The following is a 115343-nucleotide window of genomic DNA, read 5'->3' on the forward strand; positions in this document are numbered from 1 at the left end:
CTGCGATCCTTTTCATGAAAACGAAAAATTTCATGGAGTGATTGCTGCATCACTTGTTCCTGCTTCATCCCTTCTATTTCGGACATTTTTTTATTATATAAGATAGTTCTCCCTTGTTCATCAATAATATGAACCCCGGTATCGAGCTTCTCAGCAAGCTGATTTAATAACGAAGCTGCATCTTTCTTCTCAAATTTTCTAGATTCCAAGCAACTCACCACCTGACATTATTTTATATAGTATTCAGTTTTAGTGCAAATTTTTTTTGCTCCTGCCACTTCTTTCAGTATTTTTGTGCAAATTTATTTTTCATTTCATTCTGACTAAAGCATTTTTGTCCTGATGGCATGAATTTTGCATATTATGAATATCATATTAGAGCAAAGGAGTAGATGCTATGAATGCTGCATCAAATTTAATAGACCTTCATAATAAATATGGAGCCAACAATTATAATCCATTACCGGTCGTGCTTGAAGAAGGAGAAGGGGTCTGGGTGAAGGATGTGGAAGGAAACCGTTATCTTGATATGCTTAGTGCGTACTCTGCTTTAAACCAGGGACACCGCCACCCTAGAATAATAGAGGCATTAAAAAATCAAGCAGATAAAATTACCCTTACCTCAAGAGCATTTCATAACGATCAGCTCGCGCCTTTTTATGAAATGCTTGCAAACCTTACAGGCATGTCAAAAATTCTTCCAATGAATACGGGTGCAGAAGCTGTAGAAACAGCGGTAAAGGCAGCAAGACGCTGGGCTTACCGATACAAAGGAGTTAAAGAAAATCAAGCTGAAATTATCGTATGTACTGATAATTTTCACGGCAGAACGATGACAGCAGTCTCGCTGTCTTCAAATGAAGAATATAAAAAGGATTTTGGACCGATGCTTCCAGGAATCAAAGTCATAACATACGGAGACTCAGAAGCACTGAGAAAAGCAGTGACCCCGGAAACTGCTGCTTTTATTGTCGAACCAATTCAAGGCGAAGCAGGAATCATCATTCCACCGGAGGGGTATTTGCAGGAGGTGCGCAATATTTGCAGTGAGAACAATGTTTTGTTTATTGCTGATGAAATACAATCCGGCCTGGGCCGCAGCGGAAGACCATTTGCCTGCGACTGGGAAGATGTAACACCAGATATGTATATTCTAGGCAAAGCATTAGGAGGAGGAGTATTTCCTATTTCCGCAGTATGTTCAAGCGATGAAATATTAAGTGTATTTGAACCAGGCTCGCACGGTTCTACTTTCGGTGGAAATCCGCTCGCTGCTGCAGTAGGCAGTGCATCGCTTGAAGTTCTTGAACGTGAGAAGTTATGGGACCGCTCAAATGAGCTTGGCAGCTGGTTTAAGGAAAAACTCGCTTCTATTGATCACAAAACAATAAAAGAAGTCCGAGGAAGAGGTCTCTTTATCGGCATAGAATTAACGGTCCCTGCCCGTCCTTTCTGCGAGGCTTTGAAAAATCACGGACTCCTCTGCAAAGAAACACATGAACATGTTATTCGTCTTGCTCCTCCGCTCGTAATTGAAAAGCGAGAACTTGAATGGGCTTTTGCGCAAATAGAAAAAGTTTTCAACCTTGAGTTAAATTAATTTCTTAAGTGATAAGTAAAACAGCGGTTCTGTCCTGAAACAGGCCGCTGTTTATTGTTTAATCGTTGTGCATAAATTTAGACCCGGCAATTCCTGGGTTTGTCATTTCCTTCACATCAAGAATTTCGTCTAATTCTTCTTTAGATAATATACCTCTCTCGAGACATATTTCTCTTACACTTCGGTTTGTTTCAATTGCTTCTTTAGCAATACGGGAAGCCGTTTCATAGCCAACATGCGGATTAATTGCCGTTATCACCCCGACGCTCTGTTCGACCATCTCTCTGCAGCGCTCCACGTTTGCAGTCAAACCATCCACCGCATAATCCCGAAATACATTCAATCCATTTTGAAGAATAGATAATGATTGAAGCAGATTAAAAACCAGTACAGGCTCCATCACGTTCAATTCGAGCTGGCCCGCTTCAGAAGCAAGGCTGATTGTATGATCATTGCCGATCACCTGAAATGAAATCTGATTCACGACCTCACACATTACCGGATTTACTTTTCCCGGCATAATAGAAGAGCCTGGCTGCCTGGACGGCAGGTTTATTTCATTTAATCCGGTACGGGGGCCAGAACTCATCAGGCGGAGGTCATTTGCCATTTTCGATAAGTTAATTGCATGCACCTTAAGTGCCCCTGAAAGCTCTGTATACGCATCTGTATTTTGGGTAGCATCGACCAGATCCTCCGCACTGAAAAACGGCATATTTGTCAATTCCGCAAGATACACTGATACTTTTTGAATATATGCAGGCTTTGCGTTTAAGCCGGTCCCTACCGCAGTGGCTCCCATATTTATAGCGTACAGATGTTCAACAGAGCGTTTAATGCGGGCAAGATCTCTTCCGAGCACTCGTTTGTACGCCCCAAACTCCTGGCCCAGTCGGATTGGCACTGCATCCTGAAGGTGTGTCCTGCCCATTTTGATAACAGTGTCAAATTCATTTTCTTTGGTTTCTATGACTTTTATCAGTTCATCGATCGAGTGGGTCAGTCCTTTTGCCAGATTTAACGAGGCTATGTGAATGGCAGTTGGAAAAGAATCATTCGTAGATTGTGCCATATTCACATGAGTATTTGGGCTGACCATCAAATAATGGCCTTTTTGACCTCCAAGAAGTTCAATCGCTCTGTTTGCAATAACTTCATTGGCATTCATATTAAAAGAGGTGCCGGCCCCGCCTTGAATAGCATCCACAATAAACTGATCGTTAAACCTTCCCTCTATCACTTCTTCTGCTGCCTGAATAATAGCGCCGGCTATATTTTTTGTCAGCCCTCCAACATCTCTGTTGGCTAATGCCGCAGCTTTCTTAACATACCCAAACGCTTTGATTAATTCAGGATGAGGGTGGTAGCCCGTAATAGGGAAATTTTCTTTGGCACGAATCGTCTGAATTCCGTAGTAAGCATCTACAGGAACGTTCTTTTCTCCAAGAAAATCTCTTTCCGTCCGAAACTCACTCATTCCCAATAAACTCCTTTATTATTTCTACTTTAATTTTTCCCCAAACAATGAACCCATTAATGCGACTGCTACTTCAGCAGTTTTATTCTTCTCATCGAGGATCGGATTCACCTCTACAAATTCAGCCGAGGTTATCTTGTCTGATTCAGCAAGCATCTCCATCGCCAAATGACTTTCCCTGTAATTCAGTCCTCCAAGCACAGGTGTTCCAACGCCTGGGGCGTCGTGCGGATCCAGTCCGTCCAGATCAAGACTTAGATGAATTCCATCGCATTCTTCTAAATATGTAACCGCTTGTCTCATTACCTCCGGCATGCCTAAACGGTCTATTTCATGCATCGTGTAGACCTGCATATTAGTTCGGCGGATGTACGCTTTTTCACCGTCATCGAGCTCGCGGGCGCCAATAATAACAACATTTTCAGGTTTTATTTTTGGAGAAAAACCACCAATATTTGTCAGTGAATCATGTCCATCACCCAAAGATACAGCTAAAGGCATGCCGTGAATATTTCCGGATGGAGAGGTATCCGCAGTATTCAGGTCTCCGTGAGCATCATACCAGATCACTCCTAATTTATTAAAGCTGGCAGAAATGCCGGCAATAGTGCCGATTGCAATACTGTGATCGCCGCCTAGAATAAGAGGGAACCGTTGTTCCTCCAATATAGCAGACACCTTGGAAGCAAGTCGCTTATTAGTTTCTGCAACCTCCCAAAGATTACTCAGCTTATGGTGGATATTACTTTCACTGCTTCTTTTCTCAACTTCAATATCTCCGGCATCCTTAATTTCATAACCCAGTGCTTCTAGTCTTGTCGTCAAATCTGCATACCTCATTGCACTTGGCCCCATATCAACGCCTCGTCTATTTTGACCATGATCCATAGGCACCCCGAGCACCGTCATTTTTTTATTCATCTGTACTAGCTCCTTTCTTTTATATTATGTATGCAAGAAAAGTGCCATTTCAGTATGAAAAGCTGTCGAAGTCTGCGACAGCTTTTTTCATTATTTCGTTACATATTGCTTTGCCAGCCATGCAGCCCCAGCCACTCCAGCATCATTACCAAGCTCTGCGAGAACAAACGTAGAATCAGATTTAACTTTCTCGAGGGCATATTTATTATAATAATGTGTTAACGGCTTCAGCAGATCGTCACCAGCAGCTGAGACTCCTCCTCCTATAACTATTTTCGCCGGATTGAGGACATTGGCTATATTGGCTGCCGAAAGCCCCAGGTAGTACATAGATATGTCTACAACTTTTCGGGCCGCTTCATCCCCGTCTGCCGAAAAAGCAAAAATTTCTTTTGTAGTCATCTCCCCTGTATCCTGGTAATGCTTAGTGAGTTTGGAAGTGGGGAATTCTTTTGCAGCTTCATGTGCGAGTCTTACCATCCCAGTGGCAGAGGATACGGTTTCCAGGCAGCCGGTTTTTCCGCAATTACAAGGCGCGCCGCCTTCAGGAATAACCGTAACATGCCCGATTTCACCACCCATTCCCCCTACACCATGAATGATATCACCTTTTACGATGAGACCCCCTCCGACACCAGTTCCGAGCGTAAATAATATCAAATCCTCAACGTCGGAACCCGCACCTTTCCAAAACTCACCAGCAGCTGCTAAGTTTGCATCGTTATCGACTCTTACCGGCACACCTAATTTCTCTGAAAGGAGAGCTGTGATTGGATAATTTCTCCATCCTATATTAACCGCGAATTCAATAACGCCCTCTTCCATATCGATAAACCCCGGCACTCCGACACCTGCTCCGATAAATTGATCCTTTGTGTAACCTTCTCTTTCAACCATTTCATGAAAGGAAGCTGAAATGTCATCTAAAATAGATTCGCCATTATTCGTTTTATTTGTGGGAATTGACCACTTCTGTTTCATTTCAGCATCCTCTGTAAAGACAGCCATTTTAACAGCTGTTCCTCCTACATCAATTCCTAATACATAAGCTGCCTGCATTCTGTTTTCTTCCTTTCCTTACCTGCCCGCTTTCATTTCTTTTCTGATAATGAGTGTGGCTTTTCTGAATGTGTCACTGTCCATGATTCCAAGCTTATAGGCTTCCTTTAATTCTTCTTCCATTAATTCAAGATCTGTCTGCCTGTTTTTCGTATAAATAAAGGTACCCATCTGCTTCAGCCAGAGACGAACATCTGTCATCGTTTCCATTTAATCACCACGTCTATTATATCAGCAGTATGCAGGCAAAGAAAAGCAGCATTCCAAAGGGAACGAAAACTACAGCCGCAGACCTCCTCCATTTTTGCTGTAAGAAGGACTGCAGGATGCTCCCTCCAAAGAAAAAGACCACAAGACACACATAGTAAAAAATAAGCATATAAAAAGAAGAAAACCAGATACCTGCTTCCCAACCGATAAAAAGGCTGAAGATGGCTACTGCTATCCAAAGTGGAGAACTTTCTGAATGATAAAAACCGTGAACAGGTGAAAAACAGAATAAGGCTGCAGCTGTGATACTCAGAGCTGCTAAAGTCCGGAGTAAAGTGACAATCCAAAAACTCTCCTCGATCCTGAAAATAGCAAAAGAAGATAAAAAGAACCCCGCATAGCAAAGGCATGCACACAGTAAAAGCAGACCGAGCGATATTCTCATCTGCTTCCGCTTCGTATACATAACAGACGCCCCGATGCTCATAGAAAATAACACTATTCCCGAAATAGATGCAAAAATTTTTTGCACCTCCCCACTTGAACAGTTTTCTTCTACTATATGAGACGTAATGATTCCCATTCTTGTCCCCGGCCAAAAATGTAATTATTTTTTTTCATTTACTCTAGTCGTAATTTGCGGCCGTCTACTTTTTAGAGGGATAGGTTTTCTTTTAAATATATCTCCAAGCGAATGAAAGGAAAAAGGAATTAGCGGCCAAAAATAAGGAATGTGTACAGGCTTTAAACGAATAAGTAAAATACACCAGAAAGTAACAGCTGCTATAAACCCGGAAAGACCTGCGGCGGCGGCACAAAGTAAAAATATAATCCTCCATAATCGATTCGCAAGACTTAATTCATAGCTTGGAGTGGCAAAACTACCTATGGCAGCAACAGCGAGATACAGAACTACTTCAGGCGAAAACAGTCCAACATCAATTGCAATTTGACCGATTAATATGGCTGCAACTAATCCTAAAGCAGTAGCAAGTGCAGTTGGTGTGTGGATCGCTGCCATACGAAGCATTTCAATGCCGGTTTCAGCCACTAAGAACTGAATAAGCAATGGAACAGAGCCTTCTTTTTCTTCCCCGATGTAATGAATTACATCAGGAGTATCAATCAGGCCTTCTGCATATAAAAACCAGAGAGGAAGCAGGAACAACGATGCCCATACTGCGGTAAACCGGACAAATCTGTGCATTGTACCAATAATTGGCTTTTGCCGATATTCTTCTGCATGCTGTAGATGATGCCAAAACGTGACAGGGGTAATCATAACAGTCGGGGAGCCATCTACGAAAAGAAGAATATGACCTTCTAGAAGGTGAGCTGCAGCGACATCCGGCCTTTCTGTATAGCGGACAAGTGGATAGGGGTTCATGTAGTGGCCGAAAATATATTCTTCCAACGTTTTGTCAGCCATTGGAAGACCATCTATGTTTATATTTTCAATTGCCTTTTTCATTTCCTGGACAAGATGTGGATTTGCAATATCCTTCATATAACTAATACAAATGTCTGTTTTGGAACGCTGACCGACTGTAAGATGCTCCATCCGAAGCCTGCGATCCCGTATTCTTCGCCGTGTCAAAGCTGTATTAAAAACAATTGTCTCGACAAACCCATCTTTTGCTCCCCTGACAATCTGCTCTGTTTCTGGTTCAGCTATACTTCGAACTGGATATTCTCGTGTATCGATAAGTATAACTTTTTCTGCGCCATCTATTAGCAAGGCTGCAGGCCCGGCAAGCACCTGGTCAATTGTCTCATCGAGATCATTTGTAGTTGAAAGCTCAAGATAAGGTAAAACAGATTGAAGCAGCTTGTCTACTCTGCTGCCATTTTTAATTTTATCGGCATGATCTGCAAGCTCCTTTTGTATGTGAATAATGGCTGTATCTTTGGAAAGCCCGTCTACCGTAAATAAAATCATATTTATATCCCCGTGGGTAAGCGGTAATTCTATAACATCGAAATTTTCTTCTGCAGCTAACTCATCTGATATATATTTACGATTTTTAAACAGATTGGACGAAACCTTGTTCATACATTTCACCTCACTTGCTGCTTAGGATTCCATTCTTATATCATTCTCATGCAATTGAACGTCATGTTATTCAAGCCGGCTCATACATATGGTAAGGAAGAACAGGGACAGGGGTTATGTTAATGAAATGGATTTGCACATTTACTTTCTTTTTTATGTTTCTGGTGTTCCCAGAAACATTACACGCCAATGTCATCAGTACCCTTGATATTTTGCACATTGAAGACGATGATGAATACATTCTTGAATGGGGCGCTCAATCTTCAGGACAAGAGATAAATGCCTCGGAACGGATGGTTTCCATCCTTTTTGAAGATGGTTATATGAAAGAGGTTTTCTCTAAAGATCAAAGAAAAAGTGAAAAGTTGGTTTTGCAGAAGCAGACGAAAGCACAGGAAAGTAGTAAATACGAAGTAGTGACCCTAAATTTTTCCCGTGAGAAAGATAAATTCACGGTTGGAGCTGATGCAGTTTCTTTATATGTGCTGGATACTCCCCGTTCAGATATGGTTTCCTTTAAGAATCCTAAAAACGATGTAGAAAAAAAAGCAAAGAAAATACTCGACGCAGTTACTTTTCAACAACAGTCTCATATTTACAGAATTATTAATGAAAAACGACCTGATTCTCCGTATTTATTTGCTTTAAATGATATCAGTGAGTGGCACCAATTTCTTCAGAATTCGCAGAATGACTACAGTGCTGAAGAATGGAACAGCATTACCATTAATTTATATCACCGACTTCTTGATGCTCAACAGCACGACCATAAGCTCGGCATGCCTTTTCTTTCCTGGGACCCTTCCACTCGCTCTATACTCTGTTATGTACATTACAGCAGGTATAAATAAAGAGGCTGTCGCAAAACCAGCAAAGAAAAACTAGACTTCTCGCCAGGTGAAATGGCGAAAAGCCTAGTTTTTTAATGCTTGAGGTTTGTTATTCTTCAAAGACACTTATGTCCCTGCATCTTCTAATAACTCTTCAATGTGGTTAAAATCAAGCTCCTCGTTTTCCTTTCCGGTTTCTTTTGACTGTTCAAGAGAGGCCTCAGCCTCTTCAATTTTTCCAAGTTCTATATATACCAGTGCCAGATTATAATGAGCTTCGGCAAAATCCTCATTTAGTTCGACGGCCCGTTCAAAGGAAACAGCAGCAGCTTCGTAATCATTTTCATTTGTACTAATGTATCCTTTGAGAAAATGAAGCTGCGGCTGATCAGGATTGTCCTCCAGAGCCGCTGTAATTAATTCATCAGCACGTTCATCTTCTCCTCTTTCAAGCCATTCCTGTGCTATCTGAGCATCCATTAATGGAGAAGAAGCTTTATTTTCATTTTCAAATCCAAACCAGGTAAGTCCCCCAGCACAGCCGATAAGCACCAGCAGTGTCGGGATTTGAAGCTTTGAAAAGCCATGCTTCGGGAGGTGGACAAAGCTTGAAGCAAGAAATCCTCCTGCCAGCCCTCCAATATGGGCACCATTATCTATTGCAGGTATCGTAAATCCAAAGGCTAAGTTTAAACCTAATATAAAGAGTACATTCATTCCCATAGTACGGAAAAATAAATCTTTATGAATGACTCCGAAATACAGAAGAGCTCCAAAACAACCGAAAATGGCCCCAGAGGCGCCTGCGGAAACTTGATCATTGAAAGCAAAGCTGGCAAGCGAGCCAAATAATCCGGCAGCGGCATATATAAATAAAAACCTTGCTGTTCCATACATTCTTTCTACGGCACCGCCTAGATAGAACAAAGCAAGTGAGTTCATGACTAAATGAAGCATACCAATGTGTAAAAACATCGCTGAAAAGAGGCGCCACCATTCCCCTTCTAAGATGGCAGGGTTATATTTGGCACCAAATTCAATTAGTGTAATTATATTAGTGCTTGAACCTGACTGTTCGACCAGTAAAAACACAAACAATATGGAAGCAAGTAATATAGTAGTGAGAATTGGCTTCCCATTCATAAAATGGGAACGATCCTGCTGCTCAGAAGCTTCTTGACGCCTTTTTACAGCTGTTCTATATTCATTAATTTTTTCTTGATGCTGCTCTTCCTCCATTTCTGCAATTGGAAACCAATTAATTCTAATACCTAAAGCTTGAAAAATTTCCTGAGGGGTGTTTACTGCCTCTGTAGCACCTTTTATGGAAGTAAGAAACGTATACACAATATTTTTATTTTTTTTGTCAGATGTTTGTTTAAATGTTTCATCCATATTAACAGGCGGATATGATGTAACATATATATTGTAAAAGGGCGCTTTTCTGAGAGCAAGCCGCTGCTTTAATGACCGAAATGACAATTCTGCCTGCTCTTTATCCTTCAATGCATCCCTCAGCCAGATATGTTCCATCCGGGCAACACGAACAACAGAACGCTGCCCTCCGTTATCTTTTAACAGCCATATTTGTTTTTTATCTGTACTTCTCTCAAGTATACGAAAATCTTCATTTATTACGAGGTGGAATACTATTTTCCAGTAAAGATGATTGGCCATCATCATTCCCTAATCCTCATCCTTCCCTAAAGCAGCCTTAAAAAAGGTACAGACCTCCTCAAGCGAATGACAGCTCAAGATTGGTTCTCTCACCGGGGTTTCAAGTATTTTTTCTCCTCTTGTGTTTACATAAATAGCCCCCCAGCCTGCTTTATGCGCCCCTTCAATATCGAGATCCCAAGCGTCTCCAATATAAAGAGCACGCTTGCTTTTGGTGTGCATCTTCTTAATTGCATACTCAAACATTTCTTTCTCTGGTTTTTTAGCGGAGCATTCCTCGGAGATAAATATATGCTCTGAAGGTATATATTCATACAGCTGCAGCCGCTTTATTTTTTCATACTGTGTGCTGGTGTTTCCATTTGTAATAATTCCTAGATTCACCTGATTACTATACAATAGGTCCAATAAATCATATAACCCTTCAAATGGTTCTATATATGCTGGAACTATGCTTTCATAATGTTGATGAAAACGATCAGCATCCTCATCACTATATGGGAGTTCCATATCTTCCATTGATTTTTCAAATCTTTTTCTTCTATATTCACGATGAGTCAGCTGGTCATTTTCAAATTCTTTCCAAAGAGAATCACAATAATGTTTAAAGGAGGAGAACCATGTGGAGATATCTACGTTATCGCTGCTGCATTTTTCCCTGTATATCGAGTAGAACGTTTGTTTCACTGCTTTTTCAAAAGCTTTTTCATGACTGTAAAGTGTGTTATCAAGGTCGAAACAGATGGTTGACCACTTCATAGAAACCCTCCAGTTTCCCAATTATAACAAGGCTTCAGGCTCATTACGACTATTTACCATTGCAATTATATAAAGAAAAACCTGGCTTGTTGCCAATTTAAAAACGCGGTAGCCTTGACTGTTCAGATACCATAATTCTTTACTATGATTAAATTTCTTTAAAGTTCCATTGAAAAAAGTACCGCAGTTACACGGTACTTTTTCCAGTCCCTGTTAAAGGAGCAAGTAATTGATTTCTTACCAACGGTATTCTTAATCCTATCATAACAAGCGTTCTCCTCAGTGGCCGATTGTTCATGATAACTGAAAAAAGTGAACCTTTAACGAGCCAAATGATGAAAAGAAAAATGAGGATAACTATAAACGATCTCCACCGCATCAATGCCTTCACCCTTTTTACGTTATAGTCTGCAAAGTCAGCAAAATCATACGCGGCAGATTATAGTAATTCCTATATAATTCCAGACTCCGTAATAATCGCATTTAGTGGAACATCGTGCGCTTCCAGCGGAAGTCGGCATATTTGAAAGTGTAATGCAAGTCCGCAGGTGACAGCGTTTGTTTCTGGGAGAAACCGATCATAGTAGCCTCCTCCAAACCCCAGCCTGTATTTTTCTTGATTAAAAGCCAGACCGGGCACAATAATTAAGTCTGCTTCAGTTCCTTGCCGGAATATTGTTTTATCAGGATCCGGTTCGAAAATACCAGCAAATTCTTCCTGTGTTTGGTCAAAACTCGTAATTTCATAAAAGTGGAGCTGCCGATTTGGCAGATCCGCGCGTGGAATAAGCATCTTTTTGTTAAGCAGCCAGCCCTTTTCAATTATTGGCTTTGTGTTTACTTCATTTTGTGTTGACATTGTAACAGCTACGGTTTCAGCGTCCTTCCAGCATGGCCATTCAAATAGATAATCATAAAGGCGGGCACTTTTATTTGTAATTTCTGCAGCGCTGTGTGCAGCAAATGACCTTTTTATTTGTTCTCGTAATTTCTTCTTTTCGTTGTTCATCATTATTGACTCCCAATACAAACTAAAATTAATTAATAAACTCCTGCTGCATTCAGGGTATGGACTTCGAAGAAAAGCTCAGGATCTGTAATTAGATTTTAAGGTGAAAAAAATAAGCAGAGGAGATACTCTCCAACTGCTTATTTAGTCTCACGATGCAATGTGTGTTTTTTCAAACGCGGGCTGTATTTTTTTAATTCGATACGTTCCGGATTTGTGCGTTTATTTTTAGACGTAATATAGTTACGGTCGCCTGTTTCCGTGCAGGCCATAGTTACTTGTACACGCATGCTGTATTCCCTCCAGTCATTCAACTTCTTTCATACTTTTCAATAATAGCAAATTCATCCCCTCGTATCAAGTGCAAAATCTGTCTAAACATTTTCTTATACAATCATGGAAATGCCCCCTTTTTTCTTCTGTTTAACTCAATGTATAATGAATGGAGCGATTGAAATTGTTTGGGGGGTGAAAAGATGGGATGGTTTATTGGATTGATGTTTGCAGGTAGTGCTTTGTTGTTTCTTCTTTCCTTTCTCGGCAGAGAAGATGATAACAAACAAACGAAAGATGAAATAGAACAGGTGTCGCTCTCATTTATGGGCGAAACATATCATATTAAACAGAGGCTCAGCCGGCTTGAAGAGGAGCTGCTCTCTGCTTCCCCCACCAGCGTAAATAACGGCCCCTCCGAATCAAGGCAGGACTTAATGAAGGAAGCTTATATTTTATTCGAGCAGGGACACGACGTGAAAAGCATTTCCCAAAAAATGAATATGAAAGAAGACGAAATTAAATATCTGCTGACGAAGCTGCAATGATTGAGGTGCTGAAATGAAGAAAAAAACGATACGAAAGCTCGCAGCCGGGTGGTTCTCTGCCACCTGCTGTATGGCACTGTTTTATTTTGCCTCCGGTCCAACCGGAGCTACTGAGAGCACACAGACTTCATCTGTCCCGGAAAGCAGGCTGCAGTCACAGGAAACAGCTATTACCGAAGAAGAAATGATCAACGAACTTGAAAAAATGAATTATACTGTCACTTCGAATGAGAATGGAGAGGATGAAGAAAGTCAATCATCGGAAAACGGAAAAACGATTCATTCCATCCTACATGTGGAAGAGGGAATGACCAGCAGTGAAGTTGCCGATTCACTCCAGCGTCTCCAAATTATTAACGACAAAGACCATTTCTCTGAGGTGCTTGCCGGGCAGAAAGCAGAAACAGGAATACAGGCAGGCTACTATGAATTATCCAGTGAAATGTCAGGTGAGGAGATAGTCGATACCATTACATCTCAATAATAAAACAGGCCCTCCCCCTGGAAAGGCCTGTTTTTTTCATTCAATTTACATTCTCGCCAACATCTGTGTCGGTCTCCGGTTCCATTTCCGGCCTGCCTTCCCGGAGATCAAAATAAGCATCCAGTGAGCGGCGTGCAATTGTGTTGGCAATTCCCTGTCTTCCACCATCCGAATCCTTATATACTCCAGGCACAATTACTGAAATCGCTACTTCAGGATCGTCATAAGGGGCGAACCCAACAAACGCCTGGTTATTACCCTCTACTCCATTTCTAGTAATTTCTGCTGTTCCGGTTTTTCCGGAAGCTGTGTAATCAGTATTTTGAAAATAGGACCTCGCTGTCCCCCTGCTTCCATTGACCACTTGATAAAATCCATCCTTGACCAATTGAATGTAGTTATCATCAATATCTATTTTGTTTAATATATCTGACTCAAATTGATGACGGACTGGTCCAAGAGAATTTTTATCCTTGTTAGCTTCATGAATCGATTTAACAAAATTCGGTTCGACCCGGTACCCGTTATTAGCAATAGTTGACACGTACTGTGCCAGCTGCATTGGAGTGTAGGTATCAAATTGTCCGAAGCTTAAGTACAATAAGTTCCCTGGGTTTCCGTAGCCTCCGTTAAGACCGGTGGCTTCGGACGGAAGGTCGACTCCTGTTGGTGAGCCGAGTCCGAATTGCTCGAAATAATATCTCAATTTGTCATAAGCTCCACGCCAGTCCCCCCAGGATCTGTTCGACTCGTCATATCCTGCCATTCTCATGGCAATTCTGGCCATATAGATGTTCGAAGAACGTTCCAACGCGGTTAAATAATTTACACTGCCCAGATTTGACACAGAACTGATAGTAGGTGTTTGAGACCCAAGATCAAGCGGCGAGTCATATATAAATGTCTCAGGGGTCACAACACCTGTCTGCATACCAACCATAACCGTTGCCCCTTTAACGGTAGAGCCCATTTCAAATGAACTTGAAACAGTCCCCAGGTGGTCATCGTACCCGGAAACAGTCAGTACTTCTCCTGTATGAGGCTCCATCATTACAACATACGCCTCCTCTTCTTCAATGAATGAACCAGAGGAAGCTCCTATCTCTTCATCAATAATCGCTTCTATATCCTGCTGCAGAGCCATGTCTATGGAGAGTACAATGTCATTGCCTCTGCTTCCGTTAGTTTCGTTTCCAGAGCTGTCTGAGGTCACTTCACCTTTTTGACCACGCAGTGCGGATTCGTATTGTTCCTCTAAGAAGCTGGTGCCTACTTCATCTGAACGATCATAGCCTTCCGCCAGATATTCATCCAGATTTTCTCTTGGAATGGAGTTTGTCCGGCCAAAAAAGCTTGGAAAAGCGTCCTCGTATAAGTATTGGCGCTGAGCATCCCGCAAGATGTCCACCCCGGGCAGGTTATCGAGACGTTCACTGATACGATGAGCTTCTTCACGCGTAATTCCTTTTTTTATTCTCTGGGGAGAGTGGTTATATCCGCTTATCATCTCTCGCCAGATGGCTACCGTCGTAAGCTCCTCATCTGAGATATCCTCAAGCATTTCTTCTGTAATACGTTCTAATTGAATATCGTATAGTTCAATTTCATGTTCCTCAGCACGCTCAAGATCCTCTTGATCAGTAAGTTCTTCTGCCTGCTCTTCTCTGGTTGTAAGCCAGTAATCCTGAAGATCTCTTTCTGTAATATCTTCAATTTCATCTTCCCCTATTTCAACATAATTGCTCAGCTCCTGAGCAATTTCAATCCGTTCCTCTTCGGAAACACCAGGTTCATTTGTATATGTAAGGGATAATACGAGAGCGTTGTCTACTACTAATTCTCCATTTCGGTCATACATTAAGCCACGTGGGGCATCAATACGCGGAGCTTCCGTACTGCTCTCTTCCAAATCCCTTTCAAAATCATCTCCCTGGACAATTTGTATAAATCCAAGCCTTAAGATTAAAGCAGAAAATAAAATAAATACAGCAAAAAACAAAAGGTTCAAGCGAATAGGAAGATAATTTTTCCCCTGCTTCATTTTACTCAATAAGTTCCTCTCCCTGCTCTTTATGTAAACACTTCAGCTTCTTTATTTTAGCATACCTGACTGTTCACATAAATCATAAAAGAGAGCATCATCTCACTTATCACTCTTTTTCAAAGCTGATGCGCCGGATAAAAAAACTAATAAATAAATGTCCTGCCCCACAGACGCTCATCATTACAGGAATTATTATTTTTTCTTCAAATATGCTCAGAGATAGTAAAAGAAGCACTATCGAAGTAATTCTACCGGCATTCAAAAACCATTCTCTGATAATAAGATACTCGATCCTCCGGGAAGCAGCTCTTCTCGCTTTTCCTAAAACATCAAAAGTCATGGAAATATACGGAACGAGCAAAAGTGGATAAGCGATAGAGATAATTACTCCATAAAGCATGAGCCATTTAAACTTTAATTCAAATACAATTAAAAATACTGCCAGGGTAAGAGCCACTCCTCCATATAAAATAGCTTTCTTACGATACGTTATTTTTAAAAATCGGCTTACTACATAATAACCAGCAAAGGAAACTGCTGAAGTGATAAAACCGTAAGTGCCGAGTGCAAGTTCGCTGTTTGTCGATAAATAAACCCACAGCACAATAATAAATACAAAGATACCCTCTCTTATTCCTTGAGAAAAATGAGCAAATAATATATTTCTCCAGTTTACGTTAAATTTTATTTCTGATAGAGAATAGGCCATATTTAATGGACCTCTGGCTGGTCGATGTTTCATTTTGAAGGTTAAAAATACAGCCAGCATAAATAAAGCAAATGAAACAAAAAAAATAAACTGATATCCAGTCGTTTCAGGAAACCATGTAATAAAAAGTCCGGCACTTAAAGGTCCAATCATCCCTGCAAAAGATGTGAGAAGGCCTGAAAATCCATTAAAAAAATCTCGAGTTTCCGGTTCAGTTATTTCAAAAGTTAACACATTATAACCTAGCCAGTAGAAGCCAAATCCAAGTCCAAGCAGTATTCCGAGTATAATGATATATGAATGGGCTGCACTTCCGAAGAGTAATACTGCAATATAAAAAAACGTAAGAACAAATACCCCAATGCGCAGCGCCACAATTCGATCTGCTTTCTTGGCAATATATCCCCCTGCTAAAAAGGCCAGCGGCTGGGAAATAACGGAAGCAAGCTGATAATAAGCGATAGTAGTAATCTCGCCAGATTGTTTCCAAAAATAAATGTTTACAAAAGTATTGGAGAGAGCCACTGCTATAGCGTATAAACCACCAATAACAAGCAGCAGGTTTAAATCCTTTGTAACCTCGACATCCCCTAACACCATTTTAAGTAGTTTTTCTGCCATTCGAATTCCACCGCCTTGTCTGTATTGTGCCGCAGACAAGGCAGTCTATTCATCTGAAAAATTCTTCTGAACATAAAAAAACCGCCGCAATATAAGCGGCAGTTTTTAAATTATTTATTTAGCTGCATCGTAGCGTTTTTCAACTTCATTCCAGTTAACAACATTCCAAAATGCATCAACATAATCTGGACGGCGGTTTTGGTATTTGAGATAATAAGCATGCTCCCAAACATCAAGACCAAGCAGAGGGGTCTTGCCTTCCATAATTGGAGAATCTTGATTCAGCGTATCTTGAATCTCGAGTTCGCCATTATTCAGAACCAGCCAGGACCAGCCGGAACCAAAACGACCCAATGCTGTATTTTTAAATTCATCTTTGAAGCTGTCGAAGCTTCCCCACTTGCTTGTAATCGCATCTCCAAGTGCTCCTCCAGGCTCTCCGCCGCCTTCAGGGCTGAGGAGCTTCCAGAACAAGGTATGGTTCGCATGTCCGCCGCCATTGTTTCGAACGGCTGTACGAATTTTATCAGGAATTGCGTTCAGGTCACTGATTAGTTCCTCTACATCTTTTCCTGCGAGGTCGTCATGACCTTCCAGGGCACCATTCAATTTCGTCACATAAGTGTTGTGGTGTTTTCCGTGATGAATTTTCATTGTTTCTTCGTCAATGTGTGGTTCAAGTGCATTTGGTGCGTAAGGGAGTTCAGGTAGTTGATGATTTGCCATAATAAATCTCCTCCTTAAAAGGTTAGGTATTGTTCTACTGTCTTGATGCATCCCTAAATGATAACGCAGCATTATTGTGATTTGTTTTCACAAGTCTGCCAATTTTTACGTTACCAAATTATTTAAATGTTTTCAATACATACGAAAACCGTTCCATAATGGAACGACATTAGTATATCTTCCCTAATTAAAATTTATAAAACATGAGATTTACAACTAAGTGAAAAAAAATGAAAGGAATTATATGAATGGCGGAGGAAGAGGGATTCGAACCCTCGCGAGCCGTAAAGCTCCTAACGGTTTTCGAGACCGTCCCCTTCAGCCGGGCTTGGGTATTCCTCCGTGAAAAAATGAAACAAAAAAAGAGTACAGAATGCACTCCTGGTGGAATTAAAATGGTGGACCCTGTAGGACTCGAACCTACGACCGAACGGTTATGAGCCGTTTGCTCTAACCAACTGAGCTAAGGGTCCATTTTATAATTAGTGCGCTTTGTCTCCATGGTTAAATATTATATTTAGGAATGGGGCGGCTGATGAGAATCGAACCCACGAATGCCGGAACCACAATCCGGTGCGTTAACCACTTCGCCACAACCGCCACATAAAGTAAATGGTAGCGGCGGAGGGAATCGAACCCCCGACCTCACGGGTATGAACCGTACGCTCTAGCCAGCTGAGCTACACCGCCATGGCTCCACAGGCAGGATTCGAACCTGCGACCGATCGGTTAACAGCCGATAGCTCTACCACTGAGCTACTGTGGAATATATGAATTCGTTAAATAATTTCGCAACGACATAAATGATATTATCACGTTATGTTAAGGCAGTCAATGAATGAAATTATTTTTCCTTAAAAATAATTTACAGGAGGATAAAAATGATATAAATTGCGTTGCCGATCATAATTCCACCTTTTAATATTACACTTACAACAAAGCCGGCAGCAGAACCGAACCCGACTTTCCCAAGTGTCTTCCAATCTGATTTTCCAGACAATAGCTGCCCTGCCACGGCTCCTATAACTGCTCCTGCGAGAATACCAACGACGGGAATAATAAAGGGGCCGATAATAATACCGATCAGACTACCCCAGATGGCACCTTTAGAGCCACCACTTTTTTGTATTCCGAAATAATTTGCGGCATAATCTATCACAAAAAGGAGGAGAGCAAGTACTGCCTGAAAAAACCAGAACCAGAAACTAAATGTGGAAAAGCCAACAGCAAAGCCGACAAGAAGAATAGCTGCTCCATAAAAAATCCCACCAGGAATAACTGGATAAACAACTCCGATAAGTGCAGCAGCGTAACTAATTACAGCTATAATTAATAATATCGTATCAAGCATAATATCTTCCCCCGGTTACTTGCAGCTTGACGCTATTATATATCTTACGTGAACATTTTTATAATTTCCATATCGTTTGAGAAATAAAAACTCTCTTCCCTTTATCCTAGTAAAGGAAAGAGAGGACATTTTTATTCTTCCTCGAGGACAGCTTCAGCAATATTCACTGAATGGTCACCGATTCTTTCAAGGTTGCTGATAATATCCACAAATACAATTCCGGCTGAACCTGAGCACTTTCCTTCATTTAATCTCAGAATGTGTTTCTTACGGAGCTTTCTTTCCATCTTGTCGATTTCCTCTTCCTGCTTTACAACTCCGCGTGCTTCTTCAAAGCTGTCGTTCTCAAGTGCTTTTATCGCATTATGAAGAGTGTTTACGGTTAAAGAAAACATTTCATCAAGATCATTATAAGCATCCTTCGAAAGCTTAACCTTATTGGTCAGCTGATAGTCTACAAGCTCCATCACATTTTCCATATGATCACCGACTCGTTCTATATCTCGAACCGTATCCATCAGCATCGAGTGCATTCTTGAATTTTCATCTGACAATGATCTTTCAGATATGAGAATTAAATAATCGGTAATTTTTCTATCAAGGTTGTTAATTGCTTCTTCGAATTGAACCGTTAATTCTGCATGACGTTTATGATTTGTTTTCAAGTACTGCTGAGATTCTATCAAACCTTTCTCTGCAAAATCAGCCATACGCAATGTTTCTTCCTTAGCCTGACCAAGTGCAATAGAAGGTGATCGCTGAACGAATGCAGGATCTAAATGTTTTGCTTTGTATTCTATCTCAGTATCCTGACCGGGAATTAATTTAGTTACGATTACAGCCAACAGTCCTACAAATGGCAGTTGAATAATCGTATTTGACACATTAAAAATACCATGAGCAAAGGCAATTGTCATAGGCCGGTTTAAGTTTAAAATGCCCTGCAGATTCTCAATTAAATGTGTATAAGGAATGAGTAAAAGCAATACAATGGTTGTACCAACTAAGTTGAAAATAACATGTGTCAGCGCTGCTCTTTTGGCAGCAATTGATGCGCCGAGGGCAGCAAGTACAGCTGTAATGGTGGTACCAATATTATCTCCAAATAAAACCGGAAGAGCTGCATCAAGTGTCAACGTGCCCTGGAAATACAATTCCTGCAGCAGCCCTATAGAAGCTGACGAGCTTTGTACCGCAAACGTGAATATCATACCGATAACAACCCCGAGTATTGGATTGTCACTCATGCTAATTGTCAAATCCTCAAAAGCCTGAAGTCCTTCAAGCGGTTCTACTCCATCACCCATTAAAGTAAGCCCAAAAAATAATGCCCCAAATCCAAAAACAGACTGGCCGACATTATTAATTTTTTTATTTTTAAAGAAGAATATGAGAACAGTTCCTATGAAAATAATCGGCAGTGCATACTCTTCAATCTTAATACCGATGATAAATGCCGTTACAGTTGTTCCAATGTTTGCCCCCATGATGACACCTATTGCCTGGTGAAGTGTCATAAATCCAGCATTTACGAGACCGACAGTCAATACAGTAGTTCCAGTGCTCGTTTGAAGGAGTACTGTAACTATAATACCGGCTACTACACCCATGAGCGGATTACTTGTAAATTTATCTAAAATTTCTCTAAGACGATCACCGGCGATTTTTTGAAGTCCATCCCCCATAAATTTAATGCCGAATAAAAACACACCTAGACCGCCAAAGAACGTAAATAATATCGTTTGAACATCCACAACTCTCATCCCTTCGTTAAGTTTTTCCCTTTATCGACAAACCTCTTACAGCATACTTGTCTATTATTGAGGAATTATTTATGTTTTGTAAAGATTTTATTAAGATTTATAATAATCATCACATCTATCTAATAAGATTCATACCTCTTTCCAATAGAAAATAAAATCTTTTTTGAAGAGTTTGTAAATTCAATAGAATAAAAAAATCTTGTTGAACTTCTTGTTTTTCGTTAGAATTGTCTCGACAGCTTATCCCGAAAGGAGCAGCAGACTTGAATATTTTTAAAAAGTTCTTTAAAAGCTTATATTCCTTCCGCACTATTGGTTCCTTTCGCTTTCAAGGGATCGGCAAAACAATTCTTTATGTATTTTTTCTTATGTTTATTGCAAGCATACCCTCCAGTATTATTTTCACCTCAACGTTTTTAGATCCTGATTCACGCCAGCAGTTTATTAATATGCAGTTGGAAAATGTAAACCTGCCGGAGTCAGACGCTTCCTCGATAATGGAAACGATTGAAGGAATGCTTCCTATTTTAATACCTGTAGGCGTTATCGGATTATACTTAATATCAGTGGCGTTAAAGTTTATCGGTATTTTCTTTTTATCTTTATTTGGGCTGATGATTCGAAAAACGGCACCCCAACTTTTGTCTTACCGGCAGATCTGGATGATTTCTGCATATACCGTTACACTTCCTACAATAATTATTGCCTTAATTGACTTGCTTCCTTTCGTTATACCATTGAGCTTTACCATTTATTGGATTATTGCTTTTTTTATGCTGTATCAGGTTTTCAAACACCTGCCGAAACCAAAAGAGCGCATCACATAAAAAAAGGGACTGTATCAAAAGGTTATAAGTGGGCAGCGCTTCAGCTAACCGGGCGAAACCCGCGCCCGGCGGATCTTCAGCCGCTGCTCTTCCCACTGGAGTCTTCGGACATGTCCCCTGCTATCTTCTATTTAGGATACTACTTTTTCTATAAAAAGGGGCTTTTGCTACAGCCTCTTGGGGGCTGTAGCAAAAAACTTTTTAAAAAATTTTAGTCCCCACTTTGGTGGTTAAAATTACACAAAAACAAGTTATCCCTTACCACACTTAAAGTGATACGGGATTATTTTTTTGGGATGACGTCAAAATTGCTTTTTTTACCATGCAAAAAGGGGCGAGTATCATTTATGATACAGCCCCCTTTTTTTGATTAATAATCCGATTATTCAGATATTTATAGTATTATATTAAATATGAATCCGCTACAGACCGACTCTTTCCGCGGGAAAAGCCTCAGCCTCCTCGGAATCAGCTGGTACCTGATGATCACTTACTCCGGTAAATTGATGCCTCAATTGACTTTTCCTTTTCAGAGCTAAGAAAATGGCTGGAAAGCCGCCAATCTCCAAAACATACAGGAACCCACGCTTCAGTAAAGCATGGGTTCCTCAACAGCCTGGACGCAGTCATTTGTCTGCGCTTTTTTATGCATTATTTTGCTGGTTCTCGCTTTTGCGGATTAAAATTCTCGTACCATCTACAGATACCACCTCGACATCTGAATCTGCATCAATCCATTGGTCTCCACTGGTGGCACTGTAATGCTCCCCCTCAATTTCAACTGTTCCGGTAGGACGAAAAGCAGTCAATGCTCTCCCATTCTTTCCTTGCAGTGCTTTGTAGCCTTCATTCATCGAATTATAGCCACGATCTGTGCTTAACCGTTCACGGAGCGTAATTTTGTTCCATAAATCTCTTCTTGGAAAGACTTTCATAAATAGCGGTGCGCAGCAAAGACCTGCGAGAAAACCAAACACAACGAGCGTGCCGTATAAAATGCTCGGAGTTGGTACTGCAAGCCCAAAGCTCATTAATAGAATCCCAATTAGTGCAAAGGTTCCGTCACTAAGTAGTTTCCCATCAATGATAATAAGAGCCAGACCCGCTACAAAAAGCAGTACGATCCAGACAGAGCCGGCATCAGGGATATGATAAGAAAAAAACAATCCAAAGAAAGCGACTCCAAGAACGGCAAACAATGCTTTTGATTTAACCAGCAGTTCCCCGATTAAAAACAAAGACCCAAAAAATACGACTAAGAATCCAATACTGGCAGCTTCCAGCCATTCCATATTTACCAGCTCCTTTGAGCAAGTGTAAGTTTTATATTTTATCTATTTACGTTCATTCATTAATATATGTTTCACTTTTATTTTATCTTTTTTTCAGAGGGATTTCATTAAAAAAGAAAAAACTTCTTTATTGCTTTTATTCCCATTTTTTTGTATAGATAAATGCTTAGCTAGAAATAATTATCCTGATAAGAAAAAACGGTTAAAATCAGCCAGGTCTTTTTTTGCTAGAGCATATCCTCTATGCGATATTCAATATATGGTGATTTTACGTAGATGGAAGAACGCAGGGCGGCGACTCCGTCGGGACCAGCGCCGTCTGAAAATCCATTCTCGCGAAGCTTCGCTGAGGCAGAATTAGTTGAAGACAAGCCACGCGGAAAACGTCCTCCTGCAGGGATGAACTCAACAAAATCTCTTATATTTCAAAAAACAGCTGCCGAGACATTCTCGACAGCCTGAAGCTTCCGTATGGACGGTCTAATTATCTTTTTTATTTTATGCTGATTCCTCTTCATTTCCAAACCAGCCACTCAGTGAATCAATTAATTCGTTAATAAAATCAAGAAAGCTTGCAATGAAGGACTGAGTATCTTCTCTATTCAAAAATTCATCCAGGTTATCTCTGACGTGAGATATTTGATCCTGTACTTGGTTCCAATCAATATCTAAATTCTGCATTCTCTCAAACAGTGATACAAGCCCATTGAGTTCCTCTTCTGTGAGTTCAACTCCCAGCTCATCTGCCACCCGCTGGATTAAATCCCGTAAATCCTCTTCTGATTCTACAGGATTTTCAGCAATTTCTTCTTTTACACGGGTAACCAGTTCAGTAGCTTCTTCCATGCCGATGCTTTCTCCAAGTTCAGAGGTTTTTACCATCTCTTCATTCGCTACCTGCTTTTGTTCTTCAGAAATATTTACATCATTTTGAATTTCGTACGCTTTAATCAATCCAGTGAGAGCACCTGTTCCAGAAACCTCTGAAGGAGCTGTAACATATACGTCCGCATCCTCCACTCCAGCTGTAACAAGTGCATTAGCGTACATACCTTCAGTTATTACACTGATATTGTTTGTCTCGACATTGATTCCATCCCCACTGGAGGCTGTCGTGATTTTTGCTGAAGATAATGCTCTGGAGCCGATAGTGCCGGCATCAATATAGTTACCTAAATACTCATGTTCTTCTTCATTTGTTACTGTGACTTCTTCTACGTCCTCAGGAACATCCATTTCTGAGAGCAGATTAGAGCGTTCCTCCTCGCTGAGATCTTCCCCGAGTGTCACTATGATATCTCCTTCTGCAGAATCGGCAAGCGCACTGACAGGAACTGCCAATAATACTGCTGTTCCTGAAATAGCAGTAATCAGTTTTTTCCATTTATTCATTTTGATGATCTCTCCTTTTATTATGAAAACGTTCTAATATTTATATCGATGCGTACAAGTAATTATATACTTATTTGTGTTGGAGGTAAAAAATGAAAAAATTAGGTATACTTATTATCGTGTTAGCTGTAGGATTTTCAATTTACTATGATTTCAACACAGGCACGCTGCCTGCTGAATCAAATTCGGCACCTCCCCCTCCTGCTGAACCGGCTGAATTATTAGACGACACGGACACAGCTGAGGTTACAATTGAACATGGACAAACTGTGCTAACCATTGTAGAAAGGCTGCATGACGGTCCCGTACCTGTTCCGATTGAACAAGTAAGTGAAGATTTTAAAACTTTAAATGGCGGCACTGCACCTGAAAAAATTAAAGTAGATGAAAGTTATCTGTTTCCTTTATATAATTAATTTATAACTGCCCTGAATGCTTGCCAAAACGTTCAGTACGCTGATACAATGACTTCGTACCACTTTCTGTTTAAGGATTTTCTAATTTGAAAAGGGGCGAATGGATTCATGAGCCAAATCACCCACCGAAAAGACACTAGACCAGTAAAAGTCGGAAATCTTACCATCGGAGGCAATGAAGAAGTTGTTGTTCAAAGTATGACGACAACTAAAACATATGACGTTAAAGCAACAGTAGCAGAGATTTTGAGGCTTGAAGAATCCGGCTGTCAGATAGTCCGGGTGGCCTGCCCAGAAATGAGGGACGCGGAAGCTATTCCTGAAATAAAAAAAAGTATAAATATTCCTCTTGTGGTTGACATTCATTTTGATTATCGTCTCGCACTGAAAGCTATCGAGGGAGGAGCAGATAAAATCCGGATAAATCCCGGCAATATCGGCTCCCGTGAGAAAGTTGAAGCTGTCGTAAATGCTGCTAAGGAAAAGAATATACCGATACGAATCGGTGTAAATGCTGGTTCATTAGAGAGGAAAATTCTCGAGAAATATGGATACCCTACAGCAGACGGCATGGTCGAAAGTGCTCTTCACCACATTAAAATATTAGAGGAATTAGACTTCCATGATATTATCGTGTCCATGAAGGCATCAGATGTACATCTTGCAATTGAGGCGTATGAAAAAGCTGCAAAAGCATTTTCTTATCCGCTGCACCTCGGAATTACAGAATCAGGTACACTCTTTGCCGGTACAGTTAAGAGCGCCGCCGGTCTTGGGGCAATTCTAAACAAAGGCATAGGAAATACATTGAGAATTTCTCTAAGCGCAGATCCTGTGGAAGAAATAAAAGTTGGACGGGAGCTTCTAAAAACTTTCGGCCTGGCATCAAATGCAGCAACGTTAATTTCCTGCCCTACCTGTGGGAGAATTGAAATTGATTTAATCAGCATTGCCAATGAAGTGGAAGAATATATTTCCACCATTAAGGCCCCAATTAAAGTAGCAGTGCTCGGTTGCGCCGTAAATGGTCCTGGTGAAGCGCGCGAGGCTGATATCGGTATTGCTGGTGCACGTGGTGAAGGTCTTTTGTTCCGGCATGGAGAAATTATTCGGAAAGTTCCTGAAGAGATAATGGTCGAGGAACTCAAAAAAGAAGTAGATAAGATCGCAGAAGAGCATTATAGAGCTGAAGCAGAAAAAGCTGCCTCAGCTACGTAACGCCAAAAAAACGTGACTTTCCCCCGTGTCAATCAGGCGAAAGCCTTTGCTTTTTTTAAAAATTTCCACGCTCTGTATAAATGTATAAAAAGCAAGCTGTGCCGGCACATCGCCGGCACAGCTTTTGTGTTGATGCTAGAAAAACGGTCCAAACAGAACGATCATAATGATGGAGAACGCTCCGAGTCCAGCTGCAGAATAGCCGAGTGTTTTTGCACCTTTTCTTGCAGCAAAAATTCCTAGCACAATTCCAGCTCCACCCATAATGACTGGAAGAAAAAACAAAGAGCAGATACTTAAGATAAGTGCAGTTACACCAATCCCTGTACCTAGGGATTCATCATTAATATCCGCATCCATTGTTGCGCGTTGCTCTTCTTCCTCACGTTCGGGATTATCCGCGTCTGAGTTTCTATTTAATCCTGGAGCAGCAACTTCTGCCGCTGTTTCAAGATTATAATCTTCCTCTTCACGGTCATATCCATCCCGAGTAATTACTTCTTCTTCACCGTCATCAGGGTGATTTTCTTTTTCAAAATCTTTTTCATCCATTGTTACGGTCCTCCCTGCTCTCTCCATCTAGTAAAAGAAAAGAGCTTTTTATAGTATGGACAGAGAGAGGAAGGATCAATCTGACAGATTAAACCTTTGATTTTAAGAAATGGAATTTTAACTAATTTTTAGCAGGAACAGCCTGACACAACTCACATACTCCATAAATTTCAAACTTATGGCCAGTGACCTCAAAGCTTCCTTTCACATTATCCTCCAGCATATCCATAGGGCAAGAAGGAATGTGTTTTGTTTTTCCACATTCAAGGCATATTAAATGATGATGGTGCTGTGAAGTAGAGCAGCTAAAACGGAATCGCTTCTCTCCATCAAGTTCAGTGGTCTCAAGAATTTCCAAGTCGGCAAACAAAGATAAGTTACGGTAGACAGTATCAAAACTCAATCCAGGATATTCTTTTTGAAGTTCATTTAACACTTCTTTTGCAGGCAGGTAGCGTTTTTGCTCTGCAAATATCTGCAGCATATGCTCTCGTTTACCAGTGTACTTATAGCCCTCCTGCTTTAATATATCCAGCGCTTTCTCGACATTCATGTTAAACCCTCCTTATTGTGAACGGAACGTAAGCCTCTTAAAGCCAATTACTGCCAATAGTATTGACATTGCCGCTACTACGATCATTCCTCCGGTCGCAATATCGTATTGATAAGAAAAATAAACCCCGGCAAGCACTGCCATTTCCCCAGCTATAACACTGAATAAGAGCACCTGTTTAAAACTTTTAGCAGCTTTTAAGGACGCTGCGGCCGGAAGAGAGATCAACGCCCCTGCCAATAAAATTCCGACAACCTTCATCGACATGGAAATGATAAGCGCCACTAATAAACTGAATAAAAAATTTGTTTTCTTTATGGATACACCGGTTACTTTTGCAAATTCCTGATCAAAGGAAACTGAAATAAATTCCTTAAAAAAGAGAATATATAAAAGAAGAACAAATCCACCTGTTACAATAATAAATGTTAAATCACTGTTAGAAACAGATACGATGCTTCCGAATAAATAATCGTACCATTCCCCATATCCTGATGGAGAAGCGCTCATAATTACCGCGCTTAATCCGACACCGGCAGATAGTATAATGGGAGCTGCCAATTCTTGAAAGGAAAAAAAGACCTGTCTAAGCTTTTCTATAATTAATGAACCAGCTAATGCAAAAACAAACCCCATATAGAGTGGATTCACAGAAATAAATTCAATTGCCTGAGCAAGAAGTACTCCAGCAGAGATTCCTGTTAAAGTAACATGTGATAACGATTCTGAAATAACTGTTGACCTTCTTACAGTGAGTAGGACCCCGACAAGCGGAGCCATCCAGCCGACAATAATGGCAGCAATAATACCTCGTTCTATAAAAGTTAAATCAAACAAAACAGCATCAGCTCATTTTCTAATCTCTAAAAATATATTTTACACGAATCCTTTACAGTAAGACAATAAATTGCACTAAGCCGAATGTTCCAGATTACGTCTATATATACGTAAAGGTCTCCCCGCTGCTTTACGGACGGCTATCGTGAGAAGTAAAATCAGCAATGATGTCATGACAATCATTCCCCCGGGAGCAAGGTTAAGATGATATGCGGAAACCAGTCCTACTAATATCGATATTTCTCCAAACAGAACGGAATATATAAACATCTGCCGAAAGCTTTTAGCCAGCTGAACCGCCGCCGCTGAAGGCAGGGTCATTAATGAGGAAACAAGGAGTATTCCGACAATTCTCATGGATGCAGCAATTACGAGTGCTGTCATGATGATAAATACAAAATTTATCCATCTTGCGGATAGACCGCTTACCTTAGCCTGCTCCTCATCAAAAGAGAGGAAAAGCAGTTCTTTATATAATAAAATCAAAACGAATACAACAATAACCGTAACGGCTGCAATTGTGATTAAATCATTTTCCGTTACAGCAATGACACTTCCAAACAGGTAATTAAACAAATCGTTATTAAAACCGTCTGCAAGCGAAATAAATACAACTCCAAGCCCAATGCCTCCAGACATTGCAATCGGTATTGCAAGTTCCTTATAGGAGGAATATACATTGCGGAGACGTTCCATAAATACTGCTCCCCCTGCAGAAAAAACCATTCCCATATAAAGGGGATTCATCGTTTGAAGCAATCCTGCACTTTGAGATAAATATAAATGAAATGCAATTCCTGTAAGAGTAATATGGGATAGTGCATCAGTGATTAAGGCAAGTCTGCGGACTAAAATAAATACTCCAAGAACAGGGCCAAGAAAACCGACCATTAACCCGACCAAAAGTGCGTTTTGTAAAAAGTCATATTGTAAAAAAACATCTATCATTAAATGTCTCCTCCATGTTCACTGCCGTGATCATGTGAAATCACTTGTACTTCATGACCGTACAGAGCTGATAAATCACTATCATTAAATGCATCCGGCGTTCCATGAAAGTGCAGAGATTTATTAAGGCATGCAACATCTGTAACGTAACTAGTCATTACCCCTACGTCATGGGTGACCATTATCAGCGTTATGTTCCTTTCCATATTGAGCCTGCTTAGAAGTTGATAAAACTGTTGTACAGATGAAGTATCTATACCTACTGTGGGCTCATCAAGAATTAACAATTCAGGTTCGCTTACAAGAGCTCTAGAAATAAATACACGCTGCTGCTGTCCTCCGGAAAGCTCCCCAATATTTCTATTTTTATAATCCAGCATTCCTGTTAATTCAAGTGCTTCTAATACTTTCTGTTTATCTTTTCTTTTTAAAAAGCGAAACATCCCAATTTTTCCGAACAAGCCCATGGAGACTACTTCGTAAACGGTAACCGGAAAACCGGTATTAAAACTATTTGCTTTTTGTGACACGTAACCAATTTTGTCCCATTGATTAAAATGGGCAATCTTTTCGTCAAAGAGCATCACTTTTCCATCAGCAGGTTTCAGCAGGTTCAAGATTATTTTTACAAGTGTAGATTTACCTGATCCATTCGGGCCGACCAGACCTAAAAATGTACCTTTTTTTATAGTCAAATTTATGTTCTCCAGTACCAGTCTAGAGCCAAAGTAAAAGGAGACATTGTCTAGTTTGACGGCTTCAGCTGCTGTTTTATTATTTTCAGTCATCTTGATCCCCCTTTCCCCAACTATTATCAGAATCATTACGTTTTATACCTTCTAAAGTATACCGCCCTCTTTTAAGCTTGTAAATATATGCAACTTGTCCTTTTGCGACGAAGCATATACGATAAAAGAGGATAAAGTCATACCCAGGAGGCTTATCGATGAAGGATATAAAAGAAAAAGTCGGAGTCATTGATATCGGCTCAAACTCTATTCGACTTGTAATTCATGAAGTAGATGAAAAACGAGGGTTTCGTGAAATTCATAACTTAAAAAAAGTCGCCCGTTTAAGTGATCATATTAATGAAGAGCAAAAATTAACAATAAAAGGATTTGAGGTGCTGAAAAACGCGCTCATTCAGTTCGAAGAAGTAATGTCCTTCCACCGGGTAGCAAGTGTCCAGGCAGTAGCTACTGCTGCTATTCGAAACGCTGCTAACCAACAGCGCATTATTGATTATATCCAAACGGAAACCTCATTGCCTGTGAGAGTATTGTCTGGTGAAGAAGAAGCATATTACGGGTATCTTGCGGTAGTTAATTCCACATCCGTTAAAGAAGGAATCACCATTGATATTGGCGGCGGCAGTACAGAAATAACAATGTTTAAAGATAAAAAACTAATTCATTCCCACAGCTTTCCATTTGGTGCTCTTACATTAAAGAAAAAATATCTTCAAGACACAAACGGAAATAAGGCAGAATTAAAAAAGCTTGCCTCCTTCGTGAAAGATGAATTCTCCAAGCTTGAATGGCTCCATCGATCAAAGCTCCCGGTGATTGGAATCGGGGGAAGTGCACGAAATATGGCTCTTGTGCATCAGGCTGAGACAAAGTATCCACTTTCAGGTTTACATCAATATATCATTTCTACAAAAGGTGTGATGTCGACCCTTGATCTGTTTGAGAGCAATTCGTTGTCAGAAAGGGAAAATATTGAAGGTTTATCAAAAGATCGTGCTGATGTTATTATCCCTGCTGTACGTGTCATACATTTATTAATTGAACATGTCAGCGCTCCTTATTTTATGATGAGCAATAAAGGGCTGCGTGATGGACTTTTGTACGAAGAACTCCTGAAGGATTATCAGGCAGAATTTTTTCCTGAGGCTGCTGAAGAAAGTTTTTTTCAGCTCATGAGGGAATTCGAAATGCACGAGGACTACGTGCAGGAGGTTGGAAGAATAGCCCGCCAGCTTTATGAACAGTTTGAACCCCATTTACCAGAAAAACTGCTTCATGAGGAAAATGAACGCTTGCTCCGGATGAGTGCAAGAGTATTGTACATTGGAGAATTTATAAGCGGGGAAGCGAGCAGCCAGCACACGTTTTATTTATTAACCAACCGTTCCATTGATGGTATATCCCATAGAGAACGACTCGCGATGGCGTTTATAGCTTCCTTTAAATCTAAATCCTGGCTTAAGCAATTTGCACAGCCATTTGATAATTATTTAACAAAAGATAAATTAAAACGGCTGGAGCTGCTCGGCTCTCTGTTAAAGCTTGCTTACTCATTGAATAGAACACACCGAAAAATTGTGCAGCACATTGAAGTGGCAGATCATTCAAAAGCATTAAATGTCCATATATTTTGCAGAGATAATACTGCAAGCTACTTTGAAGAAGTGAAGAGCGATAAATATAAAAAGCACATTGAAAAAGTCCTTAACAAAGATATTGAGCTGCATTTTCACGAATGAAGCACATACTAATTAATATTCCCTTTACATTTGGGTGCTACAATTAAACAGAAAATGCATTCTGACACTAAAGGCTGAAAGAGGTGTAGTGGGAGTGACTGACATTGAACTTTCTGCTTCTGATTTGAACAACCCATCTTATTATAATAACCGCGAACTCAGCTGGCTCGCCTTTAATGAACGAGTACTCGAAGAAGCACTGGATGAAAGAAATCCATTATTAGAACGACTAAAATTCCTTGCAATTTTTAGTTCTAACCTTGATGAATTTTTCATGGTTCGTGTTGCAGGGCTAAAAGATCAAGTAAAAGCAGGGTTTAATAAGCCGGAAAATAAAGCAGGACTGACTCCGAAGCAGCAGCTGAAGGTGATTACGAACAAAAACAAAGTTCTTGTGAGGCTGCAGGATAATTTTTATTCGGAAACACTGCTTCCTCTTCTTCATCAGGAAGGAATAGAATTCTTAACCCCTGACGAATTAAACAAAACTCAGCAGGAATACGCGAAGAAATATTTTGAGGATTACATTTTTCCAGTGCTTACCCCTATGGCCGTAGATGCGTACCGGCCTTTTCCTATGCTTCTGAACAAATCCATCAATCTCGCAGTAAGGCTTACTGATGAAAGCGACCCATATTATGAGAGCAACGCAATAGTACAGGTTCCCTCTGTTATCAATCGGTTTGTCGAGCTCCCTTCAAATGATCAAAAAAAACAATTTATTATGCTTGAGCATGTAATAAGTGAATTTATCGAGGAATTATTTGAAGGCTATAGTGTCTCCTCTGTCTCTCCTTTCCGGCTGACTCGAAATGCTGATTTAACTATTCATGAAGAGGGGGCAAGAGATCTTCTAAGGGAAATTGAAAAAGAATTAAAAAAACGAAAATGGGGAGCAGCAGTACGTCTTGAATACCAAAAAGGAATGATGGATGAAAAGATCTTAACATATCTTCAAACCTCTTTAGAAATTCACGAAAATGATGTGTATTGCCTGAGCGGTCCGCTTGACCTTACTTTTTTATTTAAATTATACTCACTTCTATCTTCAGAGTGGGAACATCTCGTTCACGAAACTTTTATACCGCAGCCGCCTGAAGATTTAATAAATGAATCTGATATTTTCCAAGCAATATTAAAAAAAGATATTCTCCTTCATCATCCGTATGAATCTTTTCAGCCAGTTATTGACTTTATGAGCGCTGCCGCAGTAGACCCAGATGTACTTGCTATTAAGCAGACTTTGTATAGAGTCAGCGGAGACTCGCCGATCATAAATGCCTTGGCAACAGCAGCAGAGAACGGAAAGCAGGTGACCGTTTTAGTTGAGCTGAAAGCAAGATTTGATGAAGAAAATAATATACAATGGGCAAAAAAGCTGGAAAAAGCAGGCGTGCACGTCATTTATGGAATAACCGGTTTAAAAACCCACAGTAAAATTACGCTTGTAGTTAGACAATCTGCCGGTAAGATAGAACGATTTGTACATTTAGGGACCGGCAATTATAATGATTCCACTGCCAAGCTGTATACAGATATGGGGTTATTTACCTCAAAGCCAGAATTCGGAGAAGACGCCACCAACTTTTTTAACCATTTAAGTGGCTACAGTAAAAAACCAGTATGGCATCTCCTTTCCACTTCCCCAATAGAAATAAGAGATGACCTTCTTCGATATATTGAAGAGGAGATGGAATATCACAAAAAATTTGGCTGGGGCAGAATTATCGCGAAAATGAACTCTTTAACAGACAAACCTCTAATCTTAAAGCTCTATGAAGCTTCACGCAGTGGTGTGAAAATTGACCTGATCGTAAGAGGCATCTGCTGCTTACGGCCGGGAGTGCCTGGAGTTAGTGATAATATCCGCGTGCAAAGCATCGTCGGCCGTTTTCTTGAACATACAAGAATGTTTTATTTTCATCTGAATGGAAATAAAAAAATGTTTCTTTCATCTGCTGACTGGATGACTCGCAATATGGAAAAAAGAATTGAGATTATGTTTCCGATATTAGAGGAGAAGTTAAAAAAGCGATTCTTAATGATTCTTGAAGTAACATTACGTGATAATGTAAAATCGCGTGAACAATTAGTCGACGGCTCATACCGATACAAAAAGCGGGCAGAGGAAGAACAGTCTCTCGAAAGTCAATTAGTATTTTTTGAATGGGCTTCGAGATTTATTGAAGAGCAGGATGATTAAGAAGAAAAATGGCAGTATATATTTGTAATACATAAATGGGAGGGATTCGATGGTAGAGCGTCCATTATCCATGAATGTAAGCCAGTACGGAGGACTATACGATATGGTGAGAGAAACCCACTATTTTGATGTCGAAAAGTGTAAACGCTGCCCTCTTCAGGAAGGATGTTATAAACCTAGGGACAAAACCAAAAGTTATTCAGTCAGCCTAAAATCAGACAAACTGATTATACTTTGAAGTCTGAAAATCCATTCTTGCGAAGCTTCGCTGAGACAGAATTAGTTGAAGACAAGCCCCGCGGAAAGCGGCCGCCTGCAGGGATGAAATCAACAAAACCATACTTTCTTATTTTTTCGAAAAATCTTAATCGCATAGAAAAATAGTATCCTAAATAGAAGAGAGCAGGGACAAGTCCGAAGACTCCCTCCGGAAAGGTTGATATACCAGTAGGTTAGAAGGTGATAATATCTCTAAAAAAATATTTTGTTGTCAAAGAACAACAGAAAGCTTTGTAAGAGTAAAAAATGGTAAATGCAGTGACACGTTGCGGTCGCTAACTTTTCATTGTTAACGGAGAAGAGTATTCCGATGCCCTTTTGGATCTCCGCGTGTCTTAGAAGGACGTACCCTCCCACGTCTCTTGGCGTCGAGCGCATGCTTTCCTTCGTTGGGTCTCATCCTAAGGCGGAGGCCGCATGATGCTCCAGCTTGGACTCGAGGTCGTATGTCTCCGTTTGGCGGCTTCTCCGGATCCTCTTTGTTGTCATGATTCAAGAGAGATGAGTGCCTGGTCGGTATGCATTATGCCGCTTGTCTCACCGACAGATGACTCGGGAGGTCCCGTCTCATCCGGTCGGGATCAAAGGCTCTCTGGTATTTACTCATGCCGTGAACGACTTGAAGAAGCTTCCGACACAGCGCCACTTTCGCTTCTTTTTTCTTGAGTGGATTGGCGGGCCGGTCTGTATAATACTGGTACATGTCTTTGAAGGTCTCGTTATTTGGCAGAATCGTCGTCATCATTTGAAACAACAGTGCTCGCAGGGCTTTCCGTCCCCGTTTGGACAATCGTTTTTCGCCTTCATGGTTCCCGGAAGAGTTGTCCCGCAACGTTAATCCCGCTAATTTGATAAGTTGGCGTGGATGATCATACTGCGAGAGTGGTCCGGTTTCGGCAAGAAGCTCGGCTGCCTGTGTTTTACTCACGCCGCGGATGGACGTGATCCATTCGACATCAGAAAGCTGACGGGCATAGAAGAAGAGCTTTTCTTCGATCTCCTGGATCTGCTTGTCTACCAGGTCGTATTGATCTAAGAGAGTGACCAGTTTGAAATAGGCCATGTCCCTCCCTTGGGTGCGGGCAATGGATAATGGAGCCCTTTCTTTCAGCTTGGCGATTTTGTTTCGGGATAAGAATCGGGAGCCTTCGTCTTCTTGATATAAGGCCACGCATTCCTCGAGTGAACGTGTCTGGACGTCTGGTGGAAAGGGCGTATATCGGAGGACCGTGCGCGCCTGAATACCCCAGTCTTTAAAAACTTCCAGGAATTCCGGAAAGTATTGATCGGCCCAGTTGATCAGCTTGTTTTTTAAGCGGGCCCGTTCATTGATCAGGTCCCTTTTCCAAGTGGCACACTCGCGGAGTTCTGCCTCGATGCTTTCCGGAAAGCGATGAAAGGTGTAGTAGCCGTTTTCGAACAGACGAGCGATTAACCGAGCGTCTTTTTTATCGTTTTTGGACTGGTTGTTATCCTCGAGCTCTTTGGAACGCTTGACGTGCATCGGGTTTACCATGACGTACATCAGATCTTCATTTCGTAAGTGTTCCGCGAGGTTTTTCCAGTAGTGGCCGGTGGCTTCAAAGCCAATGATTACTTTCGTTTTCTGATGCCTGGCCTGCACCTTCCGAATGGCCTGAACGAAGCCAGTGAAGCCCTGGAGCGACTGCTTGAAGGAAAAGGCGCGCTCAAGCTCCTTCCCGCGATCATCAATCGCACAGGCGTAATGCGCGCGCTTGGCGATGTCTACTCCGATGATCACCGTGTTTTCTGTCACTTGATTAATTTTGTGATTCACTTTATCATGCATGTGTAAGGTCCTCCTTCGATGTGTGGTTTTGTCTATATCCGCATCTTAACGGAGGACCTTTTTTCGTTCAAGAGGAGGATATCTCCCCCAACAGGAATGCTCCAGTGGGAAGAGCAGCGGCTGAAGATCCGCCGGGCGCGGGTTTCGCCCGGTTAGCTGAAGCGCTGCCCACGGAAAGCGTAGGACTTGTCCCCTGCTTTTTTTACCATGCAAAAGGGGCGAGTATCATTTATGATACAGCCCCATGACGTCTTATATTTGATACTTTTGAGGAAGTTTTTTCTTCTTATTGTGCAGCAAGCAGTTGTTTCTGTTCTTCTGCGTTATCCTGAATTTCAACAGCATACCAGCTTTTTGCATCGCCATTTTTATCTTTGTACGATTCAAGACCGCCGACTCCTCGATGATAAGCGGTTAATGCTTCATCCCAATTCTCATATTTATCATGCAGATAATCAAGATATTCGATCGATAATTGAATCGCATAGTACGGATTAAATAAATCAGAATCCTTATACGGCATGTCTGCTTTTTTCGCAATCCACGGTCCAGTGTTTTTCATGAACTGGGCCATGCCGTATGCCTTTCCATATTTAGTTTCGGGTCCTGTCAGCTCCGGATCAAATGTATCTCCTGTCTCCACTCTTAATAATTCATAAACCAGTTCTGGATCAATATCTTTCTTTTCGGCTTGATGAGTCAGAAAAATGCCCCATTCGAGTTTAAAACGGTCTTCACTTTCCTCTTTCATTGTCTCAGCTTTAGCTTTCGCATACTTCCAGTCGCGATAGTCCATATCAAGAGAAGCATCCTCTGATTTCTCCAGAAATTCGGAGCCTTCTTCAATGTCCTTTATCTCTTCTAATTCTTTGCTGTCTGATTCAAGTTTTTTTATATGTTCATCCATATGTTCGCGATCAAATCCACTGATGAAAAAAACCGCAGGAAGAATTAATCCCGCCAATTTAATTTGCCATAATGACAACATTCACACCTCCAAATATTTCGTGTTATGTTTTTTTCCGTGGAAGAATAAATGAAAAAGATAATAAGCCTACGAATTTCTTCCTACGATTATCCTTTTTAACAAAAAATAATCACCCCGTCAAGAAATAAGGGGGTGATTATTTATAATTACATAAAATTGGCATGTGAAAATCTGTCAGTCGATTCCTTTGACTGACAGGCACAAACAGCATGGAAATTTAATTGAGTATAGGAAATTGCAGAGTAATTGTCGTTCCTTCGTCCTCTAAACTGTGTATCGAGAATAAACCTCCATGATCCTCCATAATTTTTCTGCAGAGGGGTATCCCCACTCCGGTTCCTTTCTCTTTCGTTGTAAAAAATGGTTTACCCAGATTGCTTAACACGTCCTCAGGAATTCCCAGTCCATTGTCTTTAAGAGTAATAACGAGATGATTATCTTGTATCTCACTGATTAAAGAAAATGTATTTTTTTGTGCATCTTTCGGAAAGGCTTCTATTGAATTTCGAAGAGCATTGAGAATAATCTGCTTAAATGAAGATTCATTTACTTTAATTTTTTCATAACCGCATTGAACATTATAATCAAAATGAATGCCCTGCATTAGACATTCGGATTTTACGATATCAATAACACTTTCCATTAAGCGCTTTGGGGTAGTAATTTCTTTTTTAATTTTCTTTCGAGCGACAGACAAGAAGTTATCGATAATTTCGTTCATTCTATCTGTCTCCGACAGAATAGTATCAGAGTACTTTTCGAAGCTGTCGGTTAAAGAAGAAAGCTGCAAAAACCCTTTTATAACGGAAAGCGGATTACGAAGCTCATGAGCAACCCCAGCGGCTAAATAAGATACAGATTCCATTTGATCTTGAAAGGTTAGAAGGTGATTATATTTTTTTTCGTAAGAATAATCATACAGCATAATTAACACTCGGTCATGAGGTTTCAAATACACACTTTTATATACCATATATTCCTTGGAATGATCATTCTTCATTTCAAGCTGTAGAGATCGCTTCTTGAAAAAAGTATCTTTGATTAACCGCGGGAGTACAGAGAGACATACCGTTTTTTCAGCAGCATGTTCAATATTAATGCTTCCCTCGGCATCCTTGACGGCATTATCGCAGTAATTTCTAAAGGGCTTGTTGCATTCAGTTACTTCCATCCTATGATTAATTACAGCATATGGCTGTTCAAACTGCGTTAATATATCATTTAGAACTGTAGTATTGGACTCAAGTTCATACTGATACGTTCCCGACAGTAAAAACACTCCGTCACTCCAAATCCCACTGTATCGGACGGCAATAAACTTATCATTGTGAGGGTGATAAAGGACTGCATTCTGTTTGATCCGCTGCTTTTCCAATCCATTAAGATAAAAAAGGCATTTTGTCTTATCCTGTCCATCAAAACAGTCAACAAAAAAAACGTGATCCTCCATAAGCGTTTTGGCAATACTGTTGGATGCCAATATTCTGCCATCCCGGCTTATTACCCATTTTATGTCCTCGTTTAAAGCATCAAATTCTGATTCAAAATCAGATATTTTTAATGTACGCAGAGATTCGTACATATAACCCCTCCTCGTATAGCCGGCCCCCGTAAACAATACAATTTTATTTTTATTAATTAAGTGTATATATTAGTCGATGTCAAATCTTACTACTTATCGATTATACTAAAATTTTCTAAAATTGCCTACTTTTTTTCTAATAATTTCTTCTTCTATTTTTCTTTTTCACTCCTTTTTGTCTATTTCATAAGATATATCAGCGACAGCGGAAAAGGGAGTGACATGATTGTTTCTAAATCACATGATTAAAGCCAAAATAATGGAAATGAAAGCCGAAGATGTAATGATGTATGCTGAACAATACGGGGCATCCTTATCAATAAAGGAAGCAAATGATCTGCTTATGCTTGTAAAAAATGAACTCTGGAGCATAGATGATAAAGCATCAATTGAACAATTGTTAACGAAAGCCAGGAGGATTGTTTCAACAGATGCATATGTCGTTCTTCAGCAGCTCTTTCATCATTATTTTTAAAAAATAACTTGCCATATCGGCATTTGTCTCAGCTTTTCTTACATTTTCATTCTCTCTTAAGATTACATTTCTCGAAATAACGCCTTTTAATGATCAGACGAAATTTATTTTAAAAAGAGAGCTGCCCATTCGGGAGAAGCTCTCTCTTTGTTAGTGCGCCGGCATGCCGAGCTCTTCTTTTAATTTCTCATGGAAGGCCTGCTCATGCAGCATTTTAATTTCTTTTTTGTATGGAGGAAGTTTACTTTTTTTATCAGTCCCAACGTAAGGAGTTTCTAAAATTTTCGGTATCGCAGCAAGCGAAGGATGATGAACAATGTAATTCAGTGCATCAAAACCGATATATCCAAATCCGATATTCTCGTGACGGTCCTTCGCAGCTCCCCTTTCATTCTTGCTGTCATTTATGTGCAGTACCTTTAGCCGATCAGTTCCGATAATACGGTCAAATTGATCAAGAACACTGTCAAAGTCCTCTACTATGTTGTATCCTGCATCATGCGTATGACATGTATCGAAACATACAGAAAGAAGCTCGTTATGCGTTACTCCATTGATAATTTCTGCTAATTCTTCAAATGTTTTTCCGCACTCAGAACCTTTTCCCGCCATTGTTTCCAGTGCAATTTGAACATTTTGACCTGGCTCAAGCACCTCATTTAATCCTTCAATAATTTTTTTAATTCCAGCTTCCGCACCCTCACCGACATGGGCACCAGGATGAAGTACTATCTGCTTTGCACCAAGAGCCTCTGTCCTAATAATTTCTGAGCGCAGAAATTCAACACCCAGTTCAAATGTTGCAGGTTTTGTCGTATTTCCTATGTTAATAATATACGGTGCATGAACAATCAGTTCTTCAATCCCATGCTCACGCATATGTTTTGTTCCTTCCTCAACATTTAATTCCTCAATAGGTTTTCGGCGGGTGTTCTGGGGGGCACCAGTATAAATCATCATTGCCGTTGCGTCGTATGAGGCTGCTTCTTCGCTCGAAGCAAGCAGCATTTTCTTTCCGCTCATAGAAACATGAGAACCTAGCAGCATTATCTATCTCTCCTCTTATTTACTTTTATTTATTCTGCTTGCACGTTTTTGTCTATTCATTGCTTCAGCCTGTGCTTTTTTCTTATACCCTGGTTTAACTTTTTTGGGTTTTGGTTTTCGGATCGTGCGGTCAGCTGAACTAGATGATTTTCTATTACTTTTTAATGACGGTCCTTCTGCAGGAATAAGCGCACCCTTTTTCCAATCTGCAAATATTGGTACTACTCCTTGCTTTTGCAGCTTTATCAGAGCCTCTGTATCTTCATTTTCGTAGAGTGTATAGGCTTCACCACTTTCTCCGGCACGAGCTGTTCTACCGGTTCTATGAATGTAATACTCGAGTTCCCGCGGAACAGCATGATTTATTACATGAGATATTCCTTTAATATCCATACCGCGTGCAGCAAGATCAGTTGCGACAATATATTGCACATTGAGCTGCATGATTTTTTTCATTACTTGTTTACGCTGCCTCGGAGTAAGACCTCCATGTAATGCATCAGCATTTAACCCTTCCTTAAGAAGAGCGTCAAGCACTTCATCTGCTTCTTCTTTCGTATTTGTAAAAATCAGTGCCAGATAGGGCTGAATGCTTTTAGCAAACTCGACTGTTACTTCGGTACGATCCCGGTGCTTTAATGATATAAATACATGTTTTATCCTCGCAGGATTTTCTTCAGAAGCCTTAACTTCTACATGCCGCGGGTTTCGTAGATATTTTTTAAGAAAAGGTTGAAGTTTTGCCGGAATGGTTGCTGAGAATACCATCATTTGTAGGTTGTCTGGCATGAGTGCAGCTACTGGATCTAAGTCTTCGAGAAATCCCATATCAAGCATTTGATCTGCCTCATCTATTACCATCATGCCGCACTGGTGCACATCAAGCGCCTGTGCAGATGTCATGTCCTTTAACCGGCCAGGTGTTGCTACCACAATATGAGGCTGCTGTTGCAGCTTTTCAATCGTTCGGGTGCGATCTGTTCCGCCTGTGATCTTTTTAGCAGTAATCCCTGACGACGGATCAGCTGTGATCAGTTGTTTTAAAACATCATATAATTGGCCTGCCAGCTCTCTTGTTGGCGCTGTTATTACCGCTTGAACACGGGGAATCTCTGGATTAATTTTTTGGAGAACCGGGAGCAGAAACGCCAGCGTCTTTCCTGACCCTGTCCTCGACTGGCCAATCACATCTTTTCCATTTATTATTGCCGGAATCAGGCGTTCTTGAATATCTGTTGGTTTGTGTATATCTTGCTGCTGCAGTGCGTTTAATAAAAAGTCATGCAGTTCAAATCGTTTAAATCCATTCATTTCCATTATACTTCCTTCCTTTTTCCGTGGTGCCATCTGCACACCAGCAGGGACATTAACATATTTTATCATAAACAAAGCCATCCAGCGATGGAAAGGATGATACGTGTGTTTCCGATACACCCTAACTACATGAATGCTCCTCCCCAGCCCCCGTCCCCTATGTCAATGAGCCGATTTGGTCCATTCCCGCCTTCCATGCCTGGAGCATTTCCGGGAGCCGGCTTTTCCGGCGGCGGTGGGATTGCAGGACTTATGCCTCAAATACAGAAGATGGTAGGCGTGGCGCAGACTGTCACACCAATGATTCGGCAGTATTACCCGATCGTTCGGCAGCTTCCTGCTATATGGAAATTGCTTTCTGCCAGCAGTGCCCTTCCCGCCCTGCCTAAGGTACCAGCTGTCAAAGAAAGCAGCTGGACGGAGGAATCCATCAAAGAATTCGATGCTGAAGAGAGCTTCCATGAATTTTCACCAGGCAAATTACCTCCTCCTAAGCTTTACGTTTAACAGTAAGAGATTCTCGTATCCCTCCTCCTTTTACAATTATCCTTACTGCTTGTATAATGATGATAGATTTCTTCATCTTAAGATGGTGAAAGAATGAAGTTACAGCATGATGCAAGAGAATGATTACCCGTTTTACGAGGAGGCTGTTATGGAAGTAATAAAAATATCCCCACGCGGTTACTGCTATGGGGTCGTTGATGCAATGGTACTGGCCAGGCAGGCAGCAAGTAATCTTGACCTGCCAAGGCCGATATATATTTTAGGAATGATTGTTCATAACAAGCACGTAACAGATGCTTTCGAAGAGGAAGGCATCATTTCATTGGACGGGCCGAACCGTCTTGAGATTCTTAGAGAAGTAGAAAAAGGAACTGTTATTTTTACAGCACACGGTGTTTCTCCGGAAGTGCGTAAACTTGCCAAGGAAAAAGGGCTGACTACTGTAGATGCAACGTGCCCGGATGTTACAAGAACCCATGATCTGATTCGTGATAAAAAAGAAGAAGGCTATCACGTCATCTATGTAGGAAAAAAAGGGCACCCAGAGCCAGAAGGAGCAATCGGTGTTGCCCCGGATATTGTTCATTTAGTTGAGAACACCGGGGACGTAGATGCGCTTAATATCAATTCTGAGAAAATTATTATTACAAATCAAACTACTATGAGCCAGTGGGATGTTTCAGAAATTATGAACCGTGCGATGGAAAAATATCCACACGCAGAGATTCATAACGAGATCTGCATGGCTACTCAGGTCCGCCAGGAAGCTGTAGCTGAGCAAGCAAAAGAAGCAGATTTAATGCTTGTTGTTGGGGACCCAAAAAGCAATAATTCTAACAGGCTCGCCCAGGTTTCCAAACAAATTGCAGGCACTCCTGCCCATCGTATTGCAGACATTTCCGAATTAAAGCTCGAATGGCTCCATGGTATTGAAACGATTGCTGTTACAGCTGGAGCATCCACTCCAACTCCAATTACAAGAGAAGTTATAACCTTCTTAAAACAATATGACGAAAATGATATGGAAACATGGAAAACCGAGAAGAAAGTGGAAGGATCTAAAATCCTGCCGAAAGTAAAAGTAAAAAAATAAGAAAAACGAGACCGGAACGGGACGGTGGGGAGAAAAAACCTGCCAATATGAACTGAACTGCACCTCAATTATTGGACATTATCTAATAATTGAAGTGCAGTTTTATTTATTAATGTGGAAAATAAGACTGTTTATTTATAAGGGATGTTGTATAAAGAGGTGGATCAACTCTGCGCAACCTCGCTTGCTCCGATCTAATCAACCATTTATTTCTTCATGTAATGGAATTATAATTGTGCATATCAGACGGCAGTTGAACTTAAAAATTTGGTTTGCGTTGCGTCGCCCGGGACATCGCGATCCAAGCTTTTTGCTCATCGTCTACATATCTTTGGAGAAGTATTTTTAGCATCCTTATGGTGATTATTCTTAGATTGAAGAACGGAAGGCGGCGACTCCGACGGGATTCAGTAAAGTCTGAAAATCCATTCTGCCGAAGCTTCGCTGAGGCTGAATTAGTTGAAGACAAGCCCCGCGGAAAGCGTCCGCCAGCAGAGATGAAATCAACACCATCCATACTTTCTCTTCTATCAAAGAAAAAACTTGACTGGTCCCATCCTTTGTTTCTTTTACATAAAACGAAACGGCTCTGTCGACACAGAAGAGGCTGTAATTACTGTAGAGTACTTGCTTTTACCGAGCATTTCATCCAGCTTAGATTTTACTCCGTTTTTCATAATCTGTTCTACGTGATGGCCTGGATCAAGCATGGTCAAACCATCCATTGCAGCATCATGAGCGGTATGAAAATATACATCTCCGGTAATATATACATCGGCACCGAGCCTTTTCGCTGCCTGCCAATATTTATTGCCGTCTCCGCCAAGCACAGCGATTTTTTTTACTTCTTTGTTTACATTTCCGCTTACTCTGACATTTCGCAGGCCAAAGGCTTGTTTTACTTTTGTGATGAACGATTCAAAACTCATAGAACTGTCAAGTTCACCTATTCTGCCGAGACCAAGCATTTTCCCCTCAAGTTCCAGCGGATAAATATCATAAGCAGGTTCTTCATATGGATGGGAGTCAATTAATGCTTTTGTAACTTTATTCAATATATTTTCCGGCACTACTGTTTCTATTCTCTGCTCCGAAGCAAACTCCATTTTGCCCGGATCTCCAAGATACGGATTCGTACCTTCTCCAGGAATAAACGTTCCGGTCCCAGGTGTCGAAAAAGTACAATGACTGTAATCTCCGATAAACCCTGCTCCACTGCCTCCGAGTGCCTTTCTTACTTCACTCACATGATCTTCGGGCACAAAAGCCACTAACTTTTTCAAGGGAACAGTAAACAGCGGCACAAGCACTTCTGTATTATGCAAATTAAGTGCGTCAGCAAGCATATCGTTCACACCGCCTTCTGCAATGTCAAGATTAGTGTGAGCAGCGTACACCGCTATGTCATGCTTTATGCATTTTTCGATTATAGGTCCTTGTCCAGAAGCAGTGTCAATACTTTTTAATGGGCGGAATAAAAGGGGATGATGAGCAATAATCAGGTCAACTTTTTTTTCGATTGCTTCATCAACGACTTCTTCAACTACATCCAGCGCAACCATTACGTTATTAACAGGTTTATTTAATGTGCCTATCATTAAACCAACTTTGTCTCCCTCCACTGCATACGCCTTAGGACACCACTCTTCAAAAAGTTGAATAATATAATTTCCGTTAGCTGGTTTCATATTTATAAACCTCCTCTAACCATTTACAGCGTTTTGCCCACTTTTTTGATTCAATCTCCGCTGAATTTTTGTCATTTGCCTGCTTCATCTGCTGTAGAACATGCTCCCATTTTTTCTTTTCCCGTTCCCATTTTAATTTAAAGGCCGAATTTTGTTTTTGAATTAAGATTGGCCCAAATAATATACTGGCTTCTCTTTCGATAGAAATATCATCATATGGCGCCTCCCCATCCCCAGGGACAGCTGTCAGAATTTCGTAGAAATGTCCATCTTCTTCAAGAAGCTCTTCGTTTATCAACTGCCAGTTATTTTTTATCATCCAGCGGCGCACATTATCTGCCGCTACATTCGGCTGTAAAATAAGACGGCTTACTCTTTCTAGTTTCTGCTTCCCTTCTTCAAGGATGGAAGTGATCAAAGTGCCTCCCATCCCGGCTATTACAATCGTGTCTATTTGATCTTGATCTTTCAATGGGGCCAGGCCGCTGCCCGTTCGAGTTTGTATGACCTCATTTAGATGATGTTCTTTTATTTTTCTTTCAGCAGAACGGAGGGGTCCTGAATTTATGTCAGTCGCCAATGCACTTTTAATTTTCTTATTTCGAATCAGAAATATAGGAAGATAACCATGATCAGTACCGACATCTGCAAGTATTGTATCTCTCGGCACTTCCTCTGCGATTGCAGTAAGCCTGTCCGATAATTGATCCACGTTCATAAAGAAGCTGCTCCTTAGTTTTTTTAAATTCTTAGCATTGTTGCTCGTAATTAAATATAAAAAGGAGGGGGCTCCCCTCCTTTTACGATGGTCTATTATTCCTCAGCAAGAGACTGCAGATAGGCAGCTATAGCCTCTGCTTCCTCAGCGTTTGCAATGCCGCCGGGCATTTCTCCAACCCCATTTTGGGCAATATCAACTATTTCCTCCGCGGAGTGATCTTCCGCAGCAGTATCAATGGCAGGATACTCTCCCTGACCTTCAAGGTTTTCCCCATGGCAGGAAATACAGTTCTCTGTGACAACTTCTTCTCCATACGCTACTGGATCATCCGTCTCCCCTCCGCCTTCTTCGTCATTTGCCTGCTGATTTATACCGACTAATGATAAACCAAGCATTAGCAAAAGACCTGCGACGGCAATTAAAAAAAACGGAATCAGCGGTTTAGCTTTCACACGCGCTCCCCCTTCATAATGATTGCTTATGTATTGCTTTATAACGGTTAATAAATCCGCATTCCTATTTTATTTTACTTTATTATGTGCCATTAGAAAAGTGATAATACTGAGTTTTGTTTATTTTGTCACGATCTGTTCAAATCTATGTTAAATTATTCATCTGTAAAAAAGAAAATAAATGGCAACAGCTGCAATTACACAAACAATGCCAGTGCGGCTTAAATAGTTCATGTGCAGCTTCCGGCCAATTCCTGTCCACAGCATGCAATTGAAAGTAACCGTCAACCAGAGGGCGAAATTATTATTAAATAGTTGAACGGCTGCATATGTGGATATCAAAAGTAGAATGACTAAGGCAGCCGCTAAAAATAGCTGCATTAATATACGATCTTCCTTTTTCAAGAACCGGGCCATCATACATAAGGAAAGTGCAAAAATTATACTGGTAATAATTTGCACAGAAATCGAAAATGGCGTAAAATAAATGACAATAAATGTTAACAAACATGTGATAATCAAAAACAGTACTGCGGCGAGCTTCTTTACTGGAAAGGGGAGACTTTTGTTCCTCTTTTTATTACTGGCACTTTCATCGTTACCTTCTTCGCCTTCTGTATAAAGCACCAGCAGAAAATCACAATATTCAGACGGCAGCAATTGATTATCCTTCCAATACTTAATTTCTTTAACGATCAGTTCTTTACGCGATTTGTCCATATCGAAACTGCTCCTCTGTTTCAATTGAAAAAGCTGCCCCCTTACATCGAAGAAAGGGACAGCTTCACTATTCCAGCAGGTCTAATCAAGAAAATCCTTCAATCGCTTGCTTCGGCTCGGATGACGAAGCTTGCGGAGGGCTTTTGCTTCAATCTGACGGATACGTTCTCTAGTAACTCCGAACACTTTTCCTACTTCCTCAAGGGTGCGCGTCCTTCCATCATCAAGACCAAAACGTAACCGCAGAACATTTTCTTCTCTGTCAGTCAGCGTATCCAGAACATCTTCCAGCTGTTCCTTCAACAACTCATACGCGGCCGCGTCAGATGGAGCAAGAGCTTCCTGGTCTTCGATGAAATCACCTAAATGAGAATCATCCTCTTCCCCAATCGGTGTTTCAAGCGAGACTGGTTCCTGGGCAATCTTTAGTATCTCTCTTACTTTATCTGGTGTGAGGTCCATTTCCTTTGATACTTCTTCAGGTGTAGGCTCACGCCCAAGATCCTGCAAAAGCTGGCGCTGAACGCGAATAAGTTTGTTGATCGTTTCAACCATATGCACTGGAATACGAATTGTCCGTGCTTGATCGGCAATTGCTCTTGTAATGGCCTGTCTAATCCACCACGTTGCATACGTACTGAACTTAAAACCTTTATCATAATCAAACTTTTCCACTGCTTTAATAAGACCCATATTGCCTTCCTGAATTAAATCAAGAAATAACATACCTCGTCCTACATATCTTTTCGCAATAGAAACAACCAGACGGAGGTTTGCTTCTGCGAGCCGGCGTTTAGCCTCCTCATCGCCTTCTTCTATTTGTTTAGCAAGCGAAATTTCTTCAGCTGCCGACAACAGCGGTACCCTGCCAATTTCTTTTAAATACATCCGGACTGGATCATTTATTTTAATTCCGGGAGGTACACTGAGGTCATTCAAGTCAAGCTGTTCTTCTTCTTTTTGTACCTGATCCATGCTCGGGACTTCTTCACCTTCATTTTGTATATCAATACCCTGTTCTCCAACAAATTCAAAAAACTCATCCATTTGTTCAGAGTCTTGATCGTAGGGAGCTAGTTTCTCAGTTATTTCTGCGTAGGATAATACCCCACGCTTTTTACCTAATTCCAGTAATTGTTCTTTTACCTGATCGATCGACATTTCACCTTCCGCCAATGGGCGAATTGGTTTTTCCGCCATTCGATCCCCTCCTTCCATTCTTCACACCAATACGTACAACATTTATCTACAAATTATCCAGGCTCCCACCAAAACAAAAAGGCACGTTCTGTTAAATTTCGTACCCGGTATCTTAACAGCCTGAAAGAAGTAAAATCAACAATTATGCACGCTGGCCATTTTTTAGTTCTTTTTTCATTAAGATTAGTTCATTTGCCAGCTGCAAAGCTTGTTCAATGTCCTGATTTCTTTCTGCTTCTTTCATTTTTTGTTCTTTTTGTTCTATTTCTTCCCATTTTGGATAGTTCTTAACCAGTTTTATATAATCAGACAGTTCATTTTCCGTTAATTGATTGTCTGTGTCAAGCATTGCGATCTCTGAAGCAGTCTTTATAAGCTCTGGTTCTTGAAGATAATTAATAAAAGTGCCGGGGTCGCTGCTATTCCCGTTTGCATAATAACTATAGAGATGAGCAGCAATCGCGATGTGTTGATCAATATTAAAATCTCCGCCGAGTCTTTCCTCGATTTCTTCCGCCGCTTCCTTATCATTCATCATGTGCAGCAGAAGCATTCTCTCAGCATTTTGAAATGCAGGAAGCAGTTTGTTTCTTTTTATAAGGACCTGCTGTCCGCCTCTTCCGGAAATCTCAGCAGAACGACTATTATTTTTTGTGAAGGATTTTTTTGTTTTTCTGTATATTCTGTATTGCTCTTGTTTCAATGCATCGAGCGATAGTGAGAATTCTTCTGCTATTTGCCGTAGATAAAAGTCTCTTTCTGTCGCTTTTGAAACTTTGGATATTTCGCCAAGTACTTCTTCTATATATTGAAGCCGTTCTCCTTCATCCTGAAGATTTTTATTTTTCTTCAAAGTATTTATTTTAAAGGAAAGAACAGGGAGTGATTTGTCGAGAATGCTTTGTTTAAATCGCTCTCCCCCGTATTCTCTTATATAATCATCCGGGTCAGTCTGGTCCGGTACCATTGCCACCAGCACATGAAGTCCTTCTTCTTCCAATAGAACTGCTGTCTTCCATGCTGCTTCCCTGCCTGCATTATCCCCGTCGTAACAGACGATGACCCGCTCACAGTTTCTGCGTATGATCTGGGCCTGACGCTCAGTTAATGAAGTGCCCATGTTGGCAATACTATTGGAGACTCCTGCCCCGGCTGCTGAAATTACATCAGCATACCCTTCAAATAGAACGGCTTCGTTATTTTTCCGGATTGCTGGGCGGGCCAGGCTCATTCCGTATAATATTTCGTTCTTTTTAAAAATAGATGATTCGGGGCTGTTCAAATATTTTGGCTCAGCTTCGCCCAGAGATCTGCCACCAAAACCTATGACTTTTCCCTGTAAATCATGAATCGGAAACATCACCCTGCTTCGAAATCTGTCCCGAAGCTCCCAATCAGAATCGACTCTGTATAACAGACCGGCCTCTTCCATTTCATGGAGGTTAAAATCTCTTTTTTCTAATAATCCTTTTAAAAGACCGGCCTGTTCAGGTGAATAACCGATGCGGAAAGTTTCCATCATTTCTGGTGTGACACCACGTTCAAGCAGGTAATGATAAGCTGCTCTCCCCTGCTCCGTATTCATTAATAGATGATGATAAAAACGTGCAGCCAGCTCAAGCCCCTCCAGCTTTGCTTTATGAATGGTGCCGGTGGAGACAGAACCAGAGGGTCCTGTTTTGACCTCTTCCGGAAGCTGAATTTTCGCTTTTTCAGCCAATTTATTAACAGCTTCGACGAATGGAATGCCTTCCATTTCCATTATAAACGTTATCGAATTGCCGCCGGCTCCACAGCCAAAGCAGTGATAAAGCTGGCGTTCAGGAGAAACCGAGAAGGAGGGAGTTTTCTCTCCATGAAAAGGACAGAGCCCCATATAATGCTTGCCTTTTTTCTTTAATTGGACATGTTCCCCGATAACATCCGTTATATCCAGTGAGTGACGAATTTCAGCTATTATCTCATCCGGAATACGTTTTGCCACTGCTTTATCACCCTCACTCTCTTAGTAATTATTGCTCGTGGGGTTTGTTTAAAAGTTTTAAAAATGCAATTTTGAATGCTTCCTGATCTGATTTTTTGAACTTCGACGGCCCCCGTCCCCTTATTTTACGGCGTTTCATCTGAATTCCTTCAAATCTTCCATTCAAAAGCGCCTGACTGTCACTTTCAGAAAAGATGCTGCCTCGTGGTGACATTGCACTTACTCCCTTTTGAAGGACGAGCACGGCCAGTCCATTATCCTGTGTAATAACTACGTCTCCGGGTTTTACCTGATTTGTAATATAAAGATCTACAGCTTCGGGATCTGCATCTACCATGACCACCTTCGAATAATAATTCTGCGCGGAAAAGTGTGCATACGAACTCACAAAAACCGACGGAATTTCATACTGTTCAGCTACACCGTCAATGATTGATTTTACCGGACAGGCGTCGGCATCTGTGTAGATTGTAATATCCATTCGTCCCTTTCTATTCGACAGTTGTAGACAAATTCCTCCTTCATTTGAAAAGAAATATGCCGGACTGCAGATCATGAAGTAAGTATTAATTCACACAACATTTCATTATATACTAATTAATTTATTTTATCCATTATTTTATTTCATTTTTGAATAAATTTCATAAGTCAATTTCACAATGAAAAATGCGAATATTAAAATCTACTTTCTCTTTATCATTCGACTTTCGCTTCAGGCGAACGCTTTCCGCATGCTTTGCCTCAGCCTATTACAAAAGGAATCAGCCAGGTGATTAAACCCGGCTGATGTTATCTTTTTTGAAACATATTTGAAATTAGATTTGCCGTTTCTTCAACTGCTTTATTGGAAACATCAATAACTGTACATCCTATTTTTTCCATGATTTTTTCTGAATAAGACAGCTCTTCTTTTATTCGGTTGAGATTGGCATAATTTGCTTCTGCTTTCAGACCCAATGCTTTCAAACGTTCAGTCCTTATATCATTAAGCTTTTCGGGACTGATGCGGAGCCCGATACATTTTCTGGGGGTTATCTTAAAGAGCTCTTCCGGAGGTTCCACTTCCGGTACAAGAGGAACGTTTGCTACTTTTAATCGTTTATGAGCTAAATATTGAGAAAGAGGCGTTTTCGAAGTCCTTGAAACTCCGATCAATACTATATCTGCTCTGATGATGCCGCGGGGATCCCGGCCGTCATCATATTTGACTGCGAATTCAATGGCTTCTACTTTTCGGAAATAGTCCTCGTCAAGCCGATAAACCAGACCAGGTTCATATTTAGGCTGCTTTCCGGTTACTGAAATCATTTTTTCGAGCATAGGACCGATAATATCAACCGTCTCCACACCGGCAGCTTTTGCCTGACGGAGCAGAAAGTCTTTTTTCTCTGGTATCACTAGTGTAAATGCGATTAGCGCATGAACTTCCTTTGCTAAATCTATTACTTCAGAAATAGTCGCTTCATCTTCCACGTACGGAATTCTTCTGATTTCCATTCCTTTTTCGCCAAATTGACTAGCAGCCGCTTTAACGACTAGTTCTGCTGTTTCTCCTACTGAGTCAGATACCACATAAACAATTGGGCGCTGGTTACTGATTGTCATTCCCATCCTCCTCTTAGTCTGGCAGGATTGCCTGCTAGATAAGCTGGTCGTGCGATAAATCCACAAGAACCTTTGTCATGTTGGTCTTTGTTACTCTCCCGATCACTTCCCATTTGTTATCTGGGAGCTCTTTAACGACCGGAATGGCGTCTATTTGTTTCTCAATAAGTTTGTTTGCTATCTCAATGATTAAATCATCTTTATAGCACACTGTTATATTCGGCATCCTTGTCATAATAATATTGACTGGCATTGCTTCAAGGTCCTGCTTACCTATACTTGCACGCAGCAGGTCTTTTCGGGAAAGCACACCAATAAGAGCAGAATTTTTATCGGTGACGAAAAGTGTACCGACATCCTCCAGGAACATTGTACAAATTGCATCATATACAGAATTCGACTCATGCACGACAACAGGAATAGACTGATATTCTTTTACGGTAAGCTTTTTTACTTTTTCTGTTAAAAGCTGAGAGCCTGTTTTGCCAGTGTAAAAATATCCTACCCTCGGCCGCGCATCAAGAAATCCAGCCATCGTTAATATGGCAAGATCAGGCCGCAGAGTCGCTCTTGTCAAAGAGAGGTGGTCTGCAATCTGCTCGCCAGTAATTGGACCACTGTCCTTGACTATTGTCAATATTTGCTCTTGCCTTCCTGTGAGTTCTATTGTCATCACCGCCTTCATAACAACGAATGTGTTATGCTTTTCTTCATTTATTATATCTCAATGACCGGTGGTTGACTAATTTTTAGTCACATCTTTAATTATGAAGAGAAAACTATTTCTGAAAAACGCGCATACTTATGAATAACCAAAGATAAATTGTGCATCTGAGCAAGCCTGTTTTCTCTTAACCTGCGGTCATCAGTCATCACCATTGTATGATCAAAATACGCATCGATAAGAGAACCAAGCCGCGCGAGATGATCATACGCTTCTTCAGCATTCCCGGCCTGGAGTGCTTTCTCCACGTGTTCACTAGTTTCTATATAAGCTTCATACAGCTCTTTTTCCTGTGCTGCTTGAAACAAGTTTTGATCGACATGGTTTCCCGCAGCCAGGTTTTCAGCTTTTTTGGCGATATTGGTTACTCTGCTGAGTGATTCAACTGTCTCTTTAAAAGCCGGATCAGTAGTTTTCCGCTGCAAAAATTCAGCTTTCTTCAGCATGACATGCAAAGTCTGCGACGTATTTTCAAGAACAGCATCGGCGATGTCATAACGTATATGACGGTCAAGCATGACATTTTTTAGACGGAGACGGAAAAAGGCCAGTATTTCTTCTTTTAGTTCCTGGTGGCTCCGCTGAAGTACCGCTGCTTTTTCTAATACATTTATTGTCTCCTCAAGAAGGACTTCCAACGATACAGTAACTTTATGATCTAATAATATTTTAACCGCTCCTGCTGCCTGCCTGCGCAGTGCATAAGGATCCTGTGAACCAGTAGGAATCAATCCAATTCCAAAACATGCGGTGATTGTATCAAGTTTATCTGCCAGTCCCACTACAGCTCCCGTCGGTGAAACAGGGGAATCATCTCCAGAAAACCTGGGCATATAATGCTCCTTTACAGCAATCGCGACTTCTTCTGATTCTCCTGCCAGTCGAGCATATTTTTCCCCCATTAATCCCTGCAGTTCCGTAAATTCATCCACCATTAATGTGACAAGATCAAATTTGGATAATGCTGCTGCTCTCTCGGCCTTATTAATAGTATTAGGATCAAGCTCGAACATCGTTCCATATTTTCCGGCGAGGGCCTGCAGCCTTCTAACTTTATCACCGATACTCCCCAGCTCTTCTTGAAAAACTATTTGATCAAGTTTAGCTGCAGCTTCATCCGGATGCAGCTTTTGATCTTCTTTGTAAAAAAAACGAGCATCGGAAAGTCTTGCCCGCAATACTTTTTCATTTCCTTTTTGAACATTCTCTAAATATTCATGATTACCATTGCGAACCGTGATAAAATAAGGCAGCAATTCCCCATTTTGCCCTTCCACCGGAAAATAACGCTGGTGCTCTTTCATAGAAGTGATGAGGACTTCATCAGGAATGGTAAGAAATTCTTCTTCGAAAGACCCAAACAGTGCTGTTGGATATTCAAGCAGATTATTTACTTCTTCAAGAAGCTCAGAATTTACAGGAACAATCCAGTTCTGTTCCTCTGCAATATTTTCGAGCTGCCTGCTAATAGCAGATTTTCTTTTTTCAGGGTCAGCAATTACGTATTGTTCTAGTAACATTTTTTCATATTCAGCAGGGTTTTCCAGCTGAATTCGATTTCCTAAAAACCGGTGTCCTTCAGATACGTTTCCTGCACGTACATCAGTAATTTGAAAAGGTATTATTTCATTTCCAAAGATAGAAACAATCCAGTGAATCGGCCGGACATATCGGAGGCTGTAAGAACCCCATCTCATATTTTTAGGAAACGATAGTCCCTCTGCAAGAGCAGCAATGCCTGGAAGTATTTCTACAGTCCGTTTTCCTTTGACTTCTTTAACTCCAAAGAGATATTCCGTTCCTTTTACTTTTTTAAACGATAAATCCTTCGTAGAAATTCCCTGTCCTTTCGCAAAGCCAAGTGCAGCTTTTGTCCAGGCTCCATCTGAATCCAGCGCAATTTTTTTCGCCGGTCCGCGGGCTTCCTCTATCTTATCTGCTTGTTTCTCCGCCAATTCATTCACCCGCACTGCAAGTCTTCTCGGTGTAGAGAAAGCCTCTACCGATGAAAAGTCGAGCCGGTTCTCATGCAGCCAAGTTTCTGTTTTTTCCTTAAGCTGGTTCATTGCTTCCGATACAAAACGAGCCGGCATTTCCTCAAGCCCGATCTCTAATAGGTAATCCTTATTACGCATGGTGATCCCCCTCTCTGTCCTTAAGCATTGGAAATGAAAGCTTTTCTCTTTTGTCATAGTAGACCGAGGCACATTTTCTAGCGAGTCTTCTGACCCGTCCAATATAACCTGTTCGTTCAGTGACAGAAATCGCTCCGCCGGCATCTAATAGGTTAAATACATGAGAACATTTCAGCACGTAATCATAGGCTGGAAATACCAGCTCTTCAGCGAGAGCATGCTCTGCTTCTTTTTCATATGTTGTAAATTCCTGAAATAGCATGGCATGATCGGCTACTTCAAATGCATATTTTGAATGTTCGTATTCTGGCTGTAAAAACACGTCTCCGTACGTAAAATCATTTACCCAAATGAGATCAAATACATTTTCTTTTTCTTGAATATAGGAAGCAAGCCTTTCAATTCCATACGTAATTTCCACCGCTACAGGGTTTGCATCAATGCCGCCTACCTGCTGAAAGTATGTAAATTGAGTTATCTCCATCCCATCCAGCCATACTTCCCATCCGAGTCCCCAGGCACTTAGTGTAGGAGCTTCCCAGTTGTCTTCCACAAAGCGGATATCATGCTCTTCCGGTTTGATACCAAGTGCTTTTAGACTCTCTAAATAAAGCTCTTGAATGTTGTCCGGTGACGGCTTCATAATGACTTGAAACTGATGGTGCTGATAAAGACGATTAGGGTTCTCTCCATAACGCCCATCTGCCGGACGGCGTGACGGCTCTACGTAAGCTACATTCCAGGGTTCTGGTCCAATGCTTCTTAGAAACGTCATTGGATTCATCGTTCCTGCTCCTTTTTCGACATCGTATGCCTGCATAATCAGGCACCCTTGTTTTGACCAAAAGTTCTGCAAGGTGAGGATCATATCTTGAACGTTCATTTGCTTCCTCCTTTATATTTCCATTAAAAAGCCCCGTCCCTATACTGAATAACCAGTATAGGGACGGGGCTCTATCCCGCGGTTCCACCCTATTTGCCCGTGATTCATACGGACCACTTTATAAGGTATGCTCAGGAATGCCTTCATTGTCATTAATAACACAGCTTCCACTATCCTGTGCTCGCTACATATTAAGAGAACAACTACTACTTTCCTTCTTCGCACTATCTAGAATGTAATAGCATCATACTTAATCTAACCTATACTGTCAAGCCTGTTAATAAATTTTGCGAAATTAAGATAAGTCCCATTTTTCCATTTGTTCAATAAACCTTTTTGATTTTAAATGAAGGCCGGAATATTCATCATAGTAAGAGTCAAGAATTTGTTTTAATTGTAATTTAATCGATTGTGACAGTTTAATCTTACCAAGCCTCATAATATCCATATAAAAAAAGGTTCGGAGCAGTTGAATTGTTTTTTGATCCGCCTCAAACCGGTATGGATCTATTTCTGAACAGAGGTGGCAGAGAAACCCTGCTTCTTTCACAGAAAATGAGAACGTTCCTTTCAGATTACGGCAATTAGTGCAGCGGTCAAGCTCAGGCTTAATACCAGCGACTTTCGTCATTTTTGTTTCGAAAATACGGGTTAATACCTCTGGGTCGGCGTCTTCATTCATACGCTTGAACAGCTGCAATAATAATTCAAATAAAAAAGGGTTTCTCTCTCTGTCATTCGTTAATTTGTCCAACAGCTCAGTCATATAAGAAGCGTAGGCGGTTTTAGTTAAATCAGTACGCAGTACCCGAAAGGCATCGATCGGATCCCCCTGATTCAAGGTTGCCATCCCTGTGCCTTTAAAATAAAGAAACATACCATAGACAAAGGGCTGAGCAGACGAAGAGAGCCTGTTTTTCGGCTTTTTCGCACCGCGTGCCATCACGGCAATTTTCCCAGCTTCACGGGTAAACAGCGTCACGATCACATTTGATTCACCGTACGCAATAGTGCGGAGAACAATTCCTTCTGCTTTTTCCAGCATTTCTTATTCATCCCCGTCAGAGGACCTGCTTTCACTTCCGCTCTCCTTAATAATTGTTAATGAATCATTTTTCTGAAAATAACCGCTTTCCTCTAACTCCCTCACTAACAAATAAGCATCAACGTTGCCGGTAAGTTCAAAAAGCGACCATGAAAAATCAGAATTCATAGAAAAGCCCCCTTGTTTAATCCTTACCTATAGGGTGGCTAAAGAGCGTCAAAGCATGACCTGTAATATTTGCCTATAAAGTTTACGTGCAGTTAATACTCATCCTGCTTGTAACCGTGTTCACTAAGCTGGTATGCACTATTACGCCAATCCTTTTGAACTTTTACATATAAATCGAGAAATACTTTTGAAGCAAGCAGTGTCTCGATATCTTCACGGGCACGCTTGCCTATTTCTTTCAACATGGAACCCTGTTTGCCGATAACAATACCCTTCTGAGAAGATCGTTCTACTGTAATGATGGCAGAGATATAAACGGCGCCGCCTTCACGTTCTTTCATTTCTTCAATAGAAACCGCTATAGAATGCGGGATCTCGTCTCTGGTCAAATGGAGTACCTTTTCTCTGATCAATTCACTGACTACAAACCGTTCCGGATGATCAGTAATTTGATCAGCAGGGTAATATTGCGGTCCTTCTTCCAAATACTCTTTCACCTGCGTCATCAGTGTCGAAACGTTACTGCCGTGTAAGGCAGATACAGGCACGACTTCGGCAAAGTTAAACCTGTCTTTATAGACTGCAATTTTCTCAAGAAGATGATCCGGATGAATCTTATCAATTTTATTAATTATGAGAAAGACCGGAGTTTCTGTATTTTTAAGTGTATTTAAAATAAATTCTTCTCCTGCCCCATATTCTTCAGAAGCATCGATTAGAAACAATATTAAATCCACTTCATGGAGTGACTGCACGGCGGTGCGTACCATAAAATCCCCGAGTTTATGCTTTGGTTTGTGGATTCCAGGAGTATCAATAAAAACAATTTGACTGTTCTCATCTGTATATACACCTTGTATTTTATTTCTTGTTGTCTGCGGTTTGTCGCTCATAATGGCAATCTTCTGCCCGATAACATGATTTAATAATGTTGACTTCCCCGCATTCGGCCGACCTATCAATGCGGCGAATCCTGATTTGAAATTTAGTTCACTCATGAAAATCCTCCGCCTGAAAAGCACCTGGAAGCAGTTCTGCCATTGTCATAATTTTTATTTCCCCCTGCAAATTTCCGAGAATTATTTTCCCATCTGCCGCCATAAACTCTGATAATACTTGACGACATGCCCCGCAGGGCGAAACCGGGCCTGCAGTATCTGCTGTGACAGCCGCTGTATGTATCGATTTATGACCTTCGCTGACTGCCTTAAATACTGCTGTACGTTCAGCACAATTCGTCAAGCCGTAGGAAGCATTCTCAATATTGCTTCCCGTGTAAATTTCACCCTGCTCAGTCAGAACCGCTGCCCCCACCTGAAAATTTGAATAGGGAACATACGCTTTTAGTCTCGCTTCAGCTGCTTTATTCAATAAATCTTTGTCCTGCATGACAACTTTCTCCCTTCGGGTCTTTCACTCATAATAATTTAAGAATCGGCGGCAAGAAAATAATCAAGCCGATAATGACAGAAATAATCGTAAAAACAAATACAGCGGCGGCTGCCAAATCTTTCGCCGCTTTGGCCAAAGGATGATATTGATCTGTCACTAAATCTACCGTCCGTTCAATGGCTGTGTTCATGATTTCAAGAGCAAGTACGGCTCCGACGGTTAATAGAAGAATTAACCAATGATATTTTGGGATATTCAAAAAAAAGCCGGTGCACATAACAAGAAACGCTGCACACAGATGAAGCCTCACATTTTGTTCTTCAGCAGCAGCATGAACCAATCCCCGAAAAGCATAAACAAATGAACTTCCAAGCCGCCTTAAACCTCGTTTATCTTTGAATTCCATAGCTTTTCAATATAGTTTCCTGCCGTTCAAACATGGTTTTTTCTTCTTTTTCCGTATCGTGAGTATACCCCAGAAGATGTAAAAAACCATGAACAGCTAAAAAACTAAGCTCTCTTTCTAAACTATGGTTATATTCCAGCGCCTGTTCTTCAGCGACCGGATAGCTGATAATAATGTCTCCAAGAAGATTAGGCATTCCATCAATGAAATGTTGATCCTCGCCATCATTTAAAGCAAATGAAACAACGTCTGTGATGCTGTCTTTGCCCCTGTAATCCTTATTAATTAACCGGATGGACTCTTTACTGACGATAGTAATGGAAAGTTCTGCCTTCCCCTTCACATTTTCCATATCTGCCGCTTTGCGGATTACATTTTCAATTAGTTCGTACTGCTGTGTTGTCAGCTTTTCTGTTTCATCCTGGATATCTATTATCATAGCCATTGCCCCCTTTTCACCGTCTGTAATTACTCTGCTTTTACTCTTTTGCCTGAATGGACCCCTCTTTACTGTCCGGGTTTCGGTCAGGCTCGGCATGTCCATAGGCATCAAGTATCTGCTGAACGAGTGTATGCCGGACAACATCAGATGATTGCAGATATATAAATCCAATGGATTGGACATGTTTTAGAATATTGATTGCCACCCGTAAACCGGACTGCTGACCTTTCGGGAGGTCCACCTGAGTCAAATCTCCATTGACAACCATCTTAGAACCAAAACCCAGCCGGGTCAAAAACATTTTTATCTGCTCTTTCGTAGTGTTTTGAGCTTCGTCTAATATAACAAAGGCATCATCCAGCGTCCTGCCTCTCATATAAGCGAGCGGCGCAACTTCAATCGTTCCTCTCTCCATAAGCCTGGCTGTGTGTTCCACTCCAAATATATCATGCAGGGCATCGTATAAAGGACGCAGGTAAGGGTCCACTTTTTCCTTTAAATCTCCAGGAAGAAATCCCAGACTTTCACCAGCTTCTACAGCCGGCCTGGTCAGTACGATTCGTTTAACACTCCCATCCTTTAAAGCATTCACTGCCATTACGACTGCGAGGTAAGTTTTTCCCGTTCCTGCCGGGCCAATGCCAAAAATCAGATCTTTTTTTCGTATCGCATCTATATATTCCTTTTGGCCTAATGTCTTAACTAGAACTGGTTTCCCTTTTACATTGACGGCAATTTGTTCTTGATACAGCTCTTCAAGCTGGTCCAGTTTATCTTCTTTTGCAAGCTGGATCGCGTAAATAATATCTCTTTCGGAAATTTTCGTACCTTTTCGCAGCAGCTTTGTCAGTGTATCGAGCACAGCATTAATAATATTTGCCTGTTCTTTTGTTCCATCAATGACCAGAGATTCTCCTCTTGTCACAATGGAAACATCTAATTTTTCTTCGATTCTTTTTAAATGTATATCATTGGGACCGAACAATCGCTGAATTTCATCTGTGTCCCTCACATGTAAGGCAAGTACATTTTTTTCTGTCAATCTTCTCATTCTCCTTGGATGATCGGTGATTCCGATATAATATCTTCCGTTACCAGGTAGTGTACAGTCATTTTAACTTTACCATCCTGATTCTGTTCGTGCAAAATTTTCTCAGCAGTGATTGAAGCTTCTGCTGATAAATGCTGCTTCATTTTCAAATCAGCTGCTTTTTTAGCTTTTTTGAGTACGGATTTTTCATTTTCTTGTAAGGCCAAAAGTGAGGTTTCCATGAATCTTGTCTTCTCTAATTGGAAGGGGAGTAAATAACTCAGCACATACCATTCTTTTCTGTCTGTCTCTTCTTGAAAAGTAGAATATGATTCACCTGCTTGAAAACCCCATATAGGTATTGAATACCCAAACACCTCTAATTCGTAACGCGTCTCACTATTCCCGGTTGCCGTAACTAATTCTTGTGTAAGCGGAAGGTCAGCTTCCACCGTATACCACGTCTCTCCTAATACGCTTCCGGTGGCCGGAACTACTTCTACAAATTTACCTTTTCCAATGAAGCCGGAAATAAGGACATCACCTTTATGAACTAATTCATTTTCTTTGACAAGTACTTTTCCTTTTTCAGCAAAAATTTTATCAATAACGGCCGTTTTTCTCGCAACTAAATGCCTTGCTGCTGGAACGTTTTGTTCCTCTGGCAATGTTTGTTCTACCACTTCAATTTGGTAAGTAGTTCCGATTTTTTCAACTCCGATCCAGGTTACTCCTTCTGATTTTTTCAGCAGCAAACGCTGCAGCTCTTCAGGAGGGGGAAGCAGAAATTGTGCCTGTCCCGTTTTCAGTCCATGTTCTTCCATATATTCTCTCAAATTATATTCAAGCTCTGGTGCTGCCCCCTTTATTTCAATATTCCACACCATTTGTGAGAGAGCAGTTAAAAACAAAAAGAATAACAGTATCCCTGTAAAAAAGCCTGTCCTGGTTTTTATCAGCGTTTTCCACATCTGAAGTGGAGAAGCATGTGAATTAATCACTTCACAGGAACATTCTTCTGCCAGCAGATGCAATTTATCCTCCTGCCTCGAATCTATAGTTAAATGAACTTCAGTCTCTTTTTTTCGAATTACCTGCTTTAATATAATATGTTCCTTCATACATTCATTTATCAAACGTTCAAGCTGTTCACCACAGACGATAATTTTCTTATCCCGAAGAAATTGAGCGGCCATAGTTACCCTCCTTTACTGGTTCTGCCGAGATATTCAATCTTTTCGATATTTCCTTCCAGCAATAGTTCATTAGGCAGAATCGTTTTAATAATAAACCCGCTCCCCTCAATGCCAAGCTCTCCGGTTGATATTTTAAGGCGGACATGAGCGTTGGAAAAATGGATCAGGCCACGGTGGTTTTCAATATGCAGATGAAGCTGGCCGACCATCGTTATTCTTGGAACATCCAATAATACGTCTGCGGGTAGATCCATGCTGCCGGTTATCCATTTTTTTGCGGATTGTCTCCAGCGTTTTAACATGACATCACCCCTTTTCTATCTATATAAATATGAGAAAAAAATAATGAGTAGCACCAATAATAAAAACTTAGCTTGTCGCCAGGTACAAATAGCAGAAGTCCTATTATGAATTTTTCAAGGTGTGGATCTTTTGACGCTTACGCCTTTCCTATCTTTTTAAACATAAAAAAAAAGCTGAGCAAATAAATGCTCAGCTTTTCCTCCGGTAAACTGGGAGATTTCGAGATGCTGCAAGTGATTTTCTTGATCTGGGTGCTCCTAGAATTTCAGACCAGATAATCCCATTTACGGCTTCATTACGGGAAACATTATGGTACCTGCTCTCTTGTAAATAACTGGATGGCGCTCCCGTACCAGCAGTTCCAATTTCATCCTTATCAAGGGAGTAGCCTTTTACGTTATCGATTTTCTTCTTCGCTTTTTCCTTTTTACGCTTCAGCTCATCAGATTTTTTCTTATATTGATCGTGAGCCTCACTGTATTTTGTCTGCTCTGGTTCATTGCGGTATAATTCTGATTCTGCTTCTGGAACAGGCCGGGTCGGCCTCTGCTGATCCCTGCGCCGATCTTGAGGATAAGTATTGTCTCCCGGATTTTTATTCTCCCGAAAAATACTTTTCCAGTCCAGCTCCTGCTCCTGCTCCTGCTGATTTTCCGGAGCATTTGTTGTATTTCGTCCGGTTTCTTTTTGTTTGTTTTTATTTATGGCAGAAATAATTCCACCGATAATCAATGCTATGATGAAAGCTTCCAACGTTCATCGCCACCACCTTTTCTAAAAATTTCCATGAACAACCAGGGGCGTGTGACGAGCTTTAGTTGGTTCCTTTATTTTGATTGGTGTCTGTGCTCTTTCCGATAGACTCTCTCATATCAGTATCCGCCTCTACGTTTTGCAGATTCATGTAATCCATTACTCCAAGATTACCGCTGCGCAATGCTTCAGCCATTGCCATCGGAACCTCTGCTTCTGCTTCTACAACCTTCGCCCGCATTTCTTCGACTTTTGCTTTCATTTCCTGTTCATGGGCAACAGCCATGGCACGTCGTTCTTCCGCTTTTGCCTGAGCGATATTTTTATCTGCCTCAGCCTGATCAGTTTGAAGACCAGCTCCGATATTCTTGCCGATATCAATATCAGCGATATCGATTGACAGGATCTCAAAGGCTGTACCAGAATCCAACCCTTTTTTCAGGACAGTCTGGGAAATCATATCTGGATTTTCCAGAACAGCTTTATGGTCCTTGGAAGACCCGATTGTCGATACAATTCCTTCCCCGACACGTGCGATTACGGTGTCTTCACCAGCACCACCGACAAGTCTGTCAATATTGGCACGTACTGTAATCCGTGCCTTTGCTTTCACTTCAATCCCATCCATCGCCACACCTGCAATAAAAGGTGTTTCGATCACCTTCGGATTAACGCTCATTTGAACAGCTTCTAATACGTCTCGACCTGCAAGATCAATAGCGGCACAACGTTCAAATGTCAATTCAATATTGGCACGCTGCGCCGCGATTAAAGCATTAACAACCCGGTCCACATTACCTCCAGCAAGGTAGTGTCCTTCTAAATTATTCAATTGAATATCAAGCCCAGCTTTCTCCGCTTTAATCATCGGATTTACAACACGTGCAGGAATTACTCTTCTTAAACGCATTCCTACCAGCTGAAATATTCCAACTTTAACTCCGGCCGCTAACGCCGAGATCCAAAGCATTACTGGCACAAAAGTAAAGAGAATGGATAGCGCGATAATGGCCAGTGCTAATACAATAATTAGTGTTATGTCTACATTCATTCCTATTCCTCCTAAAATATAATTCCATTTTTCTAAGTGTTTTCCTGCCGTACTACCACTCTCGAACCGTTTACACTTATTACTTTAATTGTCATTCCCTGTTCAATATATCCTCCTTCCGTCACAACGTCAAGACGCTCTTCTTGAATTACAGCTGTTCCTGCTGGTCTCAAGGGCGTGACTGAAATGCCGGTTTTCCCGACAAGCTCGCTTCTGTTAGTACTTGACACGTAGCCATCTCTTGATTTTAACGATTCTTCCAGCACAAACTTCTTCATCGGCCCTCTTTTACCGAATACTGTGAAAAGCAGTACAGCTGCCATTACTGCCAGAGCAAGCGCTATCAGAATCGATATCACAATATTCGTTGTAGAAAAGGAAGCCATTACCAGACTGCCTACTACAGCTGAAATTCCAAGCAGTCCAAAAATGCCGAAGCCAGGGAGAAGTAATTCGATGAAGAGTAGAAGCAGCCCTCCTCCAAATAGAATCATCGTTTCCATTCCTGCAAACCCGGCAAGCATATGTCCGAAGAAAAACAACGTCAGCGAGCTTAATCCAAGGATCCCAGGAATGCCAAAGCCAGGAGAATACAATTCAAATATAATGCCCAGGCTCCCTACACTTAAAAGAATTGGAATGATCACAGGATTTGTCACAAATCTGGCAATATGCTCTGCAATGCTTACGTCCTGTTCCATCACCACGGCATTTTCAAGATCCAATTCTTTAAGAAGATCTTGTCTGTCCTCCGCTATATAATCAGCATATCCTGTTTCAAATGCTTCCGATGCTGTAAATGAAAGCAGCTCCCCTTCTCCTGCACGGTAATCCGGAAGGTCAACTGATGGGTCAGCCATCGCTTGAGCGTAAATCGGGTCTCTTCCATTGCTTTCTGCTGCATTCACCATATTTGCAGTCCAATGGGATTGGGCTTTTGTACCTGCTGCATTTCCTGATCCGTCAATTACCTGTGCAGCTCCCATCTCAGTGCCTGGTTTCATTGCTATTGAATCTGCACTTAAGGCAATAAAGGCACCTGCAGACATTGCTTCTTCAGTCACATAGGCAGTGGTCGGTACAGACGCTCCTTCGATGATCGACGAAATGTTCCCAGCCGCATCAACTGCTCCTCCAGGGGTATCAATCTCAAATATTAAGTGATCAGCACCTGCCTCTTCTGCTTCTGCTACCGATCTCTCTAGAAAAGCTTCAAGACCACGTTCTACTGTCTGCTCCACCGGAACTACATAAACCAACTGATCCGACGATGAAAACGCAGACAGCTGAAACAGACTAAGAATGACGAGAATTAGAACAAGCCCCGGAACAGCTCGAATCCTTTTCATTCTGGTCCCCCTTTCCGGAATACTCTATATTCTGTTATTAGTATGTACGAAAAAGCAAAATAATCGTTTCACAGATTCTCTAAAAAGTTTATTAAATGCGCATGAGGTGCTTCAAACGTTAAAAAGGGCGGCTCTGAGTCATTACTTCTTCAGAGACACCCTTTTGTTTTACACTTAAACGCTTTCGTCAGCAGAGATATCTTTCTGATTAGAATTTGCGTTTTCTAGCAGCTTCAGATTTCTTCTTGCGCTTGATGCTTGGCTTTTCGTAATGTTTACGTTTACGAACTTCCGCCATTGTACCGTCTTTAGAAAGCGAACGCTTGAAACGGCGAAGAGCGGCATCAATGGACTCGTTCTTGCGAACACGGGTCTCAGCCATATGATTCCCTCCCTCCGAACAACCAATACGGCTAATATAAATGCTATGCTAATAGCAACAGCAGAGCATTTACAATGCATGCTGAAATAATTAGCCATTTTATAAAATTATAAAACATAGCTCGAAAAAAAGCAATATATGTTTATACTTCTTTAATGGCTGAATTATGCTAAATATTAATAAGCATCTGATCCTATTTCATTAGAAATGATAGCAATTCCTGAGCTTGTTCCTATTCTCTCAGCACCCGCTTCCACCATTGCAAGAGCTGTTTGTTTATCACGGACTCCACCGCTTGCTTTTACTTTTGCATTATTACCCGCTATTGATTTCATTAACTTCACATCTTCAATTGTTGCACCGCCTCCAGCAAAGCCTGTCGAGGTTTTAATGAAGTCTGCTCCTGCTTCCACGGCAATCCTGCTGGCTGTTTTCTTTTCATTGTCATTTAATAACACTGTTTCTAAAATTACTTTCACTAGTACATCCTCTGCTTTAGCTGCTGCTATAACTGCTTCAATGTCAGCCTTCACTGCTGCTTCATTTCCACTCTTTAAAGCCCCAATATTAATAACCATATCTACTTCTTTTGCACCGTTCGCAATCGTTGACTTGGTTTCAAAAGCCTTTACTTCAGGCATGGAAGCTCCAAGCGGAAATCCAATTACAGTACAGACCTTAACATTAGAATCCCTTAAAACACTGTAAGCAGAAGCAACCATAGAAGGATTTACGCAGACAGAAGCAAAGTTATTATTTTTCGCTTCTTCAGCAAGCTTTTTCACTTGCGTTTCCGTTGCATCCGGCTTTAATAAAGTGTGGTCGATCATCCGCGCTAATTTCATATTATTTCCTCCTAAATTGCATTAAACCTTCATCATTTTTTCGTGGGCATCGGCCACCCGCACAAAATCCCCTTCATTGTAAGGGTAGCCTGATTTTGTGATTTTTACTTTTACAATTTTCCCAATTAAATTGTCTGAAGCTGGGAAACGAACTTTCATATAATTGGATGAATACCCGATGTAGCACCCGCTCCCCGGATTTTCTTTATCCTTTTCTTCTGGAATAACATCAAGTACCTCTCCTTCATAGGTTGAAGCATATTCTTTTGCAAGCTGAGTTGAAAGCTCAATCAAACGGTGGACTCTTTTGTTTTTCACTTCATCATCGACCTGATTCTGCATTCTTGCGGCAGGAGTGCCTGTCCTTTTTGAATAAGGAAACACATGCAGCTCAGAAAATTTATGCTCTGCAATAAATGAAAAAGTTTCCTCGAATTCCTCTTCTGTTTCTCCAGGAAATCCTACAATTACATCGGAAGTTACAGCAAGACCCGGCAGTGCTTTTTTTAATTTCTCGAGTCTTTCCGCGAAAAACTCCATTGTATATTTTCTCCGCATTCTTTTTAAAACGGTATTTGACCCAGCCTGAAGTGGTATGTGCAGATGGTTGACTATCTTTTCAGACTGGTGAATGACATTAATTACTTCATCTGTGATTTGACTTGCTTCAATAGAGGAGATTCGAATTCTTTTTAAACCTTCTATTGTTTCAAGATCAACTAATAGCTTCGCCAGTGAATAATCTTTCATATCCTCACCATATCCGCCTGTATGGATCCCAGTCAGAACAATTTCTTTATAGCCCGCTTCCACGAGCTGTGCGGCCTGTGCAAGTACAGCATCAGGCTCCCTGGAGCGCAGCAGTCCACGTGCCCAGGGAATAATACAGAAGGTGCAGAAATTGTTACAGCCTTCCTGAATTTTCAGGGAAGCTCTCGTCCGATCCGTGAAAGAAGGGACATCAAGCTCTTCATATACCCTGGTCTTCATAATGTTGCCGACTCCATTAATAGGCTGACGTTCTTTTTTAAATTGTTCGATATAGGACAACATTTTTTCGCGATCCTGGGTTCCTACGACAATGTCGACTCCTGGAATATTCATAATCTCTGCAGGAGATGTCTGGGCATAGCATCCGGTTACGCAGACGATTGCTTCCGGATTTTTTCGTACTGCTCTTCTGATAACCTGCCGGCTTTTTTTATCACCAGTATTTGTTACTGTACATGTATTAATCACATACACATCGGAGTTTTTATCAAAATCTGTTTTTTCATAGCCTTTTTCTTTAAACAGCTGCCAGATGGCTTCTGTTTCGTAATGATTTACTTTACAGCCTAATGTATGAAATGCAACAGAAGACATGTTAATTCACCTCAATAATTCATATTGATAGGACAGGACTGATAACAAATAAAGTGGAGCTGTTTCCGTCCTTAGAATCCGGGGGCCAAGACTGACGGATAAAATTGCTTCCTGATTGCATAAATCGGCTTCGAGGGGGCTTATGCCTCCCTCCGGCCCAATAATCGCAAATATGGATGCCTGGGGCTGTTTGAGTATCTCTTTTAATCCCAAGTGTTGATTACGTTTAGCTTCCTCTTCAAAAACAAGAATTTTAGCTTCATATTGTTTTGACTCCTGTAGAATGTCTTTAAAATGGAAAAAGTAAGTAATCTCGGGTATAAAAATCCTGCCGGCCTGTTCTGCTGCTTCTTTAGCAATTTTTCGGAGACGCTCCATTTTTTTCTCTGCTTTTTTCGGTTCCCATTTTACCACAGATCGTTCTGCCGCAAAAAAACAGAATCGGGAAACACCGAGTTCTGTTCCTTTCTGAACGACTAAATCGAGTTTATCTCCTTTAGCCAGTCCCTGCGCGATAACCGTCGTTATTGGAAGTTCCGGGTTATCATTTATGTTTTTGATTATGTGAACTTCTACAGAATTTTCCTGAATCGCCTCAATCCTGCAAAGAGCAGAAGTTCCTTTATTATCGAGGCAGATAATGTTGTCTCCCTCCTGCATCCTCATCACCTTTAGGATATGCTTCGCATCATCGTCTTTCAGACGGATGGCAGGGGGATTCCAATATTCAGGCTCTACAAAATAACGCTGCATATTCTTCTCCGTCCTTCATGCACAGCTGAATTATTTCTTTATTGCAATAAATGCTGCCCAGTCCTCCATTTCCAAGGTTTCCTCAATAATAAATCCTTTAGAAAGAAGCGCTTCTTTTACATCCTCTTTTTTTCTGGAAATTATCCCAGAGGTTATAAATTTTCCGCCGGTTTTTAATAATCGTCCAGCGTCATCAATCATTCTTAGAATAATTTCAGCCAGGATATTAGCTACAATAATATCGGCTTTGTTATCTATTTTTAATAATAAATCATTTTGCTTTACTGTTATATTATCATTTACTTTATTAAATTTCACGTTCTCGGAGGCTGACTTTACAGCAGTTTCATCCAGGTCAAGTGCAAGGACCCTGCCGGCACCCAGTTTAGCTGAGGCAATAGAGAGTACGCCGGAGCCCGTGCCGACATCTATGACGGTGTCGTCACTCTCCACCGCATGTTCTATACCCTGAAGCGCTAATACCGTCGAAGGATGAGTTCCTGTACCGAATGCCATGCCGGGGTCGAGTTCGATGACATGTTCGTCTGTAGATACCGGATGATAGTTTTCCCAGCTTGGGGCAATCGTGATTGTTTTTGTGACTTTGACAGGCTTGTAATATTTTTTCCACGCATCCGCCCAGTCTTCTTCATGCACTTCAGAAAGGGAGACCTGATTTTTGCCTAATTTAATATTATGCTCTGCCAGATTACTGATTGTCTGCTTTAGTTCTCCAGCCGTTTCAGCAGCAAAACTTGTCACAGGAAAGTATGCTTTCACGATAACTCCCTCAGCTGGATAATCATTTTCTGAAAGATCATATATTTCATCTTCTGCGCCATTCCAGTTCCTGATTAAATCCTCCGAATCTTCAATAACTACCCCGCTTGCCCCGGCTTCATGCAGTATATTAGAAATAGGCTCCACTGCTTCTTGCTCGGTATGAATTCGGAATTCAGTCCACCTCATCAACTCACCAACTCCGTCATTTAGATTAGTCTCCCCGGAAAGCACGTTTCACTTTGTCAAAGAAGTTCGTATTCTGCTCGTCAATCTGATCTTCCCCACTCAGTTCAGAGAATTCACGAATTAAATCCTTTTGTTTTTCGTTAAGGTTTTTCGGGGTGACAAGCCTTACCTTCACATGCTGATCTCCCTGGCCTCTTCCATGAACATTCGGCACCCCTTTACTGCGCAGCCTGAAGTTGGTTCCTGTTTGTGTGCCTGCAGGGATCTTAAGCTTTACTTTTCCTTTTAAAGTAGGTACTTCAATTTCATCACCAAGTGCTGCCTGACTAAACGTTAAAGGCATTTCACAATATATATCGTCGCCATCACGATCAAAAAATTCATGTGGTCTCACATTAAATACAACATATAAATCTCCAGGAGGCCCGCCATTGGTGCCTGGTTCTCCCTGTCCAGCTACTCTGATCTGCTGGCCGTGGTCCACGCCTGCAGGTACTCGGATATTAATCTTTTTATTTTTGCGTATTTTACCGTTGCCGCCGCAATTTGTACATTTTTCTTCCACTGTCTGCCCAGTTCCTTGACAACGGTCACAGACCCGGCGGTTGACCACTCTTCCAAACGGTGTGTTTTGCTCAATGTTAAGCTGTCCGGAGCCACCACATTTCGTACATGTTTCAGGAGAGGTGCCTGGTTTTGCCCCGTCTCCTCCACAAGTCTGGCAGTCTTCTTCCCGAGGAATTTCAATGTCTGTATCTTTTCCGAAAACCGCTTCTTTAAACTGCAGAGACATAGTAAATTGAAGATCAGCGCCCTGCCTTGGTGCGTTAGGATCACGCCGACCCCCTCCGCCAAAGAACATATCGAAAATATCTCCGAATCCGCCAAAGTCTCCCTGAGCTCCGGCACCGCCAAATCCTTGGTTTGGATCCGCGTGTCCAAACTGATCATAGTGTGCTTTCTTTTGCGGATCACTCAGTGTATCATAAGCATCCTTTACTTCTTTAAATTTCTCCTCTGCATCATCCGCTTTATTCACATCAGGATGATATTGTCTCGCGAGCTTACGGTATGCTTTTTTTATCTCATCTACTGAAGCATTTTGATCGAGTCCCAATACTTCATACAGATCTCGCTTACTCATTTTTTCACACTCCCGTTCCTAATCCATAACGCTTATCATATCATCTTCTTCATAAAATCTACAGAGCTTTTTGGCAAATGAAAAGGGACTGGCCCATTGGAAAGCACCGCACTTCCTGCTTCCGGGACAGCCCCTTGCCATGGGATCAACTATTCATTTCATTTAACTGAGACGGCTGATCAGCTGTCTTATTTTTCATCGTCTTTTTTGTCGTCGTCCTGAACTTCTTCATAGTCAGCATCAACAACGTCGTCATCCTGCTGCTGACCAGCAGCGCCTTCCGCGTCCTGCTGTTGTGCCTGCTGAGCTGCCTGCTCATAAAGCTTGGTGGACAGCTGCTGAACGATCTCCTGCAGCTCATCTTTTGCCGTTTTGATGGCTTCAAGATCATCGCCTTCCAGGGCTGTTTTCACTTTATCTTTCGCAGTCTCTGCTTTTTCTTTTTCAGATGCGTCTACATTATCGCCTAAATCCTTCAGCGTTTTTTCTGTCGTAAATACTAGCTGGTCAGCTTCATTTCGAGTTTCTACTGCTTCTTTCTGCTTTTTATCTTCCTCTGCATGCTCTTCTGCTTCTTTCACCATGCGTTCAATTTCATCCTCTTCGAGACCTGAGGAAGATGTGATGGTGATGGACTGTTCTTTATTCGTACCAAGATCCTTAGCGCGCACATTAACAATACCGTTGGCATCAATATCAAATGTCACTTCAATCTGCGGCACTCCACGGGGAGCAGGCGGAATATCAGTCAGTTGGAAACGGCCAAGCGTTTTGTTTCCAGCAGCCATTTCTCGCTCACCCTGCAGAACATGAATATCCACAGAAGGCTGATTATCAGCTGCAGTTGAGAAGACTTGAGACTTACTCGTAGGAATGGTGGTATTTCTTTCAATAAGCTTTGTAAAAACCCCACCCATTGTTTCAATCCCAAGGGAAAGAGGTGTTACGTCAAGAAGTACAACGTCTTTTACGTCCCCTGATAGAACACCGGCCTGAACTGCAGCCCCAAGTGCTACTACTTCATCAGGATTTACCCCTTTATGAGGATCTTTGCCAGTTAGTTTTTTAATTGCTTCTTGAACAGCAGGAATTCTGGTAGAGCCGCCGACAAGAATAACTTTATCAACTTCAGAAGCGCTCAATCCTGCATCTTTTAATGCCTGGCGCGTCGGTCCCATTGTTTTCTCTACAAGCTCTGTAGTAAGCTCATCGAACTTAGCCCTCGTAAGCGTAAGTTCAAGGTGCTTTGGCCCACTAGAGTCGGCTGTAATAAACGGCAGTGATATCTGGGTCTGGGATACGCCTGACAGATCCTTTTTTGCTTTTTCTGCCGCATCTTTCAAACGCTGCATTGCCATTTTGTCCTGGGAAAGATCAATGCCGTTCTCTTTTCTAAATTCAGCAACGAGATGGTCAATTATCACATGGTCAAAATCGTCGCCGCCAAGCTTATTGTCACCTGAGGTGGACTTAACTTCAAAAAAGCCGTCTCCAAGCTCAAGAATGGAAACATCAAAAGTACCGCCGCCGAGGTCAAATACAAGAATGGTCTGATCTTCTTCTTTTTCAAATCCATAGGCAAGTGCTGCGGCTGTCGGTTCGTTTACAATTCTTTCCACTTCCAGCCCGGCAATCTTACCAGCGTCTTTTGTGGCCTGACGCTGCGAGTCATTGAAATAGGCAGGTACTGTAATAACAGCCTTAGATACAGTGTCTCCAAGATAGCTTTCTGCATCAGCCTTCAGTTTTTGCAGGATGATAGCGGAAACTTCCTGTGGAGTATATTCTTTACCTTCAATTTCTTCTTTAAAATCAGTACCCATATGTCTTTTTATGGATTGGATAGTGTTAGGGTTGGTAATAGCTTGTCGTTTTGCAACCTCGCCTACTTGACGCTCTCCATCTTTAAAAGCCACGACTGAAGGGGTCGTACGGTTTCCTTCCGGATTTGGAATTACCTCCGCTTCGCCGCCTTCCATCACAGCGACACATGAATTTGTTGTTCCTAAGTCAATACCTATTACTCTACTCATACCTTGTCATCCTCCTATTCTGATCGAACTATGTAGTTAAGCGTTAACTTTCACCATAGCCGGTCTAATTACTTTATCTTTTAAGAGATATCCCTTTTGCAGTTCTTCCACAATCTGATTTGATTCAAACCCTTCTTCCTCCACCTGCATGACCGCTTGATGCAGATGCGGATCAAACAATTCACCTTCTGTTTTTACTGCTTCTAATCCTTCTTTTTCGACCGCAGCTTTCAACTGTGAATAAACCATTTGAACTCCCTGATGAAGAGATGCTGCTTCGTCACCCTCCGGTTCTGCACTTATCGCCCGTTCAAAATTGTCGAGAACAGGAAGAAGTGCTTCTACAAGTTCCTGGGATCTGTATTTAGCCGCTTTCTCTTTTTCTTCTCTGCTGCGGCGTCTTACATTTTCAAGATCAGCCTGTGTGCGTAATGCTTTATTCTTCCATTCTTCAAGCTCAGATTGTAATTGCTGTAACTGCTCCTGCTCCGGGGAAAGTACATCTTCCTCTGCAGCTTCATTATCTTGTTCAGAAGCAGTTGCATCTATTAATTCTTCAGGATTTTCCTCTTTTTCAGGCACTTCTGCTGAATGTTCCTCCTGCTGTTCCATTTCCTTTTCTTCTGTAGAAAAACGTTCGTCTTTCAAGTGTGTCACCTCCTGCGTTTCGTCTGGTCTAATTTGGATCACACAATTTTCTTCATGACAAAAGAAAGAGAGGAAAGTCACTCTCCCTCAGCCAATTTAAAATAATACCATCATTCTCCTCTTTTATACAAGTCCGAAAGTACCTGTGTAAGGTCCTTGGAGAGGTGCTCAATAATACCGATCACACGTGGATATTCCATACGTGTAGGGCCGACTATTCCAATCGATCCTACAGGCCTGCCGCCCACAGAGTACGTTGCTGAAATAACACTACAGTTCTCAAATGCTTCATTTGTATTTTCCTGGCCGATTCTTATCGTTAAACCATCATGCACCGGCCTTAATATTTCATGAACGGTATGATCCTGTTCAAGCATTTCAAACAAAACTCTAATTTTGTCCATATCCTTAAATTCAGGCTGATGAAACAGATTCGTTTTTCCACCGTAAAATACTTTCTCATTATTTCCTTTTCTGACTGTTTCCTCAGCAAACAGCATTGCTTCATTAAAATGAGCCACATGCTGCTTTAACAGACCGGCGACTTCGTGCATCATTTTTTCCTGCAGTCTGTATAATGGAACACCCTGTAATTTCTCATTTAAGATATTCCCAATCTTTTCAAGATCACTTCCATTCAGTTCACGCGGGAGATGAACCGTATGATTCTCCACATGTCCTGTATCGGTGACAAGAACAGCCACAGCTGAGCTGTCATTTAAAGGAATAATCTGAAGCTGGCGCAGTTTCGACTCAAAAATTTCCGGACCGAGTACAATTGACACGTAACTCGTTAAATCAGATAAAATGTTCGCAGACTGCTTTACCACCTGATCTGCCTCAAATACTTTCTGAGCAAACAATGACCTCATGTTCGTTGCTTCTTTTTTTGATAAACGATGAGGGAGCAATAAATGATCAACATAATGACGATACCCTTTTTCAGAAGGAATACGGCCTGATGAGCTGTGAGGTTTTTCCAAAAAACCAAGTTCCTCTAAATCAGCCATTTCATTTCTGATCGTAGCAGGGCTAAAGCTCAACCCTTTTCTTTTTGACAAGCTGCGGGAACCCACAGGCTCAGCCGATTGGATATAGTCATCAACTATCGCTTGAAGTATACTGAGTTGACGTTGTGTTAACATTGGCAGTCCACCTCTGTTAGCACTCATAACAACCGAGTGCTAAATCTATTGTTAAGTTACCAAATCAGCTTTTGTTTGTCAACGAGATACACATAGTAACAACCGAATTTTTTTCTATAATGTTATTATTATTCAGTCAGCAAAAATCGTTCAAATACTTCGTTACCGAGGAATTTTCCCTTTTCAGTTAATTGAACGGTCTCACCCGTATCTAACAGTAAACCCTCGTTTATTAGGTCATTAATCGCTTCAGAAAACACACAGTCCATTTCTGATCCATATTTTCTTTTAAATTGCGAACGAGATACGCCTTCCCGCATCCTCAGGCCCATAAACATTTCTTCCTCCATTTGTTCTTTCAGCGGAACTTCGTGTACTTCCTTTTTAGGGCTTTTGCCATTTTTGACTGCTTCTATATAGTGTGTAAGAGGAGCAATGTTTGCATATCTTCTGCCATCTGCATACCCATGTGCTCCGGCACCAAAGCCGAAATATCCTTCATTTTTCCAATAGGTGATGTTATGGCGGCTCTCCATCCCCGGCCTTGCAAAATTACTAATTTCATAAGGAAAGATCCCCGCTCCGGTCAATCTCTCAAGAAGAACCTCGAACATCATCGCTTCTTCGTCCTGTTCCATAGCGGAAATCCTGCCCTGTCTATACCAATTATAAAACATTGTTTTCTCTTCGATCTTTAATGAATACGCGGAAACATGAGATATATCAAGCTTCATTGCCTGATCAATTGTATGCTCCCAGCTTTCCATCGTTTGACCTGGAAGTCCGAACATTAAATCAATTGACAAATTAGAAAATCCTGCTGCTTTAGCCATATTAACGGTACTGATGGCACTTTCTGCGGAATGAGTTCTCCCAATTTTTTTTAGAAGTGTATTATCGAAACTCTGCACCCCAATGCTTAATCTATTCACTCCATTTTTATACAACATGGCAAGTTTATCCTTTTCTACCTCTCCAGGATTCACTTCCACAGTCATTTCAACGTCATCCTCACGAAGCCGGAAGCAGCTTTTTACTCCACGTATAACTTTTTCCAGCTGAGCGGTCTCGAGAGCAGTAGGCGTACCGCCTCCAAGATAAATGGTTTTGACCGGATGCGAGTCAGCTGAGCTGGCAGCCTGCTGCATTTCGAGAAGAAGTGCTTCCACATATTCCTCCACAGGCTGGTTTTTAATATAAAATTTATTGAAGTCACAGTAAAAACATATTTGCTCACAAAAAGGAATGTGTATATATATGGAAGACGTGTTCACGATCAAGCCTTCTTTCTCTTGTCAATAGAAAAACCGTCCCGTTCAGCAAGAATTTTGTTAGTGCTTTCTCGCTGGAGACAGTCTCTGCCATTATTATTTTTGATTATCATCCATCTTAAGAACAGACATAAATGCTTCCTGAGGCACTTCGACACTGCCTACGCTTTTCATCCGGCGCTTCCCGGCTTTTTGCTTTTCGAGCAGCTTTCTCTTTCTTGAAATATCGCCGCCGTAGCATTTTGACAATACGTTTTTGCGCATCGCTTTTATGTTCGAGCGCGCGATAATTTTTTGGCCGATACTTGCCTGTACCGGTACTTCAAACTGCTGGCGGGGGATTAATTCCTTTAATTTCTCCACAATAATCTTGCCTCTATCAAATGCTGAATCGCGATGGACAATGATTGATAGTGCGTCAACTTTTTCAGTATTAAGTAAAATATCCATTTTGACAAGGTTTGATTCCCGATAGCCGATTAATTCGTAATCAAAAGAGGCATATCCTTTGGTACTGGACTTAAGCTGATCAAAGAAATCATAAACAATTTCTGTGAGCGGCAGGTCATAAATAATGTTTACTCTGTTCGCATCCATATACTGCATATCTTTAAAATCTCCGCGCTTTTTTTGACACAGCTCCATAATCGCACCTACAAAATCATTCGGCACCATTATTGTTGCTTTCACAAAAGGTTCCTCAACTGTTTCTACTTTTTGCTGGTCGGGCATATTGGATGGATTATCTATTTCTAATACTTCCCCATCAGTCAGATAAACATTATAAATAACGCTTGGTGCGGTTGTGATTAAGTCGATTCCGTATTCTCTTTCAATTCTTTCCTGAATGATTTCCATATGAAGCAGCCCTAAAAATCCGCATCTGAATCCAAATCCGAGTGCCTGTGAAGTTTCAGGTTCATACTGTAAAGAGCTGTCATTCAGCTCTAATCGTTCCAGAGCATCACGAAGTCCGTTATAATCATTTGTATCTACCGGATAAACTCCGCAGAATACCATCGGGTTCATTTTTTTGTAGCCCGGCAGCGGACCTTCTGCAGGGTTTGCTGCGGAAGTTATCGTGTCCCCAACCCTTGAGTCTCCTACATTCTTTATCGCAGCCGTCAAAAAGCCTACATCCCCGACGGTAAGCTCATCACACGGCACAGGTTTTGGGGTGAATACACCTACCTCAGAAACTTCAAATTCTTTGCCTGTTGCCATCATTTTTATTTTTTGACCTGATTTGACCGTGCCTTCAACAATTCGGATATATGCAATTACTCCCCGATAGCTGTCATATAGAGAGTCAAAAATCAATGCCTGGAGCGGGCCGTCGGGATCCCCCTCTGGTGCCGGAACCTTTTCAACAATCTGCGCAAGAATCTCATCAATTCCAATTCCACTCTTAGCGGATGCAAGGACAGCTTCAGATGCATCGAGTCCTATAACATCTTCAATTTCCTGTTTAACTCTGTCAGGATCTGCACTTGGCAGGTCAATCTTGTTAATAACTGGAATAATTTCTAAATCATTATCAAGTGCCAAATACACATTAGCGAGGGTCTGAGCTTCAATACCCTGGGCAGCATCAACTATCAGCAGTGCTCCTTCACAAGCAGCAAGGCTTCTCGACACTTCATAAGAAAAATCGACGTGGCCGGGAGTATCTATAAGATGTAAAATGTACTCTTCTCCATCAGTATGTTTATGTTTTAATTGCACAGAATTCAACTTTATAGTAATGCCCCGTTCTCTTTCAAGGTCCATCGCATCAAGCATCTGATCTTTCATTTCACGTTGACTGAGGGCGCTCGTTGATTCAAGGATTCGATCAGCAATCGTGGACTTCCCGTGATCTATGTGGGCAATGATAGAGAAATTTCTAATGCGCTTCTGTCGGTTAAGCTTGTCATTTTTTTTCATTTTTACAATCACTCCTGCTGATAATAGGCGAGTCCCGGTAGAAACGCACCGGGACCCGCATTCCGATCTATAGGACTATCGTTCATTATATCAACGGGAGGCGGCTACTTCAATCATTATCAATGTTTGTCCTTCTTTCGGGGTGAAATATATCAAGAGATCTGCCTAATCCTGAAAAGATATTTTCATTCTCTGCCTTTTGCATTTTTTTCTGTTTTTCAATCAAATCTTGTTTTAAGCTTGGTTCGTTCTCTTGTTTTATCTTTTCAGGCTGTGAATTTTCTTTAACTGGATCATCTGCTGACTCCTCGTTTTCGGAGAAATAGTAATGCGAATAATGGGTGCCGGTAATCATTCCTCCTAAGAATAAAACAGCAGCTGTCAATAGAATAACCAACGTTTTCATTATTCTACTCCTCCCCTTCTGCGTCTTTTGTTTCGTTATAAAATTCACTAATGACCTCAGCTAATATTTCAGATGATCCATAAACTTCTTCGAGATTATTTTCAATCCCTCCCATTTCAATGAGAATTGATTTCTCACCTAAATCCTGATTGTAATTACCATTGGAACCTGCTCCACCTTTTTCAATAACCCCTCTGCTCAGACCTGGATATTTTTCTTCGAGTTTATTATGAAGCGTAGTTGCCATTTCCAGATTTTTTTCATAATGGGGGTTGTTTTTACCAATTACAAAAAAGGTTCTTGCGAGCGTTTCTCCATTGATAGTAACTGTAGTAATATCCCGGGGCTGCGAATCACGGTGCAGATCAAAAAATAACTCAAGATTGTCGTTTTCATTTATGGCTTCTTCGAGGACACTTCTTGAAACATCGTAGGACTGAGGAAAGTCCCAGCCATTTTCATGCAGCTGCTTCTCAATATCTGTGTTGTCCACTTCAGTTCCAATTCCTCTTTTTTCAAGCTCCTTACCGAAATGTCTTCCCACAAGAGTAATATTTACATCAGGATGAAAGGCGACATCATTACCTTCGTCTAATTCCGGCAGATATGATTCTCTACTGTGTGAATGTATTATGTGCGCTACTTTTTCAAGATTAGAGGGCGTCTCAGTTTCATCTTCAAGTACTTGCAGCCGTTTATTGTTTGTTTCCCGCTCTTCCATCAGTACTTCGAGCGGAGGCGCAGATTCCACCGGCATGTTTGAAAAATTTGTCCCTTCACCTGCTACAATAATTTTTTCGTTCATAGCAGCAAGTCCCGGTATTTCTTTTCCTAAAAGTGTACGGGGATCGTTCACATCAATATTTGTTGCTATTTCAACGGTCGCATGAAATAATCCGGATTCTACAGAGGTCTCTGGAAAAGATGAATACAGCTTGTTTTCAAATGCAAAAAAGGAAAACAAAGTATCCTGTTGTAATACCTCGCTCCATTCAGAAAGCATACGGGAGCTAAAAGGCTGCTTTTCTCCAAATGAGGTAAGTAAGGTTACGAATAATAATATAATGAGTGGACCGGCGACGAAACGTGCTGTCCAATTTAACAGGCTTGTCCTGCTTAAAATGTGTCTATTAGATTTTTTCAGCCCCATCTCTATCTTCCTCCTCTGTATACTCTATGAGCTACATAAACGAAGATAGAACGTGAAGATAGAACGTTATTTTGTATAGGTTCCGGTGTTCTGCTGATTGACACTGCCGTGAAGAGCTGCATTCAGTCCTTCTGCCACAACGTTTGCCATATCCTCCATAAAAACGTCTACCTCTTTAGGTGTTACCATAAGATTATGGCCGAGCGGAGCGAGAACTTCCTGGATTAATCGCCGTTTTTCCTCGTCTTCAAGGGTTCCGATCATTCCCAGTATTGCCTGGCGCCCCTGATCATCAGGCAGGTCCTTCTCATCTAATACTTTTTTCTCTCCGAAGACCATCCCTGCAGGTGTCAGGGCTTTGCCCGGCATTTCTTTATCTTTCATTTCTCTGCCTATATGCTTTAACAAATAATCAATTGTATCGCTGGTAATAGATACCGCATCGACTACCGTTGGAATTCCAATGGCCACCACCGGAATCCCTAATACCTCTCTACTTAATTCTTTACGCTTATTGCCTATACCTGAGCCGGGATGAATACCAGTATCTGATATTTGTATCGTTGCATTCACCCGCTCAATCGACCGTGCGGCAAGGGCGTCGACCGCAATAATGACATCGGGCTTCGTTTTTTCGATAACGGCAGAAATAATATCGCTTGTTTCTACCCCGGTCATCCCCATTACTCCTGGGGCAAATGCGCTTACTGGGCGGAACCCTTCATCTACCTGCTCAGGTGCTTCTAGAAACAAGTGCCTCGTAACCAGCAGACGGTTCACCACCATCGGGCCGAGTGCATCTGGTGTTACATTCCAATTTCCAAGTCCGGTTACCAGACAGGATGCATCTTTTTGTACACCCATATCATCAAGAAATTGGCTGAATTCACGAGCGAAAATCTGTTCAAGGTTCTGCTGTAGTTCAGTATCCTGTTTGCGTATACCCTGTGCCTCAAATGTTAAATAATTCCCCGCTTTTTTTCCTGTTTGACGCGCTCCATTTTCATCCATTTTCACGTGGGTGATCGTAACTCCTGCCTCTTCTCGCTCTTTTACAGTAATACCTTTAGAAGTATCCTGTGGATGAAGCTCTTTCTCCTGAAGCATTTCTTTTTCTTCTATGGCTAAATCTGTACGAACTGAAAAGCTTGAAAGGTCTAATTCTTTTTTCATTTAATTTCCTGCTTTCTATTTAAATTTAATCGTCTCTTATCCAATCTAATTAAATATAGTATGAAACCTCTGTAGTAAAGTTATTCTTATGTTGCGCCATCGGGCATTTTTTGATAGAATCCTTTTGTGCTATCTTTGAACCGGAAGGTCAATGATCACTTAAGGAGGTGAAGGAATTGGCTAATATTAAATCTGCTAAAAAACGCGTTTTAACAAACGAAATCAGCCGTGTGAAGCATCAGGCTTTTAAATCTTCCATGCGCTCTGCCATTAAGGAATTCGATAAAAAGGTAAATAATAATGACGCAGAAGGTGCAAAAGAAATTTTTATCCTTGCTTCCAAAAAGGTCGATAAGGCTGCCAGTAAGAACATGATCCACAGTAACGCTGCCAATCGTGCAAAATCACGCATGCAAAAGCGTTTAAACACGATCGCTCAATAAGGAAAAAAACGACTCTTGGGGAGTCGTTTTTATTTGATTGAATTCATAACAGCAGACATAACCATGTGTTTTCTCTTTATCATTTGATTTAGGGTTTTATATTCAGAAAAGCACTTATGGATAGTTCAAGCTTCTGTGTCATAAAAAAAGCTAAGCCTTTCCGCCATGTCAAATTGGCGAAAGCCTTAGCTTACTTTATGCAGTTTTTTCCATTCCGCTGATTTTAATAATGCTCAGCTCCAGCCTGAGGGTTTTATCAACTTTTCCTGTTTTCATTTCATAATCGCCCTCAGCCAGCTCAGTCAAAATTGACTTTAATCGTGATTCTGTAAATGATCTCGCCTGTCCTTCTGCAATTTTTACGGCATAAGGATGCACTTTTATTAAACCAGCGATTTTTTGACGGGAGTACCCTCTTTTTTTCAATTCCTGTACGTGAAGCATAATTCGGAACTGTCTTGCCAGTAAAACGAGCAGCTTAATGGGCTCTTCATTTTGCTTTAGAAGGTCATAATAAACCCGCAGCGCGCGGCTGGTCTGCTTTCGGATAACAAAATCAACCAGTTCAAAAACATTATCTTCGAGTGTTCTTGCTACTAAGGCATTTATGTCATTTACTGTTATGCTGCTTTTGTCAGCAGCAAATATAAGTATTTTCTCCAATTCAGATGAAAGCATCAGCATATCCTTGCCGGCGAGCTGAACCAACCGCTCGACCGCATTCTTTTCGAAAGCAGCTGAATGATTCCCTGTTTTTTCACGGACCCACTCCTGCATCATATTTTCATCAATTGAATGCGATGCAAAGGTTAATGCCTGCTTTTTTAACTGTTTTACAATTTTTTTGCGCTCATCCAGCTTTGGATGAGCTACGGTTAATACCATTACTGTTTCCGGCGGGGGGGAGGAAATATATCTTTCCAGCGCTTTAATATTATGCTCCACTTTATCTTTTTCTCTCTGCCCGGTGAGAAAATAACAATTTTTTAAAATTATCACACGTCGATTGCCGAAGAAGGGAAGCGTTTCTCCCTCTTCAACTGCTGTTTCTACTGCTGTCTCTCTCATGTCATATACAGAGTAATTAAAGTCAAGCTCCTCTACAGATAAAACATTGCTTTTTATGGTATTTGTAATTGTTTTAATAAAATAATCCTCTTCCCCATATAGTAAATAGAGAGGTCCCGTATTTTTCTTTAGGCTCGAGGATATTTCAGCATAGTTCATCATTTATATATGTCTCCTCAAATTTAAATATATCATTATCGTATAATCACTTGAGGGATTTAGCAACAGCCACTCACCATCAGCATAAAAGAAGAGAGGAGAAACGGCCTCTCCCCATTGGATAGACCGTCTCATTTATGATAAACGCAGCCACCGAGGCCTAGGAACCCTAAATAGCTGCGATAATCGTTTCTGTTCTCTCTTAGGATATCCTATGTTGATGTTCGTTATAGGTGACAACTCTTTACATGAACACCAGCACTATCCTTATGAAAATGAAAAGGAATGCATATGGATTTTTTTAAAGGATTGTCTTATACTTTATATAGAGAGCGTAAATGAGGAGGGCTGTTTTTATGAACCACTTTGAAAAGGACGTCCAGAGCAAGCGCAATGATTTTAACGATTCGGTTGTTGCCTTTATAGTTTCTTTTGTTTTCTTCGCATTGATTTTTCTAGTGGCAACAATTGTGGATGTCGCTAACATGTTCTCGTAACGCAAATTCAAAAGGATAAAAAGACTTTGTTTGCTGCAAACGGAGTCTTTTTTTATTTGCATTCATATTGAACTCCTGCAGGAACTGCGGCATTAATTGAGACTTTATCGTCTGCTCGTATCGTTAAGCGGACTGCTCCTTGCTCTTTTGTTTGAAATACTTTAATATTTCTTGAATCTAACTTCGATAAAACATCCTCTCCAGGGTGGCCGAACCGATTGCAGCGCCCGGCGGATATAAACGCTGTTTTAGCTCCTATTTGATCGAGAAAAGCTTCACTGCTTGAGGTGGAACTGCCATGATGAGCGACCTTTACATAATCAGCTTGTATATACGGGTATCTTTTTAGCAGTTGAGTTTCCTCCTGTTCTTCAATGTCTCCAGTAAATAAAAAACTTTTACCTTTAATTTCTGCTGCCAGAACAATAGAACGAGCATTCCCACTTGATTCTGTGCCTTCTGGTGCAAGAACTTTAAACTGATGACCATCTTCTAACCACGCATCACCGTCCCCTGTTTCAAAAACCGGAATGCCTCGATTACTCATCTCCGCCAGAAATTTAATTTCTTTGCTCTCAAATTTTTCCGATCTGCCGTATAATATTTTTCTCACCTTTGTTTCTCTTGTGACGGCAGGAACACCCCCATAATGATCTGCATCTCCGTGAGTAACGATAACGGTATCTATCTCTCTTATCCCCCTTGATTTCAAAAATGGTACTACAATTTGTTCACCGGGATCATATAATTTATCGCGTTCTGCCCATTTTTCTTTTGGAAAAGTAAGTGCACCACCCCCATCAATGACATAGACAGCTTTTCTATAAGGCAGTTCAATTACAATACTGTCCCCCTGACCGACATCAAGAAAAGTAACATAAGCTTTATTATCTGTATACGGGAGAAATATCTGCAGAAGTAACGAAGCCGTCACGATACTTAATGCGTATGTGCATAACTTTCCTTTTCTTTCACTACTTTTAAATACGTACAGGATGGAAAAGCTCATAATCATAATCATTGGCGCAGCCGGTTGTCCCGCCGGAACCTGTAGAAAACGTGTCTGACGAATCCTATTTAACCCAAGATGCAATGCATCCATTAAATCAGCAAGCGGCTGAAGCCAAAGATCAGCCAAAGGCAGAGAAATAAGCGAAATAAAGAAAAGCAGAAAGCTTGCGGGGAGCACAATAATTGTAATAAGTGGAATGAAAAGAAGATTTAAGAGAAAACTTAATAATGAGAACTCATGAAAATGGTAAAGAATGATGGGAAGCGAGGCTAACTGAGCTAGTGTGGTTACGATGATTAACGACATTGGAATATTTGATTTCAAAATCAATTTACTGGAAAACATTAAACATAAACTAACAATAAATGACAACTGAAAACCGACCTGAAGCAAATAATATGGATTACACAGCAGCATGACAATACATGTAAATGCAAGTACATCCACCGCATGTCTGCTGTTCAAACGAAAGCGGTAAATCACCATAAAAATGATTGCCATTCCCCCTGCCCTAACGACAGACGGTGCAGCTCCTGCCAAAATAATATATATTGGGAGAAAACAAATTAAAACAACAGCAGCATTCTCTTTTGTAAAGCCGGCGCGCAGGAGTATTATTAATATACATCCGGTTATAAGACCTACGTGCATTCCAGAAACAGCGAGCAAGTGTATAATACCAAGACTTTGGTAGGATATTTCCGTTTCAGGCTCTAAAAGCTGTCTATCCCCAAAAATCAGAGCTGCTGAGATGCCTTGAAGTGGCACTGGAAAATTGGATTCTATCCAATCCACCCCAAAATGGCGCCAAATTAGAAGTTTCTCTTTTAACTGGCTGATTTTACTATCCTTTATGGCACACGAACCATGATCAAGAGACTCGGCTTGAAACACCCAGTGAATCTGGTGCTGATGTAAATAATCCATATAAGAAAATGCACGAAAATTCACGGCTGGAATTGGCTTTTCGAGCTTACCTTTCCAATTGCATTCGATACCTGGCATAAATTGATTTAATTGCTCAATCTCTTCTTTTTTTTGAAGATTTAGTGAAATAATTATTTTTTCTCCACTCTTCGTCTCAGCCGTCCATTTAACATTATCACCATTTCTAAGGGGAGCACTTTTTATAATGGCTGACACTGAGGTGGTATCCGAATCCATTTTTGAGATATTCAATTGTTCGATTAACTCAGTTCGTATGAGAATTAACAAGATAAGAATGAGGTAAATAATTTTGAGGGAAACTTGCGGAATGCGGAGATAACAAAAAAGAAACAGCGGGGCCGCTGTACAAACAAATTGGAAGTTCCAGTCAGAGAATACTATTGCTGCCGCGGCCGCGCTTCCTATACAGAGATAAATGCCGGAACCTTTCAAGGCATCACCTCTTTCTATTATTTTATAATTCTATTTTCTTCCATTACTTTTGACTTAGCTGAAGCGCTTGTTCAATATCTCCAATGATATCGTCAACATGCTCAATTCCAACCGATAATCTAATTAAATCAGAGCTGACGCCTGCAGCTTCCTGGTCTATTTCGGAAAGCTGCTGGTGTGTGGTGCTGGCAGGATGGATAACAAGTGATTTAGCATCTCCTACATTGGCGACGTGCGAGTGAAGTCTGCATGAGTTAATAAATTTCTGCCCTTCCTTTGTCCCTCCTTTTATTCCAAAGGTAAGTATTGCTCCCTGACCATCCGGCATATATTTTTTAGCCATTTTATAAGTTTTATGCGAAGAAAGCCCAGGGTAATTCACCCAGTCCACCAATTCATGATTTTGTAAATATTGAGCAACTTTTATTGCGTTTTCGCAGTGGCGTTCCATACGAAGCGGAAGCGTTTCAAGCCCTTGCAGCAATAAAAATGAATTGAAAGGAGAAATAGCCGGACCTAGATCCCTAAGAAGCTGCACCCTCGCTTTTATTATATAGGCAAGCTCACCAACTGCCTCTGTATACTTTACACCATGATAACTGGGATCAGGTTCTGTTAACCCTGGAAATTTCCCATTTGCCCAGTTAAAAGTTCCAGAATCAACTATTACCCCTCCTATGGAAGTTCCATGGCCTCCTATAAACTTGGTGGCGGAGTGGACTACAATATCCGCACCATGCTCAATTGGTCTGCATAAGAAAGGTGTAACCAGTGTAGCATCCACCATGAGCGGGAGATCATTGGAATGTGCCACTTCAGCAATTGCTTTAATGTCCAAAACGTTACCGTTTGGATTACCTATCATTTCACCATAAATCAGCTTTGTTTTTGAATTTATTTTCTCTGCATACGCTTCTGGATTAGTACCATCAACCAAATGGACTTTAATACCCATTTTGGGCAGGGTATGTACAAACATGTTATACGTTCCACCGTAAAGTCCACTTGAAGCAATGATTTCATCTCCGTTCTCACATATGTTTAATATTGCAATATGAATAGCCGAACTTCCACTGGCCGTTGCAAGAGCTGCTGCCCCGCCATCCAGCTCTGCCATTCTTTTCTCAAATACATCCTGAGTTGGATTCATAATTCGAGTATAAATGTTACCGAACTCAGCTAATGAAAATAAGTTCGCAGCGTGCTCCGTGTCTTTAAATGTATATGAAGTCGTCTGGTAAATAGGTACCGCCCTTGCCTGAGTTACTGGATCTGTTTCTTGACCTCCGTGAACTGCCAAAGTTTCAAGCTCCCATTTTTCTTCTGCCATTATATTCCCCTCCTGATCATGCCTTTTTATCAGTTTTACAATATCAGAATTTCCAAAAAATTGATACAATTATTAATTGATCGTAATTAATTCAAGCATTGTTTCAAGAGATTTTTCACCTATTCCTGATACGTTTAACAACTCCTGTTCCGATGAAAACATCCCATTTTCTTCACGATAGGAAATTATAGCTTCAGCTTTTGCCGGGCCAATCCCTGTCAGTGATTCTAACTCCGTCTGATCAGCATAATTAATTCTGATTTTTTCATTAACATTTGAGCTGGGAGATTCTTCTGCAGCCATATCGATTTGAGATCCTTTCTCCTGAACAAGGATTACCATTTCATCCTGCAGTTTCTGAGAAAAATTTACCGTGGATTCATCTGCGCTCTCTGTTAAGCCACCTGCTTTATCAATTGCATCGATTATTCTCGTACCCGCCCTCATCTCATATACATTAGGATTAATCACCTCCCCTTTTACATCAACGAAAATTTCTTCGTTGTTTTCAGACACAGAATTATTTGAACTGTTGAAGTCCGCTGGATTTTCCTCTGGATTTTCTAGAATTTCAAAACTATTAATTGGTTCAGCCTCCTCTCCTCCCTGGGTGAAGCTGTAAGTTAAACCAGATAATAATATCACAGCAGAGGCAGCAGCAATACTTACATTTTTTTTATTTAACAATAGATTCCTTCCTTTCTGATTTCTGATTTTTAAATTGGAATATTAGAGCTTCTTTTGCATATAAGTAAAAGAGTATTTTTGTCTGGAAAGGGGGAGCTTCACATGGAAACTGTAGGAGTCATTGGAGCCGGAAATATGGGAAGTATGTTGATTGAGGTCATGCTTGAGCAAAAAGCCGTTTCAGAGGAAAAGATGCATGTATTTAATCGCACTTACAGTAAAAGTCAGTCTCTAAAGGATAAATTTACCTCAATTCACACACATACCTCCGTAAAAGAAATTGTCCAAGAAGCCTCTATGTTATTTTTGTGTATCAGACCTGGGGATTATGAAGGAATTCTTCCGGAGCTGAGAAAGCATTTAACGGGCAGCCATACTTTATTGACCATTACGAGTCCGGTTTCTGGAGAAGAACTTGATTCTCTTCCGTGCAGAAAAACAGGCAGAGTCGTTCCAACTATCCTTAACAAAACTGGGAACGGACCGTTTTTAGTAACTTTCGGAAATAATTGGGGAAAAGAGGAAAAGCAATTCTTTATGCAGTGGCTTAACACTTTTGGTTCACCTGTGGAAATAGAAGAAGAATGTATCAGGGCAGCTAGTGATATAGTAAGCTGCGGTCCCGCATTCTTTAGTTTCCTGCTTGAACAGTTTATCCAGGCGGCTGTAAAAGAAACACAAATAAGCAAGGAAGAAGCAGAAATGATGACGGAGCAGATGATTATTTGTTTTGGGAACCTGCTTGATTCAGGTGTCTATAATCTACAGACGTTAAAAGAAAAAGTGAATGTTCCAGGAGGGATTACCGGGGCCGGACTGGGTGTCCTGAGAAAAAAAAGCGCCGGTATGTTTGAGGAAGTTTTTCAGACGACTCATTCAAAATTTAGAGAAGATAAAGGGAAAATGGAACCTTTGTTTAATAAATAAATTAGTTTTCTATCCGGTGGGCAGTTCGTGAAAAAAAGACGGGAGATCCGTCTTTTTTAGAATAGCTTGTTCATTGTTTTTTGTAAATCTTTTTTGCTATAAAAAAAAGTCGATCACTGTCCGGCGCTGGTTTATCAAATGAAAAGTCTGCAAAAGTATTTATCCTGTGCAGCCCAGCTTCCTCGAGCAATTTTATATATGTTTTTTCGGTAAACGTTTTTTGTATATGCACTTCATCATAACGGATATATTCATTGCCCTTCTGCTTAAGAAAAAGAGTAAGTTCATGCTCAACTTCTCCACGGCTGCTTCCTGCACTGCAGTTCCAGATATAAGAAATATCTTCTGCATTGTCTGCGTAAGAAAAATCAGAAAGTACTGTATCCAGGTAATGACAGGAGTGGGCATCAAAAATAAATAAGCCTCCGTCATTCAGATGCTCGCTGACAGCCTGAAACGTATGGAGGACAGATTTCTTATCTCTAAGATAATTCACAGCATCACACATAGATAGAATGACATCATATTTATGAGGCAGATGCAGCTTTCGCATATCCTGCTTTATCAGAACCGGCTTATAATGAAAATTCTTCTGCTGAGCTACCGCAAGCATATCTTCCGAGAGATCAACTCCATCTATTTTATAGCCGCGTTTTGACAAATAATTTATCAACGTTCCTGTTCCGCAGCCAAGATCGAGTATATTGCATGGCCGCATTTCTTGTTGGGTTAAAATTCCTTCTATAAAATCAGCCCAATCCAGATAAGGTGCATTCTCCATTAAAACGTCATAAACTTCTGCAAACCCTTTGTACGATTCCATTCAGCACCCCTTAGGAAAGCACCGATTGAAGTTCTATCTGTCGTGCGTCTCCCCATAATTTTTCTAAATTATAATAATGTCTTTCATCTTTATGAAATATATGAACAATAACATCACCGAGGTCAATCAATACCCACTTTGCTTCTTCAAAGCCCTCAAGCCGCTTAACATCAAAACCCTCAGCCTGAGCTTTTTTCTTGATTTCTTGAGCAATTGACTGTACCTGCTTACTTGAATTCCCGTGGCCTATCACAAAATAATCAGCAATCAGTGAAATTTCTTTCATGTCCAAAGCCACAATGTGTTCTGCTTTTTTCTCATCAGCTGCCTTCACGGCAAGCTCAAGTGTTTTTGCTGGTTCCATCGCGTTTTTTCATCCTCTCTTTTCTTTCTGTTATTACAAGATCATTATATGCGTTCAATGTTTCTGGAAAAATTGGCTGATTTTTTTTCATCAAAAAGATAACTGTATTGCGCAGTGCTGAAATTATCGCTTTATCAATGCTTTCCAATGCTTCTTTTCTCACATCATCAACGCCGGGAAAGCGCCTGTTTGGTTCTATATAGTCAGCTAAAAATATGATTTTTTCAAGAGATGTCATTTCTGCTTTTCCAGTAGTATGCCAATATATAGCCGATAAGATTTCTTCGTCATTTATACCAGCTTCTTTCTTCACAAGGTACGCTCCTGCCGGGGCGTGCAACAGTTCCTCTCCATAATCTATAAAAGCTGGGTCCCATTTCTGACTATGAATTATTTTTATCATTTCATCCTTTGGTCGAAATTTTGCGTAATCGTGAAATATCGCAGCCATTTCAGCCTTTGATGGATCTACTGCTGCTCTTTCTGCTAATTCTATTGCAGTATCTGTTACCCCGAGCGTATGAATGTAGCGATGTTCTGTCAATTGTTTCTTTACTATTGCCAGAGCATTATGTCTGTTCATACAACCCTCTCTCCTCGATATAATGTCGAACCGCATCCGGGACGAGATAACGGATATTTTGTTTGTTTGTAATCCGGCTGCGCAAATCAGTGGACGAAATATCAAGTAAAGGAGCATCTAAATGTAGTATACCCTCTGAGCCTTTAATTTGAGCAGCATAACCAGGACGTCCGCTGACAATAAAAGTAATTAAGGTTTTTAATTCTTCAATGTTTTCCCACGTATTCAGCTGCTCCGCCATATCAGCACCGATAATAAAAAAATATTCTTTTCCTGGATAACGCTCTCTCAGCTCCCGCACCGTATCCACCGTATAGGACAATCCCCTGCGGTTTAATTCAATATCTGATATAAAAAAACGGGCATTGTCCTGAATCAGCAGCCTGGTCATTTCAAGACGGTCCACTCCGCTCACCAGCTGGGAGCGTACTTTGTGGGGGGGAGTGCTCACAGGTATAAACCAGACTTCATCCAAATTATGGACAGTCATTGCTTCTTGCGCAATTATGAGGTGCGCCTGATGAGGAGGATCAAATGTGCCGCCGAGTAATCCTATTCTTTCCTTCATAAGAAGCCCCTTTTTATATTGGTAACTGAATATTTTTGTTTTCCAATGATTCTTTATACAGAATAATGGTACTTCCGATAACTTGTACGACTTCAGAGTGGGAAGCTTCGGAAATTTTTCTTGCGGCTTCATGTTTGTCTTCCGCACAATTCTGCAGTATTGATATCTTAATAAGCTCTCTTGCTTCAAGAGCATCCTCTGTCTGCTTAATCAAGTTATGATTGACCCCGGCTTTTCCTACCTGAAATATAGGTTTAATTGAATGGGCCTCGCTTCGTAAAAATCGTTTTTGTTTGCCGCTTAACATTTATTCATCTCCTCCGAGTTGCTCTAAAACAATTCTAGTCATTCTGTTAATATCTGGTGTCAGGCCGGTCCAGATTTCAAATGCAACCGCTCCCTGCCCGACAAACATTCCGACACCATTTAATATTTCAGCACCTGCTTGCTCAGCATCCTTCAGCCATTTCGTATAAAGAGGATTATAAATTAAGTCACTGCAGAGCACACCAGGCTTCAACTCAGCTGTAGTCCAAGGGGTGTCTGTGACGTTCGGGTGCATCCCAATGGATGTTGTGTTAATTATAATATCAAATGATGGTGTTTCTTTTTCTGCTTCTTTTTTTGGTAATACTTTCACCTTTTCCGGGGAAGCTAAACTTTCGGAAATTAACTCGGCCCTGCCGAGTGTGCGATTCGTTAAAATTACGTTTTCAGCTCCATGGTTTATCAGGGCAGATACCACTGCTCTTGCCGCTCCCCCGGCACCTATTACAAGAATTTTCTTGTGTGTCAAAACTGGACCAGCTTTAACAAGAAGTGACTGCAGATATCCCGTTCCATCCGTATTTCTTCCGATTAAATGTCCATTATTTATTTCAACAGTATTTACAGCTCCTATAATTTCCGCTTCCTTATCGATATCATCCAAATATTTCATCACTTCCACTTTATGGGGAACTGTCACATTAAAGCCTGAATAATTTAAAGCTTTCAAGCCTCTGACTGCTTCACCAAGATCCGCAGGATCCACCTCGAACGCTTGATAGGAATAAGGAAGCTGAAGACGTTCAAATTGGTCGTTATGCATTAATGGGGACATAGAATGCCCTACAGGATATCCTATTAATCCATAATATTTTTTTTTATAACTGTTCATTAAATAATCCCTTCCCTTAATGAAACTCCCACTCCCTCAGGGGCATGGACACATATTTCAGCACCCTGGCTGACGACAGTAATCCAACCGAGGCCGGAGATGATAATATCAGTCTTAGGCCGGCGGATATGAAATGTATATTTTTTCCATTCGGGCATCTCTTTTAAAGTATCTTCACCAGGGGGAAAAAGCATATCTCCTGCATGTGATTCAAAGAGAGAATCTGCATTTTCAAGCTTTGTCCGATGAATATTTACGTCGTTTGAAAAATATGCAACAAATGAATTCTTATCTCCGCTTTCGAAATCAAAACGGGCAAGTGCCCCAATAAAAAGTGTCTGCTTCGCCTCGAGTTGAAAGTTAACTGGTTTTATCTCTTTTTTAGGGGTAATTTGTTTTAATTCGGTTGTGTTAACAAAATGTGCCATTTGTTTGTGATTGATAATACCAGGGGTGTCATATAAACTTTTCCCATCATCCAGTGGGAGATCGATCATATCAAGTGTCGTCCCTGGAAAATGGGAAGTGGTAATTAACTGCTCTTCATCTCCTCCGAACTCTTTTATTATTCGATTGATGAAGGTAGATTTTCCTACGTTTGTACATCCAGTCACATATACATCTCTGCCACTTCGCATTTTATCCATTAATGCAGCAGCATCCTGTACATTTTTTCCTTTAGATGCGCTGATCAGCATTACTTCCGAAACCCGAAGCCCTTGATCCTTCGCAGACTTTTTTATCCATGAAATTACCTTGTTCTCGTTAACTGATTTCGGAAGCAGATCAGATTTATTAGCTAAGAGCAAAATTTCATTATGAGCTGCAAACCGTTGAAATCCAGGAATCCAGCTTCCCTCAAAATCAAATATATCTACTATCTTTACGATCAAGGCATGCCTGCTGCTGAGTTCATGAAGTTTTGCAATAAAATCACTATCATTTAAGTCCACTGCCTGCACTTCATTATAATGCTTTAAACGAAAACAGCGCCTGCAGATTACTACCGCTTTATCCAGAGCTGAAGGCGGTGTATATCCGGCTGAGCCTGAATCTGTAGTTTGTATCTGCGCTCCGCAGCCTGCACAGATTAGCTTTTCGTCCATGTTAATCCTCCCATTGAATCAATCCACGGTCTTTTAACCGCTTTAATACTCTTCGTTCCACCTTACGGTTGATTTTTGTAATAACTCCGTCTGATTGAGCTACCGGCACGACCAGCACCGTATAAAACCCTGCCCGGTTTCCACCAAAAACATCTGTTAGTACCTGATCACCAATGACAACAACTTCATTCTTTTTCAGGTTCATTTTTTTACATGCTTTTCGAAAAGCATTCCCCATTGGTTTCTTTGCAGAATGAATAAATTGTATACCTGTCGGTTCTGAGAAATGGCGAACTCTCGTCTTGCTGTTGTTTGATACAATAGTGACCTGAAACCCTTGCTCACGCACAAAGTGCATCCAATCTAACAGTTCTGGGGTAGCTTCCGGGCGGTCCCACTCGACGAGTGTATTGTCTAAATCTGTAATAATGCCCTTAATGTTATTCTCATGCAGCTTTTCAATATCCAGCTCAAACACCGAAGGCAGATATTCGTTTGGAATAAATTGTTTTAACAAGAAATGACACACCCTTTATATATCATTTGCTGTTCAGCAAATAGGTCATTTGTAAAAATGAATATGCCTGCGGAACACTGGCATAATCTCACTATCACTAAATGGAAAGTATACCTTTGTTCTCTCTATTTTTCAAACTAATCCCCGTGTACAGCCATAGAAAGTAGAAGCAGAACTAAAATAATTCGACATTATTTGAATTTACAAAACTGTGGATAACTTTTCTCAACATATTACAGCCCGATAAATTAACGATTGCTTTCATTCTTTAACAGGTTATAAACAATTTATCCACGAGTGCTTGTGGATAAGAGAACGGTTGTTCTGCAATTTTTTTAATGCTAAACTAAGATCATCAAATGAGTTGATTGTAAACAAAGAAATGAAAAGAATTGACATCCATACATTAACATGAAAAATCGTGAAAGAAAAAGGTTCAAGGGAGGTGCGCGGGCTGCTTTTTGCCCTGAATTATGAGACAATTATCGGATGATCTGCTCATAGAGGCATATGAAAAAGCAATTCATTTAGAACTGAACAGTGATTTTATAGCATTGATAGAAGAAGAACTAAACAGAAGATCTCTGAATAGAAAACGATCTGTAATACAAATGTGACCAACTGCTTGTACAGTAAACATAATTAACATTAAATAAATAACAGCCTTTCTGGAAGTGACTTATCCAGAAAGGCTTTTTATTTTCACATATTCACGTGGCTTGAATTCAATCTTTTCCGGCTCCTGCTCTGATAAGGGACGCAGAGGCGAATACGAATAAAACTGCTCTGCCCGTTTATTTTTTACATACTCATTAGCCCACATACTGCAGCCAAAGAATACGTTAAATATTATTACCGCTATAATTATTTTTCTGCTCATTCACTCACCTGCATTTTATTATTAGTATCAACTTCTTCACAAAATATATTCATTTTCTGTAAACGTTTTTCTACCTATTAAACAGTCATTGTAATTACTTGTCTCGTGAGGTTTTATCTGATGCAGAAGCGTATATTATAAGTTATAATGTTTAAAGTATTTGTACCCGTTAGAACACTGAAGGAGGTTCCAAATGTTTACAGCATTACATCTTGCTATCATCGCCCCATTCCTTGCAGCAATCCTGGTGCCATTTCTTTATAAATGGCTACCTAAAATACATACCGGATGGTTTGTATTAATAATTCCATCCATATTGTTCCTATATTTCTTATCTTATATACCAGTAACTTCTGCTGGTAATTCAGTCAGGGCTGTATTTGAATGGGTTCCTTCCTTTGACGTTAATTTCGTTGCTTACGTGGACGGGCTGGGTCTATTGTTTGCATTATTGATCACCGGAATTGGGGCACTGGTTGTTTTATATTCGATTTACTATCTCGATAAAACAAAAGAAGCACTTCATCAATTTTATACATATCTGCTTATGTTTATGGGCGCTATGCTCGGTGTTGTCCTATCGGACAATCTAATTGTCTTATATACTTTCTGGGAATTAACAAGTTTATCTTCGTTTTTGTTAATTGCCTACTGGTACGAAAAAGAAAAATCAAGATACGGTGCTTTAAAATCAATGCTTATCACCGTTTTCGGCGGTTTTTCGATGTTGATCGGTATCGTTCTTATATATGTAATTACTGGAACATTCAATATTTCTGAAATTATAGCTAGTCCAGGTAACTTGACAGAATCAGCCTACTTTCTGCCGGCCATGCTGCTTATTCTGCTTGGTGCTTTTACAAAATCAGCGCAATTTCCTTTCCATATCTGGCTGCCGGACGCGATGGAGGCGCCAACTCCAGTCAGTGCTTATTTACATTCCGCAACGATGGTAAAAGCGGGCTTATATTTAGTGGCTAGACTCAGCCCGGTATTTGCAGCTTCAGCAGAATGGTTCTGGCTCGTTGCAGGTTTTGGAATGACAACATTATTCTGGGGGTCTTTCTCTGCTGTGAGGCAGACAGACCTTAAGGGAATACTTGCCTATTCAACAGTGAGTCAGCTCGGTATGATTCTCTCTTTGCTTGGTGTTGGAGCAGCAGCTCTGCATTTCGACACTATTGATGACAATCTTTTTACCGGTGCGACACTGGCGGCAATCTTTCATTTAATAAATCATGCAACGTTTAAAGGAAGTTTATTTATGATGGCCGGCATCGTTGATCATGAAACCGGAACTCGTGATATCCGCAGACTTGGTGGACTGATGACTGTAATGCCCATCACGTTTACGATTGCTGTAATCGGCGGATTTTCAATGGCAGGACTTCCCCCATTTAACGGTTTTTTAAGTAAAGAATTGTTTTTCACTTCCATGGTTAACATTACAGAGTTTAATTTGTTCCATGTAGATACATTCGGAGTATTATTTCCAATTGCTGCATGGACGGCGAGTGTCTTTACATTTGTCTACAGCATGATTCTAATTTTCAAAACATTCGGCGGAAAGCTGAAGCCTGAAAAATTGGAAAAAAAACCGCACGAGGCCCCTGTCGGCATGTTGATTTCGCCACTGATACTTGTCAGCCTCGTCGTTGTATTCGGTCTGTTCCCGAATATTCTATCTTACTCCTTAATAGAGCCGGCGATGGCTTCTATACAGCCTTCCCTTCTCGGTGAAGGCGAACAGTTCTATGTGGATATTTATTTCTGGCACGGCTGGAACCTGCCGTTATATATGACAATAGCTGTAGTCGCAGCAGGCTCGCTATTGTACTTAACGGTAAAGAAATGGTCACGAGTGTATAACCTGTTTCCTGAAGCATTGTCTTTTAACAAAATATACGACCAAACGTTATTCTTCACTGAAAAGAGCTCTTCAGCCCTTACAGGATGGTATATGAGAGGTTATATTAGAGATTACTTTCTCTATATCTTCTCGATAATGGCTGCTATGCTTCTATTCACGATGATAAACAAAGGAGCTTTTGCATTAAGTACTGAAAACACAGCACCTGTCAGTTTATATGAAATCATTCTCATCCTGGTTTTGCTCACTGCGACTGTTATAGTAATGTTTACTACTTCGAGATTAAAAGCAATTATCAGCCTGGGTGTCGTTGGATATTCTGTCGCATTGTTTTTTGTTGTATTCAGGGCACCGGACCTTGCATTAACTCAATTAATTATTGAAACTGTTTCTGTTTCTTTATTTCTTCTCTGCTTTTATCATCTGCCAAAGATTGCTAAGGAGATGCAGAATATAAGATTTCAGGCAGGGAACTTTATCATTTCAATTATTGTAGGTACCACCGTTACTTTAATTGCCTTATCAGTAAATAGTAACCAGCTGTTTGATTCTATATCAGAATTTTTTGTAGAAGCAAGCTATGACCAGGCTGGCGGACGCAATATGGTAAATGTAATTCTCGTTGACTTTCGAGGCTTTGATACCTTGCTGGAAATCCTTGTTCTAGGAATTGCAGCTTTAGGAATTTATTCGATGATTAAACTTCGACTGGCAGGGAGGAATGACCTTTGAAAACGAATGATGTGATTTTACAAACAGTGACCAAGGTTGTTCTGTTCCTTATTTTGTCGTTCTCCGTTTTTATGTTTTTCAACGGGCACCACGAACCGGGCGGCGGATTTATCGGAGGACTAATGACCGCTTCAGGAATTGTACTGCTATTGCTGGCGTTTGATTTGACGACAGTGAAAAATGCTCTTCCTCTTGATTTTAAACTGTTAATTCCGGCAGGCCTGCTTACGGCTATTGGAGCTGGAGTCGGTTCGTTTTTCTTTGGAGTGCCTTTTCTGTCTCATACTTATGATTACTTCACTTTCCCGGTTCTCGGCGAGCTTGAACTTGCTACAGCCTTGATTTTTGATATTGGGGTTTATCTGGTCGTTGTCGGGGTGACCCTTGCAATAATTCAAACGATTGGAGAGGATACCTGATGGAAATATTAATGTCCATCGTGGTTGGGGCTTTATTTATGGCCGGCACCTACCTTGTGCTGACCAAAAACATAATCAGGGTAATTATCGGAACAGCTATGCTGAGCCACGGCGCTCATCTTCTTCTGCTCACTATGGCAGGATTAAAAACCGGTGCCCCTCCTTTACTTGGGCTCGAAGCGCCAAATTACACAGATCCTTTACCACAAGCACTGATTCTCACAGCGATCGTCATAAGCTTCGGGGTAACCTCCCTGTTTCTTGTGCTTGGTTATCGCGCTTATCAGGTAACAGGAACAGACAGCACCGATAGATTGAGAGGATCTGATTCTTATGACTAATATGTTAATATATCCATTACTTATCCCATTGATTGCGGGGGTTGTCTTATTATTTGCTCCAGGTAAATTAAAGTTTCAGCGCACACTCAGTTTACTCAGCAGTGCTCTGTTGATTGTTGTAAATATAATTATTTTGATAAAAGTTAATAAAATTGGAATTACTACATTAGAACTCGGGGGATGGCAGCCGCCGTTCGGTATTGTGCTGGTCGGGGATCTTTTCGCTTTAATCCTGGTAACAGTAACATCCATTGTCAGTTTTCCAATATTACTTTACTCCGTCTACTCCGTTGGTGCAGATCGTGAAAAACATTATTTTCACTCATTCTTTTTATTTCTAATTACCGGCGTAAGCGGTGCCTTTTTAACAGGTGATATCTTCAACCTGTTCGTATTCTTTGAAGTACTTCTCATTTCTTCCTACGCTTTAATAGTATTAGGAGGTACAAAGGTCCAGCTGCGAGAATCATTTAAGTATGTGCTCGTTAATGTTGTCTCATCCGCCCTGTTCGTAGTTGCTGTCGCATATCTTTATGGGGTTGCAGGCACGTTAAATATGGCACAGCTCGGGGAGCGTATAGGGAGTATTGAATCATCTCCTATCCTGACTGTTATCGCCATCCTGTTTTTAATAGTATTCGGGTTAAAAGGAGCACTGTTCCCTCTTTACTTCTGGCTGCCTGCTTCATATGCAGCTCCTCCGCCCGCGATCGCAGCCTTATTCGGCGCATTGCTGACGAAGGTCGGGATCTATTCCATTTTTCGTACATACACTCTCATTTTTACACATGACAGTGGGTTTACTCATCAATTCCTTGCTATTCTTTCAGGAGTGACAATGCTTGCTGGGGTAATTGGTGCGATTGCACACAGCGATATTAAGAAAATTCTCATTTACAATGTTATTGTGGCGGTCGGTTTTATATTATTTGGAACTGCTACTTTAACTGAAGCCGGCTACACTGGCGCTGTGTATTATTTGATTCATGATATAGTAATTAAAGCAGCTCTATTTCTAATAATAGGAGCAGTGATCGCTGCTGCAGGAACGAGCAATTTAAAAGAGATGGGCGGACTGATTAAACATCACCCCCTGCTTGGCTGGCTGTTCTTCACGGCAACACTTGCCTTGGCAGGTGTCCCTCCTCTTAGTGGATTCTTTGGAAAGCTTCTGCTCATTCAAGGCGGGATTGAAGCCGGCTATTACTGGATTGTCGGAATTCTAATGCTGTCGAGCCTTCTGGTCCTCTATTCAATGATAAGAATTTTTCTGAATGGGTTTTTCGGAGAAGTAAAGCTGCCGCACATTTCGCAGCACGGAAGCACAAAAGGACTGGTTTTTCCTTGCGCATTGTTAGTTGCCGTTTCAGTGTTCATGGGACTTGGAGCAGAAAGCCTAAACCCTTACGTAATGAATGCTGTAGATACCCTGCTCAATCCAGACTACTACATTGACGCCGTATTAAAGGAGTAATGCCATGTCTTTTCAAATTATGATCAACGTAATTATTGCCCTTATGTGGATGTTTTTAACAAACGCATGGAGCTTTGGCAGTTTTGTCAGCGGTTTTGCTATCGGAGCGGCGATCCTCTTTTTAGTCAGGGGGTTTTTCACTCATCGATTTTACTTAATTGGAATATATGCAATTTTTAAGCTGATCCTGATATTTATTAAAGAATTAATTCTTTCAAGTGTTCAGGTATTATCCCAATTACTGCAGCCGAAGCTCTCCATACAGCCGGGCATATTTTCACTCGAAATTGAATTGGAAAAGGATTGGGAAATAACTGTTCTTTCTTGTCTAATTACTTTGACACCGGGAACACTTGTGGTGGATATCTCTCCCGATAATAAGATCCTTTACATTCACGCCATGGACCTGCCGGATGTGGAAACCGCAAAAAAAGACATTGAAGGCAGCTTTATCAAAGCTATTCAGGAGGTGAGCCGCTGATGATCGAAATAATGTTTTATCTTGCAGCGGTTTTAATCTCCTGTGCAATTCTGATTGCTCTCTACCGTGTTGCAAAGGGCCCTTCTGTGCCAGACAGGGTTATCGCTCTTGATATGATTGGAATAAACCTCGTAAGCCTAATAGCCATTATCTCACTCATCTTAGAGACAACTGCATTCCTTGAAGTAATGCTCTTATTGGGGATTCTCGCATTTATAGGAACAGTGGCTTTCTCTAAATTTATTGAAAAGGGTGTTGTCATTGAACGGAAACGAAATTAGCAGTGTTGTGGTCGCAATTATCGTGCTGGCCGGGGCTCTACTGTCTTTTATCAGCGCCTTTGGAATAATAAGGCTCCCGGACATATATACTCGATCACATGCTGCTACAAAAGCAGCCACCCTTGGAGTTATGTTTGTTCTTTTAGGCACTTTTATTTTCTTTGCATTTGTAGAAAACATGGTGAGTCTCCGTATTTTACTCGGGATTGTTTTTATATTTATTACTGCTCCAGTCGGCGGACATCTCATTGCGAGAGCAGCATACCATTCGGGAGTTCCTCTTTGGGAGGCAACCACTCAAGATGAATTAGCGGATAAGAAAAAGAAACGACATATATCAAATTAATATTATAATATATTACATTTTTCGTTCTTTTTCGCTATTTTTCATTATTCAGTCGAAATAATTAAGCAGCACCGCAGTTAATATGGTCATTTTTGTAAAAGTCAGTGATATCAAGGCTTTCAAGAGATTATCTTTTGAATAAAATGGACTGCATTTCTTTCTTTTTACCTTATAATTACCCTCTAACACTTGACACATCAAGGGTTGCATGTGTAAATTTGTATTGTACAGGCTCTATATTATTAGGAATGAAAGGGAGTTTTTTTGATGAACAAGACGGATTTAATTAATTCTGTATCAGAACAAGCAGACATTTCAAAAAAGGATGCCTCTAAAGCAGTAGACGCTGTATTCGACAGCATCACTGACAGCCTTAAAAAAGGAGACAAAATCCAGCTTGTTGGTTTTGGAAGCTTTGAAGTTCGTGAACGGGCAGCACGTAAAGGCCGTAATCCACAAACTGGCGAAGAAATTAAAATTCCTGCTACGAAAAATCCTGCCTTCCGTCCAGGAAAGCAACTAAAAGATGCTGTTAACTAATTTAATGGAAATGGCCCTTCCGGTATCCGGAAGGGCTTTCTCTATGCAGTGCTACAAAGACTGTCCGGACGTACCTGCCTTCTGCTGTTTATAAAATTCATGCAGAAGTTTCAATAACGCCCGCTTTTCAATTCTAGATACATAACTTCGCGATATCCCTAATTCTTTTGCTATTTCACGCTGGGTTTTCTCTTTTTTGTTATCCAGTCCAAACCTGCTGATTATGACTTCTTTCTCTCTTACATCAAGCATGGTCATATATTGCTTGACCTGGAGTTTTTCTACTTTTAATTGTACAATGTCAGCAATATCCGGCCCCTCTTCCTGCAGAACATCGAGCAGGGAAATTTCGTTTCCCTCTTTATCACTGCCAATAGGGTCATGAAGCGAAATATCTTTTTTAACTTTTTTCAAAGCCCTCAGGTGCATTAAAATTTCGTTCTCAACACATCTCGCTGCATACGTTGCCAGCTTGGTTCCTTTATCTGGAGAATAACTTTCAATTCCTTTAATTAAACCAATTGTGCCGATAGAAATTAAATCCTCGGTGTCCTCTCGAGTATTTTCAAATTTCTTGACAATGTGGGCGACCAGCCTCAAATTATGTTCAATTAATGTATTTCTTGCTGATGCATCACCTGCTTGCATGAGCTTAAGATAATATTTCTCATCTTCTTTAGACAAGGGCTGTGGGAAAGCATTGTTTTTCACATATGATATAAACAGGGTAAGCTCTTTAAAAAGGTAAATCGCGGCAGCCAAAACAGCAGACACCTCATCACCTCCTCTGCCTTACCAGTCTATGCAGCAGAAAGGTGATTCTTGTTTGTCCAATATAAAAACGCTCAGCCGGAGATACTGAGCGTCACTTGCAAAGCTTATTACTGATCCATTGCTTGCGAAGCATTTCCAGCACCAGTTCTTTTTCCGGTTTTGTTAAACGCCTGCCAAGAGTTTTTTCAAATTCTTTTTGCAAATTCGTGTAATAAATGCTGCTTGACAACCATGTACCACTCCCCACTATGATATCTTTGTATATCCTATCACAAATAATTACTTTTTTATATAAACCAACTTAATTTATAGAGATACTTGTACAAATGCCCCTAATTTAGTTTGTTTTGATAACCAATGAAAGGGAATGGTAATAATATGATCAAGTCAAGGAGTGATAGATGATGAACATAACAGTGACGCAGCCCGCGATTAAATGGTTTCAGGAGGAAATGAATGCTTCTAATGGAGATGCTATTCGTTTCTTTGCCCGTTATGGAGGCCATTCGCAAATTCAAAGTGGATTCTCTCTTGGATTATCAAAAACAAAGCCTGCTGAAATAGGAGCATCAGCTGATATAGAAGGTATAACCTTCTTTGTTGAAGAAAAAGACTTATGGTATTTTAAAGATCATCATCTTCATGTCAAATACAGCAGGAAATCAAAAGAAATAGAATTTGATTATAAGGAGCTGGAGGAGTCGGAATAATTCGCCTTAGTTTTTCATCTATTTTCATCATTTAATAAGCAAAATTTTTTAAATAAAAAAAGGCCGTCTGCCAGCATCCTGGCAGACGGCAAAAAAGGGAGAGAGAGTGATGCCTAAGGAGAGCCTTATTCACGGCATACAGAACAGCGGTGACCCTTTCCCTGGCGGGTGAACCAGATCGCAGCTTACAACATGGGCTGCAGGGTCTATATTACCTGTTCTATCATTATTTTATATAACTCTGCTATATCTTTCACGATTTTTGTCAGAAATTCTTTCACACTTTTTAAACAAGCGCTGAGTTCTACATTTGAGTTTCCAGCCAATTTTTACTATACTATATCACACAAACAACTTACATATTGTTTTGTACTGACGTTTGATAAATATGTTTAATATGAACTGGGGGAGCTTTTATGGCGGCAGATAAAAAATCAATTACTGGCGAAGATTTGAAAAGAATCAATGTAGCGAATGACCCTCGAATTTCTCCTGAAGGTGAAAAATATGCGTATGTTCAATCATTCATAGGTGATGATCTTGAATATTATTCCCATTTATATGTCCAAAATTTAAATGACGACAAGCCAACTCAATGGACCTTTGGAAAAAATAAGGATTACTCACCACGCTGGTCTCCTGATGGCTCTGAGCTTGCATTTGTCTCTGAGCGCTCCGGTACTCCACAAATCTGGCTGCTTCCGACGAGCGGAGGTGAACCTCGAAAACTGACATCAGTGAAAAATGGCGCCAGTGAACCCGTCTGGTCTCCAAATGGACGCTATATTCTTTTTTCTACAAGTATCGCAGTTAATGAAATGCTTGCCCCTGAAGAAGAAAATGGTAAAGATGAGAACAATAAGCTGGAGCCATTGGTCATTGAAAGAATCAAATACAAATCAGATGCTGGCGGCTTTCATGATGATAAGCGGAAACACCTTGCTGTGTATGATCTAAAGAATGACCATGCCGAAATATTGACCGAGGGTGATTATGATCACTCTTCCGGAAATTGGTCTCCGGACAGCAGACAGATTGTTTTTAGTGCTAACCGATCGGAAAATGAAGATAGTACTACCCATCTTGATCTTTTTATCATAGACAAAGAAACAAAGGATATCGTTAAATTGACCAGCTCAACCGGCGTGTATTCACTTGCCAATTGGTCATATGACGGGAAAAAAATTGCATGCATCGGTCATGAAAATGAATGGAAAGGTGCGACAATCAATCAGGTTTGGATTATTGATCCTCTGACCAGGGAAAAAACGTGTATGACCTTGAAGTGGGACGTCCAAATTGGTGATGCAGCTATCGGAGATTTAAGATCCTCCCACCCTAATCCAGGCCCGATCTGGTCAGATGACCATGCCCATATTTATTTTATGGCTAGCGATCACGGCAGCACCGGTCTCTATGAAATGGATATGGAAGGAGAGATCACAGCCGTACATTCTGAAGAAAACCATGTTTACGGCTTTACTTATCATCCACAAACCGACGTATTTATTATCGGGCTGAGTGATCCGTCGAATCCAGGGGACATCTTTAAAATAAACAGGCCAAGCAATCACAAAGTAAGGTTAACAGATGTTAATGAAGAATTTCTGCAGAATGTGCATCTTTCCATCCCGGAACCAATTACTGCAAAAGCAGAGGACGGCTGGGAAATTCACGGCTGGGTGATGAGACCTGCTAATTTTGAAGAAGGGCAGAAGTACCCGATGATCCTTGAAATACACGGCGGACCTCATGCCATGTATGCCAACACTTTTTTTCATGAATTGCAGCTGCTTTCAGCTCAGGGATATGTTGTTCTTTACACAAACCCACGAGGCAGCCACGGCTATGGCCAGACTTTTGCGAACGCCGTCCGCGGTGATTACGGCGGCAGGGACTATACTGATCTAATGAGTGCTGTGGACCACGTCATCGAAACGTATGATTTTATTGATGAAAACCGGCTTGGCGTCACAGGCGGCAGCTATGGTGGTTTTATGACTAATTGGATTGTCAGTCATACAGATCGTTTCAAAGCTGCTGTGACGCAGCGATCTATCTCTAACTGGATCAGCTTTTTTGGAGTCAGTGATATAGGCTACTTTTTCACTGAATGGGAAATTGGCTGCAGTCTCTTTGAAGACCCGGAAAAGCTTTGGCACCATTCACCTCTCCGATATGTAAAAGATATACAAACTCCTTTGCTGATCATGCATGGAGAGCAGGATTACCGTTGTCCGATTGAACAAGCCGAACAGTTGTTTATCTCTTTAAAACAGCAGGAAAAAGAAACGAAATTTGTACGCTTCCCCCAGTCAAGCCATGAACTAAGCAGGAGCGGTCCTCCTGCCCTGCGTATAGAACGGCTCCTCCAAATGACTGACTGGTTTGAACAATATCTATAATTCACTTTAAGAAATCCGGAGCAGCAGCTCCGGACTTCTTACTTTTTATCTTTTTCCTTTTTTGGTTCACTCGAAGACGTATTTTTAGATTTATGCTTTTTTCTTATTTCTTTTTCCTCATGCTTCATATCTTCAAGGGGAATCGGATCTTCATGGGCAGAAGGCGGCATATCCTCTTCCCTTCGTTTTTGTTCCTTTTTATCCTTTGGATTGGTCAAACTTAAACCTCCCTTATAAATATACTATTAATCTATACCACCTTTGCGACTAATAAAAACTGCAAAGAGTAATTCATGGCAACCTGATGTTTTTTTGATATGATTAAATATATACTTTGATGCACAAGGAGTGGTATTTAATTTTGCATATAAGTGAACAATTATTAATTACAAAATTAAAAAATAAAACATCTGGAATTTTAGATGAAAATAACTCTCGAAAATCAGCAGTTTTTTTACCGTTGCTCTTGATCGAAAATGAATGGAGCCTTTTATTTGAAGTTCGAGCTAGACATATGAACAGCCAGCCTGGCGAGATTTGTTTTCCGGGCGGGATGATTGATCACAATGACCCTTCAGAAGGAGAGGCAGCTATTCGGGAGCTTTGCGAAGAAACCGGCGTACACCGTTCAGATGTAACGCCACTTGGAGCACTAGACAGGCTTGTCACCCCTTTTCAGCAAATTATTTATCCTTTTACAGGATTCATAAAAGAGGGCGCTTCATTTTCTCCTAACCCTGCTGAAGTTGAAACCTTATTTACAGTGCCTGTTCGATTTTTTATACAGACAATACCGGAACGTCATGATATTCAAATGAAAGTAGAGATATCAGATACATTCCCTTACGAAAAGATTCCTGGCGGTAAAAATTATCCGTGGCGCGGAGGTACAATACCTGAATTTTTCTATGAATATGAGGGCTATATAATTTGGGGACTGACAGCGAGAATCGTGCGCCACTTCGTCCAATTAGTAAAAAATTAATAAGCTGCTGATTCGCACAGTCTTTTACTTGTAAAGCCCTTATTTCCGCAGAGATCAGCGGCGGGCACATCGTGTGCGTTGCGGACCGCTCCCTGCGTATGGTTTTTTTTCGATGAAATGCGCCTTCCGCTGCAGACTTCCCAGAATCGCCATTAAATTATTTCTGTTGGTGCGATATGACTAAACTCATAAAACATGAGCCAGGAGAATCTCTGTCCCAGCTCATGTTTTAAAACATTAGAAGCTATGAAAACAGCCTCTTTAGGTTGTAATCGATTGTTTCACTTTCATCGCATAAGAATGAAAGCTGATAGATATAATTAGGAGAATACTAATTAATAATATGCCTTCCTCTAAATGTCCTTCTAAATTACTCTCTGGAAGAATCAAACCGAGGAACAAGAAAGTTGCCAATGAAAAAATGACACGGCTGAACATTATAAAATCTTTTACTTTATTCATTAGTTTTACTTCCTGCTTATCCACAACTACCCCTCCAAAGCATATGAAACATCTATTTCATCGTAGCACATAGAGGCATGTCCATAATTAGTGAAGTTATGGATTGAATGGCATAAAAATACATATTAATTATTTTCTAACATTTGAATCATCGAAAGTATTAATTCGGCAGAATGAACGGAAGCTTTCTCCAAAAATTGTTCATAGGACAATTTGGCATCTTTCCCTGCAATATCACTTAAAGCGCGTATAATGATAAAAGGAGTCTTAAAGCGATAACAAACCTGTGCGATCGCACCTGCTTCCATCTCCGCACATTGTGGTTCTGAGAATTTAGATTTTAAAAACTTTACTTTATTATCATCACTCATGAAGGAATCACCAGAAAGGATGAGCCCCTGATAGGCTGGGATCTCCCGCAGTGAAGCACTCTTTGATGCCAGTTCACGGAGTTTGGCATCAGGTGTATATTGAGCCGGCATCAATGGAACCTGTCCGAATTCATATCCAAAAACAGTTGCATCAACGTCGTTGTAACGCACTTCTGTGGAGATGATAAGATCTCCCACCTTAAGCTCAGTATTAAATCCACCGGCAGACCCGGTATTTATGACGATGTCCGGATTAAACCGATCAAGCAAAAGTGCAGTACCGATCGCTGCATTTACTTTCCCAATTCCTGATTTTAATAATATAACATCTTGTCCATTTATCGTTCCTTTATGAAAATGGCTGCCGCCGGCTTCACTGTCTGTTCTGTCTTCAAGAGAGTTTTTAAGCAGTTCTACTTCTTCATCCATTGCACCTATTATAGCTATTTTCATGTATTTTTCGTTCCTTTCGACTTTTCATCTATAAGCAAATCCATTATTATAATACTAACATAATTATTTCCAAGTTAATGATAATACACGAGGTGAAGTTAATGAACATTAAGTTAAATCCGTTATCAGATAAAATCGAGTTTTTTGAAGCGAATTCTTTAACAAAACTCGAACAGTCGATTCAGCATAAAATCGAACAAAATGAAGCAATAATGCTCGATGTTTATCACGCAGAACACAACGTATATACTGACCCTAAAAGCATGAGACCAATCTTTACGGCAATGGTACATTTTAAATCAAAAAAATAGGCAGAACCTGCAGCCAAAAAGCCGCAGGTTCTTTCATTTTTATGAATACGGATTGCTGTCGAGCTGGCTCACCTCCTGGGGCTGCCAGCCTTCACCTTCTACAAATTCCATTCTCACTTCATAGGGGGTGTTTCTATTATCATTATTGCTGACGGTTCCGACAACCTCTGTTTCTCCAGAGTTTTCTACTCTCCAAAGAATCATTTCATCATCACTGAGACCAGTAGCATACTGCAGAGCCATTTCCATTTCAGTCCAGTTCTGACTCCCTTTTTCAAACTTGTCTCCAGTATGGCTGTAAGAGCCTGATTGTTCTGTCCCAATGGGCTCCCAGTCTCCATCAGGACCTCCGCCTTCAGGGACTTGAGGTCCACTGTCACCTTCTTCATTATCGCTGTCTTCCTGCTCCTCTGTGTCTTCATCTGAGCTTGAGCTGTCTTCCTCTTCACTGCTGGAATCTTCTGAATCATCATCTTCAGAGCTTTCTTCCCGGTTCGCCTCTTCATTATTATCGTTATTGTCATTATTATTGCTAGGTGATTCCTGCTCCGTGTTATCATTTGTATCTGGTTCACTATCTGGAGCGGAAGATTCCTCCTCCGAATCACTGTTATCATTTTCATCTGAAGATTCCTGCTCATCGACCTGTTCATTTTCGGTATCATCCGCCACTTCTTCATCGTCTCCGCTCATCAGCAGTTGGACAGCAAAAAAGATAATGAGTACCGCAACAACACCAATTGCTGCATTTAAGATTCGGTTCATCCGTTTGCGTTTTCGCAATTCGGAACGCGAATCATCTCCGAATCCACGATTATTATTTGCCACAACATTCACCTTCTCTTTCTATATATCCGATACATACTCTTACATAATAAAATATTTATCGAAATTAGGCGAGAGTCTATTGTCGATTTTGTCGATTTCACATATTGTTTGATATTTTAAAATGCAGAAGTACTCTAACTCTTGTAAAAAAAGAAAACAGCCTCAGCTGCTTTCTCTTCTAATTCACTTCAATAATTTCTACTTCCACGTCCCCGCCTGGTGTGTTCACAGTGACTGCTTCACCAACTTTTCTTCCCAGCAGGCTCTGTGCCATCGGTGAGTCATTGGAAATTTTCCCTTCGATTGGGTCAGATTCTGCGCTCCCTACTATGGTATATACTTCCTCTTCCCCGTTCGGAAGTTCTTTAAAACGAACTGATTTTCCTAGTGCTACTTCGGAATTATTGGAATCATCGCCTTCTATCATTATTGCATTTTTAAGCATTTTTTCTATCTGACTGATGCGTCCTTCAACAAAAGCCTGTTCATCCTTTGCGGCATCATACTCGGAATTCTCAGAAAGATCTCCGAAGCTTCTTGCTACTTTAATGCGTTCGACTACTTCTGGCCGACGCTCCATTTTTAAATAATTAAGTTCTTCCTCTAGTTTGCTTTTACCTTCTTCGGTCATGTAATGCTGTTTTTCTTCTGGCATTATTTACGTCACTCCTCTTTCTGTGCAAAAAGAACCACTAAAATCTGTTTGAAAACTTCTGCCATTATCATACGCATACCTTTCCTAAAATACAATCACTTTTTACTATTTTTCTCAATAATTTCATTAACCATATCATCCCCGTATGCAGGAATTTATTACTGAGATTTCATTTTTATTCCTTACAAGCGTATTCCAGGATCAACAGTTTCATTCTATAATTTTTTTCTGCCTTTATGAACACTGACTGCCAGTCCATCTCCCACCGGCAGAATTCTCGTTGTAAAATCAGGTAGACTCATCAGCCAGTCGTTATATTCTTGTATCTTCTTTACCATTGGCTGCAGTCTCTTCGGCGCGGACTCAGGCTGAACTGTATACCCTTTAAACAGAACATTATCAGTTATCACCATTCCTCCATCACTTAGGTACGGCGTAAATGATGTAAAGAAAGATTGGTTCTTTCCTTTTGCAGCATCAATAAATAATACATCAAAAGGGGAGTATTTTTCAAGCAAGAACGTTTTATCTAGAGCATCACCGAAAATAAACTCTGTCTGGCCCTTAAAATCAGACCTGTCTCTAAATTTCAGCGCTTGTTCAAACCGACCTTTATCCTTTTCTATCGAGAGCACAAATCGGCTTCTTGAAGCTGAAACAATTTGGAGGGCAGAATAGCCAATTGCAGTTCCAATTTCTAACACCCTGCCCCCACCGTGCACTGCAATTAACTGCTTGATGACTTCAAGAGAGGAATATTCAATGATCGGTACTTTATCTTTGCAGGCAGTCTGTTCCATTTCTTCAAATAAAGCAGAGCGCGAAGAATCACGCTCCTGCAAATACTTTATTGTGTCCGTATTATTCACTTTTATATCGCAACTCCCTTGTATTATTCAGATTCCTGCGCCTCTTCCCATTCCTCTCTGTACTTTTCCTGAACCTCGTTATGCTCATTGTAATCGACGTTGTAGATTACTTCTCCATTTGGTCTCGCATAGAAGAATAAATAGTCGTTATTTTCCGGTTCTAAAGCTGCCTTTAAGGCACCCTGGCCCGGACTCGCAATCGGTCCCGGCGGCAGTCCTTCATAGCGGTATGTATTATATGGAGACTCTGACTCTAAATCTTCATAACTGGTCATATAGACATGCTCTTCAATCGCGTAGGCAACAGACGGGTCGACTTCAAGTTTCATGTCCTGTTCGAGCCTGTTGTATAAAACTCCGGCGATAATAGGTCTGTCCTCAGCCTGCTGAGCTTCGCGCTCTACAATAGAGGCAATGGTAAGAACTTCATGAACGTTGTACTCCCCAGCTTCTATTTGTTCTGAAAATTCTACCACATTCGCTTCTGTTCTCTCAATCATTTTCACCGCGATCTCCTGAATGGACGGCTCCTCTTCATAAAAATCATAACGTGCAGGGAATAAATATCCTTCGAGGGGATAGCGGATATCTTCATCGAGAATATCATCAGTAATTATGCTGTAATTATCTATAACCTTCTCAAGAAAATCTTCGTCGTCAAGCTCATCAACGATCTCTTCTTTATCATAAGATGTTTCTTCTGCGATAATTTCCACTATATCCTCAAACCATTTTCCTTCTGGAATGGTAAATCTAAGCGATGGCTCTGCTTCCATCGTACCTTCCTTTAATTGAGATATAAGCTCATCAGTAGACATAGAAGGAGACAGCTCATATACTCCCGCTTGAAATCCGGATTCATTCTTGTATCTAGTATAATAACGGAAAATAAAAGCGTTTTTTATAAGTCCTTCTTTTTCAAGAATTTTGCCTATAGTACCTGCACTCGACCCGATAGGGATTTCGACCCTTTTTTCCGAATCTGAGTCACGTTCAATAGGTTCAAGTGCTGATGTTATATATATATAGACACTAATGCCTGCTATTACAATTAATGCAGTTAATGCCGTGATGACCACCAGTACAATTCTTCTTACAAGCCTGGCCTGCCGTCTTTTCTCGTGTATACTTGAATCATCAAACTTATCTGCCATGTCTGCCTCCCTTTCCATACGACCTTATTATACATCATGCGTCAAATGATACAAAAAATCTGCGGAGGGTAAGTTCCCCGCAGATTATTTATTCTAATGTTCTTCTTCTGAATCACTGAATGTTTCAATCATTTCTTCTACCATGTTCCATTCTTCCTCTGATTCTATTGGAAAAAGTGCCAGGTCTGAATCTTCCTCACCTTCATCTTCAAAGCGGAAAGCAAATACTTCCATTTCTTCTTCTTCACTTTCCTGATCGCCTGCAGAAGTAAGCACCATGTAAGAATGGCCCGTCTCGTCCACCTCAAAGGTGAATAACACATCAAATAAATGTTCATTCCCGTCCTCATCGGGTATAACAATTCGTTCTTTTTCTTCTTCTGTCACGTTATCTCTCCTTTCGGCTTATTGCTGCTGATCCAGATAACCCTGCAGTATCATTACCGCAGCCATTTTATCTATCACTTTCTTACGTTTCTTACGGCTGACATCTGCCTCCAGCAGAGTTCTCTCCGCTGCTTTTGTAGTTAACCGCTCATCATATAAATGAACGGGAAGCTGAAATGAAGCATTTAAATCCGCAGCAAATTCTTTGCACTGTTCTCCCCGAGGCCCAATCGTACCGTTCATATTTTTAGGCAGGCCAACGACTATGGATCCTGCTTCGAACTCATCAATTAATTCTCTTATCCGATTAAATGATTCACGGGGGTCATTTCCTTTGATGTGGATGGTTTCCACTCCTTGTGCTGTCCATCCCAGAGCATCGGAAACAGCTACCCCTATCCGCTTCATTCCTACATCAAGACCGATTATTTTCATTCGAAATCCTTACGGTTTTCATGGAGATAAGAACGAACCAGCTCTTCTATCAATTCATCGCGCTCCAATTTTCTTATAAGAGAGCGGGCATCCTTATACCTTGGAATGTATGCGGGATCTCCAGACAACAAGTAGCCGACTATCTGGTTAATTGGATTGTATCCTTTTTCTTCGAGTGCCTGATAGACATTTAACAATACTTCTTTTGCATCAACTTCTACTGAATCCTCTTGCACATTAAATTTCATCGTTTTGTCGTTTGAGTCCATCCCGTACACCTCCTTGTATTTTTGAAACAAAGCGGGACGATCCGCTATGGTCTTTTTCAGCTCTTGGCTGGATTAAACACACGGAGCACTTTCAACATCATGCCCTTATTGTACACCAATTATTCCCTCTTAGGAAATAGATTCAATGATTCCTGGCACTGCTGCCAATGCTTCATCAAGCTTCTCCGGATTCTTCCCTCCTGCCTGTGCCATATCTGGACGGCCTCCGCCGCCTCCGCCGCAGATAGAAGCTGTTTTTTTTACAATTTCCCCAGCCTTGTAGCCTTTGCTGGTGAGATCCTTTGTAACTCCGGCTACAATATTGACCTTTTCATTTTGGACAGCTCCGACAACCACTATTCCTGATTCTAACCTTTGTTTCAGTTCATCAACTGTACTGCGCAGGCCATCCATATCCATTGCAGAGAGTTTATGCGTTATTAATTTTACACCATTTATTTCTTGTATATTATCAAGCAGGCTGCCTGCTTCCATATTACCAATTTTTGCAGAAAGAGAATCATTTTCGCGCTGCAGATCTTTAATTTGCTTTAATAGGCCGTCTACTCTCTTTGGAATTTCCTGAATCGACTTTGCTTTAACCTTTTCCCCGGCAGCCTTCAGAAGCTCAAGCTTGTCATTCATAAACATATAGGCATTCTTACCTGTTACTGCCTCGATACGTCTTACACCAGCTCCTATTCCATTCTCACTGACTATCTTAAATAAACCAATTTCGGCAGAATTTTTAACATGACAGCCTCCGCATAATTCTATACTGTAATCACCCACCTGTACAACTCTGACGTCATCTCCGTATTTTTCACCGAACAGAGCCATTGCTCCCATTTCTTTAGCATCTTCTAGTTTCTTCTGTTCAATGACGACCGGCACAGCTTTCCAGATATTTTCATTTACAATTTGTTCGATTTTTTCCAATTCATCTTCATTTACCTGGCCGAAATGAGAAAAATCAAAGCGCAGCCTGCCTTCACTTACAAGAGAGCCGGCTTGATTCACATGACTGCCGAGTACATCCTTTAATGCTTGATGCAGTAAATGAGTGGCAGTATGGTTTTTAATGGTGCTCTGACGCTCACTTTCTATTACCTCCGCTACTACGGACTGTCCTTTCCGCAGCGTCCCGCTGTTGATTTCAACAGTATGCAGATGCTGACCGTTTGGGGCTTTTTGAACATCCACCACTTTCGCTTCTAAATCAGGTCCAGTTAATCTTCCCTTATCTGCAACCTGCCCTCCACTCTCAGCATAAAATGGAGTTTTATCAAGAATAAGCTGCGCTGTAGCACCTGTTGATACTGTATCCACAAGCTGCTTTTCATGAACAATTATTTCTATTTTAGCATCGGTTTGAAGATGGTCATATCCAATAAACGTACTGGACGCACTCACATCAGAAAGCACTGCATCCTGCGTCTGCATGGAGCCGCTCTCTTTTCTGGCCGCTCTTGCTCTCGCTCTCTGCGCCTGCATTTCTTCTTCAAATTCAGCAGTATCAATTGAAAAACCTTTTTCCGTCACATACTCTTCTGTTAAATCAGCTGGAAATCCATATGTGTCATACAGTCTAAAGACATCTTTGCCGGATACTACGCTTGAGCCCCGCTGTTCCGTTTTCTTCATCACATCAGACAAAATACTCAGACCGTCGGCTAATGTTTCATGAAAACGTTCTTCTTCATTTTTTATTACTTTTTGTACAAAAGCTTCCTTCTCTTTTACTTCCGGATAAAAATCAACCATAATGTCGGCTACTTCTGGTACAAGCTCGTACATAAACGGCCGGTCAATTCCAATTAATTTTGCATAACGGACGGCACGTCTTAATAGTCTTCTCAGTATATATCCCCTACCTTCATTGGAAGGAAGCGCTCCATCGCCTACTGTAAAACTGACCGTCCGAATGTGATCTGCGATTACTTTAAAAGAAACATCCTTTCGTTCATCACTGCCATATTGTACACCCGAAATCTGCTCGGTTTTTCGAATAATAGGTAAAAATAAATCGGTATCATAATTTGTAGGGGCATCCTGAAGCACCGAAACCACACGCTCCAGACCCATTCCAGTATCAATATTCTTCTTTGGAAGCGGTGTATACGTATCATCCGGATTATGATTAAATTGAGAAAAAACAAGATTCCAGATTTCAAGATACCGTTCATTCTCACCGCCGGGATACATTTCCGGATCATCAGGGTTGTTTCCATATTCAGTGCCGCGGTCATAAAAAATTTCTGTATTCGGCCCGCTTGGACCTTCTCCAATATCCCAGAAATTTTCCTCAAGACGGATGATTCTCTCTTCCGGAATACGGATGTTATCTTTCCAGAATCCATATGCTTCATCATCTTCAGGATGTACGGTAACTGATAGACGGGATTCATCAAAACCCAGCCATTTTTTACTTGTTAAAAATTCCCACGCAAAATTTATTGCTTCTTCCTTAAAATAATCTCCAATCGAAAAATTACCCAGCATCTCAAAAAACGTGTGATGACGAGCTGTTTGTCCGACGTTTTCGATGTCATTAGTTCTAATTGATTTCTGTGCATTGGCAATCCTCGGATTATCAGGAACAACCCTTCCGTCAAAGTACTTTTTTAACGTAGCAACACCGCTGTTGATCCATAATAATGTTGGATCTTCATGGGGAATTAATGAAGCACTTGGTTCTACTGAATGACCTTTTTCTTTAAAAAAATCTAAAAACATTTGCCTGACCTGCGCTGATGTTAATGTATTCATTGCATTTTCCTCCTTCATTTTTTTCCATATAAAAATCCCGCCCCTGAATCAGGGACGAGATTATCTCGCGGTACCACCCTGTTTACAGGCGGATTTCACCTGTCAACTCGGTCCCTTTAACGCAGGGATGCGGCAGGTTTTAACTGCACTCCGGATCAGCTTTCTGCCAACCTTCTCCGCCATCTTATTTCAGCCAGGTAAAATGGTCTCTGTCAGAGGACTTCAGCATACTTGTTCCATCAAAGTTTTAATATTTAATTACATTTATAAAGGATAGATAACCTTATGTCAAACTTAATTATAGAGTATACTAAAGCGTGTCGGCAACTTTTTTAAATATATGCTGCAGGAGTGGTATTAATGGCGGATAAAGCTTCCAGGCTCTCTGAGAAAATATTTAAAACACTGCTCGATGAGCTCGACGTCGGAATTAGAGTTGTTGATAAGCATGAGCGACCAATCATATATAACAAAAGAATGAAACAGATTGAATCGATGACTCTTGAAGACTTTACAGAAAAAAAAATTACAGAGGTCATTCAATTTGATAATGAACAGGACAGTCGTCTTCTTCAAGCTCTTCACAGCAGAAAAATTTTTAAAAATAAAAAGCAGACTTATTTTAACAATAAAGGCAGAGAAATAACAACAATCAATCATACTTTTCCAATCATTCATAATGATGAAGTCATTGCAGCAGCAGAAATAGCTAAAGATGTAACTCAGCTCGTAAAGCTCCGCAGGGACAGGCTGAAGAGGAATCGAGACACCTCCTTTACTTTCGAAGATATCATTGGCAGGTCGAGTGCAATGCTTGATCTGGCGGAATCTGCCCAGCGGGCGACTCGGACATCTTCATCTATTCTCATTATCGGTGAAACCGGAACGGGCAAAGAATTATTTTCCCAAAGTATTCATAATGGCAGTGACCGGCCGGGCCCGTACGTTTCCCAAAATTGCGCAGCCCTTCCTGAGTCTTTAATAGAAGGCATTTTATTCGGAACAGTTTCTGGAGCTTTCACTGGAGCAGTCGATCGAAAAGGTTTGTTTGAAGAAGCTGAAGGCGGCACCCTGCTGCTGGATGAAATTAATTCTCTGCCAATTTCCCTGCAGGCAAAACTATTACGAGTAATACAGGAGAAAAAAATAACAAGAATAGGGGATAATAAAGAGCGTAGTGTTGATATACGGATTATGGCTACGATGAATGAAGATCCTTTTGAGGCTATTGCTCAAAACAGACTCCGTAAAGATTTGTATTACCGCCTTGGAGTAGTTACTCTTTTTGTGCCTCCTTTAAGGGAAAGAAGAGAGGAGATTTTTGACCTCTCAATGTATTTTGTTGAAAAATATAATACTTACTTTCAAATGCAAGTGGAGGGAATCGACGAGGAAGTCATGCAAAAATTTTTACATTATTCCTGGCCGGGAAATGTGAGGGAGCTCGAGCATGTAATTGAAGGTGCGATGAACTTAATACTGGATGAACAAATTATTACTGCAAATCTTCTCCCTCCTCATTTTCTTAATAAAACTACAACTTTAAATCACAAAATACCTGACCAACAGTCGATGCGTGACAAACTCGGCCAGGTGGAACAACAATATATCATCGAAGCGTTAGAGCGTCATTCTTATAACGTATTGAGAGCCGCAAAATATCTTGGCATGAGCAGGCAGAGCCTGCAGTACCGAATGGATAAATTTAAAATTACCAAAAAACCTAAACCGTAATTAAAAAAGCAAAAAATCCGGCATTATAGTGCTTAGTTTTTTGCTTTTTTCTGGCATATTGCCTAAACTACTGACAGTTCCAACCCCTGGCACAGTAATTGCATATATAAAATGTTGAATTGATCTACTATTATACTAGGGAGTGAATTACCATGGTTTGGGAATATAAGCATGAGCCTTTTACGGACTTCACTGAAGAACAGAATAAACAAGATTTTCAAGCTGCACTCAAACTGGTGAAAAGTGAGCTCGGCAAGAATTATCCTCTTATAATCGGAGGAGAAAAAATTTATACAGACGACAAAATTATTTCTGAAAATCCAGCTAATAAAAAAGAAGTGGTTGGATATGTTTCAAAAGCGACGAAAAAGCATGCAGAAACAGCGATGACAAAAGCATGGGAAGCATTTTATGAATGGAAAAAATGGAAGCCGGAAGCTAGAGCAAATGTACTGTTCCGTGCTGCTGCTATTATTAGAAGAAAAAAGCACGAATTTTCTTCTATTCTGGTATATGAAGCTGGAAAACCCTGGAAGGAAGCAGATGCGGATACAGCTGAAGCCATCGACTTCTTAGAATATTATGGAAGGCAGGCAATCAGACTTAAAGACGGTATGCCGATAAACAGCCGCGAACAGCTGGAGAACAATGAATTCACCTACATTCCTCTCGGTGTAGGGGTGACTATCTCCCCTTGGAATTTTGCGTTTGCAATTATGGCTGGTACCACTGTCGGGCCGATGGTATGTGGAAACCCTATATTATTAAAACCTGCAAGTACAACTCCGGTAATCGCTTACAAGTTTATGGAGGCTCTTGAAGAGGCAGGAATGCCTGCTGGAGTCGTTAATTACATCCCTGGAAGCGGTGCCGAAATCGGTGACTACCTTGTAGAGCATCCAAAAACACGTTTTGTAACTTTCACAGGCTCCAAGGAAGTGGGAATTGGCATTTACGAGAAAGCAGCAAAAGTCCAGCCCGGGCAGATCTGGCTGAAGCGATGCAGTATTGAAATGGGAGGCAAGGATACGATCGTTGTTGACAGTGATGCAGATCTAGAGATTGCAAGTGAAGCTATTGTGTATTCAGCCTTCGGCTTTTCCGGTCAAAAATGCTCTGCCTGTTCCCGGGCTGTAGTCCATAAGGATGTCTATGATCAAGTATTAGAGCTGGTGTCAGAAAAAACGAAAGAACTGACTGTTGGACCTCCGGAACAGCATGTAAACTTTATGGGGCCGGTCAACGATCAAGCGGCTCATGATAAAGTTATGAAATATATTGATATTGGAAAACAGGAAGGACGCCTTATTGAGGGTGGAAATGGAGATTCTTCCGATGGATATTTTGTTCGTCCAACTGTTTTTGCAGATCTTGATCCGCAGTCACGGCTGAT

At 40.9% G+C, this 115343-nt stretch carries 122 protein-coding genes, 5 tRNA genes and 2 other annotated features (2 of these 129 only partly in view); of the genes, 31 read left to right on the forward strand and 96 right to left on the reverse strand.

Features of this window, described 5'->3' with window-relative positions:
• A protein-coding gene (locus ACE4RR_RS09365) for a sigma-54 interaction domain-containing protein (protein ID WP_375535153.1) crosses the window boundary here: on the reverse strand, window positions 1-209 show its beginning. 1219 nt of this gene lie to the left of the window's left edge; only the first 209 of its 1428 coding nucleotides appear in the window; it begins with the start codon at window positions 207-209; its stop codon lies off the left edge, out of view.
• Window positions 210-397: 188 nt separating this feature from the next.
• Here ACE4RR_RS09365 and ACE4RR_RS09370 point away from each other — a divergent pair, with 188 nt between their 5' ends.
• Window positions 398-1600: an ornithine--oxo-acid transaminase gene (locus ACE4RR_RS09370; protein WP_375535154.1), complete on the forward strand. Its 1203-nt coding sequence runs from the start codon at window positions 398-400 to the stop codon at window positions 1598-1600.
• 58 nt (window positions 1601-1658) lie between these two features.
• Here ACE4RR_RS09370 and aspA read toward each other — a convergent pair whose 3' ends face one another.
• From aspA to ACE4RR_RS09395, 5 genes are all read right to left on the reverse strand, one after another.
• Window positions 1659-3077, reverse strand: coding sequence for an aspartate ammonia-lyase (gene aspA / locus ACE4RR_RS09375; protein WP_375535155.1), 1419 nt, complete (start codon window positions 3075-3077; stop codon window positions 1659-1661).
• 24 nt (window positions 3078-3101) lie between these two features.
• On the reverse strand, window positions 3102-3998 hold the full coding sequence (rocF, locus tag ACE4RR_RS09380; RefSeq protein ID WP_375535156.1) for an arginase: 897 nt from the start codon (window positions 3996-3998) through the stop codon (window positions 3102-3104).
• 90 nt (window positions 3999-4088) lie between these two features.
• Window positions 4089-5057 (reverse strand): ROK family glucokinase, encoded by a 969-nt coding sequence (locus ACE4RR_RS09385; RefSeq protein ID WP_375535157.1) that lies wholly within the window; start codon window positions 5055-5057, stop codon window positions 4089-4091.
• Between the two features lie 18 nt (window positions 5058-5075).
• Window positions 5076-5267: a YqgQ family protein gene (locus ACE4RR_RS09390; protein ID WP_375535158.1), complete on the reverse strand. Its 192-nt coding sequence runs from the start codon at window positions 5265-5267 to the stop codon at window positions 5076-5078.
• A gap of 607 nt (window positions 5268-5874) precedes the next feature.
• Window positions 5875-7320 carry a spore germination protein gene (locus ACE4RR_RS09395; RefSeq protein ID WP_375535159.1) on the reverse strand — a complete coding sequence of 482 codons (1446 nt, stop codon included), beginning with the start codon at window positions 7318-7320 and terminating at the stop codon, window positions 5875-5877.
• A 122-nt stretch (window positions 7321-7442) separates the two neighbouring features.
• Between ACE4RR_RS09395 and ACE4RR_RS09400 the strand changes: the two genes are divergently transcribed.
• A complete protein-coding gene (locus tag ACE4RR_RS09400) occupies window positions 7443-8171 on the forward strand; it encodes a hypothetical protein (RefSeq protein ID WP_375535160.1) in 729 nt (242 codons plus the stop codon).
• A gap of 105 nt (window positions 8172-8276) precedes the next feature.
• Here the strand turns inward: ACE4RR_RS09400 and ACE4RR_RS09405 are convergent, their stop codons facing one another.
• From ACE4RR_RS09405 to rpmG, 4 genes are all read right to left on the reverse strand, one after another.
• Complete coding sequence (locus tag ACE4RR_RS09405; protein WP_375535161.1) at window positions 8277-9833, reverse strand: rhomboid family intramembrane serine protease; 1557 nt, start codon at window positions 9831-9833, stop codon at window positions 8277-8279.
• 3 nt (window positions 9834-9836) lie between these two features.
• Window positions 9837-10586 (reverse strand): HAD family hydrolase, encoded by a 750-nt coding sequence (locus tag ACE4RR_RS09410; RefSeq protein ID WP_375535162.1) that lies wholly within the window; start codon window positions 10584-10586, stop codon window positions 9837-9839.
• 451 nt (window positions 10587-11037) lie between these two features.
• Window positions 11038-11595, reverse strand: a complete 558-nt coding sequence (locus ACE4RR_RS09415) for a 5-formyltetrahydrofolate cyclo-ligase (protein ID WP_375535163.1) — start codon at window positions 11593-11595, stop codon at window positions 11038-11040.
• 140 nt (window positions 11596-11735) lie between these two features.
• Complete coding sequence (gene rpmG / locus ACE4RR_RS09420) at window positions 11736-11885, reverse strand: 50S ribosomal protein L33 (RefSeq protein ID WP_375535164.1); 150 nt, start codon at window positions 11883-11885, stop codon at window positions 11736-11738.
• Window positions 11886-12071: 186 nt separating this feature from the next.
• On the opposite strand from rpmG, the gene ACE4RR_RS09425 reads away from it, so the two are divergent.
• Window positions 12072-12416 (forward strand): hypothetical protein, encoded by a 345-nt coding sequence (locus tag ACE4RR_RS09425; protein ID WP_375535165.1) that lies wholly within the window; start codon window positions 12072-12074, stop codon window positions 12414-12416.
• A 13-nt stretch (window positions 12417-12429) separates the two neighbouring features.
• On the forward strand, window positions 12430-12900 hold the full coding sequence (locus tag ACE4RR_RS09430) for an endolytic transglycosylase MltG (protein ID WP_375535166.1): 471 nt from the start codon (window positions 12430-12432) through the stop codon (window positions 12898-12900).
• Window positions 12901-12940: 40 nt separating this feature from the next.
• On the opposite strand, the gene ACE4RR_RS09435 is transcribed toward ACE4RR_RS09430, so the two are convergent.
• From ACE4RR_RS09435 to ACE4RR_RS09480, 10 genes are all read right to left on the reverse strand, one after another.
• Window positions 12941-14941 (reverse strand): penicillin-binding transpeptidase domain-containing protein, encoded by a 2001-nt coding sequence (locus tag ACE4RR_RS09435; protein WP_375535310.1) that lies wholly within the window; start codon window positions 14939-14941, stop codon window positions 12941-12943.
• 109 nt (window positions 14942-15050) lie between these two features.
• Window positions 15051-16274 (reverse strand): MFS transporter, encoded by a 1224-nt coding sequence (locus ACE4RR_RS09440; RefSeq protein WP_375535167.1) that lies wholly within the window; start codon window positions 16272-16274, stop codon window positions 15051-15053.
• A 114-nt stretch (window positions 16275-16388) separates the two neighbouring features.
• Complete coding sequence (locus ACE4RR_RS09445; protein ID WP_375535168.1) at window positions 16389-17000, reverse strand: superoxide dismutase; 612 nt, start codon at window positions 16998-17000, stop codon at window positions 16389-16391.
• A gap of 249 nt (window positions 17001-17249) precedes the next feature.
• Window positions 17250-17342, reverse strand: a tRNA-Ser gene (locus ACE4RR_RS09450).
• Between the two features lie 54 nt (window positions 17343-17396).
• A tRNA-Ile gene (locus ACE4RR_RS09455) sits at window positions 17397-17473 on the reverse strand.
• Between the two features lie 51 nt (window positions 17474-17524).
• Window positions 17525-17600 (reverse strand) — tRNA-His (locus ACE4RR_RS09460).
• Window positions 17601-17613: 13 nt separating this feature from the next.
• A tRNA-Met gene (locus ACE4RR_RS09465) sits at window positions 17614-17690 on the reverse strand.
• 1 nt (window position 17691) lies between these two features.
• A tRNA-Asn gene (locus ACE4RR_RS09470) sits at window positions 17692-17766 on the reverse strand.
• A 99-nt stretch (window positions 17767-17865) separates the two neighbouring features.
• A complete protein-coding gene (locus ACE4RR_RS09475) occupies window positions 17866-18351 on the reverse strand; it encodes a DUF456 family protein (protein ID WP_375535169.1) in 486 nt (161 codons plus the stop codon).
• 131 nt (window positions 18352-18482) lie between these two features.
• A complete protein-coding gene (locus ACE4RR_RS09480; RefSeq protein WP_375535170.1) occupies window positions 18483-20114 on the reverse strand; it encodes a Na/Pi cotransporter family protein in 1632 nt (543 codons plus the stop codon).
• Between the two features lie 263 nt (window positions 20115-20377).
• On the opposite strand from ACE4RR_RS09480, the gene ACE4RR_RS09485 reads away from it, so the two are divergent.
• Window positions 20378-20941 (forward strand): DUF1189 family protein, encoded by a 564-nt coding sequence (locus ACE4RR_RS09485; RefSeq protein WP_375535171.1) that lies wholly within the window; start codon window positions 20378-20380, stop codon window positions 20939-20941.
• Window positions 20942-21585: 644 nt separating this feature from the next.
• On the opposite strand, the gene ACE4RR_RS09490 is transcribed toward ACE4RR_RS09485, so the two are convergent.
• Entirely contained in the window at window positions 21586-22233 is a 648-nt protein-coding gene (locus ACE4RR_RS09490; RefSeq protein ID WP_375535172.1) for an NfeD family protein, read from the reverse strand.
• A gap of 276 nt (window positions 22234-22509) precedes the next feature.
• On the opposite strand from ACE4RR_RS09490, the gene ACE4RR_RS09495 reads away from it, so the two are divergent.
• Entirely contained in the window at window positions 22510-22695 is a 186-nt protein-coding gene (locus tag ACE4RR_RS09495) for a hypothetical protein (RefSeq protein WP_375535173.1), read from the forward strand.
• A gap of 36 nt (window positions 22696-22731) precedes the next feature.
• On the opposite strand, the gene ACE4RR_RS09500 is transcribed toward ACE4RR_RS09495, so the two are convergent.
• The gene (locus ACE4RR_RS09500; RefSeq protein WP_375535174.1) at window positions 22732-23625 is read right to left on the reverse strand and encodes a DUF1002 domain-containing protein; all 894 of its coding nucleotides are present in this window, start codon (window positions 23623-23625) and stop codon (window positions 22732-22734) included.
• A gap of 92 nt (window positions 23626-23717) precedes the next feature.
• On the opposite strand from ACE4RR_RS09500, the gene ACE4RR_RS09505 reads away from it, so the two are divergent.
• A complete protein-coding gene (locus ACE4RR_RS09505; protein WP_375535175.1) occupies window positions 23718-24041 on the forward strand; it encodes a hypothetical protein in 324 nt (107 codons plus the stop codon).
• Window positions 24042-24158: 117 nt separating this feature from the next.
• Window positions 24159-25259 (forward strand): flavodoxin-dependent (E)-4-hydroxy-3-methylbut-2-enyl-diphosphate synthase, encoded by a 1101-nt coding sequence (gene ispG, locus ACE4RR_RS09510; RefSeq protein WP_375535311.1) that lies wholly within the window; start codon window positions 24159-24161, stop codon window positions 25257-25259.
• A 135-nt stretch (window positions 25260-25394) separates the two neighbouring features.
• Here the strand turns inward: ispG and ACE4RR_RS09515 are convergent, their stop codons facing one another.
• From ACE4RR_RS09515 to ACE4RR_RS09535, 5 genes are all read right to left on the reverse strand, one after another.
• Entirely contained in the window at window positions 25395-25811 is a 417-nt protein-coding gene (locus tag ACE4RR_RS09515) for a DUF4190 domain-containing protein (protein ID WP_375535176.1), read from the reverse strand.
• Between the two features lie 121 nt (window positions 25812-25932).
• The gene (locus ACE4RR_RS09520; protein ID WP_375535177.1) at window positions 25933-26364 is read right to left on the reverse strand and encodes a Fur family transcriptional regulator; all 432 of its coding nucleotides are present in this window, start codon (window positions 26362-26364) and stop codon (window positions 25933-25935) included.
• Between the two features lie 12 nt (window positions 26365-26376).
• Window positions 26377-27201: a metal ABC transporter permease gene (locus tag ACE4RR_RS09525; RefSeq protein ID WP_375535178.1), complete on the reverse strand. Its 825-nt coding sequence runs from the start codon at window positions 27199-27201 to the stop codon at window positions 26377-26379.
• Window positions 27202-27276: 75 nt separating this feature from the next.
• Window positions 27277-28149 (reverse strand): metal ABC transporter permease, encoded by an 873-nt coding sequence (locus ACE4RR_RS09530; RefSeq protein WP_375535179.1) that lies wholly within the window; start codon window positions 28147-28149, stop codon window positions 27277-27279.
• Entirely contained in the window at window positions 28149-28937 is a 789-nt protein-coding gene (locus ACE4RR_RS09535; RefSeq protein WP_375535180.1) for a metal ABC transporter ATP-binding protein, read from the reverse strand. Before ACE4RR_RS09535 ends, ACE4RR_RS09530 begins: the two co-directional genes overlap by 1 nt.
• A 158-nt stretch (window positions 28938-29095) precedes the next feature.
• On the opposite strand from ACE4RR_RS09535, the gene ppx reads away from it, so the two are divergent.
• Complete coding sequence (gene ppx, locus ACE4RR_RS09540; RefSeq protein WP_375535181.1) at window positions 29096-30637, forward strand: exopolyphosphatase; 1542 nt, start codon at window positions 29096-29098, stop codon at window positions 30635-30637.
• A 94-nt stretch (window positions 30638-30731) separates the two neighbouring features.
• Window positions 30732-32840, forward strand: a complete 2109-nt coding sequence (locus tag ACE4RR_RS09545; protein WP_375535182.1) for an RNA degradosome polyphosphate kinase — start codon at window positions 30732-30734, stop codon at window positions 32838-32840.
• An 802-nt stretch (window positions 32841-33642) separates the two neighbouring features.
• Here ACE4RR_RS09545 and ACE4RR_RS09550 read toward each other — a convergent pair.
• The 3 genes from ACE4RR_RS09550 to ACE4RR_RS09560 all read right to left on the reverse strand — a co-directional run bounded on the left by ACE4RR_RS09550 (window position 33643) and on the right by ACE4RR_RS09560 (window position 37499).
• Window positions 33643-34929, reverse strand: coding sequence for an IS110 family RNA-guided transposase (locus tag ACE4RR_RS09550; RefSeq protein WP_375535183.1), 1287 nt, complete (start codon window positions 34927-34929; stop codon window positions 33643-33645).
• Between the two features lie 286 nt (window positions 34930-35215).
• Window positions 35216-35917 carry a lytic transglycosylase domain-containing protein gene (locus ACE4RR_RS09555; protein WP_375535184.1) on the reverse strand — a complete coding sequence of 234 codons (702 nt, stop codon included), beginning with the start codon at window positions 35915-35917 and terminating at the stop codon, window positions 35216-35218.
• Window positions 35918-36134: 217 nt separating this feature from the next.
• On the reverse strand, window positions 36135-37499 hold the full coding sequence (locus ACE4RR_RS09560) for an ATP-binding protein (protein WP_375535185.1): 1365 nt from the start codon (window positions 37497-37499) through the stop codon (window positions 36135-36137).
• A gap of 226 nt (window positions 37500-37725) precedes the next feature.
• Between ACE4RR_RS09560 and ACE4RR_RS09565 the strand changes: the two genes are divergently transcribed.
• Window positions 37726-37974, forward strand: a complete 249-nt coding sequence (locus tag ACE4RR_RS09565; RefSeq protein ID WP_375535186.1) for a DUF2624 family protein — start codon at window positions 37726-37728, stop codon at window positions 37972-37974.
• 150 nt (window positions 37975-38124) lie between these two features.
• On the opposite strand, the gene ACE4RR_RS09570 is transcribed toward ACE4RR_RS09565, so the two are convergent.
• Both ACE4RR_RS09570 and ACE4RR_RS09575 read right to left on the reverse strand, forming a co-directional pair.
• Entirely contained in the window at window positions 38125-39024 is a 900-nt protein-coding gene (locus ACE4RR_RS09570; RefSeq protein WP_375535312.1) for a deoxyribonuclease IV, read from the reverse strand.
• 12 nt (window positions 39025-39036) lie between these two features.
• Window positions 39037-40404 (reverse strand): DEAD/DEAH box helicase, encoded by a 1368-nt coding sequence (locus tag ACE4RR_RS09575; protein WP_375535187.1) that lies wholly within the window; start codon window positions 40402-40404, stop codon window positions 39037-39039.
• Between the two features lie 36 nt (window positions 40405-40440).
• Here ACE4RR_RS09575 and vrrA point away from each other — a divergent pair, with 36 nt between their 5' ends.
• Both vrrA and ACE4RR_RS09585 read left to right on the forward strand, forming a co-directional pair.
• Window positions 40441-40842, forward strand: a complete 402-nt coding sequence (gene vrrA, locus ACE4RR_RS09580; protein WP_375535188.1) for a VrrA/YqfQ family protein — start codon at window positions 40441-40443, stop codon at window positions 40840-40842.
• A 148-nt stretch (window positions 40843-40990) separates the two neighbouring features.
• On the forward strand, window positions 40991-41935 hold the full coding sequence (locus ACE4RR_RS09585; protein WP_375535189.1) for a 4-hydroxy-3-methylbut-2-enyl diphosphate reductase: 945 nt from the start codon (window positions 40991-40993) through the stop codon (window positions 41933-41935).
• 369 nt (window positions 41936-42304) lie between these two features.
• Here ACE4RR_RS09585 and ACE4RR_RS09590 read toward each other — a convergent pair whose 3' ends face one another.
• From ACE4RR_RS09590 to gpr, 38 genes are all read right to left on the reverse strand, one after another.
• Window positions 42305-42448 (reverse strand): hypothetical protein, encoded by a 144-nt coding sequence (locus ACE4RR_RS09590; protein WP_375535190.1) that lies wholly within the window; start codon window positions 42446-42448, stop codon window positions 42305-42307.
• A gap of 56 nt (window positions 42449-42504) precedes the next feature.
• Window positions 42505-43623: a Nif3-like dinuclear metal center hexameric protein gene (locus tag ACE4RR_RS09595; protein WP_375535191.1), complete on the reverse strand. Its 1119-nt coding sequence runs from the start codon at window positions 43621-43623 to the stop codon at window positions 42505-42507.
• Window positions 43610-44341, reverse strand: a complete 732-nt coding sequence (locus ACE4RR_RS09600; RefSeq protein WP_375535192.1) for a tRNA (adenine(22)-N(1))-methyltransferase — start codon at window positions 44339-44341, stop codon at window positions 43610-43612. The genes ACE4RR_RS09595 and ACE4RR_RS09600 overlap by 14 nt, the downstream gene beginning before the upstream one ends.
• Before the next feature lie 95 nt (window positions 44342-44436).
• A complete protein-coding gene (locus ACE4RR_RS09605; protein ID WP_375535193.1) occupies window positions 44437-44796 on the reverse strand; it encodes a c-type cytochrome in 360 nt (119 codons plus the stop codon).
• Window positions 44797-44955: 159 nt separating this feature from the next.
• Window positions 44956-45516 carry a hypothetical protein gene (locus ACE4RR_RS09610; protein ID WP_375535194.1) on the reverse strand — a complete coding sequence of 187 codons (561 nt, stop codon included), beginning with the start codon at window positions 45514-45516 and terminating at the stop codon, window positions 44956-44958.
• Window positions 45517-45597: 81 nt separating this feature from the next.
• Entirely contained in the window at window positions 45598-46716 is a 1119-nt protein-coding gene (gene rpoD / locus ACE4RR_RS09615; protein WP_375535195.1) for an RNA polymerase sigma factor RpoD, read from the reverse strand.
• Window positions 46717-46858: 142 nt separating this feature from the next.
• Window positions 46859-48700 carry a DNA primase gene (gene dnaG / locus ACE4RR_RS09620; RefSeq protein ID WP_375535196.1) on the reverse strand — a complete coding sequence of 614 codons (1842 nt, stop codon included), beginning with the start codon at window positions 48698-48700 and terminating at the stop codon, window positions 46859-46861.
• Window positions 48701-48728: 28 nt separating this feature from the next.
• Entirely contained in the window at window positions 48729-49181 is a 453-nt protein-coding gene (locus tag ACE4RR_RS09625) for a YaiI/YqxD family protein (protein WP_375535197.1), read from the reverse strand.
• Between the two features lie 308 nt (window positions 49182-49489).
• Complete coding sequence (locus ACE4RR_RS09630; protein WP_375535198.1) at window positions 49490-50305, reverse strand: pyruvate, water dikinase regulatory protein; 816 nt, start codon at window positions 50303-50305, stop codon at window positions 49490-49492.
• A 34-nt stretch (window positions 50306-50339) separates the two neighbouring features.
• Window positions 50340-50990: a transcriptional regulator CcpN gene (gene ccpN, locus ACE4RR_RS09635; protein WP_375535199.1), complete on the reverse strand. Its 651-nt coding sequence runs from the start codon at window positions 50988-50990 to the stop codon at window positions 50340-50342.
• A gap of 80 nt (window positions 50991-51070) precedes the next feature.
• Entirely contained in the window at window positions 51071-53164 is a 2094-nt protein-coding gene (gene glyS, locus ACE4RR_RS09640; RefSeq protein WP_375535200.1) for a glycine--tRNA ligase subunit beta, read from the reverse strand.
• Window positions 53157-54047 carry a glycine--tRNA ligase subunit alpha gene (gene glyQ, locus ACE4RR_RS09645; RefSeq protein WP_375535201.1) on the reverse strand — a complete coding sequence of 297 codons (891 nt, stop codon included), beginning with the start codon at window positions 54045-54047 and terminating at the stop codon, window positions 53157-53159. The genes glyS and glyQ overlap by 8 nt, the downstream gene beginning before the upstream one ends.
• A gap of 56 nt (window positions 54048-54103) precedes the next feature.
• Window positions 54104-54276, reverse strand: a binding site (T-box leader).
• 66 nt (window positions 54277-54342) lie between these two features.
• Complete coding sequence (recO, locus tag ACE4RR_RS09650) at window positions 54343-55092, reverse strand: DNA repair protein RecO (RefSeq protein ID WP_375535202.1); 750 nt, start codon at window positions 55090-55092, stop codon at window positions 54343-54345.
• Between the two features lie 3 nt (window positions 55093-55095).
• A complete protein-coding gene (locus ACE4RR_RS09655; RefSeq protein WP_375535203.1) occupies window positions 55096-55260 on the reverse strand; it encodes a YqzL family protein in 165 nt (54 codons plus the stop codon).
• Window positions 55261-55352: 92 nt separating this feature from the next.
• On the reverse strand, window positions 55353-56258 hold the full coding sequence (gene era / locus ACE4RR_RS09660; RefSeq protein ID WP_375535204.1) for a GTPase Era: 906 nt from the start codon (window positions 56256-56258) through the stop codon (window positions 55353-55355).
• The gene (locus ACE4RR_RS09665; RefSeq protein WP_375535205.1) at window positions 56251-56649 is read right to left on the reverse strand and encodes a cytidine deaminase; all 399 of its coding nucleotides are present in this window, start codon (window positions 56647-56649) and stop codon (window positions 56251-56253) included. The genes era and ACE4RR_RS09665 overlap by 8 nt, the downstream gene beginning before the upstream one ends.
• 28 nt (window positions 56650-56677) lie before the next feature.
• Window positions 56678-57058 carry a diacylglycerol kinase family protein gene (locus ACE4RR_RS09670; protein ID WP_375535206.1) on the reverse strand — a complete coding sequence of 127 codons (381 nt, stop codon included), beginning with the start codon at window positions 57056-57058 and terminating at the stop codon, window positions 56678-56680.
• Window positions 57042-57503 carry an rRNA maturation RNase YbeY gene (gene ybeY, locus ACE4RR_RS09675; RefSeq protein WP_375535207.1) on the reverse strand — a complete coding sequence of 154 codons (462 nt, stop codon included), beginning with the start codon at window positions 57501-57503 and terminating at the stop codon, window positions 57042-57044. The genes ACE4RR_RS09670 and ybeY overlap by 17 nt, the downstream gene beginning before the upstream one ends.
• A 34-nt stretch (window positions 57504-57537) precedes the next feature.
• The gene (locus tag ACE4RR_RS09680) at window positions 57538-58542 is read right to left on the reverse strand and encodes a PhoH family protein (protein ID WP_375535208.1); all 1005 of its coding nucleotides are present in this window, start codon (window positions 58540-58542) and stop codon (window positions 57538-57540) included.
• Window positions 58543-58547: 5 nt separating this feature from the next.
• Window positions 58548-59726, reverse strand: coding sequence for a sporulation protein YqfD (gene yqfD, locus ACE4RR_RS09685; protein ID WP_375535209.1), 1179 nt, complete (start codon window positions 59724-59726; stop codon window positions 58548-58550).
• 2 nt (window positions 59727-59728) lie between these two features.
• Window positions 59729-60028, reverse strand: coding sequence for a sporulation protein YqfC (gene yqfC, locus ACE4RR_RS09690; RefSeq protein WP_375535210.1), 300 nt, complete (start codon window positions 60026-60028; stop codon window positions 59729-59731).
• Between the two features lie 190 nt (window positions 60029-60218).
• Complete coding sequence (locus ACE4RR_RS09695) at window positions 60219-60782, reverse strand: hypothetical protein (protein ID WP_375535211.1); 564 nt, start codon at window positions 60780-60782, stop codon at window positions 60219-60221.
• Window positions 60783-60843: 61 nt separating this feature from the next.
• Window positions 60844-61833 (reverse strand): flotillin-like protein FloA, encoded by a 990-nt coding sequence (floA, locus tag ACE4RR_RS09700; protein WP_375535212.1) that lies wholly within the window; start codon window positions 61831-61833, stop codon window positions 60844-60846.
• Between the two features lie 32 nt (window positions 61834-61865).
• The gene (locus ACE4RR_RS09705) at window positions 61866-63182 is read right to left on the reverse strand and encodes an NfeD family protein (protein ID WP_375535213.1); all 1317 of its coding nucleotides are present in this window, start codon (window positions 63180-63182) and stop codon (window positions 61866-61868) included.
• Window positions 63183-63390: 208 nt separating this feature from the next.
• Window positions 63391-63564: a 30S ribosomal protein S21 gene (gene rpsU / locus ACE4RR_RS09710; RefSeq protein WP_375535214.1), complete on the reverse strand. Its 174-nt coding sequence runs from the start codon at window positions 63562-63564 to the stop codon at window positions 63391-63393.
• A gap of 176 nt (window positions 63565-63740) precedes the next feature.
• Complete coding sequence (gene deoC, locus ACE4RR_RS09715) at window positions 63741-64409, reverse strand: deoxyribose-phosphate aldolase (RefSeq protein ID WP_375535215.1); 669 nt, start codon at window positions 64407-64409, stop codon at window positions 63741-63743.
• 21 nt (window positions 64410-64430) lie between these two features.
• Window positions 64431-65774 (reverse strand): tRNA (N(6)-L-threonylcarbamoyladenosine(37)-C(2))-methylthiotransferase MtaB, encoded by a 1344-nt coding sequence (gene mtaB / locus ACE4RR_RS09720; RefSeq protein WP_375535216.1) that lies wholly within the window; start codon window positions 65772-65774, stop codon window positions 64431-64433.
• Window positions 65775-65780: 6 nt separating this feature from the next.
• Window positions 65781-66527, reverse strand: coding sequence for a 16S rRNA (uracil(1498)-N(3))-methyltransferase (locus ACE4RR_RS09725; RefSeq protein ID WP_375535217.1), 747 nt, complete (start codon window positions 66525-66527; stop codon window positions 65781-65783).
• Window positions 66528-66557: 30 nt separating this feature from the next.
• Entirely contained in the window at window positions 66558-67496 is a 939-nt protein-coding gene (gene prmA, locus ACE4RR_RS09730) for a 50S ribosomal protein L11 methyltransferase (protein ID WP_375535218.1), read from the reverse strand.
• A gap of 25 nt (window positions 67497-67521) precedes the next feature.
• Window positions 67522-68640: a molecular chaperone DnaJ gene (gene dnaJ, locus ACE4RR_RS09735; RefSeq protein ID WP_375535219.1), complete on the reverse strand. Its 1119-nt coding sequence runs from the start codon at window positions 68638-68640 to the stop codon at window positions 67522-67524.
• A gap of 188 nt (window positions 68641-68828) precedes the next feature.
• The gene (gene dnaK, locus ACE4RR_RS09740) at window positions 68829-70673 is read right to left on the reverse strand and encodes a molecular chaperone DnaK (RefSeq protein WP_375535220.1); all 1845 of its coding nucleotides are present in this window, start codon (window positions 70671-70673) and stop codon (window positions 68829-68831) included.
• 36 nt (window positions 70674-70709) lie between these two features.
• Window positions 70710-71330 carry a nucleotide exchange factor GrpE gene (gene grpE, locus ACE4RR_RS09745; protein ID WP_375535313.1) on the reverse strand — a complete coding sequence of 207 codons (621 nt, stop codon included), beginning with the start codon at window positions 71328-71330 and terminating at the stop codon, window positions 70710-70712.
• Between the two features lie 101 nt (window positions 71331-71431).
• Entirely contained in the window at window positions 71432-72466 is a 1035-nt protein-coding gene (gene hrcA, locus ACE4RR_RS09750) for a heat-inducible transcriptional repressor HrcA (protein ID WP_375535221.1), read from the reverse strand.
• A 128-nt stretch (window positions 72467-72594) separates the two neighbouring features.
• Window positions 72595-73740 carry a radical SAM family heme chaperone HemW gene (hemW, locus tag ACE4RR_RS09755; protein ID WP_375535222.1) on the reverse strand — a complete coding sequence of 382 codons (1146 nt, stop codon included), beginning with the start codon at window positions 73738-73740 and terminating at the stop codon, window positions 72595-72597.
• A 93-nt stretch (window positions 73741-73833) separates the two neighbouring features.
• Window positions 73834-75663, reverse strand: a complete 1830-nt coding sequence (gene lepA / locus ACE4RR_RS09760; RefSeq protein ID WP_375535223.1) for a translation elongation factor 4 — start codon at window positions 75661-75663, stop codon at window positions 73834-73836.
• Window positions 75664-75772: 109 nt separating this feature from the next.
• A complete protein-coding gene (locus ACE4RR_RS09765) occupies window positions 75773-76069 on the reverse strand; it encodes a hypothetical protein (protein ID WP_375535224.1) in 297 nt (98 codons plus the stop codon).
• Between the two features lie 4 nt (window positions 76070-76073).
• The gene (gene spoIIP / locus ACE4RR_RS09770) at window positions 76074-77219 is read right to left on the reverse strand and encodes a stage II sporulation protein P (RefSeq protein WP_375535225.1); all 1146 of its coding nucleotides are present in this window, start codon (window positions 77217-77219) and stop codon (window positions 76074-76076) included.
• A 66-nt stretch (window positions 77220-77285) separates the two neighbouring features.
• The gene (gene gpr, locus ACE4RR_RS09775) at window positions 77286-78392 is read right to left on the reverse strand and encodes a GPR endopeptidase (RefSeq protein WP_375535226.1); all 1107 of its coding nucleotides are present in this window, start codon (window positions 78390-78392) and stop codon (window positions 77286-77288) included.
• 176 nt (window positions 78393-78568) lie between these two features.
• On the opposite strand from gpr, the gene rpsT reads away from it, so the two are divergent.
• Window positions 78569-78835, forward strand: a complete 267-nt coding sequence (rpsT, locus tag ACE4RR_RS09780) for a 30S ribosomal protein S20 (RefSeq protein WP_375535227.1) — start codon at window positions 78569-78571, stop codon at window positions 78833-78835.
• A gap of 195 nt (window positions 78836-79030) precedes the next feature.
• On the opposite strand, the gene holA is transcribed toward rpsT, so the two are convergent.
• The gene (gene holA, locus ACE4RR_RS09785) at window positions 79031-80065 is read right to left on the reverse strand and encodes a DNA polymerase III subunit delta (protein WP_375535228.1); all 1035 of its coding nucleotides are present in this window, start codon (window positions 80063-80065) and stop codon (window positions 79031-79033) included.
• 353 nt (window positions 80066-80418) lie between these two features.
• Here holA and ACE4RR_RS09790 point away from each other — a divergent pair, with 353 nt between their 5' ends.
• Entirely contained in the window at window positions 80419-80559 is a 141-nt protein-coding gene (locus tag ACE4RR_RS09790; RefSeq protein WP_375535229.1) for a YqzM family protein, read from the forward strand.
• 52 nt (window positions 80560-80611) lie between these two features.
• On the opposite strand, the gene ACE4RR_RS09795 is transcribed toward ACE4RR_RS09790, so the two are convergent.
• From ACE4RR_RS09795 to ACE4RR_RS09805, 3 genes are all read right to left on the reverse strand, one after another.
• Complete coding sequence (locus ACE4RR_RS09795; protein WP_375535230.1) at window positions 80612-82951, reverse strand: DNA internalization-related competence protein ComEC/Rec2; 2340 nt, start codon at window positions 82949-82951, stop codon at window positions 80612-80614.
• Window positions 82952-82994: 43 nt separating this feature from the next.
• On the reverse strand, window positions 82995-84281 hold the full coding sequence (locus ACE4RR_RS09800; RefSeq protein ID WP_375535231.1) for a homocysteine synthase: 1287 nt from the start codon (window positions 84279-84281) through the stop codon (window positions 82995-82997).
• A gap of 72 nt (window positions 84282-84353) precedes the next feature.
• A complete protein-coding gene (locus ACE4RR_RS09805) occupies window positions 84354-84968 on the reverse strand; it encodes a helix-hairpin-helix domain-containing protein (protein ID WP_375535232.1) in 615 nt (204 codons plus the stop codon).
• A 102-nt stretch (window positions 84969-85070) separates the two neighbouring features.
• Between ACE4RR_RS09805 and comER the strand changes: the two genes are divergently transcribed.
• Window positions 85071-85895, forward strand: coding sequence for a late competence protein ComER (gene comER, locus ACE4RR_RS09810; RefSeq protein ID WP_375535233.1), 825 nt, complete (start codon window positions 85071-85073; stop codon window positions 85893-85895).
• A 70-nt stretch (window positions 85896-85965) separates the two neighbouring features.
• Here comER and ACE4RR_RS09815 read toward each other — a convergent pair whose 3' ends face one another.
• From ACE4RR_RS09815 to ACE4RR_RS09850, 8 genes are read right to left on the reverse strand one after another with little or no spacing between them, the layout of a single operon-like run.
• Window positions 85966-86718 (reverse strand): class I SAM-dependent DNA methyltransferase, encoded by a 753-nt coding sequence (locus ACE4RR_RS09815; RefSeq protein ID WP_375535234.1) that lies wholly within the window; start codon window positions 86716-86718, stop codon window positions 85966-85968.
• A gap of 10 nt (window positions 86719-86728) precedes the next feature.
• Window positions 86729-87082, reverse strand: coding sequence for a ribosome silencing factor (gene rsfS, locus ACE4RR_RS09820; protein WP_375535235.1), 354 nt, complete (start codon window positions 87080-87082; stop codon window positions 86729-86731).
• Entirely contained in the window at window positions 87060-87665 is a 606-nt protein-coding gene (gene yqeK / locus ACE4RR_RS09825; RefSeq protein ID WP_375535236.1) for a bis(5'-nucleosyl)-tetraphosphatase (symmetrical) YqeK, read from the reverse strand. Before yqeK ends, rsfS begins: the two co-directional genes overlap by 23 nt.
• A complete protein-coding gene (locus ACE4RR_RS09830; RefSeq protein ID WP_375535237.1) occupies window positions 87652-88233 on the reverse strand; it encodes a nicotinate-nucleotide adenylyltransferase in 582 nt (193 codons plus the stop codon). The genes yqeK and ACE4RR_RS09830 overlap by 14 nt, the downstream gene beginning before the upstream one ends.
• A gap of 13 nt (window positions 88234-88246) precedes the next feature.
• A complete protein-coding gene (gene yhbY / locus ACE4RR_RS09835; RefSeq protein ID WP_375535238.1) occupies window positions 88247-88540 on the reverse strand; it encodes a ribosome assembly RNA-binding protein YhbY in 294 nt (97 codons plus the stop codon).
• Complete coding sequence (gene aroE / locus ACE4RR_RS09840; protein ID WP_375535239.1) at window positions 88541-89392, reverse strand: shikimate dehydrogenase; 852 nt, start codon at window positions 89390-89392, stop codon at window positions 88541-88543.
• The gene (gene yqeH / locus ACE4RR_RS09845) at window positions 89392-90498 is read right to left on the reverse strand and encodes a ribosome biogenesis GTPase YqeH (protein ID WP_375535240.1); all 1107 of its coding nucleotides are present in this window, start codon (window positions 90496-90498) and stop codon (window positions 89392-89394) included. The genes aroE and yqeH overlap by 1 nt, the downstream gene beginning before the upstream one ends.
• A gap of 1 nt (window position 90499) precedes the next feature.
• Complete coding sequence (locus tag ACE4RR_RS09850; protein ID WP_375535241.1) at window positions 90500-91015, reverse strand: YqeG family HAD IIIA-type phosphatase; 516 nt, start codon at window positions 91013-91015, stop codon at window positions 90500-90502.
• Window positions 91016-91488: 473 nt separating this feature from the next.
• Here ACE4RR_RS09850 and sda point away from each other — a divergent pair, with 473 nt between their 5' ends.
• Window positions 91489-91632, forward strand: coding sequence for a sporulation histidine kinase inhibitor Sda (gene sda / locus ACE4RR_RS09855; RefSeq protein ID WP_375535242.1), 144 nt, complete (start codon window positions 91489-91491; stop codon window positions 91630-91632).
• Window positions 91633-91694: 62 nt separating this feature from the next.
• Here sda and ACE4RR_RS09860 read toward each other — a convergent pair whose 3' ends face one another.
• Window positions 91695-91895: a hypothetical protein gene (locus ACE4RR_RS09860; protein WP_375535243.1), complete on the reverse strand. Its 201-nt coding sequence runs from the start codon at window positions 91893-91895 to the stop codon at window positions 91695-91697.
• Window positions 91896-92088: 193 nt separating this feature from the next.
• On the opposite strand from ACE4RR_RS09860, the gene ACE4RR_RS09865 reads away from it, so the two are divergent.
• The 8 genes from ACE4RR_RS09865 (at window position 92089) to ACE4RR_RS09900 (ending at window position 98379) form a co-directional block, all read left to right on the forward strand.
• Complete coding sequence (locus ACE4RR_RS09865; protein ID WP_375535244.1) at window positions 92089-94497, forward strand: Na+/H+ antiporter subunit A; 2409 nt, start codon at window positions 92089-92091, stop codon at window positions 94495-94497.
• On the forward strand, window positions 94494-94916 hold the full coding sequence (locus tag ACE4RR_RS09870; RefSeq protein ID WP_375535245.1) for a Na(+)/H(+) antiporter subunit B: 423 nt from the start codon (window positions 94494-94496) through the stop codon (window positions 94914-94916). Before ACE4RR_RS09865 ends, ACE4RR_RS09870 begins: the two co-directional genes overlap by 4 nt.
• Window positions 94916-95257: a Na(+)/H(+) antiporter subunit C gene (locus ACE4RR_RS09875; RefSeq protein WP_375535246.1), complete on the forward strand. Its 342-nt coding sequence runs from the start codon at window positions 94916-94918 to the stop codon at window positions 95255-95257. Before ACE4RR_RS09870 ends, ACE4RR_RS09875 begins: the two co-directional genes overlap by 1 nt.
• Window positions 95250-96731 (forward strand): Na+/H+ antiporter subunit D, encoded by a 1482-nt coding sequence (locus ACE4RR_RS09880; RefSeq protein ID WP_375535247.1) that lies wholly within the window; start codon window positions 95250-95252, stop codon window positions 96729-96731. The genes ACE4RR_RS09875 and ACE4RR_RS09880 overlap by 8 nt, the downstream gene beginning before the upstream one ends.
• A 4-nt stretch (window positions 96732-96735) precedes the next feature.
• Window positions 96736-97212, forward strand: coding sequence for a Na+/H+ antiporter subunit E (locus tag ACE4RR_RS09885; protein WP_375535248.1), 477 nt, complete (start codon window positions 96736-96738; stop codon window positions 97210-97212).
• Complete coding sequence (locus tag ACE4RR_RS09890) at window positions 97212-97493, forward strand: Na(+)/H(+) antiporter subunit F1 (protein WP_375535249.1); 282 nt, start codon at window positions 97212-97214, stop codon at window positions 97491-97493. The genes ACE4RR_RS09885 and ACE4RR_RS09890 overlap by 1 nt, the downstream gene beginning before the upstream one ends.
• Entirely contained in the window at window positions 97474-97839 is a 366-nt protein-coding gene (mnhG, locus tag ACE4RR_RS09895) for a monovalent cation/H(+) antiporter subunit G (RefSeq protein WP_375535250.1), read from the forward strand. Before ACE4RR_RS09890 ends, mnhG begins: the two co-directional genes overlap by 20 nt.
• A 267-nt stretch (window positions 97840-98106) precedes the next feature.
• A complete protein-coding gene (locus ACE4RR_RS09900) occupies window positions 98107-98379 on the forward strand; it encodes an HU family DNA-binding protein (RefSeq protein ID WP_375535251.1) in 273 nt (90 codons plus the stop codon).
• A 51-nt stretch (window positions 98380-98430) separates the two neighbouring features.
• On the opposite strand, the gene sigK is transcribed toward ACE4RR_RS09900, so the two are convergent.
• Window positions 98431-99153 carry an RNA polymerase sporulation sigma factor SigK gene (gene sigK, locus ACE4RR_RS09905; RefSeq protein ID WP_375535252.1) on the reverse strand — a complete coding sequence of 241 codons (723 nt, stop codon included), beginning with the start codon at window positions 99151-99153 and terminating at the stop codon, window positions 98431-98433.
• Between the two features lie 91 nt (window positions 99154-99244).
• Complete coding sequence (locus ACE4RR_RS09910; protein WP_375535253.1) at window positions 99245-99382, reverse strand: hypothetical protein; 138 nt, start codon at window positions 99380-99382, stop codon at window positions 99245-99247.
• A gap of 175 nt (window positions 99383-99557) precedes the next feature.
• Between ACE4RR_RS09910 and ACE4RR_RS09915 the strand changes: the two genes are divergently transcribed.
• Window positions 99558-99863, forward strand: a complete 306-nt coding sequence (locus ACE4RR_RS09915; protein ID WP_375535254.1) for a HesB/YadR/YfhF family protein — start codon at window positions 99558-99560, stop codon at window positions 99861-99863.
• A gap of 416 nt (window positions 99864-100279) precedes the next feature.
• The gene (locus ACE4RR_RS09920) at window positions 100280-102268 is read left to right on the forward strand and encodes a S9 family peptidase (RefSeq protein WP_375535255.1); all 1989 of its coding nucleotides are present in this window, start codon (window positions 100280-100282) and stop codon (window positions 102266-102268) included.
• A gap of 38 nt (window positions 102269-102306) precedes the next feature.
• Here ACE4RR_RS09920 and ACE4RR_RS09925 read toward each other — a convergent pair whose 3' ends face one another.
• On the reverse strand, window positions 102307-102486 hold the full coding sequence (locus ACE4RR_RS09925; RefSeq protein ID WP_375535256.1) for a hypothetical protein: 180 nt from the start codon (window positions 102484-102486) through the stop codon (window positions 102307-102309).
• 143 nt (window positions 102487-102629) lie between these two features.
• On the opposite strand from ACE4RR_RS09925, the gene ACE4RR_RS09930 reads away from it, so the two are divergent.
• The gene (locus tag ACE4RR_RS09930) at window positions 102630-103253 is read left to right on the forward strand and encodes an NUDIX hydrolase (protein ID WP_375535257.1); all 624 of its coding nucleotides are present in this window, start codon (window positions 102630-102632) and stop codon (window positions 103251-103253) included.
• Between the two features lie 261 nt (window positions 103254-103514).
• On the opposite strand, the gene ACE4RR_RS09935 is transcribed toward ACE4RR_RS09930, so the two are convergent.
• A complete protein-coding gene (locus ACE4RR_RS09935; protein WP_375535258.1) occupies window positions 103515-103739 on the reverse strand; it encodes a YrhC family protein in 225 nt (74 codons plus the stop codon).
• A 101-nt stretch (window positions 103740-103840) separates the two neighbouring features.
• Window positions 103841-104539 (reverse strand): 5'-methylthioadenosine/S-adenosylhomocysteine nucleosidase, encoded by a 699-nt coding sequence (mtnN, locus tag ACE4RR_RS09940; RefSeq protein ID WP_375535259.1) that lies wholly within the window; start codon window positions 104537-104539, stop codon window positions 103841-103843.
• 101 nt (window positions 104540-104640) lie between these two features.
• Between mtnN and ACE4RR_RS09945 the strand changes: the two genes are divergently transcribed.
• Window positions 104641-104850 carry a DUF2536 family protein gene (locus ACE4RR_RS09945; RefSeq protein WP_375535260.1) on the forward strand — a complete coding sequence of 70 codons (210 nt, stop codon included), beginning with the start codon at window positions 104641-104643 and terminating at the stop codon, window positions 104848-104850.
• Window positions 104851-104889: 39 nt separating this feature from the next.
• Here ACE4RR_RS09945 and ACE4RR_RS09950 read toward each other — a convergent pair whose 3' ends face one another.
• From ACE4RR_RS09950 to alaS, 8 genes are all read right to left on the reverse strand, one after another.
• Window positions 104890-105678, reverse strand: a complete 789-nt coding sequence (locus tag ACE4RR_RS09950) for a YrrS family protein (protein ID WP_375535261.1) — start codon at window positions 105676-105678, stop codon at window positions 104890-104892.
• A gap of 178 nt (window positions 105679-105856) precedes the next feature.
• Window positions 105857-106333: a transcription elongation factor GreA gene (greA, locus tag ACE4RR_RS09955; RefSeq protein WP_375535262.1), complete on the reverse strand. Its 477-nt coding sequence runs from the start codon at window positions 106331-106333 to the stop codon at window positions 105857-105859.
• Window positions 106334-106548: 215 nt separating this feature from the next.
• Entirely contained in the window at window positions 106549-107202 is a 654-nt protein-coding gene (locus ACE4RR_RS09960; protein WP_375535263.1) for an O-methyltransferase, read from the reverse strand.
• A 23-nt stretch (window positions 107203-107225) separates the two neighbouring features.
• Window positions 107226-108356, reverse strand: coding sequence for an endolytic transglycosylase MltG (mltG, locus tag ACE4RR_RS09965; protein WP_375535264.1), 1131 nt, complete (start codon window positions 108354-108356; stop codon window positions 107226-107228).
• Between the two features lie 93 nt (window positions 108357-108449).
• Entirely contained in the window at window positions 108450-108743 is a 294-nt protein-coding gene (locus tag ACE4RR_RS09970) for a DUF1292 domain-containing protein (RefSeq protein WP_375535265.1), read from the reverse strand.
• An 18-nt stretch (window positions 108744-108761) separates the two neighbouring features.
• Entirely contained in the window at window positions 108762-109178 is a 417-nt protein-coding gene (gene ruvX, locus ACE4RR_RS09975; RefSeq protein WP_375535266.1) for a Holliday junction resolvase RuvX, read from the reverse strand.
• Complete coding sequence (locus ACE4RR_RS09980; protein ID WP_375535267.1) at window positions 109175-109447, reverse strand: IreB family regulatory phosphoprotein; 273 nt, start codon at window positions 109445-109447, stop codon at window positions 109175-109177. The genes ruvX and ACE4RR_RS09980 overlap by 4 nt, the downstream gene beginning before the upstream one ends.
• A 129-nt stretch (window positions 109448-109576) precedes the next feature.
• A complete protein-coding gene (alaS, locus tag ACE4RR_RS09985; RefSeq protein ID WP_375535268.1) occupies window positions 109577-112216 on the reverse strand; it encodes an alanine--tRNA ligase in 2640 nt (879 codons plus the stop codon).
• Between the two features lie 47 nt (window positions 112217-112263).
• Window positions 112264-112468 (reverse strand) — a binding site (T-box leader).
• A 108-nt stretch (window positions 112469-112576) separates the two neighbouring features.
• On the opposite strand from alaS, the gene ACE4RR_RS09990 reads away from it, so the two are divergent.
• Together ACE4RR_RS09990 and pruA are read left to right on the forward strand one after the other, a co-directional pair.
• Window positions 112577-113950 (forward strand): sigma-54 interaction domain-containing protein, encoded by a 1374-nt coding sequence (locus tag ACE4RR_RS09990; RefSeq protein WP_375535269.1) that lies wholly within the window; start codon window positions 112577-112579, stop codon window positions 113948-113950.
• Between the two features lie 152 nt (window positions 113951-114102).
• Window positions 114103-115343 carry the 5' portion of an L-glutamate gamma-semialdehyde dehydrogenase gene (gene pruA / locus ACE4RR_RS09995; RefSeq protein ID WP_375535270.1) on the forward strand. 310 nt of this gene lie beyond the right edge of the window, so the window shows 1241 of its 1551 coding nt (coding positions 1-1241); the start codon lies at window positions 114103-114105; its stop codon lies off the right edge, out of view.

The organism is Alteribacillus sp. HJP-4, from assembly GCF_042139015.1.
In the GTDB taxonomy this organism is placed as follows: domain Bacteria; phylum Bacillota; class Bacilli; order Bacillales; family Marinococcaceae; genus JBHIKY01.

Coding starts and splice junctions, on each gene's coding strand:
- ACE4RR_RS09370 (WP_375535154.1), top strand. CDS start 398: ATGAATGCTGCATCAAATTTAATAGACCTTCATAATAAATATGGAGCC.
- aspA (WP_375535155.1), bottom strand. CDS start 3,077: ATGAGTGAGTTTCGGACGGAAAGAGATTTTCTTGGAGAAAAGAACGTT.
- rocF (WP_375535156.1), bottom strand. CDS start 3,998: ATGAATAAAAAAATGACGGTGCTCGGGGTGCCTATGGATCATGGTCAA.
- ACE4RR_RS09385 (WP_375535157.1), bottom strand. CDS start 5,057: ATGCAGGCAGCTTATGTATTAGGAATTGATGTAGGAGGAACAGCTGTT.
- ACE4RR_RS09390 (WP_375535158.1), bottom strand. CDS start 5,267: ATGGAAACGATGACAGATGTTCGTCTCTGGCTGAAGCAGATGGGTACC.
- ACE4RR_RS09395 (WP_375535159.1), bottom strand. CDS start 7,320: ATGAACAAGGTTTCGTCCAATCTGTTTAAAAATCGTAAATATATATCA.
- ACE4RR_RS09400 (WP_375535160.1), top strand. CDS start 7,443: ATGAAATGGATTTGCACATTTACTTTCTTTTTTATGTTTCTGGTGTTC.
- ACE4RR_RS09405 (WP_375535161.1), bottom strand. CDS start 9,833: ATGATGATGGCCAATCATCTTTACTGGAAAATAGTATTCCACCTCGTA.
- ACE4RR_RS09410 (WP_375535162.1), bottom strand. CDS start 10,586: ATGAAGTGGTCAACCATCTGTTTCGACCTTGATAACACACTTTACAGT.
- ACE4RR_RS09415 (WP_375535163.1), bottom strand. CDS start 11,595: ATGAACAACGAAAAGAAGAAATTACGAGAACAAATAAAAAGGTCATTT.
- rpmG (WP_375535164.1), bottom strand. CDS start 11,885: ATGCGTGTACAAGTAACTATGGCCTGCACGGAAACAGGCGACCGTAAC.
- ACE4RR_RS09425 (WP_375535165.1), top strand. CDS start 12,072: ATGGGATGGTTTATTGGATTGATGTTTGCAGGTAGTGCTTTGTTGTTT.
- ACE4RR_RS09430 (WP_375535166.1), top strand. CDS start 12,430: ATGAAGAAAAAAACGATACGAAAGCTCGCAGCCGGGTGGTTCTCTGCC.
- ACE4RR_RS09435 (WP_375535310.1), bottom strand. CDS start 14,941: ATGAAGCAGGGGAAAAATTATCTTCCTATTCGCTTGAACCTTTTGTTT.
- ACE4RR_RS09440 (WP_375535167.1), bottom strand. CDS start 16,274: ATGGCAGAAAAACTACTTAAAATGGTGTTAGGGGATGTCGAGGTTACA.
- ACE4RR_RS09445 (WP_375535168.1), bottom strand. CDS start 17,000: ATGGCAAATCATCAACTACCTGAACTCCCTTACGCACCAAATGCACTT.
- ACE4RR_RS09475 (WP_375535169.1), bottom strand. CDS start 18,351: ATGCTTGATACGATATTATTAATTATAGCTGTAATTAGTTACGCTGCT.
- ACE4RR_RS09480 (WP_375535170.1), bottom strand. CDS start 20,114: ATGAGAGTTGTGGATGTTCAAACGATATTATTTACGTTCTTTGGCGGT.
- ACE4RR_RS09490 (WP_375535172.1), bottom strand. CDS start 22,233: ATGGAATGGCTGGAAGCTGCCAGTATTGGATTCTTAGTCGTATTTTTT.
- ACE4RR_RS09495 (WP_375535173.1), top strand. CDS start 22,510: ATGGAAGAACGCAGGGCGGCGACTCCGTCGGGACCAGCGCCGTCTGAA.
- ACE4RR_RS09500 (WP_375535174.1), bottom strand. CDS start 23,625: ATGAATAAATGGAAAAAACTGATTACTGCTATTTCAGGAACAGCAGTA.
- ACE4RR_RS09505 (WP_375535175.1), top strand. CDS start 23,718: ATGAAAAAATTAGGTATACTTATTATCGTGTTAGCTGTAGGATTTTCA.
- ACE4RR_RS09515 (WP_375535176.1), bottom strand. CDS start 25,811: ATGGATGAAAAAGATTTTGAAAAAGAAAATCACCCTGATGACGGTGAA.
- ACE4RR_RS09520 (WP_375535177.1), bottom strand. CDS start 26,364: ATGAATGTCGAGAAAGCGCTGGATATATTAAAGCAGGAGGGCTATAAG.
- ACE4RR_RS09530 (WP_375535179.1), bottom strand. CDS start 28,149: ATGATAGATGTTTTTTTACAATATGACTTTTTACAAAACGCACTTTTG.
- ACE4RR_RS09535 (WP_375535180.1), bottom strand. CDS start 28,937: ATGACTGAAAATAATAAAACAGCAGCTGAAGCCGTCAAACTAGACAAT.
- ppx (WP_375535181.1), top strand. CDS start 29,096: ATGAAGGATATAAAAGAAAAAGTCGGAGTCATTGATATCGGCTCAAAC.
- ACE4RR_RS09550 (WP_375535183.1), bottom strand. CDS start 34,929: ATGCATGATAAAGTGAATCACAAAATTAATCAAGTGACAGAAAACACG.
- ACE4RR_RS09555 (WP_375535184.1), bottom strand. CDS start 35,917: ATGTTGTCATTATGGCAAATTAAATTGGCGGGATTAATTCTTCCTGCG.
- ACE4RR_RS09560 (WP_375535185.1), bottom strand. CDS start 37,499: ATGTACGAATCTCTGCGTACATTAAAAATATCTGATTTTGAATCAGAA.
- ACE4RR_RS09575 (WP_375535187.1), bottom strand. CDS start 40,404: ATGATAAAATATGTTAATGTCCCTGCTGGTGTGCAGATGGCACCACGG.
- ACE4RR_RS09585 (WP_375535189.1), top strand. CDS start 40,991: ATGGAAGTAATAAAAATATCCCCACGCGGTTACTGCTATGGGGTCGTT.
- ACE4RR_RS09590 (WP_375535190.1), bottom strand. CDS start 42,448: ATGGTGTTGATTTCATCTCTGCTGGCGGACGCTTTCCGCGGGGCTTGT.
- ACE4RR_RS09595 (WP_375535191.1), bottom strand. CDS start 43,623: ATGAAACCAGCTAACGGAAATTATATTATTCAACTTTTTGAAGAGTGG.
- ACE4RR_RS09600 (WP_375535192.1), bottom strand. CDS start 44,341: ATGAACGTGGATCAATTATCGGACAGGCTTACTGCAATCGCAGAGGAA.
- ACE4RR_RS09610 (WP_375535194.1), bottom strand. CDS start 45,516: ATGGACAAATCGCGTAAAGAACTGATCGTTAAAGAAATTAAGTATTGG.
- rpoD (WP_375535195.1), bottom strand. CDS start 46,716: ATGGCGGAAAAACCAATTCGCCCATTGGCGGAAGGTGAAATGTCGATC.
- ACE4RR_RS09625 (WP_375535197.1), bottom strand. CDS start 49,181: ATGGATATTACAATCTACACAGATGCCGACGCCTGTCCGGTAAAATCA.
- ACE4RR_RS09630 (WP_375535198.1), bottom strand. CDS start 50,305: ATGACAATCAGTAACCAGCGCCCAATTGTTTATGTGGTATCTGACTCA.
- ccpN (WP_375535199.1), bottom strand. CDS start 50,990: ATGAAGGCGGTGATGACAATAGAACTCACAGGAAGGCAAGAGCAAATA.
- glyS (WP_375535200.1), bottom strand. CDS start 53,164: ATGCGTAATAAGGATTACCTATTAGAGATCGGGCTTGAGGAAATGCCG.
- glyQ (WP_375535201.1), bottom strand. CDS start 54,047: ATGAACGTTCAAGATATGATCCTCACCTTGCAGAACTTTTGGTCAAAA.
- recO (WP_375535202.1), bottom strand. CDS start 55,092: ATGCTGGAAAAAGCAGAAGGAATTGTTCTCCGCACTATTGCGTACGGT.
- ACE4RR_RS09655 (WP_375535203.1), bottom strand. CDS start 55,260: ATGAATTCTGATTTTTCATGGTCGCTTTTTGAACTTACCGGCAACGTT.
- era (WP_375535204.1), bottom strand. CDS start 56,258: ATGAGTGAACTAAATTTCAAATCAGGATTCGCCGCATTGATAGGTCGG.
- ACE4RR_RS09665 (WP_375535205.1), bottom strand. CDS start 56,649: ATGCAGGACAAAGATTTATTGAATAAAGCAGCTGAAGCGAGACTAAAA.
- ACE4RR_RS09670 (WP_375535206.1), bottom strand. CDS start 57,058: ATGGAATTCAAAGATAAACGAGGTTTAAGGCGGCTTGGAAGTTCATTT.
- ybeY (WP_375535207.1), bottom strand. CDS start 57,503: ATGGCTATGATAATAGATATCCAGGATGAAACAGAAAAGCTGACAACA.
- yqfD (WP_375535209.1), bottom strand. CDS start 59,726: ATGGCCGCTCAATTTCTTCGGGATAAGAAAATTATCGTCTGTGGTGAA.
- yqfC (WP_375535210.1), bottom strand. CDS start 60,028: ATGTTAAAACGCTGGAGACAATCCGCAAAAAAATGGATAACCGGCAGC.
- floA (WP_375535212.1), bottom strand. CDS start 61,833: ATGAATGTAGACATAACACTAATTATTGTATTAGCACTGGCCATTATC.
- ACE4RR_RS09705 (WP_375535213.1), bottom strand. CDS start 63,182: ATGAAAAGGATTCGAGCTGTTCCGGGGCTTGTTCTAATTCTCGTCATT.
- rpsU (WP_375535214.1), bottom strand. CDS start 63,564: ATGGCTGAGACCCGTGTTCGCAAGAACGAGTCCATTGATGCCGCTCTT.
- deoC (WP_375535215.1), bottom strand. CDS start 64,409: ATGAAATTAGCGCGGATGATCGACCACACTTTATTAAAGCCGGATGCA.
- mtaB (WP_375535216.1), bottom strand. CDS start 65,774: ATGTCTTCTGTTGCATTTCATACATTAGGCTGTAAAGTAAATCATTAC.
- ACE4RR_RS09725 (WP_375535217.1), bottom strand. CDS start 66,527: ATGCAGCGTTATTTTGTAGAGCCTGAATATTGGAATCCCCCTGCCATC.
- prmA (WP_375535218.1), bottom strand. CDS start 67,496: ATGAGGTGGACTGAATTCCGAATTCATACCGAGCAAGAAGCAGTGGAG.
- dnaJ (WP_375535219.1), bottom strand. CDS start 68,640: ATGAGTAAGCGAGATCTGTATGAAGTATTGGGACTCGATCAAAATGCT.
- dnaK (WP_375535220.1), bottom strand. CDS start 70,673: ATGAGTAGAGTAATAGGTATTGACTTAGGAACAACAAATTCATGTGTC.
- hrcA (WP_375535221.1), bottom strand. CDS start 72,466: ATGTTAACACAACGTCAACTCAGTATACTTCAAGCGATAGTTGATGAC.
- lepA (WP_375535223.1), bottom strand. CDS start 75,663: ATGAAAAAAAATGACAAGCTTAACCGACAGAAGCGCATTAGAAATTTC.
- ACE4RR_RS09765 (WP_375535224.1), bottom strand. CDS start 76,069: ATGAAAACGTTGGTTATTCTATTGACAGCTGCTGTTTTATTCTTAGGA.
- spoIIP (WP_375535225.1), bottom strand. CDS start 77,219: ATGGGGCTGAAAAAATCTAATAGACACATTTTAAGCAGGACAAGCCTG.
- gpr (WP_375535226.1), bottom strand. CDS start 78,392: ATGAAAAAAGAATTAGACCTTTCAAGCTTTTCAGTTCGTACAGATTTA.
- holA (WP_375535228.1), bottom strand. CDS start 80,065: ATGATGAACTATGCTGAAATATCCTCGAGCCTAAAGAAAAATACGGGA.
- ACE4RR_RS09790 (WP_375535229.1), top strand. CDS start 80,419: ATGAACCACTTTGAAAAGGACGTCCAGAGCAAGCGCAATGATTTTAAC.
- ACE4RR_RS09800 (WP_375535231.1), bottom strand. CDS start 84,281: ATGGCAGAAGAAAAATGGGAGCTTGAAACTTTGGCAGTTCACGGAGGT.
- comER (WP_375535233.1), top strand. CDS start 85,071: ATGGAAACTGTAGGAGTCATTGGAGCCGGAAATATGGGAAGTATGTTG.
- ACE4RR_RS09815 (WP_375535234.1), bottom strand. CDS start 86,718: ATGGAATCGTACAAAGGGTTTGCAGAAGTTTATGACGTTTTAATGGAG.
- rsfS (WP_375535235.1), bottom strand. CDS start 87,082: ATGGAACCAGCAAAAACACTTGAGCTTGCCGTGAAGGCAGCTGATGAG.
- yqeK (WP_375535236.1), bottom strand. CDS start 87,665: ATGAACAGACATAATGCTCTGGCAATAGTAAAGAAACAATTGACAGAA.
- ACE4RR_RS09830 (WP_375535237.1), bottom strand. CDS start 88,233: ATGAAGGAAAGAATAGGATTACTCGGCGGCACATTTGATCCTCCTCAT.
- yhbY (WP_375535238.1), bottom strand. CDS start 88,540: ATGTTAAGCGGCAAACAAAAACGATTTTTACGAAGCGAGGCCCATTCA.
- aroE (WP_375535239.1), bottom strand. CDS start 89,392: ATGAACAGTTATAAAAAAAAATATTATGGATTAATAGGATATCCTGTA.
- yqeH (WP_375535240.1), bottom strand. CDS start 90,498: ATGGACGAAAAGCTAATCTGTGCAGGCTGCGGAGCGCAGATACAAACT.
- sda (WP_375535242.1), top strand. CDS start 91,489: ATGAGACAATTATCGGATGATCTGCTCATAGAGGCATATGAAAAAGCA.
- ACE4RR_RS09860 (WP_375535243.1), bottom strand. CDS start 91,895: ATGAGCAGAAAAATAATTATAGCGGTAATAATATTTAACGTATTCTTT.
- ACE4RR_RS09865 (WP_375535244.1), top strand. CDS start 92,089: ATGTTTACAGCATTACATCTTGCTATCATCGCCCCATTCCTTGCAGCA.
- ACE4RR_RS09875 (WP_375535246.1), top strand. CDS start 94,916: ATGGAAATATTAATGTCCATCGTGGTTGGGGCTTTATTTATGGCCGGC.
- ACE4RR_RS09880 (WP_375535247.1), top strand. CDS start 95,250: ATGACTAATATGTTAATATATCCATTACTTATCCCATTGATTGCGGGG.
- ACE4RR_RS09885 (WP_375535248.1), top strand. CDS start 96,736: ATGTCTTTTCAAATTATGATCAACGTAATTATTGCCCTTATGTGGATG.
- ACE4RR_RS09890 (WP_375535249.1), top strand. CDS start 97,212: ATGATCGAAATAATGTTTTATCTTGCAGCGGTTTTAATCTCCTGTGCA.
- ACE4RR_RS09900 (WP_375535251.1), top strand. CDS start 98,107: ATGAACAAGACGGATTTAATTAATTCTGTATCAGAACAAGCAGACATT.
- ACE4RR_RS09915 (WP_375535254.1), top strand. CDS start 99,558: ATGAACATAACAGTGACGCAGCCCGCGATTAAATGGTTTCAGGAGGAA.
- ACE4RR_RS09920 (WP_375535255.1), top strand. CDS start 100,280: ATGGCGGCAGATAAAAAATCAATTACTGGCGAAGATTTGAAAAGAATC.
- mtnN (WP_375535259.1), bottom strand. CDS start 104,539: ATGAAAATAGCTATAATAGGTGCAATGGATGAAGAAGTAGAACTGCTT.
- ACE4RR_RS09945 (WP_375535260.1), top strand. CDS start 104,641: ATGAACATTAAGTTAAATCCGTTATCAGATAAAATCGAGTTTTTTGAA.
- greA (WP_375535262.1), bottom strand. CDS start 106,333: ATGCCAGAAGAAAAACAGCATTACATGACCGAAGAAGGTAAAAGCAAA.
- mltG (WP_375535264.1), bottom strand. CDS start 108,356: ATGGCAGATAAGTTTGATGATTCAAGTATACACGAGAAAAGACGGCAG.
- ruvX (WP_375535266.1), bottom strand. CDS start 109,178: ATGAAAATAATCGGTCTTGATGTAGGAATGAAGCGGATAGGGGTAGCT.
- ACE4RR_RS09980 (WP_375535267.1), bottom strand. CDS start 109,447: ATGGACTCAAACGACAAAACGATGAAATTTAATGTGCAAGAGGATTCA.
- alaS (WP_375535268.1), bottom strand. CDS start 112,216: ATGAATACATTAACATCAGCGCAGGTCAGGCAAATGTTTTTAGATTTT.
- ACE4RR_RS09990 (WP_375535269.1), top strand. CDS start 112,577: ATGGCGGATAAAGCTTCCAGGCTCTCTGAGAAAATATTTAAAACACTG.